The sequence below is a fragment of the Mycolicibacterium aichiense genome (genome assembly GCF_010726245.1).
In the GTDB taxonomy this organism is placed as follows: Bacteria; Actinomycetota; Actinomycetes; order Mycobacteriales; family Mycobacteriaceae; genus Mycobacterium; species Mycobacterium aichiense.
In genome coordinates this window covers 1,540,525-1,653,873 of record NZ_AP022561.1, presented here as the reverse complement: position 1 = coordinate 1,653,873, position 113,349 = coordinate 1,540,525, and the positions used below count along the sequence as shown (strand labels likewise).

Genomic DNA, 113,349 nt, shown 5'->3' with positions numbered 1-113,349 from the left:
GCGGTGTCGTGCCGTCCACCGAACGGATGGCGGCAGTGACCTGGTTGTACATCGGGGTCAGTTGTTGGGCGACGAAGAACGAGCCGCCGAGCAGCGCAACGGGATAGTTCGAGCCGGGGAACGGTTCGTTCATGATGTCGTAGCCGATGACCGCGGAATTGCCTGCGAAATAGCTGGCTACGTGCTGCCAGCTCAGCGCGTAATTGTCCAGCAGCCCAATATTGTTCGGCGCATCGGCGTTGCCCCAGAACGCATCCCAGGCATGTCCGAGAGCACCGTTGACGTAGTAGTTGCCGGGGAACCCGGAATTCTTGTTGGGCCGTCCCCCGCCGTCGGATGCCCACTCCGGGGCACCCTCGCCATAGAACGTGCCGCTGTAGAGGTCTTGGTGCATGTCGATGACGGTGTAGATGCCGTGGTCGGCCAGCATCTGGACGGTGGCTTTGATCGAGTCGAGGTACGCGGTGTTGATCACTCCCGGCTGCGGCTCCACACCGGCCCAGATGACGCCCAGCCGGACCACATTGAATCCGTTGTCGGCCAGGAACTGTGCGTCCTGCTCGTCGAAGCCGCTGGCGGACGGTTCGTATGGCGCCAGCTTGTACACCTCGTTGACGCCGTGCAGGAGGACGGCCTGCCCGGCACCGTTGGTGAGCCAGGTACCGATCTGCGACAGCGGCGGTACCGAGCCGGTGGCGGGCGCGGCTGCGGCTTGCGCACCCGAGTTGCCGACAGCGCCATGGTTTCCGAGCCAGCCCGCGGAGCCGCCGGCGCCGCCGAGCGCCGGTAAACCCACAGAGGCTCCGCCCACGCCGCTCTTGCCCGCATTGCCACCGTCGCCGCCGCTGCCGAGGAACGTCGCGCCGTTGCCGCCGTTACCGCCCCGTCCGCCGTCGGTCCCGTCACCGCCGACGCCACCGTGTCCACCGACGCCGAAGATCAGGCCCGTTGCATCGCCGCCGGCACCCCCGCGTCCACCGACGGCGCCGACCACAGCGGCGCCGGCGTTACCGCCTGCGCCGCCGACTCCCATGAGCTGCCCGCCGGCACCGCCCGCGCCGCCGTCAGCCCCTGCACCGCCGGTTCCACCGGCTCCGCCATTACCCAGTGCGCCGGCTCGACCACCTGCGCCTCCTGCTACGCCGGCCTCGGTGCTGTTCCATCCGGCGCCGCCGTCGCCGAGAAGCCACCCGCCGGCTCCCCCGTTGTGGTTGGCATCGGTGCCATCGGCGCCGTTGCCGATCACGTAGGACCCGGCAGCGGAGTTGATGAAGTCGTCGACCTGGCGGCCGATCTCACTGGCGATCCAGGCCTGCACGATGACGTGCAGCGGGGTGTAGACCAGCTGCTGAAAAACCGCGGTCAAATTCGTCGGTGCCGAAATATGCGCCACCGCCGAGGCATTCGTTGTGGTTACGGCTGCGACCGGTTCCGCGGCTGCGGCGCGGGCGGACCTGCTTTGCGGAGCTGAGGTTTCCAGCGCGCCGACCACGGTGGCCAGGGCAAGTTCCGCGGACTTCACCGGCTCTTTGGGATCAGCGGCGGCAGCCCGGGCAGTCGACTTCGCCACCGCCGACGTCACCTTTTGCGTCGTAGTGGATCGTTTGGGCACCGACTTGGGGGCTGGCTTGGTTGCTCGCGGCGCACTCGGACCAGCCGCGTGGCCACGCGCGGAGGAGGCTGCCGGGCGCGTGCCACCGGAGTCGTCAGAGTCTGCCCATGCGACAGCCGTCGACGAGGCCAGTGCCGCACCGATACCCAGCGCGATCGCCAGACCACCGACTCGACCGATATGAGCAGACGCTTTCATGCATCTGTGTATACGGGACCTGGCGCAGCAGCGGAGTCAATTTGCCGCCACCGTCTCATTCCGCGGCGTTCAGCAACCACTGCGCGAAGTCGGCGGGCTGGACGAACGCAGACATGTGGGCCCACGCGTCGACGATCTGAAGGCGGGCATCGGGCAGGTCAGCCGCCAGTGTCGACATCACCTCGGGCGTGCATCCACGATCCAGTCGACCGCAGAGCAGGGCGGCCGGCGACTGAATCCGGCCCACCTCCGCCCTGCGGTCGTAGGTTGCCAGCGCCTCCAGTGCGGTCGCATAGGCCGACGGTGACACCGCTGTCAGGCGGCGGCGGACACCCTGGACCACCGGGCCCCCGTCCGCGATCTCGGCTGTGGTGAACCAGCGCGCGATCGTGGCCTCGACATCGAGCGCCGCTCCTGCGCGCAATGCCCGTGCCGCAGCATGAAACTCGGGCACTGGGATATCGCGCGTGCACACCAGGATCAATCGGCGAATGCGGTGCGGCGCAAGCAGAGCCATCTCCATGGCCACCTGACCGCCCAGGGAGTGCCCGACCACGATCAGCGGCGCGTCATCAGGCTCGTCGTTCAACACCGCGGCGGCGACATGCTGCTGGAGCAGACCGCCGGCTTGCGGTCGGTTGAGGTCGGGGGCAATCGAATCGGCAGGCAGCTGGGCACGGACCGCATCCCAGATGCTGGGGTCGAGCGGTGTGCCGTGCAGAAGCATCCATCGCGCTGCGGGTTTCGACATAGTTCCTCGACGACATTGTCTACGAACACCGAGGATGTTGTTACCGGCTGCGACGGCGCCGAAAGTCTGGTGGGCGGCTCGCACCACGACACGGCCTGCTCCACGTCATCAATTCGGTGTCCCGTCGTCTCTTCGTTCGGTGACTTTCGTCCCTGGTCGGTCGCGGTATCGGAGCGCAAGGCTCAGGCGTGGGCGGCATCGACTGCCGAGGTGACGCCTGCACGCGATTGGAGACCCTTCGTGATCGACTGCGACATCGACGTAGCCGCCACCGCCCGGATGTGGAGCCGGCCATGACCGCTGAAGCACCTGCGCTGAAAAAGCTCGAGGCCAGCCGGCCGTTCGCGGCCCGCACAGGCCCGAAGGGCAACCTGGTCTACAAGCTGATCACGACCACCGATCACAAGATGATCGGCATCATGTACTGCGTCGCCTGCTTCAGCTTCTTTTTCATCGGCGGGCTGATGGCGCTGTTCATCCGTGCCGAGCTGGCGGTGCCAGGCCTGCAGTTCTTGTCGAATGAGCAGTACAACCAGCTGTTCACCATGCACGGCACGGCGATGTTGCTGTTCTATGCGACGCCGATCGTGTTCGGGTTCGCCAACCTGGTGTTGCCGCTGCAGATCGGCGCCCCCGATGTCGCATTCCCCCGCCTGAACGCATTGTCGTTCTGGCTCTTCGTCTTCGGGGCTCTGATCGCCCTTGGCGGATTCATCACCCCGGGCGGCGCGGCCGACTTCGGCTGGACTGCCTACGTCCCGCTGTCGGACGCAGTGCACAGCCCGGGAGCGGGCGCCGACCTGTGGATTCTGGGCCTGGCCGTCGGTGGTCTGGGCACCATCCTGGGTGGGGTCAACATGATCACGACGGTGGTCTGCATGCGCGCCCCGGGTATGACGATGTTCCGGATGCCGATCTTCACCTGGAACATCTTCGTCACCTCGATCCTGGTGCTGATCATCTTTCCGCTGCTGACCGCAGCGTTGTTCGGCCTGGCCGCCGACCGGCGCCTGGGTGCGCACATCTACGACCCCGCCAACGGCGGGATGATCCTGTTCCAGCATCTGTTCTGGTTCTTCGGCCACCCCGAGGTGTACGTGCTGGCGCTGCCGTTCTTCGGCATCGTGTCGGAGATATTGCCGGTGTTCTCCCGTAAGCCGATCTTCGGCTATACCACCCTTGTGTACGCGACGATCAGCATCGCGGCGCTGTCGGTGGCGGTGTGGGCGCACCACTTGTATGTCACCGGAGCCGTTCTGCTGCCGTTCTTTTCGTTCATGACGTTTTTGATCGCGGTGCCCACCGGCATCAAGTTCTTCAACTGGATCGGCACGATGTGGAAGGGCCGGCTGACGTTCGAGACGCCGATGCTGTTCTCCATCGGCTTCCTGGTGACGTTCCTGCTCGGTGGCCTGTCCGGCGTGCTGCTGGCCAGCCCGCCGCTGGACTTCCACGTCAGCGATACGTATTTCGTTGTCGCGCACTTCCATTACGTGTTGTTCGGCGTGATCGTGTTCGCGACGTTCGCCGGGATCTACTTCTGGTTCCCGAAGATGACCGGACGGCTGCTCGACGAGCGACTGGGCAAGCTGCACTTCTGGTTGACGTTCATCGGCTTCCACACCACGTTCCTGGTGCAGCACTGGCTGGGCAATGCGGGCATGCCGCGTCGTTATGCCGACTACCTGCCGACCGACGGGTTCACCACGCTGAACATCATCTCCACGATCGGCGCCTTCACCCTTGGCATCTCGATGCTGCCGTTCGTGTGGAATGTGTTTCGCAGCTGGCGCTACGGTGAGGTCGTCACCGTCGACGATCCATGGGGTTACGGCAACTCCTTGGAGTGGGCCACGTCATGCCCGCCGCCGCGGCACAACTTCAGCGAGCTGCCCCGGATCCGTTCGGAGCGTCCGGCATTCGAACTGCACTACCCGCACATGATCGAGCGGATGCGGGCCGAGTCCCACGTCGGACGCGCGCACGTTCCGGCGGATGCGGACGTGAATTAGCGCTGACCTGTTGGCAGCCGCGCCGATGGCCGAGCGGCGCTATTCCGCTGGGCGGTAATACGGCTCGACGGTGCCGTTGAGCTTGACGACCATCGGATTTCCACGGCGGTCCTTGGCGGTCGGGACTTCAACTCGCACCCAACCCTCTTCGACGTTGTATTCGTGCACGTTGGTCTTCTCGGCACCGTTGAAGCGAATACCCACGTCGCGTAGCAGCACCTCTTCGTTATAGAAGGGGCTGCGCGGATCGATCGAGAGCTGATTGGGTGGAACGTCGGTGTTCTGGTCCTCGGACATGATGGCTTCCGTCGTAGGGCTGCGTCAGGTTCTTGACTTCGATTCTCTAGAACCTACGCGACCCGGCAGCAGCGGGTTCCGCGTGGTCTTCGGCGGGCCTTGCGGACAGCTACGGCGCGCGGACATCAGCTGGCGGGCTGGGAAAGTCTGCGCTGCGAGACAGGGTTTCGTTCGCCTTGATGTCGGCCACGGCACCCTCCAACGTGTCGATCACGGCGTCGTATCCGCCGTTGCCCAGGACCAGCCGTCGGGGAGGCGGGTCTAGGGCCATCGCCGTGATCACCGCCCGCGCACCGCGGCGCGGATCGCCGGGTTGCACCCCATCCATCTCGACGAATGTGGCGCGAACCTGCTGCAACATGTCGTGGTACTCCCGAATCGGCTCCGCGACAGGCTCATCGACGAAGCCGGCGTAGGCGTTTGTGCGAAACGCCCCTGGTTCGACTGCCAGCACAGAGATGCCCTGTGGAGCGACTTCGTCGCGGAGGGTCTCGGTAACGGCTTCCACGGCGAACTTCGTCGCGCTGTAATAGCCGAATCCTGGCGCCGCCACGATCCCGGCCACCGAGGACACGTTCACGATCCATCCGTCGCCGCGGGCGCGCATCCCCGGAAGCACCGCTCGCGTCACAGACAGCACCGCGAAGAAGTTCAGCTCGAACATCGCCCGCACCGAGGACTCGTCCATCCCCTCTATCGATCCGAACCACCCGCGGCCGGCGTTGTTGACCAGCACATCGATGCCACCGAACTGCTCCTCGGCCGCCGCCACCGCCCGCGACACCTGCTCGGGGTCGGTGACGTCGAGCGGTACGACGAGAACCCGGTCGCCGTACTGGTCGGCCCACGACGCCAGCTCCTCCGGACGTCGAGACGTGAGCACCACGCGGTCCCCGGTCTCGAGCGCCGCTTCGGCGAACGCCATCCCGAAGTTGCCGGGCGTCCCCCCGGTGATGAACCACCGTCGCGTCATGGCTCGATCACCAGCCGGCTGATCACCGCGCCATCCAGGGTGAATCGATAGTGCAGGTCGGCGACCCCGCCGGGGAAGTTGCCTTCCAGGTGCTGCGTGAGGTCGACGCCTGCGTCCGTCGTGGTCGCGCCGGTGAACTCGGCGGTGTATGTATATTCGCTGCTCGCGGTGGCCAACCAGGTCCCGATCTCATCGGTCCCGGTGTAGTCGTGCCCTTCATCGGTCACCACGGCATCGCTGGTGAGGGTGGCGAGCGCCCGCTCGACTTCCTGGGAGTCGAGCGCAGTCATGAAGATTCTTACGGTTTCTGGGAGTGTTTCCCATTCTGACGTGGTCATGGCCCCACGATGGAGGTTTCCGTAAGGGGAAGGTCAAGCCGGGATCGCGCTCATGCCGCGACGTTGACCTTGCCCTAGGGGCAGGCTTCAGGATGACCGTGTTCGATAGGGCGACGGAACGCAGAGGGGACGCCATGGGTGCGAAGGTATCGATCGGTGACTTCGCCGTGATGACGAGCCTGAGCAGGAAGGCGCTACGGCACTACCACGACATCGGCATCCTCGAACCGGCCCACGTCGACCCCTACACCGGCTACCGCTTCTACGACACCAGCCAGGTCGATCATGCGCACATCATCCGCCGGTTCCGATCGCTCGGCATGTCCATTCCCGACATCAAGGCGCTGCTGAGTACGGATGACGCCGCGGCCCGCGCCGAGATCATCACCACGCATCTCGAGCAGATGGAGGTGCAGTTGCAGCAGACCCGTGACACCGTAGGCGCGCTGCGCGAGTTGCTCTCGCCTGTACGCGCCGCTGCGCACGTGGACATACGCCGGGAACCGCCGCTCGCGGTGTGGTCCGTCAGCGCCACCATCGAGACTGCCGAGATCGACACCTGGTTCGGGGTAGCACTGGGAAGACTGCGCGACGTGGTCGCCGCGGCGGCAGGCGTGGACTGCGCGATTGTGCCGGGTGGGCTCTACAATCGAGCGCTGTTCCTCGAAAATCGTGGCGATGCAACGCTATTCGTCGCAGCGCCGCAATCCGCGGATCCGCCGGAGGGCGTCCGCGCCGAAGTCCTGCCTGCGGCCGAGTACGCAGTTCTCACCCATCCCGGCGCACACAACGAAGGCATCGACCGCAGTTACGGGGCCCTGGGGACCTACGTCAACGAGCGCCTGATCAGCCACCCGGGGCCGATCCGCGAGCACTACCTCGGCGGCACGTCCTCAGCACCAGCGACTTTTACCGCTACAGAAATTTGTTGGCCGATTCTGCGGACGACGGCACCGCCCGTGTAAAAGCAGAAACCGCCCAGACCTTTGGTCTCGGCGGGTTCCCTGCTGGAGCTAAGGGGATTCGAACCCCTGACCCCCACACTGCCAGGACCGGGCAGAGCCCGTGACCAGGCAGGATAGATCCGATTCTGGCGCGCAGCGGGCGTAGTTCGAGCAGCAACTGTCGTCAGCGTTGTCATCAGATCTGTCGTCAGTGCTCGGCGGCCATTGTCGGCTCGTGTGCAGCGCCGAGACTCGGCCGCGTTGCGCGTCTCGGCGCCCGCGTCACGTGACCTTGGTGATTTTCAGGGGCATGTTGAGTACGAGTGATTGGTTTCGTCCGCAGTTTCCGCTGGCGCCGGTGGTTTGGTCTTCTCCGAGCCACAGGTCAGAAATTGGCTGTGATGTGCCGTCTTGTTTGGCTGGATAGAACCTGTAGACCTGGATTCCGGGGGCGGTGCTGCCGTCGGGGCACGGTATCCAGTCGGGCACCGGGTGTCGAACGAACCAGAAGTAGCCGCCTTCGGTGTAGACGTCTTCGGTCCACCCCAGCGAGCTGGTGACTTTGCCTGCGCAGGTAATGCCAGTGCTGCACGTCGAGGTCACCGTCCAGGTGCTTCGCACTGTCGGCTGGTCTTGATAGCGGCCGTTCATTTGCGCCCATTCACCGTTTGAGACGACGGTGAATGTTCCGTTCATGGCGTATTGGTCATAGTCGGCGGCAGATGGCGGCGCCGCTGTCAGAACGGCACCGCCCGCGAGGAGGTATGTGGCGCAGGCATTCGTGAGCCGAGTTATGTTCCGCATCAAGCTATCCCGTCGTCATGACGAGGTCGGTCCACGATTTTTGTGTTGCCGTGGCGACGAGATTGGATTGGGCGTACAGGTGCCCGTCGGGTGCCATGTAGGAACCGGTTTGGGGGTTGTATCGGGCAACTGCGACGGGTGCCTGCTGTGCAGGCCGGTTGGTGTACGCGCTTGGCGCCACGGGTTGGGCTCCAGACGCGGGCGCAGGCTCTGCGGGTGGCGGAGACGTGTCACCTGGTCCAGCCGGCGCGGCCGCAGGCGGCATTGGGGTTCCGTCGAGGGGGCCGAAGATCTTGTCGTCGTTGGTGACTCGGCTGTCGGGGGGAATTCCTTGTGCGATGAGGTTCGGATCGAGTGGGGCCGGCCCTAATGCGTGTTGACGGAGGGCCAGTGGCTCGAAGGGTTTGTCGCTGTCGCAGTCCTGCACGGTGGCGGCACGTTTTCCGGGGTGCTCGATGCAGGGATAGTTGCGAGCGCCGCGAACGGCGATCGGTGAGTCTTGCGGCAGTTTGCAGTAGAGCCCATCGGGTGTGTCGACTTCGGTGGTGTCCGACGGGGCGCGCCAGGCCGAGCGGGGTAGGAATCCGACGGTGCAGGCGGGTGGGTCGGCGATGGTGATGGAGAAGTCGCCCAGTGCATCTCCTGTCGGATTGTTGACTGGTGTCGACGACTGGATTGCGCCGATGTAGGGCGGAAGTAAGACCAGGAGCTGCTCGACAGACTTGTTGTAGGTGACGAGAACTTGGCCGACTGTGGTGAGGTTGGCGAGCAGAACCGGCAGTGTGGGTTTGACTTGATTGAGCAGCGCCGAGACTTCGTCGGCGAACCCGGGGCCGGTGTGCAGCAGTGTCCGCACTTGCGGATCGCTCTGTCTGATCTGGCCGGTGATGCCGGCCAGGTTGTGCGCCCAGGTCTTCAACGAGTCGGTGGTCGCCGCTTGCCCATCGAGGAGGGGGCCGCTGTCGTCGATGAGAGCGCGGGTGTGGTCGGCGACGCCGTTGAGGTCGCCGGCGATCCGGGATGAGGAGTCCAGCAGCGAACCGACGTCGTAGCCGGCGCCGTTGAACGCGGTGAACGATTCGTCGAGCAGCGAGGTCAGTTTGTCTTTCGGGATGGTCCCAACCAGCGCACTGAGCTGATCCAGCATCGGGCCGACTCGTTGCGGGATTCTGCTCTGCCCCATGCCAATTACCGAGCCGTCATGCAGATATGGCGGGGATTGGTCGACCGGTTGCAGGTCGACGTATTGTTCGCCGACGGCCGACACACTGCGCACTTGGGCGATGAGATTCGCGGGAATCTTCTGGTTGGAGTCCAATGACAGCGTCGCTTGGGCGTATCTAGCGTCGACGGCTTTGACGTCGGTGACCTTGCCGATCTGAACGCCACGGTAGGTGACATTGCTCAACGGGTACAGTCCGCCGGCGGCGGGGAGGTCCAGGGTCACGGTGATGCGGCCGATACCCAGAAACACCGGCGCTTGCAGGTAGTTGAACACCATCAGCCCCAGTCCGACCACCGAGGCGATCGTGAAGATGACGAGTTGCGTTTTGATGAAACGGGTGAGCATCAGCGGTCTCCGGGTGCGGGGGTCGCGTCGGCGGGGCCGTAAGGTCCGGCGAAGACCGGTGGTGTGCCTGGTTGCGCGGGTTCGGCGGAGGCAACAGGCGGTGGTGGGCTGACCGGGAGTACAACGCCGGGTGGCAGTGCATTCAGCCCGGGTGTCGGCGGGTTTCCCGGTACCGGGCCGAGCGGCCCACCCGGGGGCGGCGGCGCGATCGGTAGGCCCAGTGGGTCGTAGGTGTACTTCTGCCAATACGGTTCCCCGGGGGCAGGTACGAGCTGGGCTTTCTGATCTTCCCACCGGGTGCCCAGCAGTAGTGAGCGTTTGAGCCGGGGCACGGTCAGGTCGATTTGGCCGAAGAAGTTCATGTAGTCACCCCGGACACCGCGCTTGATGAGGTCTTGTCCGAAGGGGAACACCGAGCCGAATACCAGGGCGTTGTCGAGGTCTGGCCCCACATCGGCGAGCGCTTGCAAGGTGGGTTGCAGGTTGTGCAGGTTTTTGACCAGGTTCGCCTGGGTGTCGTTGACCAATCCGGTTGCGGTGGTGCTGAAGGTGCGCAGTTTGTCCAGTGCCGTGGTGAGGCGGGGACGTTCGCGGATCAGCACGTCCAGTGCCGGCGGGATCTTGTTCAGCGCGGTGGTGATGAGGTCGCGTTGTTCGGCAAAGGTCCCCGCCAGTCGGTTGAGAGCTTGGATGGAGGCAATGATGTTGTCGCGCTGGCGATCCAGTGTGTCGACGAACGTGTTCAGGCGGGTCAGCAGATCCCGGATGTCGCCTTCGTGGCCGGATAGGGCGGCGGCGAAGTTGTGGATGACGTCGCCGATTTGGCCCAGTCCCCCGCCGTTGACGACGGCGGCTAGCGACGCCAGGGTCTGTTCGGTCGACGGGTAGGTCGAGGTTTTGTCGAGTTGAACGGTCGCTCCGGGATTGAGCCTTCCGGTGGGCGGTTGGCCGAGCGGGGGGTCGAGCGCGATGTGCATCGAGCCGAGCAGGCTGGTTTGGCCGACGCTGGCTTCGGCGTTGGCCGGAACGACAACGTCCGGCTTCACCGACACTTCGACGTCGATGTGCCAGTTGGAGAAGGTCATCTGTCGGACGCTGCCGACGACGACGTCATCGATCATTACCGGCGAATTCGGTTCCAGGGTACCGACATTGGCGAATTGAATGTGGTAGACGTTGGCGTCGGGGCTTCGTCCGACGGCACCGGGCAATGGTAGGGAATTGAGGCCGTTGAATCCGCAGCCGGACAGCGTCGCTACTGCACAGCTGGCGATGACCGCTAGCGTGCGGCTGCGTCGGCGAGTGGTCATGAGGGCGGTACCTCCGCTGCCGATGCCGGTGCAGGGGTCGCCTCAGCGGGCAGCAGTAGGTCGTTGAGGCTTCGCGACTGCGGGACCGGGGCTCCCGGGTAGAGGGCCGGAGAGGGGTCGGCGGGCAGGTGATCCGGCGCCGAGGGGCCGGGGGCGACTGCTGGTGGCGCGCCGTATCCGGGTGGGGGCGCTTGGTCGCCGTTCAGGCCGGTATAGGCGGAGATCGCTGGCGGCACATCGGGGGCGGCAGGTCTCGGCCCGGTCCCGCCGGGGGCGAGGTTGGGCTCGGAGTAGATGAGGTTTTCTGGGCTCGGTGATTTCATCAGGTAGGAGCTGAACGGAAACGGCAGATAGTTGAACCCGACCGTGTTGAGGGCCGGACCGAGGTATTGGCTGCACAGTTTTGCGGTCTCGCCCGCGGTGACGTCGGCGACGGCTTCGATCGCCTGACACAGGAAGGCTCCCGGGTTGGAGAAGTTGTTCAACACGAAGGAGCCGATATTGCTGTGGGTGTCCGGGTTGTAGATGTTGTAGCCGTTGGCGATGGCATTGGGCGTGACGTGCAAGATGTTCTCGAGATCGCGTTTGTGGTCGACCAGCGTCTGGGTGACGTTGGTCAGCCTTTGCAGCTGTTCCACTGTCTGATCGCGGCTGCCTCTGACGAATCGTTGCACGTCACTGACCGCGGCGTTCAGATCTTTCAGGGTGGAGTCGAGGTCAGTGCGGTCGTTGACCACGCTGGTCAGTGTCGCGAAATGTCCTTGGAATTCGACGATCTGCTGGTTGCTGTCACGCAGCGCGGTGACAAACGTCTGGAGGTTTTTCAGGATATCGACGATGTTGCCACTGCCGTCGGCCAGAATCCGCCCCAGACCGGACAGTTCGGCCAGCGTTTGGCGCAGTTTGGCACCGTTGCCGTCCATCGCGTTGGCCGCGGTGTCGATGAAGCGGGACACCGATGTTTCCGAGACGCCGCTGTGCGGGCCTAAATCTGTTGCCAGGCGGGTTAGTTGGGTTTTGACTTCGTCCCATTCCACGGGCACTGCGGTCCGCTCGACCGGGATCACCGCTCCGTCGGCCATCGTAGGACCGGCCTTGGCGTAGGCCGGGGCGAGTTGCACGTAACGAGCCGAAATCAGACTTTGCGCGACGATGATGGCCTTGGCGTCGACAGGAACTTTTATCCGGCGCTCGATGTCAAGGGTCATTTTGGCGTTGGCGCCGGCCGGTTCGATCGCAGCGATGGTCCCCACTTTGACCCCGGAGATGCGGACTTCGTCGCCCGGGTAAATGCCGGTGGCACTGGCGAAGTAGGCGGTGATCACTTTCGGCGCGAAGTAGGTGTTGCGGATGAGCACGGCAGCACCGGCCAGCAGCAAGGCGACCAACACCACCACGGCCGCCAGCCGTAACCTCCTGGCGTTCATCGGGAACCACCCGGGATGCCGTTGTAGGGCAGCGGGAGTTCCGCCCGGGGCCCGGCGTTGTCGGGTGGCTGCCCGTTGTTGACACCGCGCCTGAATCCGAGCGCATAGTCGAGGAACGGCTGAATTACCTGCGCCGGTATGAGATTGGGGACGTAGGACTGGTAGAAGTATCCGCTGGCCACGGCCTCACCCTGGGTCATTTCGTATTTGGCCAGACCGGGAAGGGCTTTGGCGATGTTGTCGCGATTCTTCTCCAGCATCGCGGTCACGGAGTTCAGTTTCTGCAATGTGGGTGCCAGCTCTTTCTCGTTGTCGGCAACCAGGCCTGACAGTTCGCGCGCCAACGCCGAGGTGCTTGCGAGCAGGCTGACGATCGCTTCGCGCCGCTCGTTGAGCACGGCGACCAGGTCATTGGCGTCCAGGATGAGGGTGTTGAGCTGTTGGCTGCGCTCGGACAGGGTGCCGGTGACCGACGCCGCGCTCTTGAGTAGCTCACGCAGACTGTCGTTGCGGGCGTTCAAGGACCGCGAGACCTTCGTCAACCCCTCGAAGGTCGGACCCAGCTGGGGCGTGATCTGCTCAATGGTGTCCGACAACGCATCTAACGACGCGTTGATGTTGTGGGTGTCGGTGCCCGCGGTGTTGGTGGTGAGGTCGGTGACTGCTTCGGTCAGCGAATACGGCGAGGAGGTGCGCGATAGCGGTATGACCGCGCCGCGACGTAGCAGGCCGTTGCCTGCGGATTCCAGCGTGAGGATGCGCTGCCCCAGCAGGGTGCCGGTCCTGATGTGCGCGGACGTGTCGTTGCCGAGTGTGATCGCACTGTCGACGCTGAAGGTGATCAGTGCCTTACCTTCGTCGTCGAGTGAAACATCGTCCACCTGACCGACTTTCATTCCCGCCAGCCGGACGTCGTTGCCGGTGGTCAGTCCCCCGGCTTCGGCGAAGACTGCCTGGAATCGCAAAGAGGTGGCCCACGCGGTGAGCCGTTCGGGTTGCAGGCCGACGGTGATGACGAGAATGATCAGGACAGCGCCGATGAATCCCGTTCGCACGAGGCGTGATTGGCGGTATTTCAGCATTACTCGGCGCACCTGCCGTTGTCTTGTTTGATAAACGGGAAGACGGCGGTCCGGTTTTGCAGATCGGTGACGCGGACGGTGAGTTCGCAGATGTAGTAGTTGATCCAACTTCCGTAGGCGCCGAGCCGGACGAGTTTGCGGTAGTTGTCCGGGGCTGATTGCAGAGCCCCGTCGAGCAGGCCTTTCTGGTCGTCGAGTAGGGGCGCCAAGCGGCTCAGCTGATCGATGGTGCCGGCTAGCGGCGGGCGAGCCTGTCCAAGCAGATCGGCGATCGATGTTGTGCCGCTGTCGAGGGCGTCGATGGCCTCGCCGATGGGGTCGCGGTGGGCGGCCAATTCGGAGACCAACCGCTGGAAGCGGTCGATGGCATCGGCGAACTGACTTCCGCTGGTGGCGAGTGTGCCGATCACGGCGTTGAGGTTGTCGATCAGCGCTTCGATGATCTGGTTGTTGTCGGCCAGCCCGTTGGAAAACGATGCCGTCTTGGTCAGCAACGAGTCCACAGTGCCGCCCTGGCCCTGGAAGATCTGCAGCAGAGCGTTGGTCAATGCGTTGACATCTTGAGGATTCAGCCCCTGGATGACCGGTTTGAGACCGCCCAATAGCTGATCGAGGTCCAGCGCCGGTGCAGTTCGATCGGCGGGGATCTGTGAGCCGGGTTGCATCACTCTGGCTGAGCCTGGTCCGTCGATGAGTTCCAGGAATCGGTCGCCCACCAGGTTGAGATAGCGCACCGCGGCGCGGGTGCCGCTGCTCAGCACGACGGTGCGGTCAGCGTCGAACGCGACCGTCACGGTGTGATCTGGCCGCATCGAGATATCGGCGACGGTGCCGACACGTAGACCGCCTGCTCGCACTGAATCACCTGTTTTCAGTCCCGATACGTCGACGAACACTGCGGAGTAGGCGTTGGTCGAACCGGTGCGGTACTGCCCGAAGATCATGAATAGAAACGCAGTCAGCACGACCATGACGACGCCGAAGGCACCGAATTTCAGGATGTGTCCCCGTGTGCCGCTCACCCTGGTTCTCCGATCTGGGCGGTGTTGCGGGCAGGTCCGGGCAGGGGCCCGAAGAGCAATTGCTTGAGCCCATCGGAGTTGAGCAAGATGCCCTGATTGCCGTACTGGGCCTGGTTGGTTCCCACATCGGTGACGACGAACGGTGGCCCGGTGTCGAATGGCACTCTCGGTAGCGAGGTGCACTGCGGGCCGCCGGTGGCGGCGACCTTTGGCAGGTTCATCGGATAGCGGTACCGTTCGCGGCCCAGCAGGAATCCGATGGAGTCGGTGATGCCCGGCTTCTCCAACGGTGGACCCGAGGCGATCACGGCCAGCGCGCTGATCCCGCAGTTCAGGCCTTGGTGATACCGGTTGGTCAAATCGGTGGTGGGCACCAACACTCGGAACACGTCGCTGATGCCCGCGCGGTTCGATCCGAGGACGTCGTTGCCGACGTCGGCTAGCCCAATCGTGCTGACCAGGAACGCATCCAGACTGTTCTGTTCCTCGGTGATGGTCTGGCTGATGTGGGTCGCGTCATCGAGCGTGGTGACGAGATCGCGGCTGGCATCGGCGTAGGCGTTGAGCACCTCCGGTGCCGTGTCGCTGTCGTGGGCGAGATTGGGCAGGCTGGGTTCGAGTTTGGCCAGCAGTGCGTCGAAATCGCTCAGGGTGCGCCCGAGTTGCGGGCCGCGGCCGTTGAACGCCGAGGAGATCGCCCCTAGGGTCTCGTTGAGCTTCTCCGGCTGGATCGCCGATAGCACCGAGGACAGCTGCTGAAAAATGGTGTTGAATTCGACCGTCACATGCTCTGCGGTCAGCACCTGCCCTGGCCGCAGCTTCTGCGTCGATGGATTCGCCGGCGCAACAAGGTCAATCGATTTGGCGCCGAAGACCGTCGACGAGGAGATGTCGACTTTGACGTTGTCCGGAATCTGCGCCAGTTGAGCCGGATCCATGGCCAGCAGGATCGCGGCCTGACCGTTAGGACGCTCTTGGATCGACACGACGTTCCCCACCGGAACACCAACCAGTTTGACCTTCGCGTCCGGATTCATCACCAGACCCGCCCGCTGCGACAGCACCGTCAGGGGGACCGTGTCGGCGAAACTGCCGCGGAACATCCCCGCCGCCACGATCACAATCCCGACTATGGCCACAACCATCGCCAGACCAGCCAACGGGCGCGCATACGACCTCATCGACTACCTGAAACCAAGACGCTCGAAGTCTTTGCTCCACCGACTAGTTTTGCGCTACAGGGCATTTCACTGGATCGCTTCCCACTGAGACACGACGAATCCAACGGTTCAGAAAGCAACAGCGAAGTCTTGGCGCGTCAGTCTGCGTACGCCCCAGAAATAGGTGACCAGCGGCATGGTGCACCACAACAGGTTCAGGACTACGAACTTGATCCACATCTCGACCGGGCTGGTCATGCTCTGCATGTTGTTCGCGATCTCCACACCGAAGTAGACCGCAGGCAGCGTGACCTCCACGATCATGCCGCCCATGATGAAGGACAACTGAGTACTGGTGAAGCGCTTGCCATTCCGGAAGAACTGCACCATCGCATAGGCCTCGAACAAACCGATGAAGAACGCGATCCACTCCAGCACCACGATCAGCGGGTCACCGTTCAAATAGCGTGCGTCACCGCCCAGGAGGATCGGCGACCACATATATGTCCAGAGCGCGCCATTCTCGACGCCCGTTCGGATCTCGTTGAAGAACAAGAGCCACGGCAGTTCCCAGATAAACCGTGGTATCAGGGCGATGAACACCCACACGATCACCATCGCACTCAGTCGCTGCGCCCGCGTCCAATCCCGCTGCCCCGGAAGGGGTAGCCACGGAAGGACCAGTGCCGTCACGAAGCAGCCGACGACAAAGACCACCAACGTTGTTGAGGCGACGACATGCGATACCCCAACACGGTATTCGAGGTACCAGAAGAAGATGTGGATGACGAAGAAGAACGCCAAAATGCCGAAAAGAGACTTCTGCAGTACGGACAGTCCCCGCCTCGTCGACGAATCGTGTTTGCCATCGTGAGGAATCGTCTCTGTCACCGTCGTGCCTCCATGCCCGCGCCGGACTTGCCTGCCAGCGACGAGCTCGACGAAGCCCCACTGGCAGCAGTCACATTCAGTAGCAAGTGCCGACGGACCCGCTGCTTTAGCTTGACGATTGATGTTCGACCAAGCAGGCACCCGCCTCTTCGCTAGCATGGCACATGCCATGTTTGAAAGGCAAGCGTCGACGACACACCAGCAGCACGCCTACGCGATCAGTCGACGAACACCGGTGTCCTAATGTGCTACGGATGAGGCGACACGCTTGGCAGGGACGGCAATGAGTGCACGCAGGAGCCCCGACCGTCCCACCACCGGCCGCCGCGAACGCGGTGACCGCACTCGTGAACGCCTCATCGACGAGACGGTCCGCTGCATCCGCGAAGAAGGATTTTCAGCGGCGAGCGCACGTCACATCATCGAACGCGCCGGTGTGACATGGGGCGTCATTCAGCATCACTTCGGCGACCGCGACGGCTTGCTGATCGCAGTCATCGACGACGCCGTCGATCGCCTGGTCGCCTCTCTCGAGGCGTTGTCCGACCCCGACCAGCCGATCGACACCAGCGACTTGGTGCGCGGCGCCTGGGAAGCATTCGCCAACCCCAAAGCAATGGCCGGTCTCGAGATCCTCATATCCACCAAAGAACTGCGTTCCGGCCTCGATAGCCGACACATGGAGCGACTGGGTGCGGCTCTCGCGAATGTGACGCAACGGCTGGAAACCAGTCATGGCGGCCAGAACGCCGCGGCACTGGGCATGCTGCTGTGGACGACGCCGGTCGCGATGATGATCGCCGAAATGTTCGCCACACTGCCCCTCGAAGTCGGTGAAGCCCAACGGGCGATCATCGACCTGATCGACCGGCAACCCTGACGTACCAAATCGGCCGGGTTGCCGTCGGTCTGTGCGAGTCCGCTGGGCGATATTGGTCACCCGGGCAGTGTGACCACAACACATTGAGACCGAAGGCGCCGACTGCTAATGGCCGCCTTGCCGGCTAGATGTGCCGCGTATGCGTCAGATCGGCCGACAACGAATTGTGGTCAAACAACCTGCCGAGCACCCAAACGAGTACTGCCGTGCCTGGTGGAGCTAAGGGGATTCGAACCCCTGACCCCCACACTGCCAGTGTGGTGCGCTACCAACTGCGCCATAGCCCCAGGTGTGCCCACCGAAATTACACCACCGGCACCCGCGCCTCAAAATCGCTGTTCAGAGCAGCCAACAACCGGCGATATCCGCCGCGACCGCGGCGAGAGTGGACTCACGCAGACGCCTACTCGCACTTTTCCTACGTCAGTGCAGTCTCACGCATGGCATCGCCCCTAGGGCAGCTCACCGGCGGCCTCCGGACCCAGCGGCCGGGGCGGGGTCTGCTCCAACGGGGGCTTGTCCCGCGTCTCCGGCGCCAGCAGCCACCCGATAGACGCCAACACCAGGATGGCCCCGCTGATCGCGAACGCCCACTCGAAGGAGAGATGCTGGGCGATCTCGCCCACCCCCAGCGACCCGGCGATCGACCCCAGATCCGACATCATCTGGAAAGTCGCCACGGCCGTCCCACCGCGGGCCTTGCCGATGATGTCGGCCACCGCGGCTTGCTGCGGCGCGGTGAACACACCGGTGGCCGCCCCCGCGATGAACGCACCCACCAGGAACACCGGCAGCACTGTCGCGGCGCCGACCACGGCCGTCGTCAGCCCCGACAGTCCCAGCCCGATGATCAGCAACGGCCGCCGCCCGGTCCGGTCGGACAACCGGCCCGACGGGATCACCGCCGCCACATTGCCGGCCGCGAACGTGGCCAGTGCCGCGCCGGCGACCCCGGGCCCGCGGTGCAGCGCCTCGGTGATGAACAGCGGCACCAGCGCCACCCGCAGCCCGAACGCCGACCAGCCCGTCGCGAAATTGGACAGCAGCGCCGCCCGATAGGCGGGGTGGCGCAGCGCCACGCCCAGGGTCACCGTCAGCTCGTCAGCCGGCGCCGGGGCGGCCAGATGCGAGTGCCGCAAGTTGATGAACACCACCGCCGCGGCGATGAGCAATGCCGCGCCGTAAATGAGGAACGGCGCCGCCAGGCCAAGACCCGCGGTGAGGCTGCCGAGCAGCGGGCCGGCCACCGAGCCGACCAGGAACGCCGACGAGAACATGCCGGCGACCCGGCCGCGGGCGTTGTGCGGGCTGATCCGGATCATCAGCCCCAACGCGGAGACGAAGAACATCGTCGAGCCGATACCGCCGAGCGCCCGGAACACCAGAAGCTGCCAGTAGGTGTGGGCGAACGCGCACGCCCCGGTCGACAGCGCCACGATCAGCAGGCCGCTGACATAGATCCGGCGCTCCCCCAACCGCTGCACCAACATGCCCGACACCGGGGCGAAGCACAGCCGCATCAGCGCGAAGGCGGTGATCACGAACGTCGCGGCGCTGATACTCACGCCGAAGTTGCGGGCGAACTGCGGCAGCACCGGCGCCACCACGCCATAGCCCAAGGCGATCACCGCATTGGCGGCGATCAGAACCCAGACCTCCCGCGGAAGCTTGGCCTCGGCTTCCGACGGACAGTCACCTTCGGCGACAGAACTCACGAGATGACTGTATTCACCACTTCACGCGCCGCTTCCTGCACCTCCGCCAGGTGTTCGGGTCCCTTGAACGACTCGGCGTAGATCTTGTAGACGTCCTCGGTGCCCGACGGCCGCGCGGCGAACCAGCCGTCGGCGGTGGTCACCTTCAGCCCGCCCAGCGGCGCGCCATTACCGGGCGCGGTGGTCAGCTTGGCGGTGATCGGCTCACCGGCCAGCTCGGTGGCGCTGACCTGCTCGGGCGACAGCTTGGCCAGCCGCGCCTTCTGCTCCCGATTGGCCGGGGCATCGACGCGGGCATAGACCGGCGCCCCGTACTTCGCGGCCAGCTCGTCATAGCGCTGCGACGGCGACGACCCGGTGACAGCCTGGATCTCCGACGCCAGCAGGGCCAGGATGATGCCGTCCTTGTCGGTGGTCCACACCGAGCCATCACGGCGCAAGAACGACGCCCCCGCCGACTCCTCGCCACCGAAACCGATTGTGCCGCCGATCAATCCGTCGACAAACCATTTGAAGCCCACCGGCACCTCGATGAGCTTGCGGCCCAGGCCGGCCACCACCCGGTCGATGATCGACGAGCTGACGGCAGTTTTGCCGACGGCCACACTCGCCGGCCAGTCCGGCCGGTGCGAGAACAGATAGTCGATCGCCACCGCCAGATAATGGTTGGGGTTCATCAGCCCGGCGTCGGGGGTCACGATGCCGTGCCGGTCGGAGTCGGCGTCGTTACCGGTGGCGATCTGGTAGGAGTCCCGGTTGGCGATGAGCGAGGCCATGGCGTTCGGTGAGCTGCAGTCCATCCGGATCTTGCCGTCGGTGTCCAGCGTCATGAACCGCCACGTCGCATCGACCAACGGGTTGACCACAGTGAGGTCGAGGTTGTGCCGCTCGGCGATGGCCGCCCAGTAATCCACGCTGGCTCCGCCCAGCGGGTCGGCTCCGATGCGAATCTTCTCCGAACGGATCGCGTGAATGTCGACGACATTGGGCAGATCGGTGACATAGGCGTCCAGATAGTCGTGGCGCTGGGCGCTCTGCAGAGCGCGGGCCAGCGGCACTCGCTTCACTCCCCTGAGCCCGTCGCGCAGAATCTCGTTGGCCCGCTTGGCAATCACGCCGGTGGCATCGGTGTCGGCCGGCCCGCCATTGGGCGGGTTGTATTTGAACCCGCCGTCTCGCGGCGGATTGTGCGACGGCGTGACGACGATTCCGTCCGCCAGACCCGCGCTCAGTCCGCGGTTATAAGTCAGGATGGCGTGGCTGACCGCAGGAGTCGGGGTGTACCGATCGGCCGAATCGATCATCGCCACAACATCATTGGCGGCCAGCACTTCCAGCGCCGATACCCACGCCGGCTCGGAGAGGCCATGGGTGTCGCGGCCGATGAACAGCGGTCCGGTGGTGCCCTGCGCGGCGCGGTACTCCACGATCGCCTGGGTGGTGGCCAGGATGTGCGCCTCGTTGAACGCACCGTCCAGGCTGGAGCCGCGATGTCCCGACGTGCCGAAGGCCACCTGCTGGTCGATGTTCTCGGGGTCGGGGTTCACCGTGTAGTACGCGGTCACCAGGTGGGGCAGATCGACGAGGTCTTCAGGAAGCGCCGGCTTACCGGCGCGGGGGTTAGCCGCCATGACGCCAATTCTGCCTTCCCTAGGGTGATACTTGCTCGCGGATTCATCGACGGTTAAGGGGGTTGCCCATGTTCGGTCATGACAACCGGGAACTGGCGGCCGTATTCGCCGGCGGCGCGGTGGGCACCCTGGCCCGCGCGATCCTCGCCACGGTCTTCGCCGACGATCCGGCGCACTGGCCGTGGGCGACCTTCGGCGTCAACATCGTGGGCGCGTTCCTGCTCGGCTACTTCACCACCCGCCTGCTCGAACGACTCCCGCTGTCGAGTTACCGCCGACCGTTGCTCGGCACCGGCCTCTGTGGCGGACTGACGACATTCTCGACCATGCAGGTCGAAACTCTGAAGATGATCGAGCACCACCACTACGGCCTCGCGGCCGCCTATAGCGTGGTCAGCATCGCTGCCGGACTGCTGGCCGTCTACGTCGCGACGGCCCTGGTCCGCCGGGTCAGGATCCGCGCGTGACCGTCGCGATCTGGGCCGGGGTGATGCTGATCGGCGGGCTGGGTTCGGTGGCCCGGTTCATGGTCGACCGTGCGGTGGCCCGCCGCGCGGCACGGTCGTTCCCGTTCGGCACGCTGGCGGTCAACATCAGCGGCGCGGTGCTGCTCGGCTTCATCAGCGGGCTCACCCTCAGCCATAACGTCGCGCTGCTCGCCGGCACCGCCTTCGTCGGGGCGTACACCACGTTCTCCACCTGGATGCTGGAGACGCAGCGGCTCACCGAGGAACGCCAGATCTGGCCTGCGATAGCCAATCTCGTCGTCAGCGTCGTCCTGGGTGTCGCCGCGGCGATGCTCGGCCAGTGGATTGCGGGGCTGCTGTGACCGATACCTATCTCAAGCTGACCGCGTTCTTCGGCGAGCGCCAGCGCGCCGGCTCCCGCTTCCTGGCAGAGGCGCTGCTCGACCTGTATGCAGAACGCCAGGTGGCCGAGAGCGTGATGCTGCGCGGTATTGCCAGCTTCGGCCCGAGGCACGTGATCCGCAGCGACGAATCGCTGACCCTGTCCGAGGATCCGCCGATCGCGGTGGCCGCCGTCGACACCCCGGACACGATCGGTGGGCTGATCGACGACGTCATCGCCATCACCAAGCGCGGATTGCTCACCCTCGAGCGGGCCCGGCTCTACAGCGGCGAGCTGCCCGAGGGAGGCGACGAGGTCAAGCTGACCATCTACGTCGGCCGTCGGCGGCGGATCAACGGCGCGGCCGCGTTTTACGCGGTGTGCGATCTGTTGCACCGCCATCACTTCGCCGGGGCGACCGTGTTCCTCGGCGTGGACGGCACGGCCGACGGCCGACGGCGCCGGGCCCGCTTCTTCAGCGGCAACACCGACGTGCCGATCATGATCATCGCGATCGGTACCGCCGCCCAGGCGCAGCGTGTTCTGCCCGAACTCGAAGGACTGATGGACCAGCCGCTGGTGACGGTGGAACGCGTACAGATACTCAAACGCGACGGCCAACTGCTCGCCCGTCCGCCGGCCCTGCCCGCGGTCGACGCACACGGCCGCGAACTACGTCAGAAGCTGACGATTCACACCGACGCATCAACCCACCACGACGGCGTGCCGGTCCACCGGGCACTGGTGCGCCGACTGTGGGAATCCAACACCGTCGGCGGCGCCACCGTCCTGCGCGGCATATGGGGCTTCCACGGAGACCATAAACCCCACGGCGACAAGCTGATTCAGTACGGCCGCCGGGTGCCGGTGACCACCATCGTCGTCGACACCCCGGCGGTCATCGGCCAGTGCTTCGACCTCATCGACGACGTGACCGGCCGACACGGGCTGGTCACCTCCGAGATGGTGCCGGCCCTACTGATGCTTGACGGCGATATTCGTCAGGGCGCTACCGATCTGGCCGACTACCGCTACTGAGCAGTCAGCTGTCGGCGAGCACCGTCAACATGACCACCGAGTCGTCGATGGCCTGCAGGCCGTGCCGATCGCGCGGGACCACCAGCAGGTCGCCCGTCTTGCCTTCCCACGCATCGTCGGCGGTGGCCAGCCGGACGTGGCCGCGGAGCACCTGCAGCGTCGTCTCGCCCGGCGTGTGGTGCTCGCTGAGTTCATGTCCCTTGGCCAGGGCGATCACCGTCTGCCGCAGCGGGTGATCGTGGCCGCCGTGCACGGTGTGTGCGGCCCGGCCACTGTTCGACGAGCGGGCCGCGGCCAACTGTTCGTCGGCGAGCTGGGTCAGCGAGATCGAATCCATACTTTCCTCCTCAAATGTTAAGCAGCAGAACGCCACTGGAGAGCAGCGCCACCACCTTGACGACTTCCAACACGACGTAGACGTAGTGCGCGTGCGAGCGTCCGCTCTCGGCCTGTGTGGGATCGGCCAACACCGCGTCCGAGCGCCGCGTCAACGCGGGACGCACGCCGAGGACTTGGATCACCAGCGCTGCGGCGGCCACCAGGACCGCCGCGAGGACACCCGGACCGGCGGTGCCGAGTGCCAGCGCGACGGCGATGATCACCGCCAGCACCGCTTCGCAGATGTTGAGAGCCCGAAACACAAGCCGGCCGATACCGAGTCCGAGCGCAATCGTGACGCCGGGGGCCCGGAATTTCAGCGGGGCCTCCAGGAACGAAATAGCGAGCACCATCCCCAGCCAGACGAACACTGCCGCACCCGCAACTGCAGTCCAGTGGTTCACTGCGCTCCCTCACCGCCAGCACCGCTTGTGGAACCCAACTCTGCCAGACGACGGATCGCCGGCGAGCCATGATGGTGGTCATGGGCGACGACCCCGTGGCGGCACTACTTAGGTGGGAAGACGCCGGCGCGCACTGGGCGGTGATCGACCGTCACGCCGAGTCGGTCACTGTCGGGTTGTACCGCTGCGACGGCGGCGAAGAAGTCGACCGGTTCACCTCAGACGACCCCGCACTACTGGAATTCGTGCGGGGTCGCGAGAGCAGCTTCTGATATGCGGGCTACAGCTGAATGAAGCCGCCGTTCCACCACACGCCCCACGCAGGCAGGTCCGCATTCCACACCACCGGCAGCCACGGCGCCCACGGAGGCGGAGGCGGAGCGGGTGGCGCCCAGACGGGCACGACATCGTCATAGTCGGCGCGATGCCCCGGCGGAGGCAGGTAGCCCTGTCCCGGCGGCAGCGGATTGCCCGGCGCCCCGGCGTTCACTCCCGGGCCGTTCGGCACCCATGGCGCGGGTACGGGCGGGCCCGGCGGCCCGGGCGGGCCCGGGGGCCCTGGCGGGGCGGCCGCGGCAGAACCCGCGCCCGCGCTGAGCGCTACGGCGACCGCGGCGGTCACCAGCGCCGTCTTGGTGGTCAGCTTGGAGATAGTCATGATGAAAAGGCCCATACCCGCAGGCCGCGCTGCGGTAAACAGAGGATGATGCGCAGCGCGGGGTGGGCCTTGTCGATCGGTGTCGCGATCACCGCGGCCGCAGGCTGCGGCGGGAGCGTGGACACCACCCCGGCCCTGACCGCCACATCGCCGCCGAGCTCGACAAACACCGGCACGGTGGTCGCACCGGCGGCACAGCCCCGCTCGGTGAAGTGGGTTGATCTCCAAGCCGGTGACTGCCTGGCCGCCCCGCCGCCCACCGACCCCGCGGTCGTCGAGGTCAGCGTCGTCGGCTGCGGGGGTCCCCACGCCGCCGAGACCTATCTCCGTGCGCCGATCCCGGTGAATACCGCCCTCGACGACGTCGCCACCCGCGACTGCGCCGCAGGCCTTCAGCGTTACATCGGCGGCGCTGCCGCGGCAGGCACGTACTCCACGAGCTACCTGATCGACTCCGACCAGGACCGGACGGCGGACAATCCCTACCCCAGCACGGTAATTTGCCTGCTGCAGGGCGTTGACGGTCGAGCGCTGACCGGCACGGCACGCCGCTGACCTGCGTCGCGACCGAGTCAGGTTGGGTGTGACGGGGGGTAGCCGGTAGGGTCGAAGAGCTGTTCGAAGAATACCTAGGTCAAAGCGCGGCCGATCTGAACTTAAGGATCTGATCTTTCATGCGCGCACCTTACGACCCACAGGTGCTGAATCCTGCCGGTTTTGCCGGTGCCACGAAGCGACCAATCTCGTTGCTGCTGATCGAGGACGATCAGGGCGACGCCATTCTGGTCGAGGAGTTGATCTCCGAGGCCGGCGCCGATATCAGCGTGGAGTGGGCCGCATCGATGGCGATCGCCCAGGAGAAGCTCGTCGCCCACCGGCCCGACTGCGTGCTGCTCGATCTCAATCTCCCCGACGCCAACGGCGTTGCCGCCGTGGACCGAGTGGCCAAGATGGACGCAGGCCTGCCGATCGTCGTCCTCACCGGCCTCAACGATCAACACTTCGGCATGTCGGCGATGGCCTCCGGCGCCCAGGATTACCTCGTCAAGGGCCACGTCGAGCCCGAGACGCTGCACCGTTCGGTGCTGTACGCCATCGAACGCAAACGCACCGAGCTCACCGCCGTCGATCTGCACACCAGTCAGATGCGGGCCGAGGAGAACGCCCGTCTAGAGCGAGCCCTGCTGCCGCTACCGCTACTGCACGAAGACCCCGGTGTCGAAATCGTCACGCAGTACCGACCCAGCCGGGAGAACGCCCTGCTGGGCGGCGACTTCTACGACATGGTGCAAACCCCGGACGGCACCGTGCACGTCATGGTCGGCGATGTGGCCGGCCACGGCCCCGACGAGGCCGCGCTGGGGGCGGCACTGCGCATCGGCTGGCGGGCGCTGACGTTCGCGGGCCTGCGCGGCAATGACCGGATGCGCCGCCTCGAGCAGGTCCTGCGCGCCGAGCGCGCAGGTAGCGGCATCTTCGCGACCGTGCTCAGCATCGCTATGTGGCCCGACTCGCGAGGCTTCACCGCCGTCCGCGCCGGGCACCCCGGAATGCTGCTCCACGGACCGGGCACCGTCGAATGGATCGAGCCGCCAGCTGGGCCGGCTTTGGGTCTGGGTGCGCAGCAGTGGCCGCAGAACGAGTTGGAGCTGCCCGATGGCCATGGACTGGTGTTACTGACCGACGGCCTGTTCGAGGGGCACTCTGGTATCGGCGAGAAGCGACTCGGTGAAGAAGGTCTGCTCGACCTCGCCCGCTCGATCGCCGATCTTCCCGGCCCCGAGTTCGTGGAGGGCCTCATCAAGGGCGCAGAATCGCTGGCCGCCTCCCACGGTGGCATTACCGACGACATCGCGGTGCTGCGCGTCGAGCGGACCCGCCGATGAAAGAGGTTGCGGGCACCCGGCTGTCCGGTATGACGGTGCGGGGCTGGCTCAGCGTCGTGCTGTTGATGCTCGGTGTGGTGGTGTTCGGCGGCGCACTGGTGGCGGCGGTGCTACTCAACCGAACCGACGAGACCAGCCGGCAGCTGATCGACAACATTCAGCCCGCGCGTGTCGCCGCCTACCAGCTGCAGGCCGCGTTGCGTGATCAGGAGACCGCGGTTCGCGGCTATGTCATCGCCGCCGACGAACAGTTCTTATCGCCCTACTACGAGGGCCAGCGCACCGAACAGACTGCAGCGCAGGCTATTCGACATCAGCTCGCCGGACGCCCCGAGTTACTCGCCGACCTTGACGCGATAGAGAACTCGGCGGCGACCTGGCGGGGCCAATACGCGGGTCCGCTGATCGCCAGCGTCACACCTGGCTCACCGAGCGTGTTGACGAAGGCCACCGCGGAAGCCGGGAAGTCGAAATTCGATTCCCTGCGAGGGCTTTTCGACGCGCAGAATCAGCACCTCGCCGCCGCCCGCACCGACGCGGTGCAACAGCTCGACACCGCCCAGGCGTGGCGCGACCGCGCCTCGGCCGTGGTGATCGCCGCCTTCCTGATCACCGGCTTCGCGATCACGATCCTGGTTCGCAATGCGGTCACCCGACCCATGGAGGCCTTGGCATCCGCGTGCCGGCGGATCACCAAGGGAAACTTCGACGAGCAGATCATTCCCGAGGGCCCCAAGGATATTCGCGCGATCGCCGCCGACGTCGAAGGCATGCGACGCCGTATCGTCGACGAACTCGAGGCGTCCAGCGAAGCCCGCGCACAACTGGACGAACAGGCCGCCGAGCTTCGTCGCTCCAACGCCGAGCTCGAGCAATTCGCCTACGTCGCGTCGCACGACCTGCAGGAGCCACTGCGCAAGGTCGCGTCGTTCTGTCAGCTGCTGGAGAAGCGCTACGGCGACCAGCTGGACGAACGTGGCCACCAGTACATCGATTTCGCTGTCGACGGCGCCAAGCGGATGCAGGTTTTGATCAACGACCTGTTGACGTTCTCCAGGGTCGGCCGGTTGCACGCCACCCAGGTCGACGTGAAGCTCGATACCGTGCTGGACGCCGCAATCGCCAATGTGGCCACCGCGATCGAGGAGACCGGTGCCGAGATCACCCGCTCGGGCCCGTTGCCCACGGTGACCGGCGACCCGACCCTGCTGACGATGTTGTGGCAGAACCTGGTCAGCAACGCGGTGAAGTTCCGCCGCGACGACGTTGCCCCGCGCATCGCCATCACCTCCGAAACCGGTACCGGTGATGACGAAGGGCAGTGGGTGTTCACGTTCTCCGACAACGGAATCGGAATCGCCGACGAATTCGTCGACAAGGTGTTCGTGATCTTCCAGCGGCTACACGGCCGGGATGCCTATGCAGGCACCGGAATCGGCCTGGCGCTGGTGAAGAAGATCGTCGAGCACCACGGCGGCACCATCTCGATCGACACCGCCTACGACGGCGGTACCCGATTCCGCTTCACCCTGCCCGCCCATATCGCACCCGATACCCGAGCTTTGCAACTGGAAGGAACCGCTTCATGAGCGACAGCAGTCGCGCCATCGACGTCCTGCTCATCGAGGACGACCCCGGAGACGAGCTCATCACCCGGGAGGCGTTCGAGCACAACAAGCTCAAGAACACCCTGCATGTGGTGCACGACGGGCAGGAAGGCCTGGACTATCTGTACCGGCGCGGCCCATTCGCCGATGCTCCTCGCCCGGACCTCATCCTGCTGGACCTGAACCTGCCCAAATACGACGGGCGGCAGCTGCTGGAGAAGATCAAATCCGACGACGACCTCAGCACCATCCCGGTGGTGGTGCTCACCACGTCGTCGGCCGAAGAGGACATCCTGCGCAGCTACAAGCTGCACGCCAACGCCTACGTCACCAAACCGGTCGACCTCGACCAGTTCATGAGCGCGGTCCGGCAGATCGACGAGTTCTTCGTCCAGGTGGTTCGGCTGCCGGGGGGCTCACAGAACCGGTGACCGCCGGGACGCAGCAAAGGCTGAGCAGGGCCTGCCGGCCGTTTGCGGTGGGCCGAACCGCACAGCCTGATTCGCCCGTACGAGGGCGTCGAACCTACTGCTAACCCTTTGGGGGTAGGAATTAGCCCCCATTGAGGAGCAGCAACTTCAGCAACGCTCACGATAGCGTTCCGCCATGCCGCCGGTCGTCATGGTCGAACCCGGGCCGACGAACCGGTCGGCACCGGGTGGGAACCCGTGACCGCGACGTATCCACTGATCAAGCCGGTACGGGCATTCGGCGGGTTCATCGCCATGTCGCTGGACACCATGGTTGTGATGTTCCAGCCCCCCTTCGCCTGGCGTGAATACCTGCTGCAGACCTGGTTCGTCGCGCGCGTTTCAGTGCTCCCGGCACTCATGCTCACTCTGCCGTACTCAGTGCTGCTGGTGTTCACCTTCAATATCCTGCTCGGCGAATTCGGTGCCACCGATTTCTCCGGGACGGGCGCCGCGATCGGCACCGTCAACCAAATCGGGCCCATTGTCACCGTTTTGGTTGTCTCGGGTGCCGGTGCCACCGCCATGTGCGCCGATCTGGGAGCTCGCACCATCCGGGAAGAACTCGACGCCCTACGGGTGATGGGCATCAATCCGATTCAGGCACTGGTGGTTCCACGGGTGCTCGCGGCCACCACTGTTGCGCTGGCATTGTCGGCGACCGTGATCCTGGCAGGGTTGACCGGCGCCTACATCTTCTGCGTCTACATCCAGCACGTCTCCCCCGGCGCATTCGCCGCGGGTATGACCCTATTGACCGGTATGGGTGACGTTCTCGTCTCGCTCACAAAGGCAACGCTTTTCGGCCTCTCCGCCGGACTGATCGCCTGCTACAAGGGCATCTCTGTGGGCGGCGGCCCGGCCGGTGTCGGTAACGCGGTCAATGAGACCGTCGTGTTCACCTTCATGGTGCTGTTCGCGATCAACGTGATCGTGACCGCCGTGGGCATCCAGTTCACGGTGGGATGAGGATGGCCCGGTGAGTGTCAGCACGCCCAGTAGATTGCACCCGAAGCTGCTCAGCGGTGTGCAGGGCGCCACCACGGGCTGGAAGCGGATCGGAGCCCAAACCCGGTTCTATGTCACGACTTTGGTTGCCATACCGGAGGCGGTCACCCGCTATCACAAAGAGCTGTTGCGCCTCATCGCCCAGATGGGCCTCGGCGCAGGCGCTCTGGCAGTCGTGGGTGGCACCGTCGCGATCGTCGGATTCCTGACCATGACCACCGGCGCTCTGGTCGCCGTACAGGGCTACAACCAATTGTCCTCGGTCGGCTTCGAGGCGTTGACCGGTTTCGCGTCGGCCTTCTTCAACGTCCGCCTCATCGTGCCAGGAACCGTGTCGGTGGCGTTGTCCGCGACGATCGGCGCCGGAGCCACCGCGCAGCTCGGCGCGATGAGGATCAACGAGGAGATCGACGCACTCGAGGTGATCGGCATCCGCTCGGTCACCTACCTGGCCTCGACTCGCGTATTGGCCGGCGTGATCGTCGTGATCCCGTTGTACTGCATCGCCGTCATGATGGCGTTTCTGGCGGCGCGTACCGGAACCGTCGCCATCTACGGGCAGGGTTCAGGCGTCTACGACCACTACTTCAACACCTTCCTCAACCCCACCGACGTGATCTGGTCGTTCGTGCAGTCCGTGGCGATGACCGTCGTAATCATGCTGGTGCACACCTATTACGGCTTCACCGCGAGGGGCGGCCCCGCCGGTGTCGGTGAGGCGGTCGGGCGCGCGGTGCGCACGTCGATGGTGGTGGCAGCGGTCGAGATCGTGATGATCTCCCTGGCTGTCTACGGACAGTCGGGCAACTTCAACCTGGCCGGGTGAGATGGACGCCCGCCCCGGTGAGAACCGTCTTCCCGACGGCTGGTGGACCGTCATACTCGTGGCGGCGATCGGCGTCTTCTTCTTCGTGACCGGAACCGCGTTCGCCGGCACGTTCCGCTCCTACGTGCCGGTCACCATAACCTCGGACCGCTCCGGACTTGTCATGGAGACCGGCGCCAAAGTGAAGATGCGCGGAGTGCAGGTCGGACGCGTCGCCGCCATCGGCGGTGGACACGGTCCGGCCAGTCTGCGACTCGAGATCGATCCCGACCAGATCCGTTACATCCCGGCGAATGTCGGCGCACAGATCAGGTCCACCACTGTCTTCGGCGCCAAGTTCGTCGACCTCGTTTACCCCGACGACCCGAGCCCGAAGCGCTTGGCCGCCGGCGCGGTACTGCGTTCGGCCAATGTCACCACCGAGGTCAACACCGTCTTCGAGAATGTCGTCAACCTGCTCGACATGGTCGACCCCGCCAAACTGAACGCCGTGCTGACGGCGGTCGCCGACGGAGTTCGCGGGCAAGGCCCCCGGATGGGCCAGGCGACCACCGACCTCAACCAGGTCCTCACGGCGCTCAACGAGCGCAGTGACACGATCCGCGCGGATTGGCGATCCTTCAAGAACTTCAACGACACCTACGCCGCGGCCGCACCCGACATCGTGGCCATCCTCAACTCCGCCAGCACCGTCAGCACCACCGTCGCCGACCGATCACAGGCATTGGACACGTTGCTGCTCAACACAATCGGGTTCGCCCAGTCCGGCCACGACCTGCTGGAAAGCAGTGGCGGCAACCTGGTACGCGCGGCGAACATCCTGGAGCCCACGACGGCATTGCTGCTCAAGTACAACCCCGTCTACACATGCTGGCTGCAAGGCGCGACCTGGACGCTGAACAATGGCGGCTACGAGGCCTGGGGCGGCAAGGACGGCAAGTCCGCGGTGTTCGACATCGCGCTACTGCTGGGCAACGACCCCTATCAGTATCCGGACAACCTGCCTATCGTCGGCGCCAAAGGCGGCCCCGGTGGAAAGCCCGGCTGCGGGTCGCTACCGGACGTCACCAAGAACTTCCCGGTGCGCCAACTCGTCACGAACACCGGCTGGGGCACGGGCCTGGACATCCGGCCCAATCCCGGTCTGGGGCATCCCTGTTGGGCGGACTGGTTCCCGGTGACTCGTGGCAATCCGCGGCCGCCCAGCATCCGGCAGTGCCTGCCCGGACCCGCTCCGGGACCCGACCCGGGTCCGGGCATGCCGCCCTACGGCGCGGCCTGGTACGGCCCCGGTGGCGTGCCGCTGTGGCCGGGCGTCCCGCCCGCACCGGAACCCCCGCCAGCACAACCGCAACCGACGGAGGGCCAGCCGTGAAGGACAATCTCGCGGGCGCGGTGTGGCGTCTCGGCATCTTTCTGACGGTGTGCTTCCTCGGCGCATTCGCGCTGCTGGCCATCTTCGCCCAGTTCCGCTTCACCACCGGCACGGTCTACAACGCGGTGTTCACCAATGTCACCGGCCTGAAGAAAGGCGACTTCGTCCGCGTCGCCGGTGTCGAGGTGGGCAAGGTCGAAGACATCCGAATCAACCGCGACGCGACCGTGCGAGTCGAATTCTCGGCAGCCGACACGCTGGTGCTCACCGAGGGAACTCGGGCGATCATCCGCTACGACAATGTCATCGGCGGCCGGTTCCTGGCGCTCGACGACGGTACGGGCGGAGTCAAACGCCTCTCGGCGGGCCAGACCATTCCCGTCGAACGTACCGCCCCGGCGTTGGATCTCGACTCGGTGATCGGCGGCTTCAAGCCGCTGTTCCGCGCCCTGAGCCCAGAGCAGGTGAACGCGCTGAGCGCACAGCTCAACCAGGCCTTGCAGGGACAGGGAGCGACGATCGGCTCATTCCTCAATCAGGCTGCGATACTGACCAATACCCTGGCCGACCGCGATCAGTTGATCAGTGAGGTCATCACCAACCTCGACGCGGTCCTGGGTGCGCTGGGCAGTCAGAGCGCCCAACTCGACAAAGCCGTCACCAATCTGACGGGTTTGGTGCAGGCCCTAGACGCCCGCCGGAACGACGTCGCCGCCGCGTTCACCTCCACCAGTGCGGCGGCGGGAAGCGTCGCCGATCTGCTCGCAGGCGCCCGTGCGCCGTTCCAGAAGGTGGTCCACGAAACCGACCGGGTCTCGTCGATCGCGGTGGCCGATCACGAATACCTGGAGAAGCTGATCGACACACTCCCAGACAAATACCGCGCCCTGCAGCGGCAGGGAATGTACGGCGACTTCTTCAGCTTCTACCTCTGCGACCTGATACTGAAGTTGAACGGCAAAGGCGGACAACCGGTTTTCGTCAAGGTGGCCGGACAGGACACCGGGCGGTGCACGCCGAAGTGAAGTCCTTTTCCGAACGCAACCCGGTCATCCTGGGGGCAGTCGGCGCCGTCGTCATCGCCGGGATCGTGATGGGTGCGCTGAATTGGCAGAAGCTGCCGTTCCTCAATCCCGGCCGCAACTACTCCGCGTACTTCGCCGAGGCGGGCGGCCTGTTCACCGGGGCCACCGTAGAGGTGTCGGGCTTGCCCGTCGGCAAAGTATCCAGCATCGAACTCGACGGCCCGCAGGTCTTGGTGACCTTCCGGATCGACGGCGACGTCCATCTCGGTGAGCGCACTCTGGCCGCCATCAAGACGAAGGGACTGCTGGGCACGAAGATGCTCGACGTCACTCCGCGCGGCGACGGTGCGCTGACCGGCCCCATCCCGCGGGACCGAACCACCTCGCCCTATCAACTCCCCGACGCCCTCGGCGACCTGACCACCACCATCAGCGGGCTTGACACCCAACAGCTTTCGCAGTCGCTGTCGACGATGGCCGAGACCTTCGCCCACACGCCGCCCGACCTGCATCAGGCGGTCGTCGGAGTGTCCCGGTTCGCCGACACCCTCAACAAGCAGGATGCCCAGTTGCGCAACCTGTTGACCAACGCGGCGAAGACCACTCAGGTCCTCGCCGAACGCACCGACCAGATCGTCGAACTCGTGCGTCAGACCAACTCCCTGCTGATCGCTCTCAACGCCCAAAGCGCGGGCCTCGACCAGCTGTGGCAGAAGCTCTCCGACGTCTCGCGGCAACTCAAGGGTTTCATCGCCGAGAACCGCACCCAGCTGAAACCGGCGCTGGAGAAGCTCAACGGCGTTCTGACGATCGTCGATGACCGCAAGGGGCGCGTGCAAGAAGCGATCAAGCGGCTCAACAGCTATGCGATGTCCTTGGGCGAGTCGGTGTCGTCCGGGCCGTTCTTCAAGGCCTACCTGGCCAACCTGTTTCCCGGACAGTTCGTGCAGCCGTTCGTCGACGCCGCATTCTCCGATCTCGGTGTCGACCCGGCTACCCTGCTGCCGTCCTTGCGGACCGACCCACAAGTCGGCCAACCGGGCACACCGGCGCTGCCGGTGCCCTACCCGCGGACCGGCCAAGGCGGTGAACCGCACCTGAATCTGCCCGACGCCATCACCGGTAAGCCAGGCGACCCCCGCTACCCCTACCGTGAGCCGCTGCCCGCACCGCCACCCGGTGGGCCGCCCCCGGGGCCGCCCGCCGCAGCACCGCCCGGCATCGCCTCCACCCCGGACCCGACGCCGGCGCCGGTGTACGTGCCTGCCCCCGGCGAGCCAGGAGCCGCCCAATGACCAAGCTACGCAACGCCCGCACCGCACTCGCGATCGTCTTGGTGCTGATCCTGGCCGGCGGCGTTCTGTTACGCGGCGTCGGACACGGTAACCGCATCGACGTCGTCGGCTACTTCGACAACAGCACGGCGCTGTTCCCCGGGGACGACGTCCGCATTCTCGGCGTGCCAGTGGGCAAGGTGACTGCGGTCGAGCCGCATCCCGACGGGGTGAAGATCGCGTTCTGGTTCGACCGCAAATACAAGGTGCCCGCCGACGCGCTGGCGGCGATCCTCTCGCCGATGCTGGTCACCGGCCGCGCCATCGCGTTGACGCCGGTCTATACCGGCGGACCGACGATGCGCGACGGCGCTGTCATCCCCCGCAGCCGCACCGCGGTTCCGGTGGAGTGGGATGAGGTGCGGGTGCAGCTGAAGCGCCTCACCGAACTGCTCAAACCGACTGCTCCGGGCGGTGTCAGCACACTGGGCTCCTTCATCGACACCGCCGCGGACAACCTGCGCGGGCAGGGCGGCACCATCCGCGAGACGATCGTCAAACTGTCCCAGGCGATGTCGGTTCTGGGCGACCACAGCGGTGACATCTTCGCGACGTTCAAGAACTTGTCCATCCTCATCAGCGCCTTGCGCGGCAGCAGCGACGTACTGGGACAGCTCAATGAGAACCTCGCCGCGGTGACCGGGCTACTGGCCGACGACCCGAGGAAGATCGGTGCCGCATTCACCGACATGAACTCGGTCATCGGCGATGTCAGGGATTTCGTCGAGGACACCGGTGACACCATCGGCACCACCACCGAGAAGCTGGCGTCGATCAGTACCGCGCTCAACGACAGCCTCGACGACATCAAGCAGACCCTGCACATCGCGCCGACCACGGTCGCCAATTTCACCAACATCTACGAGGCGTCCAACGGCGCCTTCACCGGTGCGCTCGCGGTCAACAACTTCGCCAATCCGATCTCGTTCCTGTGCGGGGCAATTCAAGCAGCGTCGCGACTCGGCGCCGAGCAGTCCGCGAAGCTGTGTGTGCAGTACCTGGCGCCCATCATCAAAAACCGCCAGTACAACTTCCCGCCGATCGGCGAGAACTTCCTGGTCGGCCCGCAAGCCCGGCCCAACGAGGTGACCTACAGCGAGGACTGGATGCGTCCCGACTACGTGCCGCCCGCGGCGCCCGCGGCGCCCGCGGCCCCGCTGCCCGCCGAGGAACCGGTGGTGGCCACCGACCCGGCAGCGGGACTGACCGGGATGATGACCCCGAGCGGAGGCGGATCATGATCGTCCGTCGCGCGGCCAGTCTCGCGATGCTGCTCGTGGTGGTGGCCGCGTCGTCCGGCTGCGGCATCGATACCTGGCAGGGACTCAACTCGCTGCCCCTGCCCGGCACTCAGGGCGGCGGGCCAGGATCATTCGTGATCCAGGCAGAGATGCCCGACGTCAACAATATTCAGCCCAATTCCAGGGTGCGGGTCGGCGACGCCACGGTGGGACACATCACCAAGATCGAATTGGAGGGCTGGCATGCGTTGGTCACCATGCGACTCGACGGTGATGTCGACCTGCCCGACAACGCCATTGCCACGATCGGTCTCACCAGCATCCTGGGTTCACAGCACATCGAATTGAGCGCACCCGCCGACACCCCCCCGCAAGGCCGGCTGCACGCCGGCTCACGCATTCCGCTGTCCCATGCGGGGGCCTACCCGACCGTCGAACAAACCCTGGCCGCAGTCTCCACCGTCCTCAACGGCGGCGGCCTGGCACAGGTTCAGGACATCACCGAGGCATTCAGTACGGCATTCCGCGGCCGAGAAGAGGACCTGCGCAGCCTCATCGGTCAACTGGACACCTTCGCCGGCAACGTCAACGACCAGACCGACGACATCATCGCCGCCACCGACAGTCTCAACCGGCTGACCGGGGTGCTCGCCGCGAACCGGCCCGTGCTGGATCAGGCGCTCAAGACGGTGCCCGAGGCACTCGCGGTGCTCAACAACGAACGTGACAATCTCGTCCAAGCCGCCGATCAGCTCGGCAAGTTCAGCAACCTGGTCGTCAGCTCGGTCGGTCAGAGTAAAGCCAACCTGATCAAGGAGCTCAAAGACATTGGACCGGTGCTGGAGTCGCTGGCCAACGCCGGGCCCAGCATGACCCGTGCACTGAGCCTTATCCCCACCTTCCCGTTCCCGAACGAGACCATCGAGAACTGGCAGCGCGGCGACTACGCCAACATGACCGCCGTCGTCGACCTCACGCTGAGCCGTATCGACCAGGGTCTGTTCACCGGAACCCGGTGGGAAGGCAATCTGACCGAGCTCGAGATGCAGTGGGGGCGAACGATCGGGCAGTTCCCCAGCCCGTACACCAAGAGCAACCCGCTGGTCGCGCCGTACAACTTCGATCAAGGCCCCTGATATGCATCTGACCCGCAGGATGCTGATCCAGCTCGCAGTCTTCGCGGTCATCGCGCTCACCGCGATCGCCGTGATGGGTTTGCACTTTCTCAAGCTGCCCGCCAAGTGGTTCGGAGTAGGCCGCTACAGCGTGACCATGCAGTTGCCGGAGACCGGCGGTCTGTACAACACCGGCAACGTCACCTACCGGGGTGTCGAGGTCGGCCGGGTTCAGTCAGTTCGATTGAGCGACAGCGGAGTTGACGCCGTCTTGTCATTGAAGTCGGGCATCGACATCCCGTCTGACCTGCGCGGCGAAGTGCACAGCCAATCCGCCATCGGTGAACAGTACGTCGATCTGATCCCCCGCGACGGCACCGCACGGCCGCTGCGGGACGGCGATGTCATCCCCCGCGACCACACCTCCGTGCCACCGGACATCAACGCGCTCCTCGACGCCGCCAACTCCGGGTTGCAGGCGATCCCACGGGAGAACCTCAAGACCGCGATCGACGAGGCCTACACGGCCGTCGGCGGCCTGGGCCCGCAGTTGTCCGACATCGTCAAGGGTTCAACCACTTTGGCGATCGACGCCCGTGCGAACCTCGATCCGCTGATCAATCTCATCGACAACGCCAAGCCGGTGCTCGACTCCCAGGTGCAGACATCTGCCGCGATTCGAGCCTGGGCCTCGCACATCGCGACCGTGACCGGCGAACTGAAAGCCAACAACGATGCCGTGGCCGGCGTGATCGACCAGGGCGGCCTCGTCGCGACAAATGAGCAGGCGCGCAACCTGATCGAGCGGCTCAAGCCGACGCTGCCGGTGATCGTCGCCAACCTTTCCAGCATCGGCCAGGTTGCCGTGACATATCAGAATGACATCGAACAATTGCTCGTCCTGCTGCCGCACGCGGTGTCGGAAGGACAGGCCACCTTCATGGCCAACGCCAACACCAATCAGGCCTACCGCGGCGAGTACCTGTCATTCAACCTCAACATCAACCTTCCACCGGCCTGCACCACCGGCTTCCTGCCCGCCCAGCAGCAGCGCATCCCGAACCTGGTCGACTATCCCGAGCGTCCACCCGGTGACCTGTACTGCCGCACCCCTCAGGACTCGCCGTTCAATGTCCGTGGCGCGCGCAATATTCCGTGCGAGACGGTGCCGGGTAAGCGAGCGCCCACGGTCAAGCTCTGCCAGAGCGAGCAGAACTATGTGCCCCTCAACGAGGGCTACAACTGGAAAGGCGACCCGAACGCGACACTGTCCGGGCAACCGGTGCCCGACGTTCCGCCAGAGGGTCCCCCGACCGACGTCCCCCCGCCTGCGCTGGTGGCCGTCAGCGGGTACGACCCCGCGACAGGTACCTACGTCGGACCCAACGGGCGCGAATACACCCAATCCGAACTGGCCGAGCCTGCCAAGCAGAACAGCACGTGGCAGTCGATGCTGCTGCCCGGGCAGCCGTGATCAGCCCTGGCTCAGGTGCCGTGCGCGGCAAAGAACTCCGCGCTGGCCCGTGACGCGTCGAAGGCCGCCGCGGGACTCACCGGCCAGGTGTGGCCCCATCCGTTGATGGTGATGAATGCAACCTCGGTGCCGTCCGCGCAACCGAAGGCGAGCAAGCGTTTTCCGCCATCGATCGTCGTGGTTGTTGCCGGCGGACAGCGGTCGAACGCCAACCACCGATCCACCATCGTCGGCGCGGACACGACGGTGCTGGCTCCCCCGCGCCCGATCATGCGACCGCCCTTGTAAGGCACCACCTTGTCAGCGGTGCCGTGAATCGCAAGCACCGCAACAGGTTTGGACGGATTGCAGCGGACGTTCACTCCCAGCGTGCTCGACACCGGGGCTATTGCGGCCACCAGATCGGGTCGCTCGCACGCCAGCCGGTTGGCCATGAACCCGCCTGCCGACATTCCGGTGACGAAGACCCGTCCAGCCGGGATGTTGTAGTCATGGGTGAGCCGGCCGATCAGTGCCGCCAGAAACCCGACATCATCGACCCCCTGCCGGTCCGGTGCCGCCGCGCCGCGCCCGTCGGCCCAACTGAAGTCGATGCCGTTGGGATAGGCGACAACCCAGCCGTACTGGTCGGCGATGGCGTTGTAATTGGTCTCCGCGGATTGCTTGCGGCCGGTCTGACTCCCGCCGTGCAAGTTGATCACCAGGCCGTTCGGGTGGGCCAGCCCATCGGGCACATGTAACACGTACGTCCGCTGCACGCCACCGAAAGTCAGGGCACCGGGCGGATCTCCGGTGGCCGAGGCGTGTTCTGCGGGAACTGCGAAGAGAAGAAAAAGAGCAGCGAGGAGTGCTGTCCGACGGCGACTCACGGGATGTCTTTCTACTGGGGCGTGAATTCGGCCTAGCGGTCGCCGCGGCTGCAATTGGGGTTCGCGGGCTTGGTCGGCCACGCACAGACGTCGAGGTAGGTGTTGGTGCTGTAGCCGCCACCGTCGAACACGCCATAGGCGCCGCCATTGGTTCCGGTATAGGTGGCACCGCCCCCGCCCTGGCCGCCCGAGGTGACCATGGTGGTCACCGTCCAGCCCTTCTCTTCCAGGGCTGCCTTGTAGGCCGTCATCACATCGGCGGGTGACCCGTTGACCTGAAAGTAGAGATGGATTCCGCCGTCAGCGATGTTGTCCGGCCCCTTGGTCGTTTGGCTGTTCGCCGGCGTCGGCACCAGTGAGGGCAGCTTGTCAGCGGCCACCGGGGCGGCACTCGCAGATGTGCTCGAAGACGAGGTCGCACTCGCAGTCGTCGCCGCCGAACTCGCGGATGACGCAACCGTGCTGCCGGAGTCGGAGTTGCCACAGGCGGTACCGGTCAGTGCGACCGCTACGGCAACGGCTGCCGCAGCAGAGAATCCACGTCTCATCAGTGCCTCCTGTGTCGGGCGAATCATGCGCACAGTAACCCACCGAGCACCCCCTTGGTTGCGACACGGTCACGGATGCATACCTATCGCTGCAGCGCCGGTCGCAAACAACCCAGGGGTCCCTATCGTCACAGAGGTCAACAGACGTCACAGCGACGTCCCGCCTCCGAAAGGTGTGTCGTGTCGCCGCGCCCCCGTATCCCCTCGCTGTCGCTGGCCTCGACGCTGGTCGTCGGCCTCTGCGCAGCCACCGGTGTCGCGCCGCCTGCGGCCGCCGACCCGTGCGAGGGCGCTTCGGCGGCAGCGCAACCCGCCGCCAACCAGGCGTTTCAGATTCCGCAACCCTCGGCCATCGCGCCGTTCGACCGCCCGATCGGGCACAAGCCGGTCGGCGCCAACGACCAGGCGCCGCTGCCCACGCTGGGCAAGATGCTCATCAACGCGCTCATCCCCAATTCCGGACAGGTGCAGAAGCAGGCAGCGGTCGCGCCCTCACCGAAACCCGCTCCCGCCCAACCTCAACCGGCTCCCGCCGCCGCGCAGCCCGCGCCGTCGACCGCACCCGCGGGCACCTCGGTGGTCGGCTGGGTGACCGGGCCGGACAGCCCGAACCAAACCATCCAGAAATTCGCCATCACCGGCACCGACCTCGGAATCATGTGGGACAACGGCGATCCCGGTCACCGGCAGGTCCTGCTGGCGTTCGGCGACACCAACGGCTTCTGCATGATCCCCGGCAAGCAGTGGCGCTACAACACACTGATGCGCAGCACCGACGGATCGCTGGCCAACACCGTCGCGGTGCCCGACGGGGCCGTCGGCAACAAATACTCGGGGGCACCGGTGTGGCGGCCCGGCATCGCCAAGCAGGTCATCAACAGCATCAACGGTGCGCCGCAGGAGACGGGCATCATCCCGACCTCCGGCGTGGCCGTCGGGCCCAACCAGTTCCTCAACTTCATGTCGATCCGGAGCTGGGACAACTACGGCTCGTGGACCACGAACTATTCGGCGATCGCGACATCGACCGACAATGGCGAGACCTGGGGCGTCTACCCCGGCACCGTCCGTCAGCCGTCCAACGGCAACGAGAAATTCCAGATGGGCGCGTTCCTCAAACCCGGTCCCGGCGATCCGTACATCTATTCGTTCGGCACACCCAACGGGCGGGGCGGGTCGGCCTACGTGTCGCGGGTGTCCCCCGGGTTGATCCCCGACCTGACGAAGTACGAGTACTGGAACGCCGACAGCAACAGCTGGGTTGCGGGCAGCCCGGCGGCGGCCACCCCGGTGATCCCCGGCCCGGTCGGCGAGATGTCGGCCCAATTCAACAACTACCTCAAGCAGTATCTGGTGCTGTACTGCAACGGCAACAACGACGTGGTGATGCGGACCGCGCCGGCGCCTCAGGGGCCGTGGGGGCCGGAGCAGATGCTGGTGTCGTCGATGCAGATCCCCGGTGGCATCTACGCGCCGTTCCTGCATCCCTGGTCGACGGGCCGGGAGCTGTACTACAACCTCTCGCTGTGGTCGGCCTACAACGTGATGCTGATGCACACCGTGCTGCCCTAGATAGCCCTTACAGCAACCAGAAGTCCCGAAGGTGGGACACTCACCCCATGGAGCACAGCGACCCGCGCGTCGAGGACTCCATCCCGGCCGAGCCGCTGGATGGAACCGACGCTGAGCAGGCTGCCGAGATTGTCATCGAGGCCGCCACCCGCAACGCCATGTCGGCGGCCCAGCTGGGCCGCCTGCTGGTCGACGCCGGTCGCAGCGTCAATGACGAAGACGAGCTACTCACACTGCTTCAGCGCGTGGCCGCGATCGCCCAGGAGGCCATCCAGGGCGCTGATTACACGGGCATCACGATCGACCTCGGCGGGCTGACCTACACCGCCGTGCACACCGACGAGCGCACCCTGCGGATCGACAGTGAGCAGTACGACGCCGGTGAAGGCCCCTGCCTACACGCTTCACGAACCCGCAGCATCGTCCAGCTGGACTCCGAAGAGGCGATGGCCGCCTGGCGGGGCTTCGCGTCCGCCGCGCGTGACGAAGGCGTCAACAGCTTCCTGGCGGCGCCGCTGTTCACCGAGGATCAGACGCTGGGCTCGTTCAACCTGTACGGGCGGTCATTTCACGCCTTCGACGGCCTCGACGCCGAGATCCTCGAACTGCTGACAAAAGCGGTCTCCCGGGCGATCGGCGACTTCGCCCGCTACAAGTCGGCCCGTGACACCGCGGAGTCGATTCAGCGGGTGCTGCAGAGCCGGGCACCGATCGAGCAGGCCAAGGGCGTGCTGATGGCCATGCACGGTATCGACGCCGACGCGGCTTTCGATGTATTGCGCAAGCAGAGCCAGCAGACGAACGTGCCTGTCCGGGTGTTGGCCGTGCAGTTCCTCGAGCAGGTCGCCGGCAGCAACGGCAACGGCCGGCAGGAGAACTAGAAGGTATTGACCAGGGTCCGGCGGTCGGACATCTCCCGCGACATCGTGTAGTGGTGGTAGTGCGTCGCACACTTGACCACGCTGACGAACAAGACCCCGGGATCCGGCCGGCTGCGGGCCATCTTCCACATCCGGCGCCGGTAGACCTGGCGTAGTTGCGCGTCGGGGACGTTCTTCATCAGCAGCAGGAACAGGCCGAATGCCCGTGCGGCGTCGAATAACTGGGCTTGTCTGCGCCGCCAGGGATGATGACGCAGGTATTCGTTGCGTGCTCTCCCGAAATCGAATTGTCTTGTCAAATACAAATTTTCGAGGCGGTCGAAGTAGAAGTCGGGATCGTAGAGCTCACTCATCAGGCCGATGTAGCCGTCTCGCAACTCGTCTCGGCTCATGTTGAGCGGTATGACGTTGGTGCCGAAGGTCTGCTCGTCGTCGAGGTCGAGGCGGCCCTCATTCTTCAGCCGCGCGTGCAGCGGTGTCTTGGGGATCGCGGCGAGCATGCCGACCATGGCGTGCATGATGTCGGTCTGACCGATGAAGTCGGCCTGCTCCTTGAAGATTCGGGTGTCGTCGTTGTCGAAGCCGACGATCATGCCGCACCACACTTCCAGCCCGGCGTCCTGCACCTTGCGAACCCGATCGACGATCGTGCCGCCCTTCTTCACGTTCTGGTACTTCTTCGCCTCTTTCAGCGAATCCTCGTTGGGACTCTCGATCCCGATGAACACCACCGTCACGTTGGCGGCGACCATCAACTCCATCAGCTCGTCGTCTTCGGCCAGGTTCAGCGACGCCTCGGTGAAGAACTGCAAGGGATATCCTTCACGCTCCTGCCACGCGTGGACATCGGCCAGCAGCACCTTCACGGCGGCCTTGTTGCCGATCAGGTTGTCGTCGACGATGAAGCCGATCGACAGGCCCGCCGTGCGCATCGCTTCCAGTTCGGCGATCACCTGTGCGCTGGTCTTGAGCCTCGGTTTACGACCGAAGGTGACGATGATGTCGCAGAACTCGCATTGGAACGGACAGCCGCGGCTGAACTGCACACTGCCGAACACGTAGTTCTTGGTCTTCAACAGGTCGTAGCGCGGCACCGGCACGGTGGTCATGTCGGTGCGCTCGGCTTGCTCATAGCGGTACTGCTGGCGGCCGTGCTTCCAGTCCTCGAGGAATTGCGGCCAGGTGGTCTCGGCTTCGCCGACGAAGATCGCGTCGGCCAGACCGTCGAAGTAGTCCTCCTGCACGCTGACCCACGGACCGCCGACGACAACGAAGACGCCTCGGGCCTTCAGTTCGTTGATGATCTCGCGCATCCGCCCGCGCTGCACGATCATGCCGGTGAGCCCGACGATGTCGGCCTTCGCCAGCTTGTCGAAGTCGATGTCCTCGACGTTCTCGTCGACGAGCGTGACGTGATGCTCGGGCGGCGTCAGGGCGGCCAACAGCGGCAGGCAGGCGGTCGGGACGTTGCACTTCTTGCCCAGCAGCGGCAGCGCGTGCTCCAAACCCCAGTACGACACCTCGAACCGCGGGTTGACGAGGACAATGTTGGCCATGGTCGTCTGCTCCGAATCGGACTCGTAGACGGTGTCGGCGCTGCTTGCCAAGCCGGAGCCTAGCCAAGTCGACTTGGCCGAACGAGTCATTCGCACATAGTCGCCGACGGGACTCGGATGCGAGTTCCCAACTAATTGACGGTAACGCTAGGTATTCGGTTCGGTCACGACCTTGGGTCACCCCTGCTGATGTGGCGGAGACGATGGTGTGATCGTTTCCGTGGACGCGGTTGGGCTGATGATCGTGGTGGTCTTGACGACTGCCGCGCTCGCCGCGGTCTGCGGTTACGTCGCCGCCCTGCGGCGGGACGCCAGCCGGCGCAGCCGGGGGTATTTCGTGCTCGGCGTCCTCACCGGGTTCCTGGGCCGCTCAGTGGTCCGGCGTCGGCTCCGGCGGCAGCCGCTGTTCGAGAACCCGCTGACGATCGCGGCGTTGCACTTTCGGCGGAGACTGAGCCGTACCGGCATCGCCCGCTAGCGGGTAGACGTCACCAGCCGCTGGGCGAGTAGTCCTTCAGGAAGCAGCCGTAGAGATCTTCGCCCGCTTCGCCCCGAACGATCGGGTCGTACACCCGCGCGGCGCCGTCGACGAGGTCGAGCGGCGCGTGGAATCCCTCGTCGGCCAGCCGCAGCTTGGTCGGATGCGGACGCTCGTCGGTGATCCAGCCGGTATCGACAGCGGTCATGAGAATGCCGTCCTGCTCCAGCATTTCACCGGCGCTGGTGCGGGTCAGCATGTTGAGGGCAGCCTTCGCCATGTTGGTGTGCGGATGCCCGGGGCCTTTGTACGCGCGGCCGAACTGCCCCTCCATGGCCGACACGTTCACGACGTATTTCCGGCGTGCCGATGACGACGCCAGCGCCGAGCGCAACCGACTCACCAGAATGAACGGCGCAGTCTGATTGCACAACTGAACCTCGAGCAGTTCCATCGCGTCGACTTCGTGCACGCGCTGCGTCCAGCTGTTGATCGCCGCGGTGTCGGGCAGCAGGCCACCCGCGTCGATGGCGACGCCGGCCGCAATCCGCTCGGGTGATGCGCTGCGCGCGGTGAGGGCCAATTCTGTTAGTGCGTGCGGGCTCTGATGGTCGGCGAGGCTGCCCGCGAGTGCCGCGGGATGGGCGTCGCTCACCCGGTCGAAGGTGACCACGTCGACGAGTTCAGGAGCCGGGGACCGCTCCGCCTCGACGAGTGCCGCATAGGAACCGGGGGCTCGGCGCACGGTCTGGGCGGCGTTGTTGATCAGGATGTCCAGCGGACCCTGCGCGGCCACGCTGTCCGCGAGCGCCACGACCTGAGCCGGGTCACGCAGGTCGATGCCGACGATGCGCAGCCGGTCGAGCCAGTCGGCGCTGTCGGGCATCGCGGCGAACCGGCGCACGGCGTCATTCGGAAACCGGGTGGTGATGGTGGTGTGGGCGCCGTCGCGGAGCAGCCGCAACGCGATGTACATGCCGATCTTGGCCCGCCCGCCGGTGAGCAGTGCGCGCCGGCCGCGCAGGTCGGTGCGGGCGTCCCGCTTGGCGCGGTTGAGCGCCGCGCACTCCGGGCAGAGCTGGTGATAGAAGGCGTCGACGACGGTGTGGTGGGTCTTGCAGATGTAGCAGGCCCGAGACCGGAGCAACGTGCCCGCCGAGGCCCCCGCCGCCGTCGACACCAACGGCAAGCCGGCCGTCTCGTCGTCGATCCGGCCTGGCGCCCCGGTCGCCGTGGCGGCGATGACGGCCCGGTCGGCGGCCGCGACTTCATCGCGCTTGGCTTTGCGGCGGGCCTTCCTGACCGATTTGAAGATTCCCGCGGTTGCCCGGCGTACGGCTACGGCATCGGGGTGCTCGGGCGGCAACGACTCGACGTCGGCCAACACCTGAAGGCAGGTATTGAGCTTGTCCGGGTCAATCGCGTTCACGGTGGAAGAGTACGGCGCTATTCGCGCACGTCGTGAATCGAGGAGTTACACCAGTCCCGTGCCAGGCGACGGGGAGCTGGGTGCGACCGTCGTCGGGCTGGTTGTAGGTAGCTGCGACGGATAGCTCGGCACCTCCGCGGGATAGCCGGGCTGCGGCCCCGGCAGCGCGGTGGCGGACCCGGATCCGGGTAGCGGCGCATACATCGAGTCCGGGCCGTAAGGCGTTGTCGGGCCGTAGCCCGGGGCGTTGCCGTAGCCCGGGGCGTTGCCGTAGCCCGGCATGTGCTGACTTATCCCGGCGAGCAATTTCGCCGCGACGAACGACGCCGCCTGGTTGGTGTAGCCGGGGACGTAGCCCTCGGTGTGGCCGCTCCACTCGTTGCCCGGGCCCGCGTGGCAGATCGGGTCAGCCGGATTGCACAGGTCGATGGCTTTGGCGCCGAGCAGAGCGCTCGTGGTCGGCAGCGCTTGGTTGGTGCGGGTGGCCACATTGCCGAAAGTCGCGACGGCGACGACGTTTTTGACGTACTCCGGTGGCAGCGAGCTTCCCCAGGGGATGCCGCCCACCGGCACGCCGGCAACGATGTCGATCACGCTGGCGCCTTGCGAGTACCCGCCGAGGACGATCTTGGTATCCGGGCAGGACGACACCGTCGATTTGATGTGTGAGATCACGTCGTTGGCGCCGTCTCCGCCGTGCAGCTGCAGCTTGGTGGCCTTGTAGTTGACCGCGTAGGTGTCGATGTTCAGGCTGGGCGCTTGCTTGCGCAGCGCATCGACGAGAGCATCGCCGACCCGGCCCATCCCGGCAGGTTCGTCGGTGCCGCGGGCGAAGACGACCTCGGCGTCAGGACAGTCGGCAGCCGACGCCGGCGCGACAGGACCGACGAGCAGAGCGCTCGTGACGAACAATGGCGAAGCAACCAGCCCGACCCAGCGACCGGCTGACCGGTCGCTCCCCACCGGGTGCCCACGCGTGCAGCGAATAGGCATGCTTCAATCTAACCCCTTCGCCAGCCTGATGAGCTGCGAGGGTGTGGCCGTCTTGCTCGGACAACATATTGACAGCAAAGAAAAATTGACTGGTATCGCGCGCTGACCTGCGCACCGTCGTCAGGCGGACAGTCCTTCGACGACCGCCAGCGCGGTCAGGTAGCGGACCTCCTCGGTGGCCGCGCGATCGCCGAGGAACTGGCCGGAGGCGCCGGCCTGAGCGGCCATCAGCGCTCGGGTGAACGCCTCCGGTGTCACGGTCATCGTGCGGCCGGTCTTGGCCATCAGTGCGACGAAGATGCCTTGCAGTCCCTCGCGGAAGCGTTCGACTTGCGCGTCCAGCGCGCGGGCGATTTCAGGCTGATGGGCGGCACGGGCCACCAGTGCGGCATGCAGGGCGATGCGCGGTTGATCGGCGACGCCCGCCTTCAGCAATTGGCGCACCACGCGGTCGGTTTCGAGAACTCCCTCGGTTCGCAGGAGAGGCGCTGCCGTACTCCGCAGCCGCTCCACGAGGGCGTCGTTCTGATGCTCGTAGACCTCGAAGAGCAGACCCTCCATGTCGTCGTAACTGGAGTAGAAGGCCCCACGGGTGTAGCCGGCCGCCCGGCACACCTCCTCGACCGTGAACCAGGTCCGTCCGCTGTCCCGGATGAGTTCGTCGGTGGCCTCGATCAGACGGGCGCGGGTGTTCGTGCGCCGCCGGGTTGTCCGCGCCTCTGTGACCTTCACCGCAAATCGCCCTTCAGACTCGATACATTCCGTATTGGATGCATATCGTATTGAATCATGCAACACTTCCAGGAGGCAACCATGAGTCGACCCGCCGCGGTCCCTCCTCAGCTGCTTCTTCCCGAGGACGAGGCGATCATCGTGTCGCGCGGATTGACCGTCGAGGGTGAACACAGTCCGCTGTTCAGCGATGTCGACATGGACCTTGGGCCCGGCCTGCACGCGGTGCACATGCCGGGCGGCCACAGCCAGAAGGCACTGCTGCTCACCCTGGCCGGCCGGCTCAAGCCGAGTGCCGGCAGCGTGGCCGTGTTCGGCGATACCACCCCGCGGGCGATCCGCAAGCACTGCGCGATCGCGGCCTTCGGCGACATCGACGATCTCGACGAGGCGGTGACGGTGGGCACGGTCGTCACAGAGCAGCGCCGCTGGCTCGCTCCCCTGTTCCGGCGGCCTCGTGACGGTTCCAGCCGGGACGTACTGGCTTTGGCGTTCGGGGACATCGACCGCCCGGCGCCGACCGACTACATCGGGGACCTGGGCGATTTGGAGACGTTCCTGCTGCAGGTCGCCCTGGCCCTGTGCTCGGACCGACCGGTGCTGGTGGTCGGTGACCTCGAACAGGTCCGCGACAACGAACGACGAGCGCAGGCGGTGCAACGCCTCGGCGTGATCGCCGCCGATCGGATGGTCGTTGTGGGCGTGACGAATTCGCTCGGCGACCAAGCACCCGAGCATGAAGTGCACATCCCGAACATCGCGGGAAAGGACTAGGAGATGGTGGGCGGACTTGCCCTCGGGTCGGAGATCAAACGCTTCGCCCGCAATCGGATGACACGAATCGCCGTCGTCGTCCTGATGCTGATGCCGCTGACCTACGGCGCGCTCTATCTGTGGGCGTACTCGGACCCGTTTGGTCATGTGAACAAAATGCCTGTGGCCCTGGTCAATTCGGACCGCGGAACCACGGTGTCCGGTGAGCCGATGAACGTCGGTTCTCAGATCGCCGACAGCCTCACCAGTGACGCAAGCCTGGACTGGCACCTGGTTGGTGACGCCGAGGCACGCGAGGGCGTCGCACACGGCAAGTACTACTTCATGCTGGAATTGCCCCCGGACTTCAGCGAGGCGATCGCCTCGCCCACCACCGGCAATCCCCGCAAGGCGCAGCTGATCGCCGAATACAACGACGCCAACAACTACATCTCGTCGAGTATCGGCCGCACGGCTTTGGAGCAAGTGCTCAACGCCGTGTCCACCAGGATCTCCGGGCAGGCGGTCAACCAGGTGCTGTCAGTGATCACCACTTCCGGGACCGGGATCAAGCAGGCGGCCGACGGAGCGCGGCAGCTCTCCGACGGGGCGGCCCAAATCGACACTGGCGCAGGGAAGTTGGCCTCCGGCCTCGATTCCGCCCGCAACGGATCGGCCGAGCTGACTGCCGGCTCCCGAAAGCTGTCCGACGGTATCAACACCGCCACCGATCCCCTGCTGAAGATCACCAACCTGTTGGCGCAGATCGGCACTCAGAGCGATCAGGTCAACGGCCAGGTTCAGGACAGCTCGTCCGCACTGACGGATGCGTCCAACGAACTCGACACCATCGCCGGGGCGCAAGACACTGCCGCCCAGTCGTTGACATCGATCATCGACAGCCTGTCGGCCAACCAGGACCCGGTGTCGGTGATCGCCACCGGCAAGCTGCGTGACACCCGCGACCAACTGCTGGCCCACCAACGCACCGCGGCAATCCAGGCCAAGCTCGACAAGGCACGTGCGGCTGCCAACTCGGGCGGTCCCGTCGGTTCCGCGCTGACCGACATCTCGGCCAAGGGCAAGGAACTCTCCGACAAGCTCACTCAGTTGCGTGATGGCGCCCAGCAGGTGGCGTCGGGCAATGCACAGCTCGACGCCGGCATCGTCAAACTCGACGACGGCGCCCGGCAGCTGAAATCCGGTACAGCGCAGCTGAGTTCCGGGGCGAACGAGCTGGCGACCAAGCTATCCGAGGGCGCGCAGAAGGTTCCCGACTGGAGCCCCCAGCAGAAGGACGCGATCGCCGACACGATCGGCGGTCCGGTTCAGCTGACGAGTTCACACGAGAATTCGGCGCCGAACTTCGCCACCGGCATGGCGCCGTTCTTCCTCACGCTCGCGCTGTTCTTCGGCGCCATGCTGTTGTGGATGGCGTTCCGCCCGTTGCAGAACCGCGCCATCGCCGCGGAGATCAGTCCGCTTCGGGTGACGCTGGCCAGCTACCTGCCGGCCGTCCTGATCGGCATTCCCCAGGCGGTGATCCTGTACTGCGTCGTGCATTTCGCGCTGCACGTCCACGCCGAGCATCCGGTGGCGATGCTGGGCTTCATGATGCTGGCGTCGTGCGCGTTCATCGCGGTGGCGCAGGCGATCAGCGCCCTTCTCGGCCCGGTATTGGGCAAGGTGTTGCTGATGACCCTGCTGATGCTGCAACTGGTCAGCGCCGGCGGACTGTATCCGGTCGAGACCACCACCAAGCCGTTCCAGGCTTTCCACCGGCTCGACCCGATGACGTACGGCGTCAATGGACTACGCCAGTTGATCCTCGGCGGCATCGACGGTCGGCTATGGCAGGCACTGATCTTCATGGTCGCGCTGTGGTTGGGCTCAATGCTGCTGACGTCGCTGGCGGCTCGGCGCAACCAGTTGTGGAACCTCACCAGGCTGGTGCCGAGTTTCAAGATGTAGTGGCAACAAAGAAGGCCAGGCCTTTCGGCCTGGCCTTCTTCTGTTGTGGAGCTGCCGGGAATTGAACCCTTGGACGTCGGCCCAAAAACGGCTGGTAGACGGGCGATTCGGGTCGGAATGCGGATCTGACGTGACCCTCTCCGGCCTGGACTTATCGGTCGCGCTGTTGAAAATTTCAACACGATCAGTGCGCGGCCACCCAGATGCCCGTCTGTTAGCCCAACTCACCTGCTCCAATCGGCGTAATCTGCTGCCCACAGGAAACTGGCAGTGTCCGGGGGGTTCCGTTTGTGACGCCAGCTAAGGGATCGATCGTGTGTCCCGCATGCGGAGCGCGGTTGACGATGTCCGCCGAGTCGACGACGCCGCGAATCCGGTGCGCGAAATGTGACACCTCATTCCCGGCCGCCATGGCTGTGCCGCCGACGGCCGCCGCGGCCGCGGGCTGGTACCCCGACCCGGCTGGCGGCAATGGCCAGCGTTACTGGGACGGCAGCACCTGGGGGCCGGTCGCGCCGGGCAGTCCCGCACCGATCCCCACACCAATTCGGCCATCAAAGCCGATGCCTAACGCCGGCAAGGCCATCCTGATCGTCGGGACTCTTGTGCTGGCTGGGGGCTGTGTCGCCTATCTCGCGACAGGCCCCCACTCCAGTAGTCCCGGGATGGACAACGACGGCACTTACTACCACATCGACGGCAGCGCAGCTGGCACCTACATGACCGAGGGGTCGCGCCGAGCAAATGGCCGGCCGTGCAACTGGACTCGCACCCGAACACCCACCATCGAGATCGCCAATATGATCGCGGGTGGTCAGGTGGCGGTCGGCGAGCATGGCGTCGTCACTGTCAACGCTGGCGAGTACTTCGTCAGCTACGGCTGCAAACCCTGGCGGAAGCAATGACCGAACCCAGCGACCCGACCGAGCTAGCCGGCCTCGCGGCGATGCATACGGAAGCAGCTCAGGCATGGTCGTCGGCGGGGGACTACCCGGAAACCGGCTCGTGGGCTGATCCCGAGCGGCGATTGACCCCGCGCCTGATCACTACCCTCGCCGTCGCAGCCAGCCTGGCGCTAGTGGCTGCCGCCGGTACCGCGGTGTGGGTCCTTCGGAATGATCGAGCGCAGACCTCCAACGTCGATGCACCGGCGCCTCCCGTATCGAACGTCGCAGGCCCTGCCCCCGCTGCCATACCAGCGCCTCCGAGTGCCCTGCCGCCGCCACCGACGCCTGCCGTTGTCATGCTGTCGACCCGAGGCGGCGATGTTTGGGTGGGCACTCAGTCGAAGAAAACTGTCTGCCAGATCACTGCGGGTCGCGTCGGATGTCTGGTCAAGTTCGTGATCGACACGCCCATGATGTATGGGGCGCCAGCGAACGGCGTAAATGTCACCACGACAGGCGATTTCGAATGGGGTATCGGGGACATCGGCCAGCAGCCGTTCAAGACTCTGAGCTACGGGACGATCTACAAGGCATTCGGATGGACGATCACGCCGACGAGTGACGGCACGACGTTCCTCAACGACGCGACAAGCCACGGCATGACGGTGAGCATCGAAGGGGTTCAACCGTTCTGAGCACCTATGTCACCAGCGTGACGCTGACAACTGAGCTCAACGACGGGCGACCCATGTGGCGTCTCAGCTGGACGGAATGCACCAACGACCACAAATGGAAGAAGACCCATCACAACGAGAACGCCGCCCGCCGGCACGTAATAGGTCTGGTGGCCAAGCGTCGACCGGGAGCCACGATGGGTGATGTCTTCACTGACGCCCGGTGAGGCAGAGCGGTACCACTACAGGTGTTCCGGAACCGTCCCAAAGAGCTGCACTCGCAGTGGAATTCGGGCGATCACTTCACCATTCACGTCGACGACCACCTGGTAGGGGTCGGCACCTAGATCCAAGAACACCGGCCGCAACTCAATCCAAAATAGGAGCGGCAGCTGACCGTATGGCGCATATTCGGGCAGCATCGTCTCGATGGTGATCGGCTGAATAGCTGTCAGGTTCATCTCCGCCTTGTTGCGGCGTACGGGCTTCGCGCCGGCGGGCTGATGGACCGTCGCAGTCATCGTTCCGTGAAGCGGTGCGCGCCACCATCGCCCGACGACGAAGAACCTGGTGTTTGCAATGGGGAACACCTTGGCCGGTTCCTCCGCCCTGACCACCAGGCGATGCATGCCGGCACCCATCGCGGTCAGGGTTCCTGGTCCAAGAACCTTTGCCTGGAAAGCGTCAATCTCCTCGGTACCGCGCACGTCGCCGGCCAGGTACACGTACTCCAACTCCGGGTGAGTCGAGTGGCCCACCCGTTGGTTGCGCCATTTCGCCTCGAACCATTCGGCCGATCGACCGAGTGTTAAGTCCGGGTCCTCGTCAGTTTTGAACACCTCCTGCGCCACCGCCCGAATAAATATCTCCGCTTCGATGGTGGGCACTTCGGGAAAGACGATGCCGTTGAGCCGCAGAAACGTCACCGCCGCATACCAGGCGGTGCGCTTGTTGGCCTCAAGGAACGGGTGGTTTCTGGCTAGACCGTGGGCATAAGCCGCGGCTTTTTCCCAGACGGTGAGAAACCCGCCATCCACCAGCTCGGTCTTGGGGCGATCCACACTGCGGTCGAGGGCATCGCCGTCGCGGACAGTGCCACCGTTTTCCTGATCAGCGTTTATTTCAGCTATCTGACCAGAAGTGAGGTACACAAACTCGCGACCCGGCGCAGTCACTTCAGCCGCTCGGCGAGCTCCGTCCAACGCGATCTCTCGGCAGCGTATGCGCCGATAAATTCCTCGTCGCTAGCGTCACGTCCCCGCTGCTCAGCTTCGCGTGCGTCAGTTCCTTCGGCGCGCGTCGAAGTGGCACGGGTGGACGGCATGTCTCCAAGCATAGGCGCAGGTAACGGATGCAGGTACCAGTGAACGACGAAAATCACCCCGCCTGGCCGTGAGTTCAGCGGGGTGATTCCCGGAGAGAGTGTCAGGCTACGGCGAGCCTGGTGGCGTTGAGCTAATCCACCCTGAGCGCGGACCCATACCGAGTGCCCCAGTTGGGCGCGCGGGGGAAGAACGCATCGTCGATGAACTCGCTGCGCGACGCTCATCACCATCCGCGCACTGGTCGACGGACTTCGATGGACAAGGCAGTCAGCCGAACTGGCAGACCATCTGTGGGTCGATCTCCCTACGCTCCGCGCTCGCACGGACACCCTCGACCCAGTTGGAGTCGCCGAGCTTGAGCACAAGTTGGACGGAGACTGACTGTGGATCCCCTAACGCACCAACAGCAAGCATCCTCGACCTAGATGTTGAAAAGGTCTTTTGAAAAAGGCAGGCCGCCCCGGACGGGGCGGCCTGGCCTTCTTCTGTTGTGGAGCTGCCGGGAATTGAACTCGGCGCGGAAATGACACTGAACTGGCCTAACAGCACAAATCAGGCTGTCGATGCACGCCAAACGACGCGGCGCGAGCTGCGGATACATCTAGGGATGTTGATGCGATCAACGCACTCAACGGCGATCGGCGAACCTGAAAGAGGGCAATCGCGGTTCGAGTCGACAGGTTCCTCTGCCCCTGCGCTTACGCTGACCCACCATGCAGAGCAAGAAGCCGTGGCGCCCGACGCCCAAGCTTGAAGAGATCGCCGCCGTGGTGGCCCGCGTCGAGCTGATCCCTGCCGATCGTCCACTCACCGCGGGGGAGATCCGGATGCTCGACAGCTTGGCGGCCCGACTGCGGCGCCGGTCCCTGAATGACCGGTCCGACGGGCTCCTCGACCTTCTGCGCCGCGTGTCCGCGGTCCGTACTAGCAACCGTGAAGCCGGCGTTTCGGTACCCGCCGCGAAGAACTCTGCGAACAATGGTCGAGAAGGGCTCGGTCACATCCACCGCGAACTGTCCGAGTTGGCGGCCAAGCATCCGCTCGGACCCGAGGGCCTCGGGCGACTCCAGGCGATCGTCAACGACACGGCGCGCCTCGCCGAGAAGGGTCCCTCGTACCAGCGTCTCTACGAGCGGGCACTGCAGATCCAGAAAAACGCCCTGCGACCGGCGCAGCAAAAAGGACCGCGTGGCAAGGCCCGCGGGCTCGTCCAGAACCCGGAGCTGTTGTATGGCGGCCGCGAGGTCCTCGGCGGGGCACCTTCGACGGGGCGCAGGCGCTGACGGTGTCCGACACCAACCCGCCGACTCCGGCAGGGTCTCAACCTGCCACGCCGCGGGATGACACCTCCGTCGCTAAGTTCCGCGCCCGCCGCGCCGCGGCCGCTCGGCCGTACCAGCCTGACCAGGTCGGGCTCCTGCTGGTGGCGCAAGCGCCGCCCGATGCCGATGACCGCTACTTCTACTTCCCGGACGTGGCGCGGCACGACTGGTTGTTCCGGGCGGTCGCGCGGGCGATCCTGCCAGCCGCCGATCTCAACCGGGACAACAAACCGTCGCTGTTAGCGCAGCTGCGGGAGCGGGGGTCTTCCTGGTCGACCTGAGCCCGATCCGGTCGACGGTTCCGACTTGTCGCCATACGTTCCGGCGCTGCTTGATCGGATTGTCGAGCTGGACCCCGAACGCATCATCTTGATCAAGGCCGACGTGTACGACGTGGCGTATCCCGCGTTGGCTGGAGCAGGCCTGCCGGTAAGCAAGATCCGTGTTCCCTTCCCGTCCTCGGGGCAGCAGGAGAAGTTCAGGGTTGCGTTCGGCCGGGCGCTTGCGGAGTGACGCCTCGGTGTAGGCGTCGGTGTCGGACGCCCGGCCTACGCTGACGCGATCGAGCCGAGGAGGAACAGCGGATGAACAAGGCGGAGCGTCTGTGGCGTCTGCGAGACGGCGTGCTTGCGTGGCTCTACGACCTGCGGGTCAATGGGACAACCATCTCGCAGGCACTGCCCGAGTCCTTCATGGCGGCGACGTTGTGGTCTGACACCGAGGTCACCCGCGACGAGCTCACCGCCGCGGTCAAGTGGCTCGTGGACGAGGGCTACGCAGATGGCCGCACCACCTACGGGGGCACCATCCTCGGGCCGCACCTGACTCCGTACGGTGAGAGGTATGCCGCGTCCGGCAAGTCGGTGCGTGACCTCCCGGGCGTCGCCGACGTGAACAGCCCCTACCTGCATATCGAGGGAAGCAGCGGCGTCGCCGTTGCGTTCCACAGCCCTGGCGCGACGCAGACCGTGAACGTTCAGCAGAAGATCGAGCAGGCGCAGGCCCTCGTAGAGGCGATCGAGCATGCGTTGCCCGCCGTGACCGACGATCTTGCGCGGGCGGACGCTGAGCAGTTGGCTTCTGAGATCCGCGCCGAGTCGAAGTCTGAGCAACCGCAGCCGGGCCGGCTGAAGACATTGGCCACCGTCGCAATGACCTCCATCGCGACCGCCGCCGGAACCGAAGCGGGCAAGGCGATCATCGACGCGGCGCTCCCGCTGTTGTCTTAGCCCCGCGTGTCTGTACCGCCTGGCAAGATACGCGCGTGCAGACGTATCGGCTCGAAGCTGGCGACGATCACGTCCAGAAGCTCGCCCACGAGAACGATCCGGTCAGGGCCGTGATCGAACTCGTCTGGAACAGCCTCGACGCCGACGCCCACCACGTCGATGTAGTGCTGCATCGGAACGAGACCGACGTCGTGGTGGGAGCCGAGGTCACCGACGACGGCCACGGCATGGCGCCGGAAGACATCGCCACTGAGTTCAAATGGGTCGGCAACTCATGGAAGAGGACTGCTCTGCGCAGCAAGGGCGAGCGGCGACCTTTGCACGGACGCTTCGGCCAAGGCCGGCTCCGCGCCTTCGCGCTGGGGACGCAGGTCACCTGGGAGACCGTCGGCGATCGCATCGACGGGAAGCGGGTGCAGACCCGGATCCGAGCCCGAGCAACCAGCCGCACAGATGTTGAGGTCTCGGACGCGATCGAGACTGGAGCCGAGACGGGGACGCGGTTCATCGCCGAGGGCAAAGAGTCGCTGGATCCGCTCGACCGCGACACCGCCAGTGAGCGGATTGGTACGACCCTCGCGCCCTACCTCATCACCCATACCGGGGTCGCGGTCACCTACGACGGTCAGCGCATCCAGCCCGCAGACAACATCGCTCGCGACACCGTGCTTCCGGTCGAATGGGAACACGACGGCACCCTCCACCACGCGAAGTTGCGCGTCATCGAGTGGACCAAAGCCAAGGAACGGACCATCCATCTCTGCGATGGCGACGCTGTCGTCATCGACACGCTTGACACCGCGCCGGGGCCCGACTTCACCTACTCGGCCTACCTGCTCTGGGACGCGATGCCCGAGCACCACGACCAGTGGCTCCTCGCCCGGATGGAGACGACGCCAACCGTTCTGGGCGGGCTTCTAAACGAACTGGACCAGGTGCTTGACGACTACCTCGATGCTCGACGCGCCGAGCGGCGCCGCGAGCTTGTAGAGGAGTGGAAGTCCGGCAACGTCTACCCCTATGAAGGCGAGCCTGCCTCGGAGGAGGAGAAGGTCGAGCGAGCCACGTTCGATGTAGTCGCCACGTCGATCCGGCGGCACATTCCCAAGGAAAAGAGCAAGAAGCGCCTGACGTTGGGGTTGCTCAAGGACTCGATCCAGCAGCGCCCGGGAGACGTCGGTGCCCTGCTCGACGAGTACGTCGGCCTACCCGCGGAAGAGCGCGAGCAGCTGGACCGGCTCTTGCGAAACACCGGACTCTCGCGAGTCATTCAGGCCTCGACGGACGTCACCAACCGCTTGGAGTTTCTGCGCGCCCTCGACCTAATTGTGTTCGATCCCGAGGCCCACAAAATGGTTGGAGAGCGCGAGCACTTGCACCGCATCTTGGAGCGCGAGCTGTGGGTGTTCGGCGAGCAGTACAACTTCATGGTCAGCGAACGGGGCCTCAGTGCGGCGCTGGACCGACACCTCGAACTCCTCGGGGAAGACCGCGCCGACAAGACCCCGGTCAAACGCCTCGATGGCACGGTAGGTCGCCTCGATCTCCTGTTATCGGCCGCGGCCACCGAGCATGACCGCAACAGGCACCTCGTGGTGGAGCTGAAGGCTCCCAAGGTGGTGGCGAGTCTGACCGAACTGAACCAGATCAAGTCGTACGCGAAGGCGGTCGCAAAGGACCCGCGATTCGCCAGCAGCACGACGCAGTGGGATTTCTGGCTCGTCACCAGCGAGATTGACGATGACGTGCGACAGGAAGGCCAATCAGCACGGCCGCGAGCAGGGCCTGGTTTTCGAACCAGACCTGCCCGAAGCCCCAGGCGCCCGAGTCAGGGTTTGGGTTCGAGACTGGGGCCAGATCATCGACGAGGCCAAGCACAGGCTCGACTACTTCCAGAAGAGCTTGCAACATGACCCTTCACTCGACGACGCACGCGACTACCTCCGACGCAACCACGGCGACGTCATCCCCGAAGGTCTCCTGTCAGAAGGCGCTTTGGGCACTTAGCTCTGTCACAGTTCCGTCGCGCACTAGCGGGGTTACCGCCCACCACCGAAGGCGGTGATGCACCATTAGGACGATGGGCACCTCTGACACAACCGCCGTTACCGGGACCCTGATCAGCATCGGCTACGAGGGGAAGACCGTCGACTACCTCGTCGCGCAGCTCTTGCAGCAGGATGTGCGGGTACTTATCGATGTGCGACTTACCCCGCTGAGTCGCAAGCCCGGACTGTCGAAAGTCAAGCTGTCCGAGGCACTCGCGGCGGTTGGTATCGGTTACGTGCACCACCGCGCCTTGGGCAATCCGAAGGACAACCGCGCCGGGTTCCGTGCCGGTGAGCCGCAGTCCCGCGCCCGGTATCGCGACGTCCTCGAAAGCACTGCCGCGACCGATGCACTGGCCCACGTGTGCGAGCTAATGGACGGCGGTGTGGTGGCGCTCCTGTGCTTCGAGCTGGATCACGCCGAGTGCCACCGCGACATCGTGGTGCGCCGGCTGATGAAGGAGCGGCCGGGCGCCGCCGTGGTGCACGTCTAAAAAAGGGTGTTCTCGAACTTGGGGTACCAGGTGCCGAGGACGGAGAAGGTGCGTCGGTACTTGTTCTGGTTGCCGACGTAGAAGTGGATGTCGTGGTCCGGCGACGTCATGTCGTCGCGCCACCGCTTCAGCATCGCCTCGCGGGCGCCGGTGTCGCCGTAGTCGATCTTCCATCGACGGCCTGCTTGTCCGACTTCCCAGTCGAGGTTCTTCTGGTTGTGCCCAGGGCATTTCGCGGCAGCACATCGGTACTTGTACCGGATCGCGTACGGGGCAGGTTCCAGCGGAACCATCGACGATCCGAAGAGGTCCGGCTCGGATGCGTGGTTGACCTTCGCCTGTTCCGCAGGACTCCAGGGGTCGCCGTCGACCACTGAGGTCTCGATGTCGACGGGCTTGATCAGTCCCAGCGACGGCGACGGATTTCCCATGTTGCCCTTCGGATTCTGCGCGATCAGCTCACACATCGAAGTCTCGCCGATCAGCGAACCAAGCTTGTTGCGTCGGAGTAGCCAGTTCTTCTTGGTTTCGAGGTGCTCGACGTGGACCATATCGTCCTGACGGGGTCGGAACGACTCCGGTCGGTTGTCACCGACCTGGTGGTACGTGCCATTCACCCGGATGATCTCGTACTTCCTGAACTGATTGTCGAAGTCGGCGTTGCGGAACTTCACTGGGTAGAGGCGGATCCACTCGGGCCCGCCGCGATCGAGCCGGACGCCCGCCACGCAGACGGTCTCGCCGTAGGTCTCGCTCGGGTTCGGGTAGGTCTTGACGGTGATTATGACCTCCGCGGACTCCTCGCCCCGGCGCGGTGGCTTCAACGCCGCTGCGCCGGCAGCACCGCGCTGGTCACTGTCTCCCATCGAGGCAGATTAACGTCTGCGTCAGCCACCGACGCGGAGGTTGCCGCCTAACCTTTGCTACGTGGCGATGTCAGCGGCGCTGCATAAAGTCACGGTATGACCCTGGAGTTCGTCGATCACCGCGCCGAGGCAGCCGTGAAGCACTCGTGGACCCCGTTCCCGTCGTCGGAGGGTTTCGAGCACCCGGGCTGGTGGCAGAACGCCGGTGGGGCGGTAGGCGACCCCTGGTTCGTTCAAGTGCTCGAACACGGCGTGGAGGTCGCCAGGGTGCAGCTCGACGAGCGCGGCGGTATCAATCCGAGCTACCCGGTCGTGCCCGCCGCAATCTGGGGTGAGCTCCTGGAGATCCAGTACGTAGAGGTGGCCTCCGCCGCTCGTCGACGCATGGTCGCGACTCGTACCGTGCACTGCCTCTCGGCGCGGCACACCGACCGGCAGCTGATGGCTTATTGCGAGGACGCGGACGACTTCTGAGACTCACTCGCCGGATGGGATCGGTTCAACGACCCAGACGGCCGATCGCGCCCGCTGTTCCTTCAGCGGCCTCGGTAGCGGTCACCTCGCCGGTCCCGCGCAGCAGCCGGTGCCAGGGCCGTTCGCCGGCCAAGACTCCTCGACGACGGGGCAGGCAGACTCGGCCCATCCAAATCCTCTGCGTACTCGTCCATGACGGACTAGACGCACGTCGCAGGCCAACGGTTCCCTGCACCCCTCCCGCGTAGCGTCCGCCCCATGACAGGAAACACAACGAACCGCACGCTAGGCGCTCCTCTGGAGCCGTACTCGAAGCTCGCCGATACCATCGCGGGATTCGCCGACGCGGTGGAAGCCCTCATCAAGAACGAGCTCGCCTACCCCTTCTCGATGATTCCCAGCACCGCGTTGAGCGACCGCGCCACGGACGGCGAGCACGTCGGCACCCGCACCAAAAAGATCTTTGCCCGTCTTGCGGCGGATCAGGTCTATGACATCGCGGTGCAGCTCGACCTTCACCGCGGGATGGCAGCGGTTCTGCCGGCGATGGGGGTTTACTTCGCGCCGTACCCGTTGGCGCGGACCTGTGTAGCTACCGCTGCCAAGGCGTGGTTCATCCTCGACGGCGCCACTCGCGAGGAGCGACTGCAGCGGTACCTGAACGAAGAACTCGCTGCCCTCCATGGTGCCCCGTGGGACTTCGGCGACCCGGCTGCACATATCGACATCGCCGCGTTGGCCGACGATCTCGTGACGGTCGGCGCGACGGCCGGACTGCGAGACTTGCGCACGGCGAAGGCAAAGGCCAGGGCGAAGGACTGGCAGGCGCCGCATCTGGGTCCTTCCACCCAGCGCGAAGGGGAACAGCCGCCATCAGAGACCGACATCGTGCGGAAAATGTTCTCGGCGTCTGGCCTGGAGGCCGATCAGGTGGGCCAGCCGTACGCGCTGCTGTCAGCGGCGGTACATGGGCGCTTCAAGCAGTCGGGGGTCTCCGAGTCCTTCTACAGCGGCCGATCCGAACTCGGTGTACCGACAAAGGCGATGTACTCCTCCCCCGAGACGACGGCGAAGGTGACGGCGCTTGCCGCCATCGCGACGCGGACGCATCTGCTATCTCTGGCGCTTTACGCCAACGCGCCGGAGGCAGACGTGCTTGACCGCCTGCGCGATCCGCTCGCGCAGTGGTGCGAAATGGGTGGAGTCCCGCTCCCGGAGTGAGCGGCTTTGATGACTGAACCGGCCAACGAGCGACTCGCGGCAGCAATTAGGTGAGGCGGAGCATCTCCGGCGAGCCCACCACGAGAGGAACCATGTCACAGCTGGATTTGGATGCCGGTCAGCGAGTCCTACCCTGAGGCAGACGGCGCGCTGACGCCCGACCTGGTGGCCGAGCGCGGCGCAACTGCACGGATCGGTGACGGCGAGGTTTTCATGGAGGTGTTGGCCGTCGGAGTCGCCTGAGCACATCGACGACGCTTTCAATTTCACGCCGACCGTGGACGGGGCGTTCCGGCCCCTTCGTGTCGTCCGAGGCCGCCCACGACGCCGCGCAACGGTATGTGTCGATGGTCGCGACGGTGAGCTTCCCGACCGTCGCTGAGCCGCCCGGCTTCCCTCGCGGTCAACAACCGATACGGGAACTGACGTCGCCTAAGTTCAGCGGTCGGTTATCGCTCCGTCCGGCAGCTCTTCGAGAGCCCAACGCACGCCGGCGACGAAGGCGAAAAGGCGGGCGCGTCGTAGTCGTTGCGATCTAGTGGTCCGTCTCAGTTTTGATTGACTTGGTCCGTCTCAGTTTTGATTGACTTGGTCCGTCTCAGTTTTGATTGACTACTTGTTCGAGTTTGGTGCGTGCTCTCGGACTTTGGTCAGGATGGATTCGGCTGCGGTGGTCCAGGCACCGGGCTTTGGTTCGGCATCGTGGGTGTTGAGGTAGGACTCGCATTGCTGGCGAACAGCAGGGGCACGCTTGCGACGATGCCACGACGCAGGTTCGCATCGAGGGTCGGTTCGGCCGCGCCGGTCGGCCCATGGCTGCGCCCGGTCGCCGGTCGGCGTCGCCGTAGCGCGGGGTCAATGGGGCCGATGAACTTCCGCCGCCCGAGCACGAGCGTGCGCTTATATTTTCTGAATGGCAAAAAAGAGTTCCGACCAGGACCTCGCCTACGTGATTCTCGCGGTTATCGCATTCTTCGCGGTCGCTTGGCCCTACTTGCTGGGCACCTGGCTGGCCGTGCGAGCTGGCGCGGAGAATCCGTCAACCGAGCGAAGCGTGACGGGCTGGGTTTTCGAGGCGATCTGGCTGATCATCCTGGCGTCCATCGTCATAGTGCCAAGGGTCCAATCGGCGCGCGAGCAGGCGGAAAAAGCGCGCGCGGAGGAGGAAGCTCGGCGCCTTGCGGCCCTCAAGGAGCAGCGAAAGGTGGACTTCGGACTGGCGGGTGCGCAACGATATGAGGAGGCCGCAGTGTCGGTGGCAAGAATCGCCAGATCCGAGGCTGCGCGCACCGGCTGGCTGGGCGACGATCCCGCCGCCTACGACTTCCGCGCAGACCTGAAGGCGATCGCAGATAACCTGCGCAAGGCGGAGAAGATTCGATCAGTGACCGCGGACGCCTCTTCGATCCGCACATTCACCGAGTCGGACAAGCAAATGCTTCGCGACGCCAAGGCCGCAGTGGCCAAACTGGAGGGCTCCGTCGAACGCAGCATCCTGCTTATCTTCGAATGCGCCAAAGAGGCCGCCAGTATCGACCTTGCACTACGCGAGGGTCGCGAGAACGTGGAGATGGCGGCACGACGCGACGACCTGCGCAATCGCCTCGGGTCAATCCTCTACGGCGCCGAGGGCGTGCCGACAGAGGCCACCTCTGAGGCCGCTGACGTGGTGACCTCACGGGTCGCAGCCTTTCACGACCTCAAGGCGGCCCTCATAGACCAGCGGCACGCGTCATAGCGACCCGAATCGTAGCCGCGGACCAAACTCGAACAAGTAGTCCAACAAATCTGAGACGGACCACTAGATAGTGGTCGGGAAGCGGACCGTCGGGGTTCAGTTCGAGTACTCGCGGACGTAGGCATGAGCATTGTCTTGAGCCGCGCCACTGTGTTCGGTGTAGCTCACCGTGATTTGGACCGTCACCATTAACCTGGTGTCGTCGAGACCGCTGCTGCCTCATGAATGGCGGCCCTGAGCTCGACGTATTTGCACTCGCGCGGACGAAGGGCTTTCAGCGGTCCGAGCCCAATCGACTTCTGCTCCGGGAGTTTGCTGGCAGGCAGCACATAGAAGGTCCATTGTGCGACAGCGAGCGGGTTGATGGCATCGCGGTGCTCGCCGTTGAGCAGACAGAAGACGTACACGTGGGCGCTTCGCTGCGCGCTGGCCTCATAGGTGTTGGTGGGCTCATCCCAGCCCTTTGTGGCGCAGATGTTGAACGTGATCTTTGAAGGACCGGTTTGCGTCCACGATTGCACGAAGGCAGACGACTTCACCTCGACCCAGATACCGCCGATGTCGAGGTCGTACTTGTGCCATTCGACGCGCGGCTTACCGTCAACGCCACATGCTTTGGCCACTATGTACTCAGCCAGCACTCCGCGCGTCGTGTTCGTGAGCAGGTTGGAGTACGCCCAGTTTAGAAAATCGTCTTTATCCAAGTCAGTCATCGCCGAGCCTTCATCGCTTGAGCAGTTCCCTTGCCCAGTACGGTTGTCACTTTGTGCCGGTCGATGTCGTCGAGGGCCAGCACCGCTTCGGGTCGGGTGATCCGCTTTATGTCCTCGGCTTGCGACTGCGGCACCAGAAGCGCCAGTTCGCGTGCCTCATAAACGTCGATGTTCGTGTGTATCCACTGGTTCTGTTCGGTGAGTTCGTGGTCGACGCTCACGAACCAGTTCGCCATGAATACCTGCAGGTACGGGATCAACGTCCACACCTTGCGCCGGGCCAGTGCCGACCGCGCATCTGGCCGGGTGAATGCGAGCCAGGCGAGTGCTCCGCTGTCGGCGTCGGTGAGCTTCCAGAACACCCGACCGTTGTACGTCAGGACATTCGGTGGCCGGGTGGCGGCCATGTCCTGTCCGATTTCGCGAGCCAGCCTTCTGTAGTCGGGAAGAGTGTCGAGGTAGTTGGGAACACTGTCGAGGTAGTCGTGTGGCCGCCGCTCGCCACGAACGTCGTCCATCAGTCGCCTCCCTTCACTCCGGCGGAACCACTGCGCCAGCCTCCTTACTCAGCCTGCCCGATCCACAGCCTCGAGGCGATGAGCCGAAGTCTGACACACTGCATCCAGAGCTCGGAGCTGATCACACCGAGTCTTCGTCGAGGTACCGGTACAACGTCGCTCGGCTGACTCCTAAGTACTTCGCGATGCTCTTGGCGGTGTGACCGTCAGCCTTCATCCGCCTGGCGGTGGCGATGTGCTCGGCGTCGTTGACCTTGCGGGGGCGTCCGAACTTCGTTCCGTTGGTCCGCGACGCAGCACGCTTAAGCGCTGTCCGTTCCTTGATCAGCTCGCGCTCGTATTCGGCCAGAGAGCCCAGGACGCCGATCATCATCCGGCCCGCAGGGGTTGATGAGTCGATTCCATCCGATGTCGACACCAGGGTGACGCCGCGTGCGGTCAGCTCCCGGACGGTCTGCAGGATGTGCACCATGTTGCGGCCCAGTCGGTCGAGCTTCCACACCACCACGGTGTCGCCCTCGCGAACGTAGGCCATCAAATCGGCCAGGCCGGGACGGTCGTCGCGAGCGCCGGACATCACGTCCGAGAAGACCTTCGCAACTCCGGCGGCGGCAAGTGCTTCGTTCTGTTGATTGAGGGTCTGAGAGACGGTTGAGACGCGTGTGTAGCCGATGCGGGTGCCGGTGGTCGTGGTAAAGGCGGTCACTCACCAAGTGTCTCATAAATGCTCTAGTCGCTACTATTGAAACACTTGATTTCGAGACGAACTTTCGAGACACGTCGACCTGGCGGATCTACTCGCCGACGAGATCGTCGCGAGGCGTCTCAGATGTGATCACTTACGAGACGTCGTGACCGACCGCCTTCCCGCGTGTACGAGATCGCTAATACCTCCGGATCATCCTCCGGGATGTGGCCATGCGGGAGGGTCAAGATCGCTCGTCCGTATCCTTTCCGAAGTCAGCCGAGAGCTTCCGCAGCACGGACGCGAGGCTGTCGAGCACCGCTTGGATTGAAGCGATGTGCTCCGCCGGGATGTGACGCTCCAGTGCCTGACTTGACACGGCAGTATCGACCGCAATAATCGCGGCACCAACTCCGAGACGAAATCCATCTTCAAAGTATTGGTTCACTGCGCCCGCGTCAGACCCAGCCTCGCCCGACGACTTCTCCTCAGTGCCTTTCCGGAAGCCTTCATCGACGCCCAGGCGGTAGCCCCTGTCAAAGGCATTACCCACAGCGGTCTCGCTTGCTTCCGAGATATCGTCGACGGTCTTCCTCCACATCGAGTCCCCGTACTCCACGCCGTCTCGATACCCGGTGTGGTAGCCAAGGTCGAAGACTGGGTCCTCCCGGTCGGGGTCCGCCATATACGTCCTCTCGGCCTACGCAGCAGTTTCCAGGTAGCAGCGCGATTATCCACGACATCCACTCGGACCAGCGAGCGTGCTGAAGTGACATTCTCGACGGTGTGTGCAACGACCCATTGTCCGTGCGCCTTGTGGAGTGGAACGTGGCGATGTCCCTCCACAGCAAGACCCACCTGTTGGCTTCGCAAAATCCCACGGTCGCGGTCCTGCCCGAATCGGCTCACCCCGACCGAACCAAGGCTTCGTTGGACGCCATCGGGGCATCGTCCGTCGAGTGGATCGGCGGCAACCCGAACAAAGGCCTATCGGTGGTTGCGTTCAACGGTTGGCAACTCCATATCGACGACAGTTACGACCCCGGCTACCAATGGGTCATGCCGGTACACGTCACCGGGCCAGCGCACATCCGACTCCTCGCCGTCTGGGACATGAACCACAGAGGCAGCGGGCATCAATCCGCACGACAGATGGGAGCCTGCCGCGCATCGATCCCGCACTACGAGGAGTTCCTGTCCGGAGACGCCGACCTGGTCGTCATCAGCGGTGACTTCAACAACTCGATCTACTGGGACAAGCCCACCAAGCGGGCGAAGTTCGGCGACTTCATGGATGAGCTGGAAGCCCGTGGTTTCGCCAGTGCCTACCACTCACACCACGCCTGCGAGCGAGGAGCAGAAACGCATCCCACGCTCTGGTGGATGAAGAATGCCGACACGACTTACCACATCGACTACACCTTCGTCTCGCCACGCGATGCCATCGAAGGTGTCGCGATGGGAAGCCACGCAGACTGGATCGCTCACAGTGACCACAGCCCTATGACTATCGACTTGCGCGCCGACCCGCGCCGTCCAGCCGCCGTTACGAAAACAGGCTTGGGTAGACCTCAAGCGACGTAATCGCTCCCGTTCCACCGCAGGGTCTCGTGAGTCCACGTTCCTTCGGCACATGAGGGTGTGCAGTCGTTCATGGAGTGCCGGAGCTGGTACTTGCCGTCCGCTCCGGGACCGACAAGTTCGACGTCGATCAAATCTCGACCCAATTGGTCGAATCCGGAAGCAGTGGGAACAAGCACCAACACTTGTGGTGGCGCATGGGCTGACATCGAGCGAAATTCAATGAATAAGTTGCCCGTGGCGTCGGTAGGTGGCGCAGCGAATCCCAGCCCAAGACCAGCATCGAGTGAGATCGGAGAAAGCGCGTCTCCCGACGGCAAAACAACTGAAACACACCCCGAGTCCATCCTGACCCGGTTCTCCCCCAGGAGCAGGAAGATCCGCATCGGACCAAGTTGCGGGTGCTGGAAATCGTAGTGCGCCGTTACTGAGCCGGTGCATCCGGAGTTCGCTGGCGGGTGCACCGGAAGCACCGCTTCTGTGACCGTTGGAGCCCTTGTCGTTGTGGTTGCCACAGGCGGTGGTGGTGGCGGTGTGGTCGTGCCCGTGGTCGTCGTCGAGTCAGTGCGCGAAGCAATTACGGCGGTGTTCGATTGAGCGGGCTGCGATGGTCGCCATAGCACCGCGATAACCCCGATCACGACGATGATTACGCCGACGGCGCTCAGGACAACCCGCGACCTATGGGCGGGTTTGGTGGTTAGTTCGCCGCCGATCGCGGAGGCGGGGGATCGTGGTTGCCCTGCCGCTTGAGTTGTTGCGTTGGCAGACGCACCTGCCTGTCCAGGCGATGCGGCGGTCAAAGCCTGCGTGAACGCCGAGCAGGACGCGAAACGGTCAGCCGGAAACTTGGCCAGTGCTTTCTGGAGTGCGTCGTCTAGGCGTGCGCAGTCTGGACGACAGTCGCCCAGTGCGGGCGGTGTCGAGTTGAGATGTCTGCTGATGACGACGGCGGGGTTGGAGTACGGAAACAGTTGTGTACCGGTCAGCAGGTTGTATGTCGTTGCGGCGAGGGCGTATTCGTCAGCTTGCCCGTCCATCGGCTCGCCCATGAGTTGCTCGGGTGCCGCGTAGGCAACGGTTCCAACTGTCATGTTGGTTGTGGTGAGTCCGTTGGTGTCATCGAGTGGGCGGGCGATGCCGAAGTCGGTGAGGTAGATATTCGGGTCGTCTGTGTCGAGGTCAGCGACCAAGATGTTGGCCGGTTTGACGTCGCGATGGAGCAGCCCCTTTTTGTGGGCGTAGTCAAGGGCGCTAGCCACTGCATTCGCAATCAGCAAGACGAGTTCGACGGGCATACCAGCCGGGTACCGCTGCTCCAAGAGCTGGCCGAGATCGGTGCCGTCGATGTAGTCCATCGAAATCCAGAGCTGTCCCTCATGCTCGCCTCGGTCGTGGACGCCGACTATGTGAGGGTGGCGTAGGCCTGCGGCGAGGTCCGCTTCCCGGATGAACCGGTCCCGGAAGGAGGCGTCACTGGATATGTCTGCTCGAAGGACCTTCAGCGCCTCTTGCCGAGGCAAGCGAGGGTGCTGCACCAAATAAACCTCACCCATTCCGCCGGACCCGAGCAGACGCAGCACCCGGTATCCGGCGAAGGTCTCACCGATCCTCAGAGGCATTGGCGCATGCTACGGAGTGACCATGTCCGTGTTGATGATCATGAGGTCGCTTGACGCTTTGCCTCATCCATGGCGCGTTGATGGCGAGGGCATGTGGTGTTGACCGCCATAGCTACAGCCGTGCCCGCAGCGCGACCTCCGTAGCCGTATGGCGCGGCATACAGCACGTGATAGATGTCTTCGACACTCGCCACAGAAACACCGTTCACGTCAAGATCATTGCAAATCAGCGCGTATACGTCGGCCACGGTCACTGCGTACACGTCCTTAGGGTTGGTTATGGTGGGCGGTCCACTCGAACGGCCCGCAGCCGATCCAGCCGACTCGTCTTGCCAATTACCTCCAAGGCACCCGAGAAACCCGTTCGATGAATACGGGTCGCAATTTCCCGTCGGGCGGCTAGGGCACGCCGGACCTGTCGGAGAATACGGGTCGCAACTCGTTGGTGCGGCCTGTGCAGTTGACCCAAGAACAGCAGGCAGCAACGCGCTGAAGCTGATAGCAGCGAGGCATCCCTGCCTCAAGATGTTTCGCAACATTCCCCCTCTGTGTACCGGTTTATCCTCGCGTCTGGCACCAGTGCTGGTGCCTGTGCCTCGCTACTTGGCGACGGCCAAGATCACCCGCAAAGAGACTAGGGACGTCCCTGGCAGGTCAGCAATTAAGGATATTGCTTCATATAGTCGACGAATACGGGAAAGTAGCTTGGGCACGACGCCTTTATCGCGTATCCGATTGCCTTTTGCGTCTGTTTATAATTCAGGTTCGTCTGCGACATGACGATCGAGACAATTGCCCAAATTTGGTGGGCAATCGGCGTCTCCGCGACGGTGTTGCAGATCTTCTTGTCATGAGCCATCGCGTACGCCTCAGGGCTCGGCCAGTAGTAATCATCGGCCCGAGCAGTAGTGGCGAACGCCGTAGTCAGCGCCATGACTGATGAAAGGAGCAAGGTTGCGACTGCGACGACAGACCCTACTGGGAATCCTCCTGCCGAACCATCGCTCCTCTGGCGCAGACGCCTACTCCTCATCTGCAATCCCCGCCAACGGGCGACGGCGAGATTCAGCGCCATCGTTGGTTTCGGTCATGTCCCCCCTCGTCAGCCTCACTGGGCAGCTACTTTCCCGCCAAGGCGGTTCGTATGTCGTCAGGCCGTTCAACGACGTTACATAGGCTGCGTCAAGATCGACAGCAAATGTTCTTGACACAGCGCCCCGGAATGAACGCTTCCAGATGGTTACTCGACGAAGTTGACGAGCCATAGCCCAGATCGCTCCGGGGTCCGCCTGCTCTGCGGACCCGCGCACTATGCGTAGTCGTCCACATCATCATCGAGGTAGATCCGATTGATGATTCCCACTTGCTCGGCTTCGATCATGTAATCGGCCAGATTCCACTCGCCCGATCTCCAGGTCTCCGGCGGCAGCGTAGCGGCCTCCGCCTCGATCGCGGCGGCTAGCTCGTCGCGTGTGTAGACGATGCCGCTCATCACGTACATCACGTCAGCCTCCACGCGCATCACCGAACCCATAACGCTGATCCCCAAAGCCTCTCGGGTATCAGGCAACTTCGCGTTGCGACTTCGAGCCGAGGATGTCAGGTTGCAGTAAACACATGGCATATTGCGCTCTAAAGCAGCGGTTCCCAACATGGTTGCATACATTTTACCAGTTCAGGCGGTTCTGGGCGCTCCACCAAATCACGGCTGGTCTGGCCATTCTAGTAGCTATAACTTGGTATCCATTTTCATCCCGCTTTACGCCCACTACAGGGTAAGCAGAGCTGTTGCAGCTCAGGGCTTTCAGAGCTGCGTGCGCGCAACGCAGCTCCATAGGCCTTCGAGGCGTCGCGAGATCCGAGCGCCCTATCAGTTCCAGTAAGACGTTGCTTGTGCATCCGGTCAACGTCACGTCGGTGCTGAACTTCCGCTACCGCATTGTCGGCGTCTCCCGCGATTCGATCCGCCGGCGAAACGTCCAACTCTCCTGATACTAGCGGGCGTGGGCCGCTTTCGTTGCTAGCACTCGCGCGGCCTGTCCGCAGCATTCCCGCCGTTGCGGTGCCTACGTAGCCGCTCCGCGAGGCTCTCGTTGCGCGTCTCGTCATTGCCTGGCGTCTGCGTGTCGAACTTGTTGTCGGGGTGCAGGATGCAGGTGACCGTTCCCCGAGGATGGTCGGCTACGGCGCCATCGCCGAGGGTGAACCGGTCGTACTCGCGGCCCCAGGCAGTCGGCTCGGGCTCGACACGAATCTGGTGAACTACCTGACGGCCGTCGCTGTAGGTGTTGTCTGCTTGGTCCCACGTGCTGTCGTCCGTGTCCTCGTCGCGCACCGCGCACAAGGTTCCGTGATACAGCGAGTCCCAAACACCAACGAGCTGTCCCTGCAGGCTTGTAGCCTCTTCGGGGTCCAGTAGCCCTTTACCGGCCAGTTCACCCAGGCGGTACTGAATCGCTGCTAGCTTCTGCGTTCCCTTGGCGTACGCATGCTTCGCTTGATCGGCGACGGCATGGATGTTGCGATTCACCGCCGGCCTCTGCGGGATGACCGTACGGTCCCCCAGTGGCGTGCTTCCGCCGAGCCACTCCACAAACCACGGCTCCTCACCACAGTGAAACTGAGCGGGATCACCGATCATGAGCATCACGGGCCATGAGCGGAAGAGGTCCTCGACGATCCAGACATACTCCGCGCTCGCAGGTCCGAAAAGAGTCGTTCCTGGACCGACATGCGGCTGGCCGATATTCAGTCCGAGGAGTTCGTCGTCGCCGTCGAGACTCACTCCCCGCGAGGCGATGAACTCGTTCATCTCGGTGAACGTGATCCACCCAGTTCGTGAGATGTACTCGGCCAGTGCGTCGACAGCAGCGCGTTGATCGTCCTTCATGCTGACACCTCGACCTCGCTCGATGCGCCTGTGAACCCTGTCAGGAGCACTGAGGCGTCTCCTCCGTCGAATTGCGTGACGATCTCATCCCCGAGCGGGGTCAGGTTGCTTCTCACGTTGGTGACTCTTCCTTCTCTTAGATGTGAACTTGCATCGAAAACTTGTGGGTGGACAGGGGCGTCCGGAAGTGTCCGGGCCGTCCAAAATGCTGCTGACCTGGTCAAACATCCGGACAGCGCGATCCCACTGGACACCCTGAGTCGTCCCGTGAGATGGCGCCGTCCTTTCATCGCACCTGCTCAGTGCCGGTTTGGGACGGGCCGGACGGTTCTGGACGCAGGTACCGGTCGAATGCATCGTGGAACCATTCGAGCCGGTATCCGCGCACTTTCTTATCGATGCTGTGACCCGGGTTCACCCCGAACGGAGCGAGGCGATGCGCCAACTTGCTCGCGGTGTAATCGAAGTCCCGCCAGGGTGATTCGGTGACAGCCTTTAGCGCGTCCACCAGATCGTTAGACGCCAGGAACGGCACAGCCTTATCGGTGAAGACCTGGCGGATGTCGTAGAGCAGCCTGATGTCGAGCGAACGGTTCTCCTCGACGTCATCGGCCCCTGCGACCATGGCCACACATGCTCTACGTGCCAGGGCGGGCCATTGACCACCAGCAGCGTCAGCGACTGCCACCAACGGTTCCCAGGTGTCGGCGGCGCGGTCCTCGACCGGCAGTTCAGGTGTCGCGACGGCTAGTTCGCCGATGTGGGCTTGTGCCCAGACAGCCAGGCGGTCGCGCAACCGGTGCAGCACCGGTTCATCGCGGCGACAGCGGAACTGCGCTACCCGCTCGCTGCCCGTTCGGCGGCGCATCGTGATATTGATCGCCCGGTCGGTGATCGTGTCCGGCATCGCGCCGATGCCGGCCAACGCCACCATGGCGAACGTGGGGAACTCGGTCGGAACCAAATGCGAACCAACGCAACGCAGTGCGGGCCGGTTGCGCTGATGCCCAGCGTTAAGCAGGCCCGTAGATCCTCGTTGTTCTCGGCGCTCCGCTTGCTGCCGAAGATCGTGTCCGCTTCGTCGATGATCAGCGTCGGCGGCCGGTCGCCGTAGAGCGAGCGGAAGACCGCCGACACCGAAGCGTTCACCGTGACGAGCGGCTGATGGCACATACCGCTGATGACGTCGAGTGCGCGAGATTTACCGCATCGCTTCTGCGGGCTGTTCAGCACCAGTCGAGGAGCGGCATTCCACGCATCGATTGCATGGGTAGCGGCAACCCACAACGCCACGGCCACCGCGCAGTTGTCATCGGGAAAGCAGACATAGCGACGCAGGGTGTCGAGCAACTCGCTCAGCAGCTCGCTACCGTCGACCAGCGGCGTGTCGGCTGCTGGAATTGACGACTGAGGGACGACGCGGTCGCGGCAACCACCTGACGTGTCCGGTGCCATTCCCGGTCTCGCCGCGTCACCGAGCAGCGCCAAAGCTCCCGTGACGAGTCGCGCGAACTCCGCTTCTGCCTCGGCTTTCCCCCCTTGACGGTCGCCCTCGACAGCAGCGACGAACGCCTCGAACAGCTACTCGAGTGCGTACGCAGTGCCCTCATGGCCTCGAGAACCGAACTGGAGCAGAACCAGGACGTGGTCGCGGGTGGTGTCGTGACGGCTGTGGCCCTTTTCAACGTCGTACAGCGCCAGCGCCAATCTCTCCGCCACCTTGGAAGTCGGGCGCCCCCCGGTCGCAGCGTCGTTAATCTCGTACGGGACATCGCTTTTGACCGCATCCGGCGACCGTTCCTCGCGTCGCAGGCCATCGAGCCACGCAGTAGGCAGCGCCGGCAGGTCCGCCAGCACAGGAACATGATCGGAGACAGACCCGTCTGCATCACGCCACACGTACAGCGTTTTGGTATCCGGGTGCACCGATGGCCAGCAGACGACGTAACGGTGATGCTGTTGCAGGATCTCGACGTCGCCGATGCCGAGTGGTCCGCCGACGTCCTTGAAGCCGATCCGGTCGCGGAGGATGGTGCCGCGGGGTACGCGGAATAGCCGGATGCCCGACACCCCGTCATCCCGACTACCGGAAATCACCGTAGGTGGCAACGTCCCCCAACGCTTCTCCGCCTCGTCGAGGGTCTCCGCACCAGTCTTGCGGCCATAGGCATCGACGTCGATGCCAACCGTCTCGTCGTCCAACCGCAGGCAGATGTTGGCGTCACGGGGAAACATCCGCGCCCACGTGTCGAATTGCTCCGCCGACGGCCACTGGCCCTCTCGACCCGTATATCCGGTCGGCGGCGCGACTTTGGATCGAGGCGGCAGCGGCAGCACCCCCAGCCAACCAGCATCCCGATATAGGAGGTGTGCGCTCGGGTACCCCACAGGCGTAACCTGACTGCCAGCTCCGTTGGTCGCGTGAGTCTTTAGGGCCGGTTCGATGTTTCCCGCATCGGACCGGTTCTCTTTTTCGATCACGATGCGAGGACCTCCTCGACATGTTCGGCGTGGGGCCCTCCACCGGCGCGGTAGTGGTAGTGGGAGTCGCCGAGGTTGTCCTCAAGCAGATCCCGATCAGCTTGCGAGCTACAGGGCATGCAGTGCGACATCGACCGTGGCGTATTGACGGTGGTCACAGGCCCATCACCCGCTTGCGTGACGTGGATGTCAGACCTGAACGCGGAGGCACTACCGCTGCCCGAACCTGGTGTCCTTCATTTGAGCAGGCGGTGAGGGCGTCAGCGATGTCCTCTTCGGTCATCCGCCAGTGTCGTCCGACTTTTCGCCCGGGAAAGACAGCCGCTCGGAGCTTCTCGATCAGCCACCGTTCGGATGGAGCGCCCATCCGATTAGCAGCCTCGGTGATGGAATACGTGAGATTAGTCGTAGACACGGAGAACCCTTCTGATCGAAATGATCAGACCCTTGGGGTCTCCTCGGTACGTCCTGCAGAACAGGTGTCGAAAAAACGTTAGCACACACGAGAGCTCTTGGGAGAACGCAGAAGCCGAGCCCTGCAGCGTGAAATATCTTGTGGCACAACCAATTTTCTAGCTCGCTAGAACTAATTATGCGCCGAGAGCAGCGCTGATGGCATCGGCGGCGGCCACCATCGACCGCCTGTCGATGTGGCCGTATAGCGAGACCGTGGTGTTGATTGACTCGTGCCCGAGGTGCGCCTGGATCACTGGCAATGCCACTGAGGGCTCGGCCAAGATCATCCAGGAGGCACAGGTGTGCCTAAGGTCGTGGATTCTCGGCTTGAGGATCGGCGCTTCCGTGGTGCCCTTGAGCGGGTTTCCATCGGCGTCCTTGGTCGGCCATGTCTTCTCCACCGCCACAGACCACACTCGGTCGTGGAAGCCATTGCCCTTGACGAAGGTGCCCGCCCGGTTGGTGAAGACCCACTCCCCCGTGAGGTCGAGTTTGGCCACCACGCCGGCGGGGACGTTGACGGTCCGCACCGACTTTTTCGTCTTCGGTGGCCCGATCTCGTATCCGCCTCGGTCATAGGTGCGTTTCCATGCCTTGGTGATGCGCACCGTGTTGTTGGTCAGGTTTATGTCTGACGGCTTGAGCGCGGTAGCTTCGCTCCACCGGCAGCCCGACGCCACGAGGAACTCGACGAGCGGCTTCCAGTGATCGGTTACGTTCTCCAACAATCGGGCGAAGTCCTCGTGGCTGAGGCAGATCATGTCTGGCCGTTCGGACGTTGGCAGGCGTTGACCAAGTGCCGGGTTGGCCGTGAGGCGCCCAGCGCGGACAGCAGCGTTGAGCGCGGATGACAGGAAACCGTGCTTATTAGCGATGGTCTTGCCCGAGGCCCCCTCCGTGGCCATCGCCTGCGTCCACTTAGCAACGTGCTCGTGAGTGAGTCCGGTTAGCGGAAGGTCACCGAGGGCAGGTCCGATGTCATTACGGAGATAGCTCTGATAATCCCAGAGCGTCGACTTCCGCAACCCTGTCAGATGGTCGATGTGTCGCTCGATCCACTCGCGCACAGTCATGGTGGTCATGTCCGGATCGGTGCCCAGAGTCGCGAGCGCCTGCTCGGGTCCGAACTTGTCGACGAGGTCCTTGAACTTCATCGCGGTAGCCAAGTCGTGGAACGAGGTCGACGTCTGCTTGCCGTTCATCCGGTACAGGACCTGCACGTACCGACTGCCGTCCTTGCGAGGTTTGCCGTGACGCAGTGATGCCACGGAGGCCAGCTTAACCACATTTGTTGATTGAATGTTGATGGAAAAAAGATGCAGGTCAGGGTTTTATCCCTGACCTGCATCTTCTTGGTGGAGCTGCCGGGAATTGAACCCGGGTCCTACGGCATTCCCTCAAGGCTTCTCCGTGCGCAGTTCGCTATGCCTCTACTTGGATCTCCTGATCTCGCGAACAAGTCAGGATGACGATCCCAGTCGCTGTTTGATGTCCCCACAGGTCCCGCGACCGAACCCGTGGGTGGGTCCCTCTAGATGACGCCAGGGTCCGGGTCGAGGGCAGTCCCGGTCTGACGGATTAGCTTCGCTTAGGCAGCGAGAGCGTAATCGCGCTGATTGGAATCGGCGCTTAATTGGTTGCAACGACGCTTACGGTGGTCTCTTGCCTGCACCGGCACGCTTCCCTTGATTCGATGCGCGAAGTCGAAACCGATCAGCCCCTCGCACCCCGGCCGAGGTACGGCCGGACAAACCATGTTACGCGAGGTGTAACCGCAAACAGAAGTGCATTAATCCCAGCGCCGCACCGCGCCGACCGTCACCCCAGAGCCACGCTGGGCGCCGAACGTGACTCTGGAGTGACGCTCGGCGAACGCACTGCCCGATTTCGCCGCCCAGAAAATGAGACTTTGTCTACAGTGAGACGATGTCTGAAAGTCTGCGGGTCCGCAAACGGCAGCGCACCCGCGAGCGCATCGCCACCGCGGCCGCCCAGCTGGTCATGCAGAACGGGCTCAGCGCGACGACCGTCGAGCAGATCGCCGAAGCCGCCGATGTGGCCCGGGCGACGTTCTTCCGGTACTTCGAGTCCAAGGAGTACGCCGTCGCCGAGGGCTTCACCTCGACCTGGATCGCCGCGATCACCGACGCGTTGCGCCGCCAGCCCGCCGAGCTGTCGGTCAACGATGCACTCAGCGCCGCATTCGCCGAACTCACTCCCGGCTTCAGCGCCGTCGAGAGCAGCATCGCCGAAATCGAACGACAGACCCGCGACTCGCTGACCCTGCGAGCCTGGACACTGCTGTGCTATCTGACCTTCGAGGTGGCCATCGCCGAGGCGATCGCGCCCCGGCTGCCCGATCTGACCGTCGACGACCCGCGCCCACGCCTCATCGGAGCCCTGGCGATGGCGTCGGTCCGGATCTCGATCGACGACTGGCTACGCGACGGCGGATCGCTGTCCGACCGAATCTCCCGCGCGGTCAACTCCATGACCCCGTGCCCGATCACGAATTGAGGACCGAATGAGTGGCGAAAAGTCGCTGGAGGCATGGGGATTCGTCCGTAAGGTGCTCGACGATCTCACCGGACAGATCACCGAGGACGCCCGCGACGAGCGCGAACTGCTCGAGGGACTGCGCGTGCTCAACCGGGTGATCGCGCTGTGCACCGAGCTGTCGGTGGACATCGACCCTGACCACCCGCACTTCGTGGACATGTGCACACCGTCGCGCTTCGTCGGCGGACCCAACCCGCACGGCGCCTATCCGCTGGCGATGATCAGCGGTGACCGCGCGTACCGCGTCACCGGCACCAGGGGCACGTCGACCTATCTCGGCATCCAGGTCCTGGCCGGCACCGGGATGAATCCACGCCGGATGAGCAACTACCTCTCCGACCGCGATCTGGTCCTCGACCAGAGTGGCCGGTTCGACATCGTCTTCGCCGCCACCCGCCCCGACGACAACGAGCTGACCGGCGCGCAGTGGATCGAGATCCCCGCTGACGCCACGTCGATCGTGGTACGCGACTACATCGCCGATCCAGGCACTGAAATTCCTGTGCAGCTGGACATCTCACTGCTCGGCGAGGCACCGCCACCGGCACCGCTGTCCGACGAGGTGCTGGCCGCGCAGCTCACGGCGATGGGCTGGACGATCGTCAAGCTCACCACCCTGCACCGCACGGTGCGCCCCGACCTCCTCGATACCCCCAATATCCTGATCACGTCCGGCGCGGAGAACCTGGGCGGCGAGAACACCACACCCGACAACCTCTACATGCTCGGCATGTTCGAGCTGGAACCACATCAGAACCTGCAGCTGACCTTCCTCCCGCCCGAAACCCGTTATTGGTCAGTGACTTTGGAAAGTATTTGGCACGAATGCCTGGAGCCGCTGTTACGCTCCAGCTCGGTGACCAACAAGGGCGTCTCCCCCGATCCCGACGGATACGTCCGGCTCACGATCGGAGCCCAAGACTCCGGCGAAGGTCATTGGCTGGACACCGGTGGACGTCGACGCGGTTTCATCGTCGTCCGCTGGCTGGACAACCCGAATGCCCCGGATGTGACAGTTCGTCTGCTGGACAAGGAGGTTCAGAAATGACGAGTGCGGTGCAAGCCCGCCTTGATCCCGCCAAGCTGATCGAGCAGGCCTGCGAACTGGCCGGCAGCGACGACTTCGGGGCCGACGACGGGTGGCGGGAGAACCTCTCGCGAATGGTCGACGACCTGGTCGCCGAAGCCGACCTCTCGCCGCTCGGCGTGGAGATCGCGGCCGCCGATGTGATTGTGCCACTGCGCAACCGCCTGCAGATCACCGCGTGGCGCAACGACAATCCGGAGATCGCCGAGGAGCGGATCACCCAGCCGATCTTCATCCTCGGGCAGCCCCGCACCGGCACGACGATCCTCTACGACCTGCTCAGCCAGGACCCTGACCTGCGGGCGCCCCTGACATGGGAGGTCGATCACCCCTTCCCGGTTCCCCAGCCGGAGACCTACCTGACCGACCCGCGCATCGACGAGACCCAAGCCCAGCTGGACATGACCGAGCAGCTGATGCCCGGCTTCATGAAGTTCCATCCCATGAGTGCACGCGGCGGCCAGGAATGCGTCCGGATCACCGCAGGCACGTTCTGCAGCATGATCTTCCCCACGCAGTACCGTCTACCGAACTACCAGCACTGGCTGATGTACGAGGCCGACCATGCGGCGGCCTACCGCTACCACCGCCAGTATCTGCAGCACCTGCAGTCCGGTGTCCCCGGCCAGTGGCTGCTGAAAAGCCCGGCCCACCTGTGGACCCTGGACACGCTGCTGGCCGAGTATCCCGACGCGATCCTGGTCCAGACCCACCGCGACCCGCTTGTGGTGATCTCCTCGATCAGCGCCCTGATCGCTCATCTGCAGAAACTGGCCAGCGACAACGCGACCGTCCAGCGCGCGGCCGCCCAATGTGCGGCGGAGAACATCCTGGGACTCGACCGCCTGATGAAGTGGGTGGACGACGGCGAGATCAGCCAGGATCGCGTCGTCAATGTGCGGTTCGCCGATTTCATGCAGGACCCGTTCGCCACGATCGGCGCGGTCTACGAGCGCCTCGGCCGTGAGCTGACCCCGATTGCCGAACAGCGCATGCGCGAGCATCTCTCGGCGAACCCCGGCGACGGGGGCGGTAACCGCTACACCTGGGCGGATACCGGTCTCGATGCGGCCGAGTTGCGGGAGCGGGTGCGGGCCTACCAGGAGCGCTACGACGTACCCAGCGAGACGCTGCGTTAACGGACCGAGATCATCCCGACGGCAACCAACGCCATCACCATGCCCAGCACCTGCCAGCGGGTGACCCGCTCACGCAAGACGACGATCGCCAGTAGCACGGTGGCGGCCGGATAGAGCGCCATCAGCACGCTGGCCAAGGACAGCATCGTGGCCTGCAGGGCCAGCAGCGTCGCGACGTTGGAGACGGTATCCAGCAGCGCAGCGACCACCGCCATCTTCAGCGGAAAGCCCCGTGGCGCATGCAAATTGCCACTCAAAGCCGCGGCCAGCACCACGATTGCCGTCGCCGAGACGCGGGCGAAGAACAGTGGCCACAGCCGGGCATCAGCCGGAGCTTGATGCAGCAGAACGAAATTCAGGCCGAACGCCAGACCCGAGCCGATCGTCAACCACGCCACCGTCGCGGTGAACTTGTGTGGACGCACGTCCTCGTCGGTGGCCTGCCTGCTGACCAGCACCACGGCGATCAACGCCAGTACAGTGCCGACCCCGGCGATCGCCCCGGGTCGCTCCCCCATCGCCAGTCCCACACTCACCGGCACCGCGGCCACCAGCACAGCCGTCACGGGTGAGACCACCGAAATCGGCCCCGAGCCCAGTGCGGCATAGAACCACCACACCCCAAACGCCTGACTCACGCCGCACAGCAGGCCCCAGACGACCGCCGGAGTCGATACCGTGCCGCCGACAACCACTGCCAGGATCCCGAGCAACACCATCGCCAGCGGGTAGGACACCAACACGACCCGCAACGCGGCCACTCGTCGCGACGCGATACCGCCGACGAAATCGCTGACGCCGTAGCCGATTGCCGATGCCAGCGCGAGCAGGATCCCGATCAGAGCTTGCCCTTGGCCCGGCGGCCCAGCTCCCGGATCACCTCTCGCTCCGCGTCACGCTTGGCCAGATCCTGCCGCTTGTCGTGCGCCTGCTTACCGCGGGCCAGCGCCAGTTCGACCTTGACCTTACCGTCGGAGAAGTACAACGACAGCGGCACCAGAGTCAGGTTGCCGTCGCGGATCTTGCCCACCAGGTTGTCGATCTGGCTGCGGTGCAGCAGCAGCTTGCGGTTGCGTCGCGGCGCATGGTTGGTCCACGTGCCGTGGTGATACTCCGGGATGTGCAGGTTGCGCAACCAGATCTCGCCGTCGTCGACGGTGGCGAACGCGTCGGCCAGCGAGGCGTGACCCTCGCGCAGGCTCTTGACCTCGGTGCCCTGCAGGACGACGCCGGCCTCGTAGGTGTCGAGAATCGAATAGTTGTGCCGTGCCTTGCGATTGGTGGCGACGACCTTGTGGTCGGGCTTCTTGTCCGGATTCTTGGCCACTGCTACCGCCGCACGTACAGGCGCAGCGTGACGTAGCCGGTGAGTCCGGCCATCAGCACGCCGACGCCGAACATGATCGGTGATATGTAGAGAATGTCGGCGTAGTCGATCCGGGCGATCAGATTGGCTTGGTAGAACTGGTTGAGCGCGTTCTCCAGGAACGCCGCCCGCACCACGATCAGCCCGACGATCGCGATCACCACACCGATCGTCGCCGCGAGCACCGCCTCCAACAGGAACGGCAGCTGGGTATACCACCGCGTGGCACCCACCATCCGCATGATGCCGATCTCGGTACGTCTGGTGTACGCGGCCACTTGAACCATGTTGGCGATCAACAGGATCGCACCGATCGCTTGGACCATCGCTATCGCGAACGCCGCCGCGGACAGCCCGTCGAGCACCGCGAAGAGGCGGTCGATCAGCTCCTTCTGGTTCAACACGTTGAGCACGCCGGGCTGACCCAGCATGGCGGTGTCGAAGTCCTTGTGCTGCTCGGGATTGTCCAGCTTCACGACGAACGACGCCGGGAACGAATCCTTGCTGGCCACGTCCTTGTACTGCGGGAACTTGCGGATCGCGTCGTTGTAGGCGTCATTACGATTCAAAAACCGGACCGACCGGACATCGTCGCGCGCTTCGATCCTGGCGCGCAACGCCTTACACGGGTCGGCATCACAGGTGGGGTCGTTGGCCGACACATCGTTGGTCAAGAACACCTGGGTCTCGACGCGGTCGAGGTAGATATTGCGCGAGTGGTCCGCCAACCGGACCACCAGCAAGCCGCCACCGAACAAACCGATCGAGATGGCCGTGGTCAAAATCATGGCCACCGTCATGGTGACGTTGCGGCGAAGTCCGGTGAAGACCTCGTTGACGAGAAAGCCGAAGCGCACTTAACGATCCATTCCGTAGACGCCACGCTGCTCATCGCGAACGAGCCTGCCCAGAGACAGCTCCACCACACGCTGACGCATGGAGTCGACGATGTGGTGGTCATGGGTGGCCATCAGCACGGTGGTTCCCGTGCGGTTGATCCGCTCGAGCAGATCCATGATGTCCTTACTGGTCTCAGGGTCCAGGTTGCCGGTGGGCTCGTCGGCCAGCAGCACCAGCGGCCGGTTGACGAACGCGCGCGCGATCGCCACGCGCTGCTGCTCGCCACCGGACAGCTCGGCTGGCAACCGGTTGGCCTTGCCGGACAGGCCCACCATCTCCAGGACTTCGGGCACCACGCGATTGATGGTGTCGGGCTTCTTGCCGATCACCTCCAACGCGAAGGCGACGTTTTCGAACACCGTCTTCTGCTGCAGCAGCCGGAAGTCCTGGAACACGCAGCCGATCACCTGGCGCAGCTTGGGGACCTGACGGCCCGAGAGCTTGTTGACGTGGAACTTCGACACCTGCAGATCGCCGGACGTCGGGGTGTCCTCGGCCAGCAGCAGCCGCATGAACGTGGACTTACCCGAGCCGGACGGGCCGATGAGGAAGACGAACTCACCCTTGTCGATCTTGACGCTGACATTGTCGAGGGCTGGCCGTGCCGACGACTTGTACTGCTTACTGACATGGTCGAGGGTGATCATCACGGCACGCCAGTGTAGCCGTCCGACGGCCAGGGGCCGGCTACTGCGTCGGAGCCGCGGGCGTGACCATCGGACCCTGACCCGGTGCCGGCGTTGGAACCGGCGCAGGTGACGGGGTCGGGGTGGGCAGCCCGGGGATCTGGAACGGCAGCGGGCCGGGCGGCGTAGATGATGTCGTCGGGCTGGTCGTCTCCGTCGGTGTCGTCGTCTCCGTCGGCGTGGTTGTCGTGGTCGTGGTCGTGGTCGTCGTCGTGGTGGTCGGCGCTGTCGTCGTGCTGCGCCGCACGTCGGTACGCGGCACCCAGGTGTACGACGGGTCCGGCACGAAGCCGGGGGGCACAACCTGGTTCGCGGGCGCCGGCTGCGGCGAAGGAGGCTCGTAGTTCTGATACACCCAGAAAAGGGCGACGAATGTCACCATCAGACCCGCGGTGGAGGTCCGGATGCGACCACCCGGGAGATACGTCGGCCAGCCGCGATCATCGCGCTTGGACTTGCTCGATTGATTCGTCACTGCCCTTTATCCTGACTGCGGGCTACATCGTCGCTCGTTCCCGACGGCGTCATCGCGCCCAGGGTGGGGGTTTTCTCCGCCGGCGTGGTGATACCCGCCTGCGCCAGGGCCGCGATCACCATCACCCGCAGCCGGCGGCCGACGTCGAACTGTTTACCGGGCAGTGTGCGGGCCACCATCCGCAGATTGACCGAGTCGACTTCGAGACTCTCCACGCCCATCAGTGCCGGCTTGTCCAGAAGTAGCTTTCGCAGATCCTCATCGAGCATGGCGTCGTTACATACGGTGTGCAGCACGTCGTTGACGCGATTGAGGTCGGCGGAGGTGGGCACCGGGACGTCGACGACCGCTCGTGCCCAGTCCTTCGACAGGTTCAGCGATCTGACGATGTTCCCGTTGGGCACGGTGTACATCTCGCCTTCGGGTGTGCGGAGCTTGGTCACGCGCAGGGTGACCTCCTCGACCGTGCCGAGCGAGTCTTTCGGGGCGCCGACCATACTCAGCTGAACCAGGTCCCCGAAGCCGTACTGCCGCTCGGTGATGATGAAGAAGCCGGCCAACATGTCCTTGACCAGGTTCTGCGCACCGAAGCCCAGGGCGGCGCCCAGCACCGCTGCCGGTGCGGCGAGCGAACTGACCGGGATCGACAGGACGTCACCGATCTCGACGACGACCATCACGAACAGCAGGGCGATCGACACCCACGACACCACCGAGGCCACGGCCTGCTGATGCTTGGCGCTCTCGGTGCGCACAATCTGGTCGGTCTGCTGGTACTGGGCGTCGATACGCCGGGTGATCCTGCGCGCGAGCCAGTTGATGAACCGCGCGCCCAGCAGTCCGCCGATCAGCAGCAGCGCGATGCGGACGCCTCTGGTCACGATCCACACGCCGTACTGACCTTGCCAGAAGTCGCTCCACTGCCCGGCCAGGCCCAATGCGAGGTAGGTGCTAGTCGTCGTCATCTCGCCGATTGCGCCACCGGATCCCCGCTTCCAGGAATCCGTCGATGTCCCCATCCAGTACCGCCGCAGGATTGCCGACCTCGTACTCGGTGCGCAGATCCTTGACCATTTGGTAGGGGTGCAGAACGTAAGAGCGCATCTGGTTGCCCCAGGAACTTCCGCCGTCGCCCTTGAGCGCGTCCATCTCGGCGCGTTCTTCCTGACGCTTGCGTTCCAGGAGTTTGGCCTGCAGCACGCGCATCGCCGACACCTTGTTCTGCAGCTGGGACTTCTCGTTCTGGCAGGTGACGACGATCCCGGTCGGGATGTGGGTCAGCCGGACCGCCGAGTCGGTGGTGTTGACCGACTGGCCGCCGGGTCCGCTGGAGCGGTAGACGTCGACGCGCACGTCCTGCTCGGGAATGTCGATGTGGTCGGTGGTCTCGGTCACCGGCAGCACCTCGACGTCGGCGAACGACGTCTGGCGCCGGTTCTGGTTGTCGAACGGGCTGATCCGCACCAGCCGGTGGGTGCCCTGCTCGACCGACAGGGTGCCGTAGGCGTACGGAGCGTGTACCGCGAACGTCGCGCTCTTGATTCCGGCCTCTTCGGCGTAGGAGGTGTCGAACACCTCGACGCCGTAGTCGTGCTGTTCGGCCCAGCGGATGTACATCCGCATCAGCATCTCGGCCCAGTCGGCGGCGTCCACGCCACCGGCGCCCGACCGGATGGTCACCAGCGCCTCGCGCTCGTCGTATTCGCCCGACAGCAGGGTCCGGACTTCCAGCTGTTCGATGTCGGCCTGCAGCGACTTCAGTTCGGCATCGGCTTCGGCCAGGGCATCGGCGGCGCCTGCGCCCTCTTCTTCGGCGGCCATCTCGTAGAGCACCGGCAGGTCGGCCAGACGGCTGCGCAAGCCTTCGACGCGCCGCAACTCACCCTGAGCGTGGGAGAGCTCGCTGGTGACGCGCTGAGCGTGACTCTGGTCGTTCCACAGATTCGGGTCGGCCGCTTCGTGTTCGAGCTTCTCGATCTTGGCGCGCAGACCGTCGACGTCGAGCACTCGCTCCACCGTGGTGAGGGTGGTGTCGAGTGCGGCGATATCTGACTGACGATCGAGGTCCACGGGTCCTCAGGGTACCGGCGTCGCGACACGTTGTGATCCGCGGCGACTCCTGGGACTTCTGGGGCTGCCCCGGCGGTTGCGCGTCTAACATCACTTTCGTAACCAGGATGTGGCGTCGCACAGCCCAAAGTGACGCTGCTCGACTGCGACGCGACAGCCCCTTGCGCGCAGCCGGGTCCGGACAGAAAGCGCGAGGATGCGTCCTTACTATGTCGCGATCGTTGGTGCAGGCCCCTCCGGATACTTCGCGGCGGCGTCGCTGCTGAAGTTCGGCGACAGTTCGGTCACCGCCGGCGGTCCGGATGTCCGCGTCGACATGCTCGAAATGTTGCCCACGCCCTGGGGTTTGGTGCGCTCCGGGGTGGCACCGGATCATCCGAAGATCAAAACCATCAGCGCCCAGTTCGAAAAGACGTCGCTCGACGAGCGGTTCCGCTTCTTCGGCAACATCCGAGTCGGTGAGCACGTCCAAGCCGACGAGCTCGCACAGCGCTACGACGCCGTCGTCTACGCCACCGGGGCGCAATCGGACCGTCCGCTCGGGATCCCCGGCGAGGAACTCGAGGGCAGTGTCGCCGCCGTCGACTTCGTCGGTTGGTACAACGCGCACCCGCATTTCGAGGAGATGACACCGGACCTTTCGACCGGGCGAGCCATCGTGGTCGGCAACGGCAACGTGGCACTCGACGTCGCGCGGATCCTCGTCAGCGATCCCGCCGAGCTCGCCAAGTCCGACATCGCCGACCACGCGCTGGACATGCTGCACGCCCGCGGTGTCGACGAGGTGGTGGTCATCGGCCGCCGCGGCCCCCTGCAGGCCACCTTCACCACGATGGAGCTGCGCGAGCTGGGCGATCTGGAGGCCATGGCCGATGTCGACGTCATCGTCGACCCGGCGGACTTCGACTCCATCACCGACGAACAGCTCGAGGCGGCGGGAAAGACCGCGAAGCTCAACATCAAGGTGCTGCGCGGGTACGCCGAGACCCCGCCGCGAGGAGCCAAGCGCCGCATCGTGTTCCGGTTCCGCACCTCACCGATCGAGATCAAGGGTGACGGCCGTGTCGAGTCGGTGGTGCTGGGCCGAAACGAGCTCGTCGACGAGGGCGGCCGCATCGTCGCCAAAGACACCGGCGTGCGCGAGGAGCTGCCCGCCCAGCTGGTGGTGCGCGCGGTCGGCTATCGCGGCCTCCCGACGCCGGGCCTGCCGTTCGACGAGCGCTCAGGCACCATCCCGCACGCCGATGGCCGTGTCGAAGGCAGCGACAACGAGTACGTCGTCGGCTGGATCAAGCGTGGCCCCTCGGGCGTCATCGGAAGCAACAAGAAAGACTCGGCGGACACGGTTGCGACGTTGGTGGCCGACCTCGCAGGCCGCGAGCTCGGCGCGTTCGCCGGGGACCACAGCGAGACGCTCGTCGAGTGGCTGCTGTCGCGTCAGCCGATATTGGTCACCGACGACCACTGGAAGCTGATCGACGCGCACGAGCGCGGCGCCGGCGAACCGCACGGCCGCCCGCGCGTGAAGCTCACCAGTGTTGCCGAACTGCTGCGCATCGGGCACGGCTAAAGGCCGCAAGTTTCCGGCTCACGCTCGCGGGACAGCCCGCCGACCGGACCTGCGGTGCGCGCGATCAGCGGTGTGATGGCCGCGGCCATCGCCATAGCGGCCGACACCATGATCACCGCGAACGGGCTGTAGCCGTCCACCACGACGCCGCCGATCGCGGTGCCGATGGCTCCGCCGACGAGGGCGCCGCTGTTGAGCCACCCGAATGCTTCCGCGGTCGAGTGCGCGGCGATCTGGTTCGACACCATGACGTAGAGCGCGGCGAGAGACGGCGCGAAGCCCACTCCCGAGGCGAACAACGCGGCGAGCTGCAGCACGTAGCCGTCGGCCAGCCCGAACAGCACGGTGCCTGCGGCGACAGTCGCCATCGACAGGGACAGGCCGCGCACGCCGAGGTGGCGGTGACCGAACAGCACGCCGCCGAGCAGTGATCCGACACCGGTCGCCGCGAGCGCGATACCCGCATCGAGGTTGTGGTTGCCGTAGAGCGCGAGGACGCCCACTTCCAGGGCCGTGAACGACGCGACCAGCGCGAGGCTGGCGACCATGGCCAGGATGACCGCATGGTTGGCCAGCACCTTTCCGAACGCGACCGTGCTGCTGACGATCGTCGGCCGGAATTGGCGGGCGCTGAGCAGGAACCACACCGTCCCGACGATCGTGACCGCGGCGGAGAACAACAGCGGAATCGCCGTCGAGATCGCCGACGCCAAAAACGTCGCAGCGACCGGACCGATCACCCAGATCAGCTCCTGGGCGGTGGTGTCGAGCGCGAACAACGCCCGCAGGCCCTGGCCGGGGACCATCTGCGGGTACAGCGCGCGCACCGCGGGCAGCAGCGGCGGTACCGAGGCGCCGATGAGGAACCCCAACACCATGAGGAATGTCGCCGGGACGTGGACAAAGGCCAGGGCCAACATGCTCACGCCGTTGATCAGGGCAGCCGAGACCAGCGTCGGCATCATCCCGATCCGGCCGAGCAGGCGCGCCGTCATGGGCATGGCCACCGCTTCACCGATGCTCGTGCACGCCACGACGGCGCCCGCCACCGCGTACGACCCGGTACGGGCCTGTACGTGCAGCAGGATCGCCAGCGACAGCATGCCCAGCGGCAGCCGCGCGAAAAGCTGTGAGGCGGTCACATTGACCACGCCTGGAACTCGGATGAGCTCTACATAGGCGCGCACGGTTATCTCTCCATCGAATGAGGTCTACTACTCCAAAGCCCCTCAACTGTACCGTCCGGACGGTACAGTCCGAAAGTCGATAAACTCGGCCGATGACGACCTCGCGCGAGCGCATCCTCGATGCCTACGCCGACGCGCTGGCCGTCGACGGCGAGCGCCTCGCGACCCTCGACGCGGTGGCCGCCAGGGCCGGAGTGTCCAAGGGCGGACTGCTCTACCACTTCCCGTCCAAAGACCAACTCGCCGAAGCGCTGTGTGAGCGGCTGATCGCGCTGGCTGCCGACGACGTCGACAAGATGCGCAACGCCGCGGACGGGCCGGCGCGGCACTACATCCGCACGTCGCACTACGCCAACACCCCGCTGGACCGCACCCTGGTCGCGGTGGCCCGGCTTCAGCAGGCCGGTGACCCGCGCGCGCGGGCAGCCATCGAGATGATCTCGGATCAGTGGCTGAGCGTGCTGACCGAGGCGCTCGGCGACCGTGACGTCGCGCGCACCGTCAAGCTCATCGGCGATGGTCTCTATCACCACGCACTGTTCAGCGTGCTCGGCGGACCGCCGCGCACGGAACTCGACGAGGGACTGCTGGCGGTCATCGATCGACTCATCGACCAGAGTTCGGACGCGCCGCGGGCCTGAGTGCCGGGACCCACACAGGCACGGTCGGCACAATGTGACCCGATGGCGATCAACGATCGGCGACCTTCGACACGATCGCTGCGCGCGCTCGATGGGTTGAACTTCTTCCTCGCCGACGTGCGCGACGGCCTCGGCCCGTATCTGGCCATCTACCTGCTCGCCACCCGTGGTCCCGCACACGGCTGGGACGAGGCGACGGTCGGCAGCGTGATCACCATCTCCGGCCTGGTCGGCCTCGTCGCCCAAACGCCCGCGGGTGCGTTGATCGACCGAATCCCACACCGCCGAATGGTTCTCATCGTCGCGGCCGTCGTGGTGACGGCCAGTTGCCTGTGCCTGCCCGCAGTGCACGGATATATCGCGGTGACGGCGACCCAATCGGCCGCAGCCGCTGCCGCGACCGTCTTCGGACCGGGCATCGCGGCGATCAGCCTCGGGCTCGTCGGCGCCCGGCTGCTGACCCGGCGTATCGCACGCAACGAGGCGTTCAATCACGCGGGCAATGCCATATCCGCGGGCATCGCGGCCTTGCTGGCCATCCAGTTCGGTCCGGTCGTGGTGTTCTGGCTGATGGCGGTGCTCGCTTTGCTCAGCGTCGCCTCGGCCGCCCGGATCAAAGACGACGAGATCGACGAAAGCCTGGCGCGCGGGCTGTCCGCCGACCACACAGTCGACAGCCATGCCAGCGGCTGGTCGGTGTTGCTCACGAGCCGAAGCCTGCTGGCCTTCGCCGCCGTGGTGTTCGTGTTCCACCTGTCGAACGCGGCGATGCTGACCTCGGTCAGCCAGCTATTGGTTCGCGTCGCGGGCAAGGACAGCGCGACCTCGCTGACGGCACTGTGTGTCCTCGCCGCGCAGCTCGTGATGGTTCCGGTCGCGGTCATCGTCGGGCGCACCGCCGACTCGTGGGGCCGAAAGCCGATCTTCGTGGCGGGCTTCGCCGTCCTGGCCGTGCGCGGTGTGCTCTACACCGTCTCGGACAACCCGGTGTGGCTGGTCGCGGTGCAGACGCTGGACGGTGTGGGTGCCGGCATCTTCGGGGCCCTGTTCCCGGTCGTGATCGCCGATCTGACCGCGGGCACTGGTCACTTCAACGTCACCCAGGGCGCTCTCGCCACGGTTCAGGGCGCCGGGGCCGCGATCAGCGCCGGGCTGGCCGGGGCCCTGATCGTCGCCGCCGGCTACCACACGACGTTCATCACGCTGTCCGCCGTCGCGGTGGCCGGGCTGATTCTCTACCTCGCCGCGGTCCCGGAGACGAGGCCGCCGATTCGCGAGTCCACTGCTCAATGCTGAGACGGCGCCCAGCCACCGTCAGTCGCGGGCCGGCGTGGTGATCGACTCGGCGGCGATGGTGACGATGACGCGCGTCTCGTCAGGATTCCCACTGAAGTTCGGATATGGGATGCCGAGGTACTTCTGCGAGATCTCGTCGATGCTTTGGCGGCCACCCTCGGTCGTCGTCGACAGCACCCGACCGCGGACCGCGTAGTAGCGGTTGACGTCATCGGGATCGACGACATTGACCGCGACGCGCGGGTCGCGGGCCAGGTTGCGGGCTTTCTGCATGCCTTCGACGATGTTGATGACCACGTGCTCGCCGTCGGTGGTCACCCACGTCTCGGTCAGCTGCGGTGAACCGTCGGGCATGAGAGTGGCCACAAAGCAGGGGCTGGGACGATGCAACAGCGCGAGGAGTCCGTCGGGAAGGGGTTCGGACATCGGGTTCCTAACTGTGGGGCTGCGGGGGCGCCGGCTGGTCCGGCGGCGCGAAGGACCAGTTGTCCGGGTTCTTCGGCGAGTACACCACCGGGATGAGTTGGCCCATGGTCGGCCAGCTGTCCACATCGACCGCCATCCGCTGGTACACCACATGCTCGTTGACCGTGGGTCCGTTGATGACACCACTGATCGTGACGAACTGGTCGCCGGTGGCGTCCGGGCGCGGACTGACCCCGGTGACCAGCAGGGTGCCGTGCACCACCTCGCCGCGCGGGCCGCGGCGCATCAAGCGCGGCGCCAGAACCAGGACCAGGGCACCGACGATCAGCAGTATCACCGCGAATTCCCACATGCGGCCATGGTAGGACTGCTGCCATGAGCGACGCTTACGGTGCGAATCAACGGCGGATGAGCGGCGAGGATGTGCAGGCAGACCTGTCGGTGGCGTTGCAGCTCGCCGACCGCGCCGATGCGATCACCCTCGATCGATTCGGGGCGCTCGATCTGCGCATCGACACCAAACCGGACCTCACCCCCGTCACCGACGCCGACGAGGCGGTCGAGGCCGACGTGCGCGCGGCGTTGTCCCGCGAGCGCCCGGACGACGCCGTGCTCGGCGAGGAGTACGGCGGCACCGCCGAATTCCAGGGCAGGCAGTGGGTGATCGACCCGATCGACGGGACCAAGAACTTCGTCCGCGGCGTGCCGATCTGGGCGACCCTGATCGCGCTCCTCTCCGACGGCGTGCCGGTCGTCGGAGTGGTCAGCGCCCCGGCCCTGAACCGCCGGTGGTGGGCCGGCCGGGGACTGGGCGCCTTCGCGCGCGCCGGAGACGAGCAGGCCCGGCCATTGTCGGTCTCCGGGGTTGCCGAGCTGGGATCGGCCAGCTTGTCGTTCTCCAGCCTGTCCGGTTGGGCCGATCTCGGATTGCGTGACCAGTTCATCGGGTTGACCGACGACGTGTGGCGGGTGCGCGGCTACGGCGATTTCTTCTCCTATTGCCTGGTCGCCGAGGGCGCTGTCGATATCGCCGCCGAGCCCGAGGTCAAGCTGTGGGATCTGGCGCCGCTGGACATTCTGGTCCGCGAGGCCGGCGGCCGGTTCACCAACCTCGACGGAGCGCCCGGCCCGCACGGCGGGAATGCGGTGGCCACCAATGGCCTGCTGCACGACGCGACCCTGGCGAGCCTGGCCCGGCGGTAGCCGCGCGGCCGCTCCGGTGTGACCGACCCAACAGAATTCGCGCTGAGGAGCGCTTCCGGCATCTACCTTACTTTGGAGTAAGATAGGCTCCAGCGAGATCCGACCAGCACGCCCACCATCGACGAGGCTGCCACCATGACCAACACTCTTCCCCCCAAGTCCGCCAGTGCACGAGCCCGCGACAGCGCGGTCGGGCAGTACAAGCACAAGCGCTCCCTCACCGACATCGGCCTGGCCCTTGTCACCCCGCTGATGGGACAGGACTTCCTGGACCGCTACCACCTGCGCGACCCGCTTAACCGGGGCCTCAAGTACGGCGTCAAGCAGGCGTTCTCCACCGCGGGCGCAGCGACCCGGCAGTTCAAGAAGGTTCAGGGCATCGGCAAGGCGCCGGCCCGGCTGCGGCCCAGCGGCGCAGACTATTTCGACCTGACCCCCGATGACGACCAGAAGATGATCGTTGCGACGGTCGACGAGTTCGCCGAGGAGATTCTGCGTCCGGCCGCTCATGACGCCGACGACGCCGCGACCTATCCCGCCGATCTGATCGCCAAGGCCGCCGAGCTCGGCATCACGGCCATCAACATCCCCGAAGACTTCGACGGCATCGCCGAGCAGCGCACCACCGTCACCAATGCCTTGGTGGCCGAGGCACTCGCCTACGGCGACATGGGCCTTGCGCTGCCGATCCTGGCGCCCGGCGGTGTCGCCTCGGCGCTGACTCACTGGGGCAGCGCCGACCAGCAGGCCACATATCTGGCCGAGTTCGCCGGCGAGAACGTGCCGCAGGCGTGCGTGGCGATCGCCGAACCGCATGCGCTGTTCGACCCGACCGCGCTGAGGACGACCGCGGTGCGCACCCCGAGCGGCTACCGTCTCGACGGCGTGAAATCGCTGGTTCCCGCCGCTGCCGATGCCGAATTGTTCATCGTGGCAGCACAACTCGACGGCAAGCCGGCGTTGTTCATCGTCGAGGCCTCCACCCCGGGCTTGACGGTCACCGCCGACCCCAGCATGGGGATCCGGGCCGCGGCATTGGGCCGGGTGGCACTGGAGAAGGTGTCGGTGCCGCTGTCGGCCCGCCTCGGTGAGGACGGCGCGACCGATGCGGACTACTCCGAAGCAATTGCGTTGTCCCGCTTGGGCTGGGCCGCGCTGGCGGTCGGCACCTCGCACGCGGTGCTCGACTACGTGATCCCCTACGTCAAAGAGCGCGAGGCATTCGGCGAGCCGATCGCCCGCCGTCAGGCCGTCGCGTTCATGTGCGCCAACATCGCCATCGAGCTCGATGGCCTGCGGTTGATCACCTGGCGCGGCGCCGCCCGCGCAGAGCGTGGCCTGCCGTTCACCCGCGAGGCCGCACTGGCCAAGAAGCTGGGCACAGACAAGGGCATGCAGATCGGCCTCGACGGGGTGCAGCTACTCGGCGGCCACGGCTTCACCAAGGAACACCCGGTTGAGCGCTGGTACCGCGATCTGCGGGCCATCGGCGTCGCCGAGGGTGTTGTCGTCCTGTAACCGCCGACCGGCTAACGAACGGAAAACACTGACATGGCAATCAATCTCGAACTGCCGCGCAAGCTGGAAGCCGTGATCGAGAAGGCACACCAGGGCGCCGCGGAGATGTTGCGGCCGATCTCACGCAAGTATGACGTCGCCGAACACGCCTACCCCGTCGAATTGGACACCCTGGCAACGTTGTTCGAGGGAATCTCGGAGGCCAACACGATCTCGTTCGCCGGCACGGAGGCATTCCGCGACAGCGACGACGGCCCGAAGGGAAACATCAACGGCGGCAACATGTCCGCGTTGCTCAATGCCCTGGAGATCTCCTGGGGTGACATCGCGCTGCTGCTGTCTGTGCCCCGCCAGGGTCTGGGCAACGCCGCGATCTCCGGAGTGGCCACCGACGAGCAGTTGGCGCGACTGGGCAAGAACGTGTGGGCCGCCATGGCGATCACCGAGCCGTCGTTCGGTTCGGACTCGGCGGCGGTGTCGACGACGGCGGTGCTCGACGGCGACGAATACGTGATCAACGGCGAGAAGATCTACGTCACCGCCGGTTCCCGGGCCACCCACATCGTGGTGTGGGCGACGCTGGACAAGTCCAAGGGCCGCGCGGCGATCAAGTCGTTCATCGTGCCGCGCGAGCACCCCGGGGTGACCGTCGAGCGTCTCGAGCACAAGCTCGGCATCAAGGCCTCCGATACCGCTGCCATCCGGTTCGACAACGCCCGCATCCCCAAAGAGAACCTGCTGGGAAGCCCGGAGATCGAGGTGGAGAAGGGCTTTGCCGGGGTCATGGAGACCTTCGACAACACCCGGCCGATCGTGGCCGCGATGGCGGTCGGAGTGGCCCGTGCCGCCCTGGAGGAACTGCGCACGATCCTCACCGAGGCCGGCGTGGAGATCTCCTACGACAAGCCCGCCCACGCCCAGAGTGCGGCCGCCGCGGAATTCCTTCGCATGGAAGCCGACTGGGAGGCCGGCTATCTGTTGACCATCCGCTCGGCGTGGCAGGCCGACAATGCGATCCCGAACTCCAAAGAAGCGTCGATGGGTAAGGCCAAGGCTGCCCGGGTCGCCAGCGACATCACTCTCAAGGCTGTCGAATTGGCCGGAACGGCAGGCTATTCCGAGCAGACCCTGCTGGAGAAGTGGGCCCGCGACTCGAAGATCCTGGACATCTTCGAGGGCACGCAGCAGATTCAGCAGCTGGTGGTCGCCCGCCGCCTGCTCGGGCTGTCCTCGACCGAACTCAAGTAGTCACGCGACCGCGGTCAGCTCGCGCTGGGTCTGCTCGTCGAGTTCGATACCGGCGACGGCGAGGTTCTCCTCCAAGTGATCCAGCGAGGACGTGCCGGGGATGAGCAGCACGTTGTCGGCGACACCCAGGGTCCATGCCAGCGCGATCTGAGCGGGCGTGTGACCCAATCGTTCTGCCGCGCCGGTGATGAGGGGATGCGACAGCACCGGATTCACCTCGTGGAAGGCCGATCCGAGCGGAAAGAACGGGACGAACGCGATGCCGCGGGCGACGCATTCGTCGAGCACGGGTTGCGAGGACCGGTCCACCAGATTGAACGGATTCTGGACGCACACGATGTCGGTGAGTTCCAGCGCGTGCAAAAGCTGCTCGTGCGTGACGTTGCTCAGTCCGACTCCGGCGATCAGGCCTTCGTCGCGCGCGGTGATCATCGCACCGAGCTGATCGGTGAACAGCGCATCGGCTTCGTTCTCCATCACCCGCAGGTTGACCGCGGCCAACCGGTCGACACCGAGGGTGGTCAGGTTCTCCTCGATCCCTGCGCGTAGCTCATGCGGCTGGTTGTAGGGCAGCCAATCCCCCTGGTCGTCCCGGCGTGCACCGACCTTGCTGACCAGGGCCAGGTTCCCGGGGTAGGGGTGCAACGCCTCCCGGATCAGTTCGTTCGCGACATTCGGGCCGTAGAACTGCGAGGTGTCGATGTGGTCGACGCCGGCATCGACGGCATGGCGCAGGACAGCCAGCGCCTGGTCATGGTCGCGCGGTGGCCCGAACACCCCGGGACCGGGAAGCTGCATGGCGCCGAATCCGACGCGGTGGACGTCGTAGCCGGCCAATGGGAAGCGTGTCATGGGGTCCTCCACTCGCAGGGAGATAGATTGAGATCGAATTGTTTGACGTCAAACTATCTTGCGGGCGCGTTACGCTTCCTGTCAACCCAGGGAGGTGAAGTCACATTCCACGCTCAGCGCACGACGCCGAATCCCGTCAGCGCGCCGCAGCCCTCGCCGACGCCTTCGGCCGCGCCGGCAAGACATTGGTCCGTGCCCTCGACGAGCGGCTCGGTGATCACGGTGTGTCCACCCCCCGATCCAAGGTCCTGTTCGAGGTGGATCGCTGCGGCCCAGTCCGGCTCACCGACCTGGCGCGCACCGTCGGCATCACCCAGGGCACCGCCTCCACCCTGGCCGACGCACTCGTCCGGGAGGGCTTGATCGAACGCTGCGCCGACGACTCCGACCGCCGGGTGACCCTGCTGCAGACCACACCCGCCGGAAGGCGGCAGGCGCAGAGCTGGGCCGGCGCGTATACCGCCGCGGCCGAGGAACTGTTCGGAATCCTCTCCGGCGAGGAGCAGCTGGCGCTCACCGAACTGCTGCAGCGTCTGGCCGACTCGATCGACGGCTGAGCCTCAAACCGTTGCCCGCACCTGACACGGCACCCCGTTGACCACCTGAGTGTTGCTGGGGACGTCGAGCAGATCAGGCGGGTTGAGCAGGTTGGAGTTCACGCCGGGATGTTCGTTGGCGATGCCGAGCCGGCTGCCCGGCAGCCCGTGTCCCCAGCCGTGCGGCAGTGACACCACCCCGGGCATCATGTCGTCGCTGACCTCAACGGGCACAGCCACTTTCCCTTCCGATGTGCTGACCTCGGCCAGCTCGCCGTCGCCGACCCCGACGCGGCGGGCATCGTCCGGGTGCATCATCAGCGTGCATCGGTCTCGCCCTCGCATCAGCGCAGGCACGTTGTGCAGCCACGAGTTGTTCGACCGCAGATGCCGCCGACTGGTCAGCAGCAGCGAATCGTCGGCGCGGTCCATGCGCGCCCGCAACCGGGGAACGTCGTCGACGAACAGGTCGTGCAGCAACTCGATGGTCCCGGACGGCGTGGTGACGGCCGAATCGAGCCGGCCGCCCTCCAGTTCGCCGAGTCGCAGGCCGTCGGGGTGCATGCGCACCTCATCGAGGGTCAGGCCGTCGGGGTTGGCGCCAAGACCGTCGCCCCAGGGACCGAGTCGGATGTAGAGATCGTATATACGTTCGGGCCCTTGGCCTTTCAGCATGCCCATCACCTCGACAGGGTCGCGTCCGCTCAGCGGAGTGCCCGGCTGGGTGCACATGGTGGCGACCAGTCCCCCGGTGTAGAGGTCGTCCATCGCCGGGACGTCGACGTCGGTCATCGGGGTGCCCAGCAGTGCGGCCGAAAGACGCAGCAGCACTTCCCATTCCAGTGGCCGAGAAGGATCCGGCGCAAACAGCGGCTCCGACCACTTCAGGCAGGAGGCGACGGCGTAGATCCAGTACAGATCGTCGGCGTGCGGGCGCTCCAGCGGCGAGAGTCCAGGAAAGATGACGTGGGCATGCCTGGTGGTCTCGTTGAGCCAGTTGTCGACGCAGACAAGGGCATCCAGGGACGCCAGCGCCTCGTCGAGCCGCCCGGCTGCCGGCGCCGAGATCGCCGGGTTGCCCGCGACCGAGATCATGGCGCGGATACGGCCGTCGCCCGGGGTGAGGATCTCCTCGGCCAGGCAGCTCACCGGGAATTGGCCGAGCACCTCCCCGACCCCGCGCACACGCGAGGCGAAGCGGCCGAATTCCCAGCGTGGGCCGGGCTGATCGGGCGGCTTCATGAACATCGGCGAGTACACCGCCGGGGTGGGGAACACCGCTCCCCCGCGCCGGTCGACCGCACCGAGTGCGGTGTTCAGCACGAACACCAGCCAGGTGGCCAAGGTGCCGAACTCCTGGGTGCACGCCCCGATCCGGCTGTACAGCACGGGATTCGACGCCGATGCCAGATCGTGTGCGAGCGCACGGATCGTGTCGGCCGGGATTCCGCTCGGCCCTTCAACGGCTTCCGGGGTGAACGGGTCGGCCATGGCGATCACCTCGTCGAGGCCCTGCACCCGGCCGTCGAGATGCGGATGGGCGCGCAGCAATCCGTCGGTGGCCAGCGTCCGCAGCACCGCGAAGAGCACCAGCGCGTCGGTGCCAGGACGGATCGGCACCCAGTCGGTGGCGCGCTGCGCGGTCTCGGTGCGGCGAGGGTCGATGACCACCACCCGACCACCGCGCTTACGGATAGCGCTCAGATGACCGACGACGTCCGGCGCCGAGAGCATCGATCCCTGCGAGGCCGCGGGATTGGCACCGATGACGACGAGGTGGTCGGTGCGGGCCAGGTCCGGGATCGGCGCGTTCCACATCCCGCCGAAGAGCAGGGTGCCGACGACGTTCAGCGGCCACTGGTCGACCGTGCCCGGCGAGTAGTACGCGCCCATCCCGGCCGCTGCGCCCATCCCGACGAGGGCGCCGATGTAGGAGCTCAAACCCAGGTTGTGCGCCACCGGGTTGCCGACGTACACGGTGACCGCCCGCGCACCGTCGCTGTCCAGCACCGGTCGCAGCACCCGCTCCGTTTCGGCGAACGCCTCCTCCCAGGAGACGGCGACGTGGGTTCCGTCCGGCCGCCTGACCATCGGCGAGCGCAGCCGGTCCGGGTCCTCGTGCAGCTGCCCGAGAACCGTGCCTTTGGGGCAGATGTGCCCGGCCGACCACACGTCGTCGGGGTTGCCGCGGATATCGGTGACCCGGTCGCCGTCGACGGTGACCCGCAGGCCGCACATGGCTTCGCACAGCGGACACGTCACGCGGCGGACTACGCCGTCAGCCTGATCCGACTTCTGTCTGGACACCTGTCCATGTTAGGGCCGGTCGCGAACCCGGCACAACGGTCAGAGGTCAGCCCGGCGAGCCCGCCAGTCGCCGATCACCGCCAGCCGCCGCCGCTGCTGGGCGGCAGCACCGGCGTCCAGACCGCGGTCGCGGTCCTCGAGCCGGCCGATCACCCGCTCTCGATGCTCGACGGGGTTGCCGTCGTCGTACTTGAACTTGGCCTCCACGCGCTCGATCGCGAGTCGCACGCCGCGGATGCCGGGCAGCATCCGGCCGTACGGGTCCTGCGCTTCGGCCACCTCGGCATGGCGGCCTTCGGGCTGAAAGTCGGCCAGCTGAGACCGGAGGATCTCGACCTTGCCGTGCGGATCATCGATGATCGTTGGGCGACAGATGAATTGGACCGAGGCGTAATAGCTGGTCGGCACCCCGTCCTCGTCGGGACCGCCGGCCTTCGCACGCCAGTAGGTCGGGATGTAGGCGTAGTCGCCGATCACCGCGACTCGCACCTCGGCGGCTGCTTCCAGATGCGGCCAGACCGGATTGGGGCGCGCCAGGTGGATCAGCAGCTCCGCACCGGCCACCGTGAAATGGGTGGGCACCAGCACGGGGGCCTGCGCGGGGTCGACGTTGTTGACCGCGAGGACTCCGAATCGGTCGGTCGATGCCAACCAGTCCCGCCATTCGGCGTCGTCCAGCGCGGCATCCCAGGGATGGATCAGCATGCTCACCATTGCACCAGGGGTGGCAACAGATTTACAGCTGCGCGTATACGGTCTTGGTCTGCAGGTAGCTCTCAATGCCCGCGCGACCCCACTCGTAGCCCCAGCCAGATTGCTTGTAGCCGCCGAACGGCATCGAGTGGTCAAACACCATCTGGCAGTTCAGCGTGACGGTGCCGGACTGGATTCGCTTGGCCAGCGAGTGTGCCCGCGAGATGTCCTTGGTCCATACGGTGGCCGCGAGACCGTACTCGGAGTTGTTGGCCTGCGCGACGACCTCGTCATCGTCGTCGAACGGCAGGACCGCGACGACCGGCCCGAAGATCTCCTGCTGATACAACCGCATGCCGGGGTCGACGTCGGTGAGCACCGTGGGATGTACGAAGTAGCCGCGTCGGTCGAGGCGGTGCCCCCCGGTCACCACCTCGACTCCGTCACGCTTCCCTTCGTCGATATAGCCCATCACGCGACTCAGCTGCTTCTCGCTGATCAGCGGTCCGATCAGGGCGTTCTCATCCGTCGGACCGCCGACCTGCACCGTGTTGGCCATGGCGGCCACCGAATCGACGACCTGGTCGTAGACCTTGTGGTGAGCGAAAATCCTTGAGCCGCAGATACATCCCTGCCCAGAGTGGATGAAGATGCCCATCGACGCCATCATGGTGGCCATGCCCAGATCGGCATCGTCGTAGATCAGCACCGGCGATTTCCCGCCGAGCTCAAGGGTCACCCGCTTGAGGTTGCCGGCCGAGGCTTGCACGATCCGCTTGCCGATTTTCGTCGATCCCGTGAACGCGATCTTGTCGACGCCGGGATGTTCGGCCAGGGCCGCACCGGCCGTGTGCCCGTACCCGGTAACGAGGTTGACCACCCCGTCAGGGACGCCGGCCTGCTGCAGGATCCGGACCAGAAGCAGTGCCGAAAGAGGTGTCTCTTCAGCGGGTTTCACCACACTGCTGCAGCCGGCGGCCAGCGACGGGGCGAGCTTGGCGCAGAAATTGAAGATCGGTCCGTTCCACGGGAAGATCAGCCCCACCACACCATAGGGCTCTTTGAGCGTGTAGGCGTGCATGTTCGAGAACGCACCGGTGATGCCACCGGTCTGCTGCACGTCGTGGGCGATCCCGTTTAGCTTGGTACACCAACCGGCGTAGTAGCGGAACATCTCGGCACACGTCGAGGTGATCATGTTCGCCTGCATGTACGGCATGCCGGTGTTGAACGAGTCGATCTCGGCCAGGTCGGCGGTGTGCTCGTCGATCAGGTCGGCAACCCGCCACAGCACTTTCGCGCGCTCATTGCCGGGCAGCTGAGACCACACGCCGGAGTCGAAGCTGGCCCTGGCACGGTCGACCGCCTCGTGGACCGCTTCGGCACCGCCGTCGGTGAACTCGGCGATCGGTTCCTCGGTGACCGGATTGATGATCTGGATCAGATCGCCGGAGCCGGGGCGCTGCCCGATCTCGTCGAGTACGGACTGCAAGGTCATGGGACTCCCTGGTCTCAGGCGACGGGCGTGAAGGTCAGATGCAGTTCGCTCAGGCCGCGCAGCAAGAACGTCGGCTCATAGCTGTAGCGACGGGCGCCGGCAGGCCCGTGCTGCGTCTCGTCGATGGCGATGTCGGTCATGCGATCCAGGAGCCGGTTGAGCGTCACCTTCGCCTCGACGCGGGCCAGCGGCGCCCCGGCACAGGTGTGGATGCCCCGGCCGAACGTGATGTGCTCGCGGACATTCTTGCGGTCAAGGTGGAACTCGTCGGGGTGCTCGAACTTTCGCGGGTCGCGGTTGGCCGCACCCAGGCAGAGCATCAGCACGGTCCCGGCCTTGATGTCCACGCCGCCCAGGGTGGTGGTCTTGCGGGCCAGCCGGAAGTCAACCTTGGTGGGGCTCTCGATACGCAGCGATTCCTCGATGAAGTTGCCGATCAGGCTGCGGTCGGCGCGCAGCTTGTCCTGGAGGTCGGGGCGCTCGGCCAGCACTCGGGTCGACGCGCTGAGCAGCTTGACGACGGTCTCCTGTCCGGCGGCGAACAGGAATGTCGCCGCGCGCACCACGTCGACGACGTCGGGCGTCGTGCCGTCCGGGTAGGTCGCTGCGGCAAGCGAATTCAGCACGTCTTCGCGCGGATGCTGACGGCGCTCGTTGATGTAGCCGGTGAACTTTCCGTCCAGCCACTCCAGCGGGTTCAACGCGACGGGCGTGTGATCCAGTGCGCCGACCGCACTTCCGGGCTCCTTGCCCGCGCCGAGACTCGCCCGGAATTCCGCGCGGTCATCGTCCGGGACACCCAGCAGATCCGCGATCACCAGTGTGGCGAAAGGCTTGCTGTACTCGGCCAATAGCTCACACGTCCCGTTGCCGATGAACTCGTCGAGCTGGCGATCGGCCAGTTCCCACATGAAGTCTTCGTTCTCCTTCAGCCGCGCCGGGGTCAGCAGGCGACTGAGCAGCGAGCGGGCCCGGGTGTGCTCCGGCGGATCCATCACGACCATCATCTCGTTGATGGGGAACAGGTGCCGGTGGGCATCGATCTGCTCGGAGATGTCGTCGCCCTCGGGAACGAACGGCAGCGGCGGGAACGGACCGCCGATGGCGTTCACCGCCGAGAACGTCTCGTAGTCCTTGAATGCCGCGACTGCCTCGTCGTATCCGGTGACGGCCACGACCCCGTAATTGGGCTCGCGGAACACCGGATTCTGCGCACGGATGTAGTCCAGGTACTCGTAGGGATCCTGGGCGATGGCCTGGTCGGAGAAGTAGTCGGCAGCTGCCAAATCGGTCATTCCTGGGTGCCTTTCACGATGCTGATGGCTTGGCGCGGGCACGCGGCCACGGCGGCCTCGACCTGCTCGCGCATCTCGTCTGCGGGCGACTCCAGGCAGCTGGCCAGATCGCTGGAATCGACGTCGAAGACGGCGGGGGCGAGTTCGACGCATAACGCATGCCCTTCGCACAGGTTCCGGTCTACCTGCACGCGCCAACGAGCCGCGGTCATCAACCCTCCACATCCAATCTGATTTGATCGATCGATCAAATTATCCACGACATGGATACCATGGCTGGAAATAGCGGGTCAAGAGACGCCCAATTGGCCATCTAGCCAAGCGCGGTGCCCTCCTGGGAGAATGGCCGTCATGGCGTCGACACCGAAGAGCAAGGACAAAGATGCCGGTGCGCGTGAACGTTTGATGGAGGCGACCGCTCAAATCATGCGAGAGGAGGGCTACGCCGCCGCCACGTCGCGGCGGGTGGCCGCGCGTGCCGGCGTGAGATCCGCCCTGGTGTACTACTACTTCCCGACCATGGACGACCTGTTCGTCGCCGTGCTGCAAGCGGGTTCGGAAGCCTCGCTGGCCAGGATGCGCCAGGCGATCACCGCCGACGAACCGCTGCGAACATTGTGGGAAATCAACACCGACCCGCGCTGGACAAGTCTGTACACCGAGTTCGTTGCGCTGGCCAATCACCGCAAGGTGATCAGCGCGGAACTGAAGTCTTACGCCGAACGGGTGCGCGATATCGAAACTGCCGCGGCGACAGTCGCTCTGCGGGCGCATCGTGTCAACCTGACCGAGTTTCCCCCCGTCGCGATCTCGATGCTCGTTGCCCAGACTGCACGCAGCCTGGGCAACGAGAGCGCGATCGGGATGACGCAGGGCCACAAGGAGCTACGCGAACTGGTGGAACGCTTCCTCGACAAGGTCGCCTCTACCGAGCAGGCGCAAGCTACTTGAGCATGCTTCCGCCGTCGACGGTCATCGGCAGGCCGGTCACGAAGCGGGATTCGTCAGAAGCCAAAAACAGCACCGCATTACTGATGTCGACCGGCTCGACCCAGCCGATCGGCAACACGTGCATCATCTGAGCCACCACCGCCATGTCGTCGGGGCCTGGGTTCTCCAGGTCCGGACGGAACAACTTCATGGTGCCCTCGTTCATGAACAATGGGGTGTTCACGTTGGTCGGATGCACCGAGTTCACCCGGATGGAGTGGTGACCCAACTCGACGGCGAACGTGCGCATCAGGCCCACCACGCCGTGCTTGGCCGCGATGTAGTGGCCTGTGTGCGGGTAAGCCTTCAGACCGCCGACTGAGCTGGTCAGGATGATGGAGCCACCGCGGCCAGCCGAGATCAGATGCGGCACAGCCGCTTTCACGCTCTTCCACACACCGGAGAGGTTGACGTCGATCATGTCGTTCCAGTCGGCCTCGCTGGTGAGGTCCAGCGTCTGGCCACCGTTACCGATACCGGCGTTGGCCACGATGATGTCGAGGCGGCCCAGCTGCTCGACACCACCGTCGACGGCCGCCTTCACGGCGGCGTAGTCGCGAACGTCGACCTCTGCGGTCACGACTCTGCGGTTGAGGTTCTTCACCAGATCGGCGGTCTCGGCCAGGTCTTCCGGCGTCGGCGCCGGGATGTCCTCATTGCTGCTGATGCGCTTGCACACATCGATCGCGATGATGTCGGCACCCTCCTCCGCCAACCGGACCGCATGACTGCGGCCTTGACCGCGGGCCGCTCCGGTGATGAAAGCGACCTTGTCCTCAACTCTTCCAGCCATGAAAACCCCTCGTCTCGTAGAACACTCGCGCTCGCACCGCGCAGGCGATCAGAAAAATTGATCGATCGATCAATACTGTCGCAGTCGCGCGGTCGGTGTCAAGGTCAACGCGTCCCGATCCGAATCTCCTCGCGCCTCCGCTGACGGTGTTGAACCACATCGACCTCGAACCCGGTGAGTCATCGCAGTCTCTAGGCGCTCTGCTGCGCGTCGGTCGCCTTGGCCGGATCCGGCAGGCCCTCGATGTCACCGTCGACGTTGGACACGATGTAGCCTGTCAGCGTCTGCTGGAAGGCGTTGATCGTCGCATCGGCATGCAGGTAGCCGGTGTGCGCGCCGGTCACTGTGATGTCGGCCAGGTAGTGAACGGACGACTGGTTCGGTAGGTAGTCGGCTGACTCGGTGCCGTTGAGGATCATCCCGTCCTCGTTCACGTAATTCGTATATGTGACCGTGCGGATCGTCTTGTCCGCGTTGTTCGGATCCGGGGCTTCGGTGACCACCGCGGTGCCGCCGTTCTTGCCGGCGTAGGTTCCGACCGGATCCAGCGGAGTGGTGCTGGGATGGTAGGTGCCCAGTGCCGGCGCCCACGATGACGAATCCGGGGTGGTCACGTCGGCCGCCCGTTGTCCAACGCTGGTGGTGTACTTCAAGTTTGCGATCACCAGCCGCGACTGCGTCGGGTCGGAGACGCTCGACTCCCAGAACGTGACCGCCGTTCCATCGGTGTTCCAACTGGGCATGCTGCGGGCGGCCCATCCGTCACCGGTGTCGAACAGCGGAATTCCGTTCTCCCGGTTAAGTTCATCGCCGACCTGGACTGCCCACTCCTGGTTCGAGACGTTGACCGGGGTCGCGTAGTAGCCGTACACCGGCGCCGCCACATACACCGGCAGCAGGCTCTGCCGAACGATTCTGGTCATCGGCGTCAACGCGTTCAGGCCGCGCGTGCTGCCGATGGCGATCCACTGCTGGCTAGGCGAATAGTCCAGGTCCTCGTCGTAGTCGAGGCTGGCGGTCACCCGGGTGATGTTGCCGGTAGCCAGGTCGACGACGATGTCGTCGGCGTTGCCCTGTTCGTAGGCGCCGCCGAGGATGACCACACCGTTGCCATCGGGCGTCCACTGTTTGCCCTCGCCGGTCGGGAACACCACCCGCGCATCGGTGACGGCGTAGGTGTTGGTGGTGGCGTTGTAGTTCAGGCCGCCGACGACCGGAACGATCTGCAGCACACCCGTTGCGCCGTTGAGCATGATCCGGCTGAACAGCACGTGCTGCCCGTCCGGTGAAATCCGCAACTCCCGTTGGGCATTGATGGAGATGACACCGGGCGCTCCCGGCGGAGTGACGATCGGGATCAACTCGGTCCCATTGTCACCCTGTTGCAGAACGGAATACGTCGGCCCCGACTGCGCACCGCTGTCGACGAGGACTACAACGCGGCCGGAGCCATCGGTGAACGGCACCGGCTTGCCCAGGTTCGCGGTCACACTTGGGGAAACGCCACAGGTGAGGCAGGTCGCGTTCGTACCGTCGATGTTGATCTGGTAGATCTCCTGACGGGTCGCCCCGGCCGGGACAGCTGCGAAGAAGATGGACTGGCCGTCTTCGGAGTAGCGCGGGTTGACGGGTTTGGTCACGCCGGCGGGCATGGCCAGAATGGCCCGCTGGACGGTGGGATTGAGCACCGTGACGCCCTCGGCGGCCTGGGCGCTATGCGAGCTGAGCGGGGTCAGGATGTTGAACTTGCCGTCGGACACCGTCACCGTGAACGAATCTGTTTGCGCGGCATTGTAATTGATGTCGTCCGGCCTGTAAGTGTAGTTGCCGGTGGCCTGGTCGATCATCAGGGTGCCATACTTCGGCCCTTGAGTGACGGTGTACTTGAGGGCGTCACCTTCGACGTCGGTGGCGTTGATATTTCCGGTCACGGTCTGCCCGGTCTGCACGGTCGTGGTCGGGTCGCCGATCGTCGGCGCCTGATTGAAAAGGTCGCGCCGTACCGCGCCCAGCACTGCCCACACCAGCGGCACCACCGGTCCCGGGGTTTGCGGCGGCGGGTTCAGGAACGGGTTGAGCAGTGAGGTGATGACGTGGTTGAGGAAGCCGATCGGCCCCGCGGGGGCCGCTGCGCTCGGTGTCGCGTTGGTAGCGACGGCGGTCGGGTGGACCACAAGCGCCGGGTGAGCGGTGCCGGTCACTGCCTGCGCGGCGCTGGCCGAGCTGGTGTCGGTGACTGACCCGGTCGGCTGGGCCACGGTCTTCGGTTCGGTGACCGCGGCGAGAATCGCCGACGGCGTTTTCGCGGCGACGGTACGCGTCGGCGTTGAGGTGATGGCTGCCGCCGGCGCCTCGGGTGTCGCGGCGGACGTGCTGAACCTTGACCCACCGCTGCTGGTCACCTGACCAGCCGGCGACTTTCCGCGTGACATACGCGGCTTCGCGCTGCCGGTCGACTTGCGCCCGGTGTGCGCCGATGTCGACTCACCGCCGCCCGACGAATCGGAAGTGGATGCGGACGCGGACGATGTTCCGCTGGCAGAGTCAGGCCCGGTATCTGCGGATGCGACTCCATAGCCTGCGGCCAAGGCACCAAACAGCCAGACCGCCACAGCCATGCTGCCGTACCCGCCGAACTTCACGGCCGCGCGTGCGGCACTGCGGTGTTGTGTGAATTCGCGGCGCTCCCCAGAAGGGACCGAGACGAACAGCGGGTTGTGGCGGCTAATTGCGTCGGACATGGCGTGCCTCCGAGACCGGGTGAGTGTTGATCGATCGATCAAATTCTGATGTGATGAACTTCATAACAGGACGCGCGCAGCCGTGTCAAGAACTTCGATGCGAATCGAGTATCGGGGCACTCAACTATTCGGGCCTCAGACGGCCGGGATCACAATGCGTTGCAGTACAACGCTTTACATGAGACACCGAGCAAGATTTCGGCCCCTATAGGGCCGATCGGGGTAGCGCACGCACAGTTGTCACCCGATGCGATGCTCGGATCGGAGTGTCGCGAGCACGATCTGTCGATCGATCAGTGAGGACCTCGGGACAACAATGCGAACTGAACTTCCATGAAGTTCTCCAACTCGTCGTGTCCTCGCGTCAGGCCAACGGCGGTCTCGTTGCCGACGCTGCGCGCAATCTGCGCCACCAACATCGATATCACCACTGGCGGATACGCTTCGAGGTCGACGCCGTAGGACCGCAACGACATAGTCACCGCCGCCGTCTCGATGTCGCGCACCCGTTCGGCGAAATCACGCAGCTCGGCACCAATCACCTTGCGGTGGTTGGCAAGTGCCATCAGTTCAGTACTCATCACGGTTTGACGGGGATCACTGTTGATCCGCCACAGAGCGCGCAGCGGATCTTCCTCCATCAGCACCTTGCGTAGCTGCTCCAACGCGGCCTCTGCGCCCGATCGCAGCACGGCCAGGAAGAGGTCGTCCATCGTCGGAAAGTAGTAATAGACCAGCGCCTGCTTAACGCCGGCCTTCGCGGCGACCCGCCGTGACGTGGCTGCGGCATAACCCTCGTCGTGCATGATCTCGGCCGTTGCCGCGACAAGACGCTCCCGGGTCCCACCGTCCTCAACCTTCGGCGTCACCGCGGCACGTCTGGGGGCCGGCTTACCTGACGGACCCGTTCGCGCCGCGGTGGTCACGGGAGCACTTTAACATTGAGATCATCGGCCCAATAGCTTTTGATCGCTCGATCAACGCTGTTACAGCATGACTGTGCCCTGTCAACGTCAGCGCATCCCGATCCGGATGTTTTTCACTTGAAGGAATTCGTGCAAGCCCTCTACGCCGCCGGTGCGGCCGAACCCGCTCTGCTTGTAACCGCCGTAGGGCCCCTGTGGTGACATGTCGCTGAAGGTGTTGACCCACACCGATCCCGACTCCAGTCGCCGGGCCACGCTGTGAGCGCGGACAAGGTCTCGGGTGTGCATGAATGCGTTGAGGCCATAAACACTGTCGTTGGCGATCGAGACCGCCTCGTCGTCGTCGCGAAATCTGATGACCGACACCACTGGACCGAACGTCTCGGTCTGAGCCAGCTCCGAGGCGTTGTCGACGTCACCGAACACAGTCGGCTCGAGGTAATAGCCTGCGGCGAGCTCACCACCGATGCGCCTGCCCCCGGTGAGCAATTGCCCACTCCCCCGGCCGACCGCATCACCGATCGCGGTGAGGATCCGATCAAGGGCGGCCTGTCCGATCACCGGGCCGAACGTGACGGCGCGGTCCAGCGGATCACCGATCGTGGCCTCCGCGATGCGGGCGAGGAAGGCGTCCACGAAGTCCTCGTAGACGGCGTCATGCACCAGAATCCGGCTGGCGCAGGCACAACTCTGCCCGGACTGCATCAACGGGCCCTGATGCGCCGCCAGCGCCGCGGCGCTTTGGAGGTCGGCGTCCGGGAAGACGATATTGGCAGACTTCCCGCCCAGCTCGGCGACCACCGGAGTGAGGTTCGTCGCGGCCGCCGCGATCACTTTACGGGCCGTCGCCCCACCACCGGTGAAGTGCACCTTGCCGACACCGGGGTGGCGGGCCAGCGCGTCGCCGCCCTCGGCTGCGGCGGGGACCACATTGACCAGACCAGGCGGCAACCCGGCCAGCAGACACAATTCGCCAAAACGCAGGGCCGCCAGCGGCGCCAGCTCAGAGGGTTTGAACACGACCGCATTTCCCGCGGCCAGCGCCGGTGCGACGCAGGAGGCAGCGACGGCCAGCGCTCCGTTCCACGGTGCGATGACCGCCACGACGCCGTACGGCTCTCGCTCGATCAGGTTGACGTCAAACGACCCGTTGACCGGCGCGATGGCGCCGTGCGGCTTGTCGACGTAGCCGGCATAGTGGCGTAAGAACCGCTCGAGGAGGAGCGCCGTTCCGGCATACGAGATCGGCACCGCGTAGTCGTGGACATTGAGCTCGGCCAGCTCGTCCAGATGCTCGTGCACCAGGTCGGCCAGGTCGATCAATAGGTCGCGGCGCCGGTCCACCGTCAACGACATCCAGGCACGCTGCGCCTGTCGACCCGCGGCGACCGCCCGGTCGATCTCCTCCCGCCCGGCCAGTGAGACAACGACATTGGGCCGTCCGGTGGCCGGATAGATGTGTTGATGGGTGCCCGCCGAGGTGTGGGCGACGCGTTCGCCGCCGATCAACAACCCCGCCGGTGTGATCACATCGCTCACGACGAACTGGCTTCGCTGCGCCACTCGTCGAGCACACGTTTCTGTTGGTCACCGATGGCCTGGTTGAGGTGGGACGCCTTGGGCCAGCCGTAGTACGCCGCGAAGTGCAGGGCCAGTTCGTCCATCTCGGCGAACGAGAGATCGCGGCTCTTCAGCGCGGCGTACACGTGGCTGATGATCGGTACCACCGCGTCCTGGAACGCCACGCACGCCACCGTGATCAGTCGGCGTTCCTTCATGCCGAGACCGGGGCGCAGCCACATCTCACCGAAAACGAAGTTCAGGATTCCTGCACCGGAGAACGGGTTGTCGCGAGTAGGTGCGAACGGAATGCAGTTGATCTCCTTGAAGGACTGCTCTCCGACCACCAACCGGATCTCGGGATCGCTCGGAGTGATCAACGGCAGCAGTGGGTCCGGTGGCGGCGGGGCCTGGCCGCGGTCTCGATGGATCCGCTCCCATTGCTCGTCGACCACCATGTTGAACCACGATGCTTTCGGCCAGCCGGCGTACACGGCGAAATGCAGCACCGCTTCCCGCATTTCGGTGATCGATACATCGCCGCTGTTGAGCGCCGCGTATACGTGCTCACGCAACGGCGCCTCGGCGTCGGCAGCCGCCACACACGCCAACGTGACGAACCGCCGGTCACGCCGGCTCAATGCCGGACGCGACCACACCTCGCCGTAGACGAAGTCGATCAGCCCGGTCGCGGCAGGCGAGTCGTCCTGCGGTGCAGCGAAGGTCATCACGTCGGCGAATGCCCGTCGGCCACGCTCACGCCGGTCACCGTTGATCATCGGATCGTCACCCCGGCGTCGACTTTGAGCTCGGTGCCGGTCACATAGCGGGATTCGTCCGAGACCAGATAGAGCACCGCATTGCTGATGTCGATCGCTTCGGCCATGACGATGGGCAGGGCATTCTGGAAGATCGGAGCAAGGTCGGGCCGACCCTCTCGAAGCAGACCATGCAGAGACGCGGGTTGCATGCCGGTCTCCACACCGGTCGGGTGCACCGTATTGACTCGAACACTAACCGCGGCAAGCTCGTTGGCCAGCGCTCGGCTCAGCCCGACGACACCATGTTTGGCTGCTGTGTAGGGAAGGTGCAGCGGCGAGCCCTTGATCCCGGCCGCCGAGCTGATATTGACCAGGCTCCCACCGTGATCGACCAGGTGCGGCAGCGCCGCGGCGCAGGTATTCCATGTTCCGATGAGGTTGACGTCCACGACCGTTCGCCATTGTTCCGGCGTGGTGGTGTCCCAGGTCCCCGCCGTGAGCACACCCGCGTTGGACACGGCCGCGTCCAGCCCGCCGAGCTGCTCGACACCGCAGTTGACCGCCTCGGCCAGCGCCGCCGCATCCCGGATGTCGACGACGTACCTCTCCGCGCGTCGGCCGAATTTCTCGACCAACTGGACAGTCTCATCCAGCTCTTCCGGGGTCGATAGCGGATATTCCAACTCCGGCAACGACTCACAGATGTCCACGAGGATCAGGTCGGCACCCTCTTCGGCCAGCCGCACAGCATGGCTGCGGCCCATCCCGCGGGCGGCCCCGGTGACCAGGACCCGTTTACCGGCGACCCGTCCAGTCTGTGTCACAGAAGTTCCTAGAGTTTGTTGGTGAATCCGGCGTCGACGGGGAAGGTCACCCCGGTGACGTATTTGGCCTCATCGCTGACCAGGTAGGCGATCGCCGCGCTGATGTCCTCCGGTTCGAGGAGGTCCACCGGCATGGGGTTCTGCAGGTGCGGTCCGCCGTCGGGGTAGTTCTCCAGAAAGGCGGTCATCGCAGGATTGACTGCCATCATGGTTCGTACCGCGGTGGGATGCACGGTATTGACCCGAATGCTCTGCGGTGCAAGCGCATTGGACAATGTGCGCATCAATCCGACGAGTCCGTGTTTGGAGGCCGCGTATCCCAGTCCGCCACCTTGCACTCCACCGAATCCCCGCAGTCCGGCCGTCGAGCTGGTGAACACGATCGACCCGCCCCGTTGCCCGGCGAGCAGGTGCGGAATCGCGGCCTTGGCGGTGTGAAACGCACCTACCAGGTTCACGTTGAGCACATCGGTCCACTGCTCGAGCTCTTCGTCGATCGTCAACTCACGGAAAGACATGGTGGCAATGCCGGCGTTGGCGCACACGATGTCGAGGCGGCCGAACTGCTCGACACCGGCATCCAGCGCGGCTTTGACCGCGTGAAAGTCGCGGACGTCGGCGACCGCGGCAATCATCTTGCCCCCCTTGGCTTCCACGAGTTCGACGGTTTCGTCGAGCTCGGCGCGGTCGGCCATCGGGTAGCCGTTGGAGGGGATGTCGGCACAGATGTCGATGCCGATGATCCGGGCCCCCTGCTCGGCCAGGCGGATGGCATGACTGCGGCCCTGGCCACGAGCAACACCAGTGATGAACGCGACCTTGCCATCGAGAGATCCCACTTGATCCGCCTCCACTCAGTAACCTGGTTACTGCGGTACAGTAACCGGGTTACTCACCGACGGCAAGGGCATCCGTGGACAAGGCAGAGAAGACGACCGGGACCGCTGTCGACAGTCGCGACCGGATCATCGACATCGTCGTCGACATCCTGGAGACCGAGGGATACGACGCGGTGCAGCTGCGCGAGGTCGCTCGGCGGTCCCGCACGTCGCTCACCACGATCTACAAGCGCTATCCCACCCGCGACCACCTGATCCTTGCCGCGCTCGAGTCGTGGATGGATGAGCACCGCTACGCGGGCCTGAGCCAGCAGCACCACGATCCCGCCGAGTCCGTCTACGACGGGATGATGCGCGTGCTCGGCACGATCTTCGAGCCATGGGAGCGGCACCCCGAGATGCTGAAGGCCTACTACCGTTCGCGCACGGCCACCGGGCGCGAACTTCTGCTGCACCGCGGGCTCGACAACGTCGTCCCCGCGGCGATGGAGGTACTCGATGGCGTCGACGAGGATTTCGTCGCCGATCTCGACACCGTCTTGGCCACTGTGATTTTCGGCCTGTCCGGACGCTTTGCCGCCGGTGAGATCGCCATCACCGACATCCTGCCCACCATCGAACGAACAGTCCGGTGGTTCACCACCGGCTACGAGGCGAGCCGTCGGTAGCCCGTCTGTGACCCGTCGGTGGGCGCTACCGTCTTGGCATGGATTCTTTTCAGGCACTGCTGGCCCGTCAGGACGGCGATCAGATCACCGCATCGATCGAGACACTCGACGCCTCCGAACTCCCACCCGGCGACGTGACGATCCGGGTCGCCTATTCCAGCGTCAACTACAAAGACGCGCTCGCGCTGACCCCGCGCGGCGGAGTCGTCCGGGACTACCCGATCGTGCCCGGCATCGACCTCACCGGTGAGGTCGTGGAGTCCGGCTCCGCCGACTTCGCCGTCGGCGATCAGGTCCTGGCACACGGCTACGCGATCGGCACCGGCCACCACGGCGGCTACGCCGAGTACGTGCGGCTGCCCGCCGATCAGGTGGTCGCGCTGGGCTCGCTCACACCACGGGAGGGCGCTGCGATCGGAACCGCAGGCTTCACCGCCGCGCTGAGCGTCGAGGCCCTGATCGCCCATGGCATCACCCCCCAGGACGGCCCGATCGTCGTCACCGGCGCCACCGGGGGTGTCGGATCGGTCAGTGTGGATCTCCTCGCGGCCGCCGGATTTCAGGTGGTGGCCTCCACCGGTAAGGCCGAGGCGGCCGACCATCTCAGGGCCCTCGGCGCGGCGGAGGTCATCGCACGCCTGCCCGAGGACCCCGACGCCAAGCCGCGCCCACTGGGCAAGGCTCGCTGGGCGGGTGCCGTCGACTGCGTCGGCGGGGCCACCCTGGCCGATGTGATCAGCACTCTGGAATACGGCGGCGCCGTGGCGGCCAGCGGGCTGACCGGTGGCCCGGGGCTCAATACGACGGTGTTGCCGTTCATCCTGCGCGGGGTGTCACTGCTGGGCATCGACTCGGTGCTGCTGCCCATCGGTCCACGTCGCGCGCTGTGGGAGCGCCTGGGCGGTGAGCGCAAGCCGCGTCACCTCGACGACGTCACGCACGAGGTCGACGTCAAGGACGTCGTCGAGGTGATCGACCAGGTGCGCGCCGGCAAGTACTCGGGTCGTGCGGTCGTGCGGGTCGCCGGCGGCTTCTGAGGCGAACAACAAAGCGGGCCACCGGTTTTCGCCGGTGGCCCGCTTTGTTGATTGCTACGTCAGGACTGCGGAGTAGCTCCCAGGTGGCTGATCAGGTCGGGCTTCATCGCCTGAAGCTCGCGACCCCAGTAGGCCCAGTTGTGGGTGCCGTTGTCCGGGAAGTTGAACACACCGTTCTTGCCGCCCGCGGCGAGGTAGTTGTCGCGGAAGGTGATGTTGGTGCGAATCGTCAGACCCTCGAGGAAGGTGGCGGGCAGATCGCCGCCGCCCAGCTCGTTGGGCTGGCCGTTACCGCAGTAGATCCAGATCCGGGTGCCGTTGGCGACGATCTTGGGGATCTGGACCATCGGGTCGTTGCGCTTCCAGCCGCTGTTCGGATCCTGCGTCGGACCCCACATGTCGTTGGCCTTGAAGCCGCCGGCATCGCCCATCGAGATGTTGATCAGGAACGGCCACGAACCCTCAGACGGGTTCAGGAAGCCCGACATCGAGCCCGCGTAGATGAACTGCTCCGGGTGATACACCGACAGGATCAGCGAGGCCGAACCGGCCATCGACAGACCGATGGCGGCGCTACCGGTGGGCTTGACGTCCCGATTGGCCTGGAGCCACTGCGGCAGCTCCTGGGTCAGGAAGGTCTCCCACTTGTAGGTCTGGCAACCGGTCTTGCTGCAGGCCGGCGAGTACCAGTCGGCGTAGAAGCTGGACTGGCCGCCGACCGGCATGACGATCGACAGACCGGACTGGTAGTACCACTCGAACGCCTGAGTGTTGATGTCCCAGCCGTTGAAGTCGTCCTGCGCACGCAGACCGTCGAGCAGGTAAACGGCCGGCGAGTTGGGGCCACCGCTCTGGAACTGAATCTTGATGTCGTGGCCCATGGAGGGCGACGGGACCATCAAGTACTCCACCGGGAGCCCCGGACGGGAGAACGCGCTCGCCGTTGCCGATTCTCCGACCAGGCCGATCAGGCCCGGAAGAGCCGCCGCCGCGACAGCAGCGACTGCCAATCGACGCGGCCAGCCGCGCACCTTGTCAAACAAGGACTTCACCAATCCACCCCAGCTTTCTATGACCCCGGTTCTCGGATTCAGAGTCGAGTAAAACACGTCGTCTCGAACCTGTGAAAGTCCGCCACGTTATCCAACTCGTTGGTTGGGGGTTGTCACGGGGTGGAACGAAAACTAATGTCACTTTTAGTTTTTGCCTGCCCGTACCTCGACGCCGATCTCGGGAGATTCCATGGAATCGTTCACTCACCTGCGTAAAGGCACCACTCCGCGGCGGATCCACGCCGATCTCGACGGCCTCAAAGACGACGAACTGGGCCGGGGTGGATTCACCGGCCGCACCGCCAACATCTACCGCCGTAACGATCCCACGACATTTCGTGCCAGCGGCCCGCTGCGTCCGCTCGATCTGCTGTCCAGTGAGCTCAAACCGAGCGACGCGACCGACCCCGCGGGTGCTCCCCTGCTGCTCTTCTCCAATGACGACTGCCGCATCTCACTGAGCCGGCGTGAGGCAGCCATGCCGTTCTATGTCCGCTACGTCGACGGCGACCTGCTGTCCTTCGTCCATGAGGGCAGCGGTCGACTGGAGACCGAGTTCGGCCCGTTGGACTACCGCACCGGTGACTGGATCTACATCCCGAAGGCGTGCACGTGGCGGCAGATACCGTTCTCCGACAGCACCTGGCTGATGATCGAGGCCACCGACGAGTTCCGGGTGCCGCCGGCAGGCCCGCTGGGGCGGCACTGGCCCTTCGACCCGTCCCAGGCCGTCGTGCCGGACCCGGCGCCCATCGACGACGGCGACGGTCCCCACACCGACGGCGAGTACGAGGTGCGGCTGTATCACCGCCCGATCGACGGCGTGCAGACCACCACGCTGCGCTATCCGCACAACCCGATCGACGTCGAAGGCTGGCGCGGCGACAACTACGCCTTCACCTTCAACATCGACGACTACAACGTGATCACCTCCGACAGCGTGCACCTGCCGCCGATGGTCCACCTGTTCATGGAGGCGACGGGTGTCTACGTGTGCAACTTCCTGCCGAAGCCGGCCGAATCCGTGCCCGGCACCGAACGCACGCCCTGGTATCACCGCAACGTCGACTTCGACGAGATCGCCTTCTTCCACGGCGGCTCGCTCTACGGCATCCCGATGCCGCCCGGACTGATCAGCCACGCCCCGCAGGGCGTGCACCACGGCGCACCGGAGAAGGCCCGCGAACGAGCCCGGCGGAAGTTCGACGATTTCACCCGCGTGGACTGGAAGGTCATCGCGATCGACACCCGGAGGCGACTGGTGCCCTCACCCGAAGTTCTGGCCAACGATCTGGGGCAACACTGATGGTCACGCCGGTCAAGCGCGCCTACGAGCGCATCCCGTATCTGATTGCCTACCAGAACACTTCAGCTGTCCGGGACGTCTACGGCGGGGTTGCGGAGCTGGTCGTGCTGGAGAGCTACCTGCTCAAGCCGACCACCCCGTCGGATACCGTGCTGGTCTTCATGCACCCGATCGGCGGCGGCGCCTACCTGCCGATGATCAACGCGCTGGCGCGGGCCGGCCATCACGTCATCTACTGCAACAGCCGTTTCCGGGGCACCGACTCGGGGCTGCTGATGGAGAAGGTGGTCGAGGATCTCGGCGAATGCATCAAGGATGCCAAGAATCGGCTGGGCTACTCCAAAGTGGTCCTGGCCGGGTGGAGCGGCGGCGGCTCGCTCTCGGTGTTCTATCAGCAGCAGGCACAACACCCGACGATCACCGCCAGCCCGTCCGGTGACGGTCCGGATCTGACCAAGCTGGGTCTGCTGCCCGCCGACGGAATCATGCTGCTGGCCGCGCACATCAGCAGGCACGGCACGATGACCGAGTGGATGGACGCCTCCATTCTCGACGAGAGCGACCCCACCAAGCGGGATCCCGAACTCGACCTGTACAACCCGGACAACCCCAACCAGCCGCCGTACACCCCAGAATTCCTGGAGCGCTACCACCAGGCGCAGATCGCCCGCAACCGGCGAATCACCAAGTGGGTCAAGGAAAAACTGGCCGCGCTCAAGGCGGACGGACGGCCGGACGACGAATTCTGCTTCGTCGTGCACGGCACGATGGCCGACCCGCGCTGGCTCGACCCGACCGTCGACCCCAACGAGCGCGCACCCGGCACCTGCTATCTGGGCGACCCGCAGGTGGTCAACATGAGCCCCGTCGGACTGGCACGGTTCTGCACCCTGCGCAGCTGGCTGTCACAGTGGAGCTATGACGACGCCAACGGTGACGCCGTGAAAGCCGGCCCGGACATCGCGGTGCCCACACTGGTCATCGGCAAT

The 113,349-nt window shown here is 64.9% G+C and carries 116 protein-coding genes, 1 tRNA gene and 1 other RNA gene (2 of these 118 cut by a window edge); 53 read left to right on the top strand and 65 right to left on the bottom strand.

Annotated features, from left to right (window positions below; genetic code table 11):
• Both G6N32_RS29095 and G6N32_RS08005 read right to left on the bottom strand, forming a co-directional pair.
• Nucleotides 1-1,570 carry the 5' portion of a cellulase family glycosylhydrolase gene (locus G6N32_RS29095; protein WP_272871147.1) on the bottom strand. 698 nt of this gene lie to the left of the window's left edge, so only the first 1,570 of its 2,268 coding nucleotides appear in the window; the start codon lies at nt 1,568-1,570; its stop codon lies beyond the left edge, outside the window.
• 295 nt (nt 1,571-1,865) lie between these two features.
• On the bottom strand, nt 1,866-2,561 hold the full coding sequence (locus G6N32_RS08005; protein WP_115319135.1) for an alpha/beta fold hydrolase: 696 nt from the start codon (nt 2,559-2,561) through the stop codon (nt 1,866-1,868).
• A 293-nt stretch (nt 2,562-2,854) separates the two neighbouring features.
• Between G6N32_RS08005 and ctaD the strand changes: the two genes are divergently transcribed.
• Nucleotides 2,855-4,573 (top strand): aa3-type cytochrome oxidase subunit I, encoded by a 1,719-nt coding sequence (gene ctaD / locus G6N32_RS08000; RefSeq protein ID WP_115321002.1) that lies wholly within the window; start codon nt 2,855-2,857, stop codon nt 4,571-4,573.
• A gap of 39 nt (nt 4,574-4,612) precedes the next feature.
• Here ctaD and G6N32_RS07995 read toward each other — a convergent pair whose 3' ends face one another.
• The 3 genes from G6N32_RS07995 to G6N32_RS07985 form a co-directional block, all read right to left on the bottom strand.
• Nucleotides 4,613-4,870 (bottom strand): DUF3297 family protein, encoded by a 258-nt coding sequence (locus G6N32_RS07995; protein WP_115319134.1) that lies wholly within the window; start codon nt 4,868-4,870, stop codon nt 4,613-4,615.
• A gap of 109 nt (nt 4,871-4,979) precedes the next feature.
• Entirely contained in the window at nt 4,980-5,843 is an 864-nt protein-coding gene (locus G6N32_RS07990; protein WP_115319133.1) for an SDR family NAD(P)-dependent oxidoreductase, read from the bottom strand.
• Entirely contained in the window at nt 5,840-6,133 is a 294-nt protein-coding gene (locus tag G6N32_RS07985) for a nuclear transport factor 2 family protein (protein WP_115319132.1), read from the bottom strand. The genes G6N32_RS07990 and G6N32_RS07985 overlap by 4 nt, the downstream gene beginning before the upstream one ends.
• Nucleotides 6,134-6,315: 182 nt before the next feature.
• Here G6N32_RS07985 and G6N32_RS07980 point away from each other — a divergent pair, with 182 nt between their 5' ends.
• A complete protein-coding gene (locus tag G6N32_RS07980) occupies nt 6,316-7,146 on the top strand; it encodes a MerR family transcriptional regulator (protein WP_115319131.1) in 831 nt (276 codons plus the stop codon).
• A gap of 261 nt (nt 7,147-7,407) precedes the next feature.
• On the opposite strand, the gene G6N32_RS07975 is transcribed toward G6N32_RS07980, so the two are convergent.
• The 8 genes from G6N32_RS07975 to G6N32_RS07940 form a co-directional block, all read right to left on the bottom strand.
• Nucleotides 7,408-7,821 (bottom strand): Rv2253/PknI dimerization domain-containing protein, encoded by a 414-nt coding sequence (locus G6N32_RS07975; protein WP_115319130.1) that lies wholly within the window; start codon nt 7,819-7,821, stop codon nt 7,408-7,410.
• 112 nt (nt 7,822-7,933) lie between these two features.
• Nucleotides 7,934-9,499 carry an MCE family protein gene (locus G6N32_RS07970; protein WP_115319129.1) on the bottom strand — a complete coding sequence of 522 codons (1,566 nt, stop codon included), beginning with the start codon at nt 9,497-9,499 and terminating at the stop codon, nt 7,934-7,936.
• Nucleotides 9,499-10,809, bottom strand: coding sequence for an MCE family protein (locus tag G6N32_RS07965; RefSeq protein WP_115319128.1), 1,311 nt, complete (start codon nt 10,807-10,809; stop codon nt 9,499-9,501). The genes G6N32_RS07970 and G6N32_RS07965 overlap by 1 nt, the downstream gene beginning before the upstream one ends.
• Nucleotides 10,806-12,236 carry an MCE family protein gene (locus G6N32_RS07960; protein ID WP_115319127.1) on the bottom strand — a complete coding sequence of 477 codons (1,431 nt, stop codon included), beginning with the start codon at nt 12,234-12,236 and terminating at the stop codon, nt 10,806-10,808. Before G6N32_RS07960 ends, G6N32_RS07965 begins: the two co-directional genes overlap by 4 nt.
• A complete protein-coding gene (locus G6N32_RS07955) occupies nt 12,233-13,318 on the bottom strand; it encodes an MCE family protein (RefSeq protein ID WP_115319126.1) in 1,086 nt (361 codons plus the stop codon). The genes G6N32_RS07960 and G6N32_RS07955 overlap by 4 nt, the downstream gene beginning before the upstream one ends.
• Complete coding sequence (locus G6N32_RS07950) at nt 13,318-14,340, bottom strand: MCE family protein (RefSeq protein WP_115319125.1); 1,023 nt, start codon at nt 14,338-14,340, stop codon at nt 13,318-13,320. The genes G6N32_RS07955 and G6N32_RS07950 overlap by 1 nt, the downstream gene beginning before the upstream one ends.
• Nucleotides 14,337-15,521 (bottom strand): MCE family protein, encoded by a 1,185-nt coding sequence (locus G6N32_RS07945; protein ID WP_115319124.1) that lies wholly within the window; start codon nt 15,519-15,521, stop codon nt 14,337-14,339. Before G6N32_RS07945 ends, G6N32_RS07950 begins: the two co-directional genes overlap by 4 nt.
• A 108-nt stretch (nt 15,522-15,629) precedes the next feature.
• Nucleotides 15,630-16,391 (bottom strand): hypothetical protein, encoded by a 762-nt coding sequence (locus G6N32_RS07940; RefSeq protein ID WP_115319123.1) that lies wholly within the window; start codon nt 16,389-16,391, stop codon nt 15,630-15,632.
• A gap of 283 nt (nt 16,392-16,674) precedes the next feature.
• Between G6N32_RS07940 and G6N32_RS07935 the strand changes: the two genes are divergently transcribed.
• On the top strand, nt 16,675-17,271 hold the full coding sequence (locus tag G6N32_RS07935) for a TetR/AcrR family transcriptional regulator (RefSeq protein WP_115319122.1): 597 nt from the start codon (nt 16,675-16,677) through the stop codon (nt 17,269-17,271).
• Nucleotides 17,272-17,482: 211 nt separating this feature from the next.
• Here G6N32_RS07935 and G6N32_RS07930 read toward each other — a convergent pair.
• The 3 genes from G6N32_RS07930 to pgm all read right to left on the bottom strand — a co-directional run bounded on the left by G6N32_RS07930 (nt 17,483) and on the right by pgm (nt 20,617).
• Nucleotides 17,483-17,558 (bottom strand) — tRNA-Ala (locus tag G6N32_RS07930).
• Between the two features lie 165 nt (nt 17,559-17,723).
• Complete coding sequence (locus G6N32_RS07925; protein WP_115319121.1) at nt 17,724-18,986, bottom strand: MFS transporter; 1,263 nt, start codon at nt 18,984-18,986, stop codon at nt 17,724-17,726.
• Nucleotides 18,983-20,617 (bottom strand): phosphoglucomutase (alpha-D-glucose-1,6-bisphosphate-dependent), encoded by a 1,635-nt coding sequence (gene pgm, locus G6N32_RS07920; protein ID WP_115319120.1) that lies wholly within the window; start codon nt 20,615-20,617, stop codon nt 18,983-18,985. The genes G6N32_RS07925 and pgm overlap by 4 nt, the downstream gene beginning before the upstream one ends.
• A 68-nt stretch (nt 20,618-20,685) precedes the next feature.
• Here pgm and crcB (G6N32_RS07915) point away from each other — a divergent pair, with 68 nt between their 5' ends.
• Genes crcB (G6N32_RS07915) through G6N32_RS07905 form a run of 3 tightly spaced genes read left to right on the top strand, consistent with a single transcriptional unit; the run spans nt 20,686 to nt 22,504 of the window.
• A complete protein-coding gene (crcB, locus tag G6N32_RS07915; RefSeq protein ID WP_115319119.1) occupies nt 20,686-21,084 on the top strand; it encodes a fluoride efflux transporter CrcB in 399 nt (132 codons plus the stop codon).
• Between the two features lie 23 nt (nt 21,085-21,107).
• The gene (gene crcB, locus G6N32_RS07910; protein WP_232077739.1) at nt 21,108-21,446 is read left to right on the top strand and encodes a fluoride efflux transporter CrcB; all 339 of its coding nucleotides are present in this window, start codon (nt 21,108-21,110) and stop codon (nt 21,444-21,446) included.
• The gene (locus G6N32_RS07905; protein ID WP_115319117.1) at nt 21,443-22,504 is read left to right on the top strand and encodes a putative PII-like signaling protein; all 1,062 of its coding nucleotides are present in this window, start codon (nt 21,443-21,445) and stop codon (nt 22,502-22,504) included. The genes crcB (G6N32_RS07910) and G6N32_RS07905 overlap by 4 nt, the downstream gene beginning before the upstream one ends.
• A 4-nt stretch (nt 22,505-22,508) precedes the next feature.
• Here the strand turns inward: G6N32_RS07905 and G6N32_RS07900 are convergent, their stop codons facing one another.
• Together G6N32_RS07900 and G6N32_RS07895 are read right to left on the bottom strand one after the other, a co-directional pair.
• Nucleotides 22,509-22,841, bottom strand: coding sequence for a cupin domain-containing protein (locus G6N32_RS07900; RefSeq protein WP_115319116.1), 333 nt, complete (start codon nt 22,839-22,841; stop codon nt 22,509-22,511).
• Between the two features lie 10 nt (nt 22,842-22,851).
• Nucleotides 22,852-23,286 carry a hypothetical protein gene (locus tag G6N32_RS07895; protein ID WP_115319115.1) on the bottom strand — a complete coding sequence of 145 codons (435 nt, stop codon included), beginning with the start codon at nt 23,284-23,286 and terminating at the stop codon, nt 22,852-22,854.
• 80 nt (nt 23,287-23,366) lie between these two features.
• Here G6N32_RS07895 and G6N32_RS07890 point away from each other — a divergent pair, with 80 nt between their 5' ends.
• On the top strand, nt 23,367-23,558 hold the full coding sequence (locus G6N32_RS07890; protein WP_170310585.1) for a hypothetical protein: 192 nt from the start codon (nt 23,367-23,369) through the stop codon (nt 23,556-23,558).
• A gap of 8 nt (nt 23,559-23,566) precedes the next feature.
• Here G6N32_RS07890 and G6N32_RS28545 read toward each other — a convergent pair whose 3' ends face one another.
• A complete protein-coding gene (locus G6N32_RS28545; RefSeq protein ID WP_115321001.1) occupies nt 23,567-23,944 on the bottom strand; it encodes a hypothetical protein in 378 nt (125 codons plus the stop codon).
• 48 nt (nt 23,945-23,992) lie between these two features.
• On the opposite strand from G6N32_RS28545, the gene G6N32_RS07880 reads away from it, so the two are divergent.
• From G6N32_RS07880 to G6N32_RS07825, 12 genes are all read left to right on the top strand, one after another.
• The gene (locus tag G6N32_RS07880; protein ID WP_115321000.1) at nt 23,993-24,499 is read left to right on the top strand and encodes a hypothetical protein; all 507 of its coding nucleotides are present in this window, start codon (nt 23,993-23,995) and stop codon (nt 24,497-24,499) included.
• Between the two features lie 119 nt (nt 24,500-24,618).
• Nucleotides 24,619-25,830 (top strand): PP2C family protein-serine/threonine phosphatase, encoded by a 1,212-nt coding sequence (locus tag G6N32_RS07875; protein WP_115319113.1) that lies wholly within the window; start codon nt 24,619-24,621, stop codon nt 25,828-25,830.
• Nucleotides 25,827-27,419 carry a sensor histidine kinase gene (locus G6N32_RS07870; protein ID WP_115319112.1) on the top strand — a complete coding sequence of 531 codons (1,593 nt, stop codon included), beginning with the start codon at nt 25,827-25,829 and terminating at the stop codon, nt 27,417-27,419. The genes G6N32_RS07875 and G6N32_RS07870 overlap by 4 nt, the downstream gene beginning before the upstream one ends.
• Nucleotides 27,416-27,868 (top strand): response regulator, encoded by a 453-nt coding sequence (locus tag G6N32_RS07865; RefSeq protein WP_115319111.1) that lies wholly within the window; start codon nt 27,416-27,418, stop codon nt 27,866-27,868. The genes G6N32_RS07870 and G6N32_RS07865 overlap by 4 nt, the downstream gene beginning before the upstream one ends.
• 294 nt (nt 27,869-28,162) lie before the next feature.
• Complete coding sequence (locus tag G6N32_RS07860) at nt 28,163-28,876, top strand: MlaE family ABC transporter permease (protein WP_115320999.1); 714 nt, start codon at nt 28,163-28,165, stop codon at nt 28,874-28,876.
• Between the two features lie 10 nt (nt 28,877-28,886).
• Entirely contained in the window at nt 28,887-29,741 is an 855-nt protein-coding gene (locus tag G6N32_RS07855) for an ABC transporter permease (RefSeq protein ID WP_115319110.1), read from the top strand.
• Nucleotide 29,742: 1 nt separating this feature from the next.
• Nucleotides 29,743-31,116: an MCE family protein gene (locus G6N32_RS07850; protein WP_115319109.1), complete on the top strand. Its 1,374-nt coding sequence runs from the start codon at nt 29,743-29,745 to the stop codon at nt 31,114-31,116.
• A complete protein-coding gene (locus tag G6N32_RS07845; RefSeq protein ID WP_115319108.1) occupies nt 31,113-32,141 on the top strand; it encodes an MCE family protein in 1,029 nt (342 codons plus the stop codon). The genes G6N32_RS07850 and G6N32_RS07845 overlap by 4 nt, the downstream gene beginning before the upstream one ends.
• A complete protein-coding gene (locus G6N32_RS07840) occupies nt 32,138-33,436 on the top strand; it encodes an MCE family protein (protein WP_163789196.1) in 1,299 nt (432 codons plus the stop codon). The genes G6N32_RS07845 and G6N32_RS07840 overlap by 4 nt, the downstream gene beginning before the upstream one ends.
• Nucleotides 33,433-34,716, top strand: a complete 1,284-nt coding sequence (locus G6N32_RS07835; RefSeq protein WP_115319106.1) for an MCE family protein — start codon at nt 33,433-33,435, stop codon at nt 34,714-34,716. Before G6N32_RS07840 ends, G6N32_RS07835 begins: the two co-directional genes overlap by 4 nt.
• A complete protein-coding gene (locus G6N32_RS07830) occupies nt 34,713-35,852 on the top strand; it encodes a virulence factor Mce family protein (protein ID WP_115319105.1) in 1,140 nt (379 codons plus the stop codon). Before G6N32_RS07835 ends, G6N32_RS07830 begins: the two co-directional genes overlap by 4 nt.
• A 1-nt stretch (nt 35,853) precedes the next feature.
• Complete coding sequence (locus G6N32_RS07825) at nt 35,854-37,305, top strand: MCE family protein (RefSeq protein ID WP_115319104.1); 1,452 nt, start codon at nt 35,854-35,856, stop codon at nt 37,303-37,305.
• An 11-nt stretch (nt 37,306-37,316) separates the two neighbouring features.
• Here the strand turns inward: G6N32_RS07825 and G6N32_RS07820 are convergent, their stop codons facing one another.
• Together G6N32_RS07820 and G6N32_RS07815 are read right to left on the bottom strand one after the other, a co-directional pair.
• On the bottom strand, nt 37,317-38,174 hold the full coding sequence (locus G6N32_RS07820; protein ID WP_115319103.1) for an extracellular catalytic domain type 1 short-chain-length polyhydroxyalkanoate depolymerase: 858 nt from the start codon (nt 38,172-38,174) through the stop codon (nt 37,317-37,319).
• A gap of 32 nt (nt 38,175-38,206) precedes the next feature.
• Nucleotides 38,207-38,554, bottom strand: coding sequence for a hypothetical protein (locus G6N32_RS07815; RefSeq protein ID WP_232077565.1), 348 nt, complete (start codon nt 38,552-38,554; stop codon nt 38,207-38,209).
• A 243-nt stretch (nt 38,555-38,797) separates the two neighbouring features.
• Between G6N32_RS07815 and G6N32_RS07810 the strand changes: the two genes are divergently transcribed.
• Together G6N32_RS07810 and G6N32_RS07805 are read left to right on the top strand one after the other, a co-directional pair.
• Nucleotides 38,798-40,294: a glycoside hydrolase family 183 protein gene (locus G6N32_RS07810; protein WP_232077564.1), complete on the top strand. Its 1,497-nt coding sequence runs from the start codon at nt 38,798-38,800 to the stop codon at nt 40,292-40,294.
• A 47-nt stretch (nt 40,295-40,341) separates the two neighbouring features.
• The gene (locus tag G6N32_RS07805) at nt 40,342-41,175 is read left to right on the top strand and encodes a GAF and ANTAR domain-containing protein (RefSeq protein ID WP_115319101.1); all 834 of its coding nucleotides are present in this window, start codon (nt 40,342-40,344) and stop codon (nt 41,173-41,175) included.
• Here the strand turns inward: G6N32_RS07805 and G6N32_RS07800 are convergent.
• Entirely contained in the window at nt 41,172-42,731 is a 1,560-nt protein-coding gene (locus G6N32_RS07800; protein ID WP_115320997.1) for a B12-binding domain-containing radical SAM protein, read from the bottom strand. The two genes, G6N32_RS07805 and G6N32_RS07800, sit on opposite strands and share 4 nt — an antisense overlap.
• Before the next feature lie 208 nt (nt 42,732-42,939).
• Here G6N32_RS07800 and G6N32_RS07795 point away from each other — a divergent pair, with 208 nt between their 5' ends.
• Complete coding sequence (locus tag G6N32_RS07795; protein ID WP_115319100.1) at nt 42,940-43,209, top strand: hypothetical protein; 270 nt, start codon at nt 42,940-42,942, stop codon at nt 43,207-43,209.
• Between the two features lie 10 nt (nt 43,210-43,219).
• Here the strand turns inward: G6N32_RS07795 and G6N32_RS07790 are convergent, their stop codons facing one another.
• The 3 genes from G6N32_RS07790 to G6N32_RS07780 form a co-directional block, all read right to left on the bottom strand.
• Nucleotides 43,220-44,638, bottom strand: coding sequence for an SDR family NAD(P)-dependent oxidoreductase (locus G6N32_RS07790; protein WP_115319099.1), 1,419 nt, complete (start codon nt 44,636-44,638; stop codon nt 43,220-43,222).
• A gap of 45 nt (nt 44,639-44,683) precedes the next feature.
• A complete protein-coding gene (locus tag G6N32_RS07785; RefSeq protein ID WP_115319098.1) occupies nt 44,684-45,631 on the bottom strand; it encodes a cutinase family protein in 948 nt (315 codons plus the stop codon).
• A 120-nt stretch (nt 45,632-45,751) separates the two neighbouring features.
• Nucleotides 45,752-46,363 (bottom strand): TetR/AcrR family transcriptional regulator, encoded by a 612-nt coding sequence (locus G6N32_RS07780; protein ID WP_163789194.1) that lies wholly within the window; start codon nt 46,361-46,363, stop codon nt 45,752-45,754.
• An 81-nt stretch (nt 46,364-46,444) separates the two neighbouring features.
• Between G6N32_RS07780 and G6N32_RS07775 the strand changes: the two genes are divergently transcribed.
• From G6N32_RS07775 to G6N32_RS07755, 5 genes are all read left to right on the top strand, one after another.
• Complete coding sequence (locus G6N32_RS07775; protein ID WP_147292001.1) at nt 46,445-47,137, top strand: hypothetical protein; 693 nt, start codon at nt 46,445-46,447, stop codon at nt 47,135-47,137.
• 3 nt (nt 47,138-47,140) lie between these two features.
• Nucleotides 47,141-49,087 (top strand): YhgE/Pip domain-containing protein, encoded by a 1,947-nt coding sequence (locus tag G6N32_RS07770; protein ID WP_115319096.1) that lies wholly within the window; start codon nt 47,141-47,143, stop codon nt 49,085-49,087.
• Nucleotides 49,088-49,431: 344 nt separating this feature from the next.
• The gene (locus G6N32_RS07765) at nt 49,432-49,992 is read left to right on the top strand and encodes a DUF2510 domain-containing protein (RefSeq protein ID WP_232077563.1); all 561 of its coding nucleotides are present in this window, start codon (nt 49,432-49,434) and stop codon (nt 49,990-49,992) included.
• On the top strand, nt 49,989-50,669 hold the full coding sequence (locus G6N32_RS07760) for a hypothetical protein (protein ID WP_115319095.1): 681 nt from the start codon (nt 49,989-49,991) through the stop codon (nt 50,667-50,669). Before G6N32_RS07765 ends, G6N32_RS07760 begins: the two co-directional genes overlap by 4 nt.
• Nucleotides 50,670-50,686: 17 nt before the next feature.
• Entirely contained in the window at nt 50,687-50,875 is a 189-nt protein-coding gene (locus G6N32_RS07755) for a hypothetical protein (protein WP_147292000.1), read from the top strand.
• A 15-nt stretch (nt 50,876-50,890) separates the two neighbouring features.
• Here G6N32_RS07755 and G6N32_RS07750 read toward each other — a convergent pair whose 3' ends face one another.
• Nucleotides 50,891-51,823 carry a type II toxin-antitoxin system death-on-curing family toxin gene (locus G6N32_RS07750; RefSeq protein ID WP_163789192.1) on the bottom strand — a complete coding sequence of 311 codons (933 nt, stop codon included), beginning with the start codon at nt 51,821-51,823 and terminating at the stop codon, nt 50,891-50,893.
• Between the two features lie 863 nt (nt 51,824-52,686).
• Here G6N32_RS07750 and G6N32_RS07745 point away from each other — a divergent pair.
• From G6N32_RS07745 to G6N32_RS07735, 4 genes are all read left to right on the top strand, one after another.
• Nucleotides 52,687-53,256 (top strand): hypothetical protein, encoded by a 570-nt coding sequence (locus tag G6N32_RS07745; protein ID WP_115319093.1) that lies wholly within the window; start codon nt 52,687-52,689, stop codon nt 53,254-53,256.
• Between the two features lie 2 nt (nt 53,257-53,258).
• Nucleotides 53,259-53,576, top strand: a complete 318-nt coding sequence (locus tag G6N32_RS28790) for a hypothetical protein (RefSeq protein WP_232077562.1) — start codon at nt 53,259-53,261, stop codon at nt 53,574-53,576.
• Nucleotides 53,577-53,601: 25 nt separating this feature from the next.
• A complete protein-coding gene (locus tag G6N32_RS28785) occupies nt 53,602-53,808 on the top strand; it encodes a hypothetical protein (RefSeq protein ID WP_232077561.1) in 207 nt (68 codons plus the stop codon).
• A gap of 71 nt (nt 53,809-53,879) precedes the next feature.
• A complete protein-coding gene (locus G6N32_RS07735; protein WP_115319092.1) occupies nt 53,880-54,524 on the top strand; it encodes a hypothetical protein in 645 nt (214 codons plus the stop codon).
• Here G6N32_RS07735 and G6N32_RS28780 read toward each other — a convergent pair.
• Nucleotides 54,521-54,697 (bottom strand): hypothetical protein, encoded by a 177-nt coding sequence (locus G6N32_RS28780; protein WP_232077857.1) that lies wholly within the window; start codon nt 54,695-54,697, stop codon nt 54,521-54,523. The two genes, G6N32_RS07735 and G6N32_RS28780, sit on opposite strands and share 4 nt — an antisense overlap.
• On the opposite strand from G6N32_RS28780, the gene G6N32_RS07730 reads away from it, so the two are divergent.
• The gene (locus G6N32_RS07730; protein WP_232077735.1) at nt 54,635-56,437 is read left to right on the top strand and encodes an ATP-binding protein; all 1,803 of its coding nucleotides are present in this window, start codon (nt 54,635-54,637) and stop codon (nt 56,435-56,437) included. The two genes, G6N32_RS28780 and G6N32_RS07730, sit on opposite strands and share 63 nt — an antisense overlap.
• A gap of 167 nt (nt 56,438-56,604) precedes the next feature.
• A complete protein-coding gene (locus tag G6N32_RS07725; protein ID WP_115319090.1) occupies nt 56,605-57,066 on the top strand; it encodes a DUF488 domain-containing protein in 462 nt (153 codons plus the stop codon).
• Here G6N32_RS07725 and G6N32_RS07720 read toward each other — a convergent pair.
• Nucleotides 57,063-57,932: a DUF8757 domain-containing protein gene (locus tag G6N32_RS07720; protein ID WP_232077560.1), complete on the bottom strand. Its 870-nt coding sequence runs from the start codon at nt 57,930-57,932 to the stop codon at nt 57,063-57,065. The two genes, G6N32_RS07725 and G6N32_RS07720, sit on opposite strands and share 4 nt — an antisense overlap.
• Before the next feature lie 96 nt (nt 57,933-58,028).
• Here G6N32_RS07720 and G6N32_RS07715 point away from each other — a divergent pair, with 96 nt between their 5' ends.
• The 4 genes from G6N32_RS07715 to G6N32_RS07705 all read left to right on the top strand — a co-directional run bounded on the left by G6N32_RS07715 (nt 58,029) and on the right by G6N32_RS07705 (nt 61,365).
• Complete coding sequence (locus G6N32_RS07715) at nt 58,029-58,406, top strand: GNAT family N-acetyltransferase (RefSeq protein ID WP_232077559.1); 378 nt, start codon at nt 58,029-58,031, stop codon at nt 58,404-58,406.
• Nucleotides 58,407-58,664: 258 nt separating this feature from the next.
• Nucleotides 58,665-59,627: a hypothetical protein gene (locus G6N32_RS07710; protein ID WP_115319089.1), complete on the top strand. Its 963-nt coding sequence runs from the start codon at nt 58,665-58,667 to the stop codon at nt 59,625-59,627.
• Nucleotides 59,628-59,738: 111 nt separating this feature from the next.
• Nucleotides 59,739-59,870, top strand: a complete 132-nt coding sequence (locus G6N32_RS29090; RefSeq protein WP_264028663.1) for a hypothetical protein — start codon at nt 59,739-59,741, stop codon at nt 59,868-59,870.
• A 670-nt stretch (nt 59,871-60,540) separates the two neighbouring features.
• A complete protein-coding gene (locus G6N32_RS07705; protein ID WP_163789187.1) occupies nt 60,541-61,365 on the top strand; it encodes a hypothetical protein in 825 nt (274 codons plus the stop codon).
• 188 nt (nt 61,366-61,553) lie between these two features.
• On the opposite strand, the gene G6N32_RS07700 is transcribed toward G6N32_RS07705, so the two are convergent.
• The 4 genes from G6N32_RS07700 to G6N32_RS07685 all read right to left on the bottom strand — a co-directional run bounded on the left by G6N32_RS07700 (nt 61,554) and on the right by G6N32_RS07685 (nt 63,966).
• Entirely contained in the window at nt 61,554-62,078 is a 525-nt protein-coding gene (locus tag G6N32_RS07700) for a hypothetical protein (RefSeq protein WP_163789185.1), read from the bottom strand.
• Complete coding sequence (locus G6N32_RS07695) at nt 62,075-62,596, bottom strand: hypothetical protein (protein WP_163789183.1); 522 nt, start codon at nt 62,594-62,596, stop codon at nt 62,075-62,077. The genes G6N32_RS07700 and G6N32_RS07695 overlap by 4 nt, the downstream gene beginning before the upstream one ends.
• Nucleotides 62,597-62,717: 121 nt before the next feature.
• Nucleotides 62,718-63,302 carry a recombinase family protein gene (locus G6N32_RS07690; RefSeq protein ID WP_115316512.1) on the bottom strand — a complete coding sequence of 195 codons (585 nt, stop codon included), beginning with the start codon at nt 63,300-63,302 and terminating at the stop codon, nt 62,718-62,720.
• Between the two features lie 223 nt (nt 63,303-63,525).
• The gene (locus tag G6N32_RS07685) at nt 63,526-63,966 is read right to left on the bottom strand and encodes a hypothetical protein (RefSeq protein ID WP_115316513.1); all 441 of its coding nucleotides are present in this window, start codon (nt 63,964-63,966) and stop codon (nt 63,526-63,528) included.
• Between the two features lie 143 nt (nt 63,967-64,109).
• On the opposite strand from G6N32_RS07685, the gene G6N32_RS07680 reads away from it, so the two are divergent.
• Nucleotides 64,110-64,865: an endonuclease/exonuclease/phosphatase family protein gene (locus tag G6N32_RS07680; protein WP_147291934.1), complete on the top strand. Its 756-nt coding sequence runs from the start codon at nt 64,110-64,112 to the stop codon at nt 64,863-64,865.
• Here the strand turns inward: G6N32_RS07680 and G6N32_RS07675 are convergent.
• The 9 genes from G6N32_RS07675 to ssrA all read right to left on the bottom strand — a co-directional run bounded on the left by G6N32_RS07675 (nt 64,853) and on the right by ssrA (nt 74,032).
• Entirely contained in the window at nt 64,853-66,484 is a 1,632-nt protein-coding gene (locus G6N32_RS07675; RefSeq protein WP_115316515.1) for a serine/threonine-protein kinase, read from the bottom strand. The genes G6N32_RS07680 and G6N32_RS07675 overlap by 13 nt on opposite strands.
• Nucleotides 66,485-66,522: 38 nt before the next feature.
• Nucleotides 66,523-66,738 (bottom strand): hypothetical protein, encoded by a 216-nt coding sequence (locus tag G6N32_RS07670; protein ID WP_147291935.1) that lies wholly within the window; start codon nt 66,736-66,738, stop codon nt 66,523-66,525.
• Between the two features lie 1,055 nt (nt 66,739-67,793).
• Nucleotides 67,794-68,138 carry a hypothetical protein gene (locus G6N32_RS07665; RefSeq protein WP_163789182.1) on the bottom strand — a complete coding sequence of 115 codons (345 nt, stop codon included), beginning with the start codon at nt 68,136-68,138 and terminating at the stop codon, nt 67,794-67,796.
• 366 nt (nt 68,139-68,504) lie between these two features.
• A complete protein-coding gene (locus G6N32_RS07660; RefSeq protein WP_147291936.1) occupies nt 68,505-69,296 on the bottom strand; it encodes a hypothetical protein in 792 nt (263 codons plus the stop codon).
• 364 nt (nt 69,297-69,660) lie between these two features.
• Nucleotides 69,661-70,299, bottom strand: a complete 639-nt coding sequence (locus G6N32_RS28775; RefSeq protein ID WP_232077558.1) for a DUF3631 domain-containing protein — start codon at nt 70,297-70,299, stop codon at nt 69,661-69,663.
• Nucleotides 70,212-70,829 (bottom strand): hypothetical protein, encoded by a 618-nt coding sequence (locus G6N32_RS28770; protein WP_232077557.1) that lies wholly within the window; start codon nt 70,827-70,829, stop codon nt 70,212-70,214. The genes G6N32_RS28775 and G6N32_RS28770 overlap by 88 nt, the downstream gene beginning before the upstream one ends.
• A 126-nt stretch (nt 70,830-70,955) precedes the next feature.
• Nucleotides 70,956-71,855, bottom strand: coding sequence for a bifunctional DNA primase/polymerase (locus tag G6N32_RS07650; protein WP_163789180.1), 900 nt, complete (start codon nt 71,853-71,855; stop codon nt 70,956-70,958).
• A 590-nt stretch (nt 71,856-72,445) separates the two neighbouring features.
• The gene (locus G6N32_RS07645; protein ID WP_232077556.1) at nt 72,446-73,597 is read right to left on the bottom strand and encodes a tyrosine-type recombinase/integrase; all 1,152 of its coding nucleotides are present in this window, start codon (nt 73,595-73,597) and stop codon (nt 72,446-72,448) included.
• Between the two features lie 67 nt (nt 73,598-73,664).
• Nucleotides 73,665-74,032, bottom strand: a transfer-messenger RNA (tmRNA) gene (gene ssrA, locus G6N32_RS07640).
• Between the two features lie 205 nt (nt 74,033-74,237).
• On the opposite strand from ssrA, the gene G6N32_RS07635 reads away from it, so the two are divergent.
• From G6N32_RS07635 to G6N32_RS07625, 3 genes are read left to right on the top strand one after another with little or no spacing between them, the layout of a single operon-like run.
• Nucleotides 74,238-74,828 carry a TetR family transcriptional regulator gene (locus G6N32_RS07635; RefSeq protein ID WP_115316521.1) on the top strand — a complete coding sequence of 197 codons (591 nt, stop codon included), beginning with the start codon at nt 74,238-74,240 and terminating at the stop codon, nt 74,826-74,828.
• A 7-nt stretch (nt 74,829-74,835) separates the two neighbouring features.
• A complete protein-coding gene (locus G6N32_RS07630) occupies nt 74,836-75,918 on the top strand; it encodes a DUF1214 domain-containing protein (protein ID WP_115316522.1) in 1,083 nt (360 codons plus the stop codon).
• A complete protein-coding gene (locus G6N32_RS07625; RefSeq protein WP_115316523.1) occupies nt 75,915-77,096 on the top strand; it encodes a sulfotransferase family protein in 1,182 nt (393 codons plus the stop codon). The genes G6N32_RS07630 and G6N32_RS07625 overlap by 4 nt, the downstream gene beginning before the upstream one ends.
• On the opposite strand, the gene G6N32_RS07620 is transcribed toward G6N32_RS07625, so the two are convergent.
• The 7 genes from G6N32_RS07620 to prfB all read right to left on the bottom strand — a co-directional run bounded on the left by G6N32_RS07620 (nt 77,093) and on the right by prfB (nt 82,593).
• Complete coding sequence (locus G6N32_RS07620) at nt 77,093-77,938, bottom strand: DMT family transporter (RefSeq protein ID WP_172507241.1); 846 nt, start codon at nt 77,936-77,938, stop codon at nt 77,093-77,095. The two genes, G6N32_RS07625 and G6N32_RS07620, sit on opposite strands and share 4 nt — an antisense overlap.
• Nucleotides 77,935-78,423 (bottom strand): SsrA-binding protein SmpB, encoded by a 489-nt coding sequence (gene smpB, locus G6N32_RS07615; protein WP_083116559.1) that lies wholly within the window; start codon nt 78,421-78,423, stop codon nt 77,935-77,937. Before smpB ends, G6N32_RS07620 begins: the two co-directional genes overlap by 4 nt.
• A 2-nt stretch (nt 78,424-78,425) precedes the next feature.
• Entirely contained in the window at nt 78,426-79,319 is an 894-nt protein-coding gene (gene ftsX, locus G6N32_RS07610) for a permease-like cell division protein FtsX (protein WP_115316525.1), read from the bottom strand.
• Entirely contained in the window at nt 79,320-80,009 is a 690-nt protein-coding gene (gene ftsE, locus G6N32_RS07605) for a cell division ATP-binding protein FtsE (protein WP_036339815.1), read from the bottom strand. It lies immediately after the preceding gene.
• A gap of 40 nt (nt 80,010-80,049) precedes the next feature.
• The gene (locus tag G6N32_RS28765) at nt 80,050-80,430 is read right to left on the bottom strand and encodes an Rv3103c family proline-rich protein (RefSeq protein WP_232077729.1); all 381 of its coding nucleotides are present in this window, start codon (nt 80,428-80,430) and stop codon (nt 80,050-80,052) included.
• Between the two features lie 89 nt (nt 80,431-80,519).
• A complete protein-coding gene (locus G6N32_RS07595; protein ID WP_115316527.1) occupies nt 80,520-81,488 on the bottom strand; it encodes a mechanosensitive ion channel family protein in 969 nt (322 codons plus the stop codon).
• Complete coding sequence (gene prfB, locus G6N32_RS07590; RefSeq protein ID WP_115316528.1) at nt 81,475-82,593, bottom strand: peptide chain release factor 2; 1,119 nt, start codon at nt 82,591-82,593, stop codon at nt 81,475-81,477. The genes G6N32_RS07595 and prfB overlap by 14 nt, the downstream gene beginning before the upstream one ends.
• A 196-nt stretch (nt 82,594-82,789) precedes the next feature.
• Between prfB and G6N32_RS07585 the strand changes: the two genes are divergently transcribed.
• Nucleotides 82,790-84,163: an FAD-dependent oxidoreductase gene (locus G6N32_RS07585; RefSeq protein WP_115316529.1), complete on the top strand. Its 1,374-nt coding sequence runs from the start codon at nt 82,790-82,792 to the stop codon at nt 84,161-84,163.
• On the opposite strand, the gene G6N32_RS07580 is transcribed toward G6N32_RS07585, so the two are convergent.
• A complete protein-coding gene (locus G6N32_RS07580; RefSeq protein WP_232077555.1) occupies nt 84,160-85,314 on the bottom strand; it encodes an MFS transporter in 1,155 nt (384 codons plus the stop codon). The genes G6N32_RS07585 and G6N32_RS07580 overlap by 4 nt on opposite strands.
• Nucleotides 85,315-85,442: 128 nt before the next feature.
• Between G6N32_RS07580 and G6N32_RS07575 the strand changes: the two genes are divergently transcribed.
• Together G6N32_RS07575 and G6N32_RS07570 are read left to right on the top strand one after the other, a co-directional pair.
• A complete protein-coding gene (locus tag G6N32_RS07575; protein ID WP_115316531.1) occupies nt 85,443-85,991 on the top strand; it encodes a TetR/AcrR family transcriptional regulator in 549 nt (182 codons plus the stop codon).
• Between the two features lie 42 nt (nt 85,992-86,033).
• On the top strand, nt 86,034-87,287 hold the full coding sequence (locus tag G6N32_RS07570) for an MFS transporter (protein WP_115316532.1): 1,254 nt from the start codon (nt 86,034-86,036) through the stop codon (nt 87,285-87,287).
• Nucleotides 87,288-87,305: 18 nt separating this feature from the next.
• Here the strand turns inward: G6N32_RS07570 and G6N32_RS07565 are convergent, their stop codons facing one another.
• Together G6N32_RS07565 and G6N32_RS07560 are read right to left on the bottom strand one after the other, a co-directional pair.
• A complete protein-coding gene (locus G6N32_RS07565) occupies nt 87,306-87,713 on the bottom strand; it encodes a PPOX class F420-dependent oxidoreductase (RefSeq protein WP_115316533.1) in 408 nt (135 codons plus the stop codon).
• Nucleotides 87,714-87,720: 7 nt separating this feature from the next.
• Complete coding sequence (locus tag G6N32_RS07560) at nt 87,721-88,065, bottom strand: hypothetical protein (RefSeq protein ID WP_115316534.1); 345 nt, start codon at nt 88,063-88,065, stop codon at nt 87,721-87,723.
• A gap of 56 nt (nt 88,066-88,121) precedes the next feature.
• Here G6N32_RS07560 and hisN point away from each other — a divergent pair, with 56 nt between their 5' ends.
• The 3 genes from hisN to G6N32_RS07545 all read left to right on the top strand — a co-directional run bounded on the left by hisN (nt 88,122) and on the right by G6N32_RS07545 (nt 91,682).
• Entirely contained in the window at nt 88,122-88,916 is a 795-nt protein-coding gene (gene hisN, locus G6N32_RS07555; protein WP_115316535.1) for a histidinol-phosphatase, read from the top strand.
• A gap of 135 nt (nt 88,917-89,051) precedes the next feature.
• Nucleotides 89,052-90,434, top strand: a complete 1,383-nt coding sequence (locus tag G6N32_RS07550; RefSeq protein ID WP_115316536.1) for an acyl-CoA dehydrogenase family protein — start codon at nt 89,052-89,054, stop codon at nt 90,432-90,434.
• A 33-nt stretch (nt 90,435-90,467) separates the two neighbouring features.
• On the top strand, nt 90,468-91,682 hold the full coding sequence (locus G6N32_RS07545; protein WP_115316537.1) for an acyl-CoA dehydrogenase family protein: 1,215 nt from the start codon (nt 90,468-90,470) through the stop codon (nt 91,680-91,682).
• On the opposite strand, the gene G6N32_RS07540 is transcribed toward G6N32_RS07545, so the two are convergent.
• Nucleotides 91,683-92,534, bottom strand: a complete 852-nt coding sequence (locus tag G6N32_RS07540; protein WP_115316538.1) for an oxidoreductase — start codon at nt 92,532-92,534, stop codon at nt 91,683-91,685.
• 224 nt (nt 92,535-92,758) lie between these two features.
• Between G6N32_RS07540 and G6N32_RS07535 the strand changes: the two genes are divergently transcribed.
• Nucleotides 92,759-93,091 carry a MarR family winged helix-turn-helix transcriptional regulator gene (locus G6N32_RS07535; protein ID WP_232077554.1) on the top strand — a complete coding sequence of 111 codons (333 nt, stop codon included), beginning with the start codon at nt 92,759-92,761 and terminating at the stop codon, nt 93,089-93,091.
• 3 nt (nt 93,092-93,094) lie between these two features.
• On the opposite strand, the gene G6N32_RS07530 is transcribed toward G6N32_RS07535, so the two are convergent.
• Genes G6N32_RS07530 through G6N32_RS07510 form a run of 5 tightly spaced genes read right to left on the bottom strand, consistent with a single transcriptional unit; the run spans nt 93,095 to nt 99,075 of the window.
• Entirely contained in the window at nt 93,095-95,377 is a 2,283-nt protein-coding gene (locus G6N32_RS07530) for a molybdopterin-dependent oxidoreductase (RefSeq protein ID WP_264028664.1), read from the bottom strand.
• A 39-nt stretch (nt 95,378-95,416) separates the two neighbouring features.
• Nucleotides 95,417-96,082 (bottom strand): FMN-binding negative transcriptional regulator, encoded by a 666-nt coding sequence (locus G6N32_RS07525; RefSeq protein ID WP_115318749.1) that lies wholly within the window; start codon nt 96,080-96,082, stop codon nt 95,417-95,419.
• Nucleotides 96,083-96,113: 31 nt separating this feature from the next.
• On the bottom strand, nt 96,114-97,568 hold the full coding sequence (locus G6N32_RS07520; protein ID WP_115316541.1) for an aldehyde dehydrogenase family protein: 1,455 nt from the start codon (nt 97,566-97,568) through the stop codon (nt 96,114-96,116).
• Between the two features lie 14 nt (nt 97,569-97,582).
• The gene (locus G6N32_RS07515) at nt 97,583-98,863 is read right to left on the bottom strand and encodes a cytochrome P450 (protein WP_115316542.1); all 1,281 of its coding nucleotides are present in this window, start codon (nt 98,861-98,863) and stop codon (nt 97,583-97,585) included.
• Nucleotides 98,860-99,075 (bottom strand): ferredoxin, encoded by a 216-nt coding sequence (locus G6N32_RS07510; protein WP_115316543.1) that lies wholly within the window; start codon nt 99,073-99,075, stop codon nt 98,860-98,862. The genes G6N32_RS07515 and G6N32_RS07510 overlap by 4 nt, the downstream gene beginning before the upstream one ends.
• Before the next feature lie 139 nt (nt 99,076-99,214).
• On the opposite strand from G6N32_RS07510, the gene G6N32_RS07505 reads away from it, so the two are divergent.
• Entirely contained in the window at nt 99,215-99,814 is a 600-nt protein-coding gene (locus G6N32_RS07505) for a TetR/AcrR family transcriptional regulator (protein WP_115318750.1), read from the top strand.
• Here the strand turns inward: G6N32_RS07505 and G6N32_RS07500 are convergent.
• The 7 genes from G6N32_RS07500 to G6N32_RS07470 form a co-directional block, all read right to left on the bottom strand.
• A complete protein-coding gene (locus tag G6N32_RS07500; RefSeq protein ID WP_115316544.1) occupies nt 99,807-100,646 on the bottom strand; it encodes a mycofactocin-coupled SDR family oxidoreductase in 840 nt (279 codons plus the stop codon). The genes G6N32_RS07505 and G6N32_RS07500 overlap by 8 nt on opposite strands.
• Before the next feature lie 191 nt (nt 100,647-100,837).
• Nucleotides 100,838-103,429: a cadherin-like domain-containing protein gene (locus G6N32_RS07495; RefSeq protein WP_232077553.1), complete on the bottom strand. Its 2,592-nt coding sequence runs from the start codon at nt 103,427-103,429 to the stop codon at nt 100,838-100,840.
• 251 nt (nt 103,430-103,680) lie between these two features.
• Nucleotides 103,681-104,313, bottom strand: coding sequence for a TetR/AcrR family transcriptional regulator (locus G6N32_RS07490; RefSeq protein ID WP_410432505.1), 633 nt, complete (start codon nt 104,311-104,313; stop codon nt 103,681-103,683).
• A gap of 87 nt (nt 104,314-104,400) precedes the next feature.
• A complete protein-coding gene (locus tag G6N32_RS07485; RefSeq protein ID WP_115318753.1) occupies nt 104,401-105,843 on the bottom strand; it encodes an aldehyde dehydrogenase family protein in 1,443 nt (480 codons plus the stop codon).
• Nucleotides 105,844-105,848: 5 nt separating this feature from the next.
• Entirely contained in the window at nt 105,849-106,652 is an 804-nt protein-coding gene (locus G6N32_RS07480) for a carboxymuconolactone decarboxylase family protein (protein ID WP_115316546.1), read from the bottom strand.
• A complete protein-coding gene (locus G6N32_RS07475) occupies nt 106,649-107,458 on the bottom strand; it encodes a mycofactocin-coupled SDR family oxidoreductase (RefSeq protein ID WP_115316547.1) in 810 nt (269 codons plus the stop codon). The genes G6N32_RS07480 and G6N32_RS07475 overlap by 4 nt, the downstream gene beginning before the upstream one ends.
• Before the next feature lie 8 nt (nt 107,459-107,466).
• Complete coding sequence (locus tag G6N32_RS07470; RefSeq protein ID WP_115318754.1) at nt 107,467-108,297, bottom strand: mycofactocin-coupled SDR family oxidoreductase; 831 nt, start codon at nt 108,295-108,297, stop codon at nt 107,467-107,469.
• A 74-nt stretch (nt 108,298-108,371) separates the two neighbouring features.
• Between G6N32_RS07470 and G6N32_RS07465 the strand changes: the two genes are divergently transcribed.
• Together G6N32_RS07465 and G6N32_RS07460 are read left to right on the top strand one after the other, a co-directional pair.
• The gene (locus tag G6N32_RS07465) at nt 108,372-108,965 is read left to right on the top strand and encodes a TetR/AcrR family transcriptional regulator (protein ID WP_115316548.1); all 594 of its coding nucleotides are present in this window, start codon (nt 108,372-108,374) and stop codon (nt 108,963-108,965) included.
• 38 nt (nt 108,966-109,003) lie between these two features.
• Nucleotides 109,004-110,002 (top strand): oxidoreductase, encoded by a 999-nt coding sequence (locus tag G6N32_RS07460; protein ID WP_115316549.1) that lies wholly within the window; start codon nt 109,004-109,006, stop codon nt 110,000-110,002.
• Between the two features lie 59 nt (nt 110,003-110,061).
• Here G6N32_RS07460 and G6N32_RS07455 read toward each other — a convergent pair whose 3' ends face one another.
• Entirely contained in the window at nt 110,062-111,054 is a 993-nt protein-coding gene (locus tag G6N32_RS07455) for an esterase family protein (RefSeq protein WP_163789176.1), read from the bottom strand.
• 190 nt (nt 111,055-111,244) lie between these two features.
• Between G6N32_RS07455 and G6N32_RS07450 the strand changes: the two genes are divergently transcribed.
• Both G6N32_RS07450 and G6N32_RS07445 read left to right on the top strand, forming a co-directional pair.
• A complete protein-coding gene (locus G6N32_RS07450; RefSeq protein ID WP_115316550.1) occupies nt 111,245-112,360 on the top strand; it encodes a homogentisate 1,2-dioxygenase in 1,116 nt (371 codons plus the stop codon).
• On the top strand, nt 112,360-113,349 hold the 5' portion of the coding sequence (locus G6N32_RS07445) for an alpha/beta hydrolase family protein (RefSeq protein ID WP_115316551.1). The gene runs 195 nt beyond the window's last position; 990 of the gene's 1,185 nt are visible here — the first part of the coding sequence; the start codon lies at nt 112,360-112,362; its stop codon lies beyond the right edge, outside the window. Before G6N32_RS07450 ends, G6N32_RS07445 begins: the two co-directional genes overlap by 1 nt.

Excerpts from the sequence above, each read along its gene's own strand:
- G6N32_RS07850 (WP_115319109.1), top strand. The coding sequence starts at position 29,743 with ATGGACGCCCGCCCCGGTGAGAACCGTCTTCCCGACGGCTGGTGGACC.
- G6N32_RS07450 (WP_115316550.1), top strand. The coding sequence starts at position 111,245 with ATGGAATCGTTCACTCACCTGCGTAAAGGCACCACTCCGCGGCGGATC.
- G6N32_RS07765 (WP_232077563.1), top strand. The coding sequence starts at position 49,432 with ATGTCCGCCGAGTCGACGACGCCGCGAATCCGGTGCGCGAAATGTGAC.
- G6N32_RS07685 (WP_115316513.1), bottom strand. The coding sequence starts at position 63,966 with ATGGCGGACCCCGACCGGGAGGACCCAGTCTTCGACCTTGGCTACCAC.
- G6N32_RS07990 (WP_115319133.1), bottom strand. The coding sequence starts at position 5,843 with ATGACGCGACGGTGGTTCATCACCGGGGGGACGCCCGGCAACTTCGGG.
- G6N32_RS07720 (WP_232077560.1), bottom strand. The coding sequence starts at position 57,932 with ATGGGAGACAGTGACCAGCGCGGTGCTGCCGGCGCAGCGGCGTTGAAG.
- G6N32_RS07935 (WP_115319122.1), top strand. The coding sequence starts at position 16,675 with ATGAGTGCACGCAGGAGCCCCGACCGTCCCACCACCGGCCGCCGCGAA.
- G6N32_RS07545 (WP_115316537.1), top strand. The coding sequence starts at position 90,468 with ATGGCAATCAATCTCGAACTGCCGCGCAAGCTGGAAGCCGTGATCGAG.
- G6N32_RS07945 (WP_115319124.1), bottom strand. The coding sequence starts at position 15,521 with ATGAGGTCGTATGCGCGCCCGTTGGCTGGTCTGGCGATGGTTGTGGCC.
- G6N32_RS07510 (WP_115316543.1), bottom strand. The coding sequence starts at position 99,075 with ATGACCGCGGCTCGTTGGCGCGTGCAGGTAGACCGGAACCTGTGCGAA.
- G6N32_RS07550 (WP_115316536.1), top strand. The coding sequence starts at position 89,052 with ATGACCAACACTCTTCCCCCCAAGTCCGCCAGTGCACGAGCCCGCGAC.
- G6N32_RS07785 (WP_115319098.1), bottom strand. The coding sequence starts at position 45,631 with ATGCCTATTCGCTGCACGCGTGGGCACCCGGTGGGGAGCGACCGGTCA.
- pgm (WP_115319120.1), bottom strand. The coding sequence starts at position 20,617 with ATGGCGGCTAACCCCCGCGCCGGTAAGCCGGCGCTTCCTGAAGACCTC.
- G6N32_RS07630 (WP_115316522.1), top strand. The coding sequence starts at position 74,836 with ATGAGTGGCGAAAAGTCGCTGGAGGCATGGGGATTCGTCCGTAAGGTG.
- hisN (WP_115316535.1), top strand. The coding sequence starts at position 88,122 with ATGAGCGGCGAGGATGTGCAGGCAGACCTGTCGGTGGCGTTGCAGCTC.
- G6N32_RS07880 (WP_115321000.1), top strand. The coding sequence starts at position 23,993 with ATGCGCAGCGCGGGGTGGGCCTTGTCGATCGGTGTCGCGATCACCGCG.
- G6N32_RS07660 (WP_147291936.1), bottom strand. The coding sequence starts at position 69,296 with ATGAACGAGTTCATCGCCTCGCGGGGAGTGAGTCTCGACGGCGACGAC.
- G6N32_RS07995 (WP_115319134.1), bottom strand. The coding sequence starts at position 4,870 with ATGTCCGAGGACCAGAACACCGACGTTCCACCCAATCAGCTCTCGATC.
- G6N32_RS07735 (WP_115319092.1), top strand. The coding sequence starts at position 53,880 with ATGAACAAGGCGGAGCGTCTGTGGCGTCTGCGAGACGGCGTGCTTGCG.
- G6N32_RS07705 (WP_163789187.1), top strand. The coding sequence starts at position 60,541 with ATGGCAAAAAAGAGTTCCGACCAGGACCTCGCCTACGTGATTCTCGCG.
- G6N32_RS07725 (WP_115319090.1), top strand. The coding sequence starts at position 56,605 with ATGGGCACCTCTGACACAACCGCCGTTACCGGGACCCTGATCAGCATC.
- ctaD (WP_115321002.1), top strand. The coding sequence starts at position 2,855 with ATGACCGCTGAAGCACCTGCGCTGAAAAAGCTCGAGGCCAGCCGGCCG.
- G6N32_RS07975 (WP_115319130.1), bottom strand. The coding sequence starts at position 7,821 with ATGAACGGAACATTCACCGTCGTCTCAAACGGTGAATGGGCGCAAATG.
- G6N32_RS07460 (WP_115316549.1), top strand. The coding sequence starts at position 109,004 with ATGGATTCTTTTCAGGCACTGCTGGCCCGTCAGGACGGCGATCAGATC.
- G6N32_RS07775 (WP_147292001.1), top strand. The coding sequence starts at position 46,445 with ATGAGTCGACCCGCCGCGGTCCCTCCTCAGCTGCTTCTTCCCGAGGAC.
- ftsE (WP_036339815.1), bottom strand. The coding sequence starts at position 80,009 with ATGATCACCCTCGACCATGTCAGTAAGCAGTACAAGTCGTCGGCACGG.
- G6N32_RS29090 (WP_264028663.1), top strand. The coding sequence starts at position 59,739 with ATGCCGGTCAGCGAGTCCTACCCTGAGGCAGACGGCGCGCTGACGCCC.
- G6N32_RS07505 (WP_115318750.1), top strand. The coding sequence starts at position 99,215 with ATGGCGTCGACACCGAAGAGCAAGGACAAAGATGCCGGTGCGCGTGAA.
- G6N32_RS07960 (WP_115319127.1), bottom strand. The coding sequence starts at position 12,236 with ATGAACGCCAGGAGGTTACGGCTGGCGGCCGTGGTGGTGTTGGTCGCC.
- G6N32_RS07560 (WP_115316534.1), bottom strand. The coding sequence starts at position 88,065 with ATGTGGGAATTCGCGGTGATACTGCTGATCGTCGGTGCCCTGGTCCTG.
- G6N32_RS07800 (WP_115320997.1), bottom strand. The coding sequence starts at position 42,731 with ATGGCCAACATTGTCCTCGTCAACCCGCGGTTCGAGGTGTCGTACTGG.
- G6N32_RS07570 (WP_115316532.1), top strand. The coding sequence starts at position 86,034 with ATGGCGATCAACGATCGGCGACCTTCGACACGATCGCTGCGCGCGCTC.
- crcB (WP_115319119.1), top strand. The coding sequence starts at position 20,686 with ATGTTCGGTCATGACAACCGGGAACTGGCGGCCGTATTCGCCGGCGGC.
- G6N32_RS07695 (WP_163789183.1), bottom strand. The coding sequence starts at position 62,596 with ATGGACGACGTTCGTGGCGAGCGGCGGCCACACGACTACCTCGACAGT.
- G6N32_RS07745 (WP_115319093.1), top strand. The coding sequence starts at position 52,687 with ATGCAGAGCAAGAAGCCGTGGCGCCCGACGCCCAAGCTTGAAGAGATC.
- G6N32_RS07500 (WP_115316544.1), bottom strand. The coding sequence starts at position 100,646 with ATGGCTGGAAGAGTTGAGGACAAGGTCGCTTTCATCACCGGAGCGGCC.
- G6N32_RS07520 (WP_115316541.1), bottom strand. The coding sequence starts at position 97,568 with ATGACCTTGCAGTCCGTACTCGACGAGATCGGGCAGCGCCCCGGCTCC.
- G6N32_RS07700 (WP_163789185.1), bottom strand. The coding sequence starts at position 62,078 with ATGACTGACTTGGATAAAGACGATTTTCTAAACTGGGCGTACTCCAAC.
- G6N32_RS07595 (WP_115316527.1), bottom strand. The coding sequence starts at position 81,488 with ATGACGACGACTAGCACCTACCTCGCATTGGGCCTGGCCGGGCAGTGG.
- G6N32_RS07480 (WP_115316546.1), bottom strand. The coding sequence starts at position 106,652 with ATGATCAACGGTGACCGGCGTGAGCGTGGCCGACGGGCATTCGCCGAC.
- G6N32_RS07825 (WP_115319104.1), top strand. The coding sequence starts at position 35,854 with ATGCATCTGACCCGCAGGATGCTGATCCAGCTCGCAGTCTTCGCGGTC.
- G6N32_RS07965 (WP_115319128.1), bottom strand. The coding sequence starts at position 10,809 with ATGACCACTCGCCGACGCAGCCGCACGCTAGCGGTCATCGCCAGCTGT.
- G6N32_RS07565 (WP_115316533.1), bottom strand. The coding sequence starts at position 87,713 with ATGTCCGAACCCCTTCCCGACGGACTCCTCGCGCTGTTGCATCGTCCC.
- G6N32_RS07955 (WP_115319126.1), bottom strand. The coding sequence starts at position 13,318 with ATGCTGAAATACCGCCAATCACGCCTCGTGCGAACGGGATTCATCGGC.
- G6N32_RS07575 (WP_115316531.1), top strand. The coding sequence starts at position 85,443 with ATGACGACCTCGCGCGAGCGCATCCTCGATGCCTACGCCGACGCGCTG.
- G6N32_RS07585 (WP_115316529.1), top strand. The coding sequence starts at position 82,790 with ATGCGTCCTTACTATGTCGCGATCGTTGGTGCAGGCCCCTCCGGATAC.
- G6N32_RS07635 (WP_115316521.1), top strand. The coding sequence starts at position 74,238 with ATGTCTGAAAGTCTGCGGGTCCGCAAACGGCAGCGCACCCGCGAGCGC.
- G6N32_RS07770 (WP_115319096.1), top strand. The coding sequence starts at position 47,141 with ATGGTGGGCGGACTTGCCCTCGGGTCGGAGATCAAACGCTTCGCCCGC.
- G6N32_RS07760 (WP_115319095.1), top strand. The coding sequence starts at position 49,989 with ATGACCGAACCCAGCGACCCGACCGAGCTAGCCGGCCTCGCGGCGATG.
- G6N32_RS07830 (WP_115319105.1), top strand. The coding sequence starts at position 34,713 with ATGATCGTCCGTCGCGCGGCCAGTCTCGCGATGCTGCTCGTGGTGGTG.
- G6N32_RS08005 (WP_115319135.1), bottom strand. The coding sequence starts at position 2,561 with ATGTCGAAACCCGCAGCGCGATGGATGCTTCTGCACGGCACACCGCTC.
- G6N32_RS07890 (WP_170310585.1), top strand. The coding sequence starts at position 23,367 with ATGGGCGACGACCCCGTGGCGGCACTACTTAGGTGGGAAGACGCCGGC.
- G6N32_RS07710 (WP_115319089.1), top strand. The coding sequence starts at position 58,665 with ATGACAGGAAACACAACGAACCGCACGCTAGGCGCTCCTCTGGAGCCG.
- G6N32_RS07870 (WP_115319112.1), top strand. The coding sequence starts at position 25,827 with ATGAAAGAGGTTGCGGGCACCCGGCTGTCCGGTATGACGGTGCGGGGC.
- G6N32_RS07860 (WP_115320999.1), top strand. The coding sequence starts at position 28,163 with ATGTCGCTGGACACCATGGTTGTGATGTTCCAGCCCCCCTTCGCCTGG.
- G6N32_RS07675 (WP_115316515.1), bottom strand. The coding sequence starts at position 66,484 with ATGCCTCTGAGGATCGGTGAGACCTTCGCCGGATACCGGGTGCTGCGT.
- G6N32_RS07515 (WP_115316542.1), bottom strand. The coding sequence starts at position 98,863 with ATGACCGATTTGGCAGCTGCCGACTACTTCTCCGACCAGGCCATCGCC.
- G6N32_RS28770 (WP_232077557.1), bottom strand. The coding sequence starts at position 70,829 with ATGGCACCGGACACGTCAGGTGGTTGCCGCGACCGCGTCGTCCCTCAG.
- G6N32_RS07715 (WP_232077559.1), top strand. The coding sequence starts at position 58,029 with ATGACCCTGGAGTTCGTCGATCACCGCGCCGAGGCAGCCGTGAAGCAC.
- G6N32_RS07875 (WP_115319113.1), top strand. The coding sequence starts at position 24,619 with ATGCGCGCACCTTACGACCCACAGGTGCTGAATCCTGCCGGTTTTGCC.
- G6N32_RS07865 (WP_115319111.1), top strand. The coding sequence starts at position 27,416 with ATGAGCGACAGCAGTCGCGCCATCGACGTCCTGCTCATCGAGGACGAC.
- G6N32_RS07540 (WP_115316538.1), bottom strand. The coding sequence starts at position 92,534 with ATGACACGCTTCCCATTGGCCGGCTACGACGTCCACCGCGTCGGATTC.
- G6N32_RS07970 (WP_115319129.1), bottom strand. The coding sequence starts at position 9,499 with ATGCTCACCCGTTTCATCAAAACGCAACTCGTCATCTTCACGATCGCC.
- G6N32_RS07900 (WP_115319116.1), bottom strand. The coding sequence starts at position 22,841 with ATGGATTCGATCTCGCTGACCCAGCTCGCCGACGAACAGTTGGCCGCG.
- G6N32_RS07525 (WP_115318749.1), bottom strand. The coding sequence starts at position 96,082 with ATGCTGATCCATCCCTGGGATGCCGCGCTGGACGACGCCGAATGGCGG.
- G6N32_RS07665 (WP_163789182.1), bottom strand. The coding sequence starts at position 68,138 with ATGTTGGGAACCGCTGCTTTAGAGCGCAATATGCCATGTGTTTACTGC.
- G6N32_RS28765 (WP_232077729.1), bottom strand. The coding sequence starts at position 80,430 with ATGGTGACATTCGTCGCCCTTTTCTGGGTGTATCAGAACTACGAGCCT.
- G6N32_RS07985 (WP_115319132.1), bottom strand. The coding sequence starts at position 6,133 with ATGACTGCGCTCGACTCCCAGGAAGTCGAGCGGGCGCTCGCCACCCTC.
- G6N32_RS07805 (WP_115319101.1), top strand. The coding sequence starts at position 40,342 with ATGGAGCACAGCGACCCGCGCGTCGAGGACTCCATCCCGGCCGAGCCG.
- G6N32_RS28780 (WP_232077857.1), bottom strand. The coding sequence starts at position 54,697 with ATGCAGCACTACATCGACGTGGTGGGCGTCGGCGTCGAGGCTGTTCCA.
- G6N32_RS07980 (WP_115319131.1), top strand. The coding sequence starts at position 6,316 with ATGGGTGCGAAGGTATCGATCGGTGACTTCGCCGTGATGACGAGCCTG.
- crcB (WP_232077739.1), top strand. The coding sequence starts at position 21,108 with ATGCTGATCGGCGGGCTGGGTTCGGTGGCCCGGTTCATGGTCGACCGT.
- G6N32_RS07625 (WP_115316523.1), top strand. The coding sequence starts at position 75,915 with ATGACGAGTGCGGTGCAAGCCCGCCTTGATCCCGCCAAGCTGATCGAG.
- G6N32_RS07835 (WP_115319106.1), top strand. The coding sequence starts at position 33,433 with ATGACCAAGCTACGCAACGCCCGCACCGCACTCGCGATCGTCTTGGTG.
- G6N32_RS28545 (WP_115321001.1), bottom strand. The coding sequence starts at position 23,944 with ATGACTATCTCCAAGCTGACCACCAAGACGGCGCTGGTGACCGCCGCG.
- G6N32_RS07810 (WP_232077564.1), top strand. The coding sequence starts at position 38,798 with ATGCATACCTATCGCTGCAGCGCCGGTCGCAAACAACCCAGGGGTCCC.